At 39.9% G+C, this 115,343-nt stretch carries 102 protein-coding genes; 49 read left to right on the top strand and 53 right to left on the bottom strand.

All coding sequences use genetic code 11. From position 1 onward, the window contains the following. Window positions 1–415 precede the first annotated feature (415 nt). From MR041_RS12085 to MR041_RS12000, 18 genes are all read left to right on the top strand, one after another. Window positions 416–988, top strand: coding sequence for a hypothetical protein (locus MR041_RS12085; protein ID WP_242094286.1), 573 nt, complete (start codon window positions 416–418; stop codon window positions 986–988). Window positions 989–1,215: 227 nt separating this feature from the next. After that, on the top strand, window positions 1,216–1,878 hold the full coding sequence (locus MR041_RS12080) for a CPBP family intramembrane glutamic endopeptidase (protein WP_242094284.1): 663 nt from the start codon (window positions 1,216–1,218) through the stop codon (window positions 1,876–1,878). Between the two features lie 212 nt (window positions 1,879–2,090). Continuing rightward, window positions 2,091–2,801: a membrane or secreted protein gene (locus MR041_RS12075; protein WP_242094282.1), complete on the top strand. Its 711-nt coding sequence runs from the start codon at window positions 2,091–2,093 to the stop codon at window positions 2,799–2,801. A 155-nt stretch (window positions 2,802–2,956) separates the two neighbouring features. Continuing rightward, window positions 2,957–3,124 (top strand): glycine zipper domain-containing protein, encoded by a 168-nt coding sequence (locus MR041_RS12070; protein ID WP_242094280.1) that lies wholly within the window; start codon window positions 2,957–2,959, stop codon window positions 3,122–3,124. Beyond that, window positions 3,114–3,857, top strand: a complete 744-nt coding sequence (locus MR041_RS12065; protein WP_242094278.1) for an NAD(P)-dependent oxidoreductase — start codon at window positions 3,114–3,116, stop codon at window positions 3,855–3,857. Before MR041_RS12070 ends, MR041_RS12065 begins: the two co-directional genes overlap by 11 nt. A gap of 487 nt (window positions 3,858–4,344) precedes the next feature. Next, a complete protein-coding gene (locus MR041_RS12060; RefSeq protein WP_242094276.1) occupies window positions 4,345–5,832 on the top strand; it encodes a pyridoxal phosphate-dependent decarboxylase family protein in 1,488 nt (495 codons plus the stop codon). A 134-nt stretch (window positions 5,833–5,966) separates the two neighbouring features. Continuing rightward, a complete protein-coding gene (locus MR041_RS12055; protein WP_242094274.1) occupies window positions 5,967–6,716 on the top strand; it encodes a DUF6090 family protein in 750 nt (249 codons plus the stop codon). Window positions 6,717–6,895: 179 nt separating this feature from the next. Next, window positions 6,896–7,825: an SGNH/GDSL hydrolase family protein gene (locus MR041_RS12050; protein WP_242094272.1), complete on the top strand. Its 930-nt coding sequence runs from the start codon at window positions 6,896–6,898 to the stop codon at window positions 7,823–7,825. A gap of 1 nt (window position 7,826) precedes the next feature. Then, window positions 7,827–8,363, top strand: coding sequence for a CIA30 family protein (locus tag MR041_RS12045; RefSeq protein WP_422613576.1), 537 nt, complete (start codon window positions 7,827–7,829; stop codon window positions 8,361–8,363). Window positions 8,364–8,417: 54 nt separating this feature from the next. Continuing rightward, a complete protein-coding gene (locus tag MR041_RS12040) occupies window positions 8,418–9,359 on the top strand; it encodes an aldo/keto reductase (protein ID WP_242094270.1) in 942 nt (313 codons plus the stop codon). Further along, window positions 9,353–9,571, top strand: coding sequence for a hypothetical protein (locus tag MR041_RS12035; RefSeq protein WP_242094268.1), 219 nt, complete (start codon window positions 9,353–9,355; stop codon window positions 9,569–9,571). The genes MR041_RS12040 and MR041_RS12035 overlap by 7 nt, the downstream gene beginning before the upstream one ends. 80 nt (window positions 9,572–9,651) lie before the next feature. Beyond that, on the top strand, window positions 9,652–10,110 hold the full coding sequence (locus MR041_RS12030; protein ID WP_242094266.1) for a hypothetical protein: 459 nt from the start codon (window positions 9,652–9,654) through the stop codon (window positions 10,108–10,110). A gap of 310 nt (window positions 10,111–10,420) precedes the next feature. Beyond that, complete coding sequence (locus tag MR041_RS12025; RefSeq protein ID WP_242094265.1) at window positions 10,421–11,275, top strand: helix-turn-helix domain-containing protein; 855 nt, start codon at window positions 10,421–10,423, stop codon at window positions 11,273–11,275. 91 nt (window positions 11,276–11,366) lie between these two features. After that, complete coding sequence (locus MR041_RS12020) at window positions 11,367–11,768, top strand: DUF5367 family protein (protein WP_242094263.1); 402 nt, start codon at window positions 11,367–11,369, stop codon at window positions 11,766–11,768. 5 nt (window positions 11,769–11,773) lie between these two features. Further along, window positions 11,774–12,277: an anthrone oxygenase family protein gene (locus tag MR041_RS12015; RefSeq protein ID WP_242094261.1), complete on the top strand. Its 504-nt coding sequence runs from the start codon at window positions 11,774–11,776 to the stop codon at window positions 12,275–12,277. A gap of 28 nt (window positions 12,278–12,305) precedes the next feature. Then, the gene (locus MR041_RS12010) at window positions 12,306–13,133 is read left to right on the top strand and encodes an NmrA family NAD(P)-binding protein (RefSeq protein WP_242094259.1); all 828 of its coding nucleotides are present in this window, start codon (window positions 12,306–12,308) and stop codon (window positions 13,131–13,133) included. A gap of 390 nt (window positions 13,134–13,523) precedes the next feature. Next, the gene (locus MR041_RS12005) at window positions 13,524–13,901 is read left to right on the top strand and encodes a DUF2200 domain-containing protein (RefSeq protein ID WP_242094257.1); all 378 of its coding nucleotides are present in this window, start codon (window positions 13,524–13,526) and stop codon (window positions 13,899–13,901) included. Between the two features lie 553 nt (window positions 13,902–14,454). Next, entirely contained in the window at window positions 14,455–15,018 is a 564-nt protein-coding gene (locus MR041_RS12000; RefSeq protein ID WP_242094255.1) for a hypothetical protein, read from the top strand. Between the two features lie 14 nt (window positions 15,019–15,032). On the opposite strand, the gene MR041_RS11995 is transcribed toward MR041_RS12000, so the two are convergent. Genes MR041_RS11995 through MR041_RS11985 form a run of 3 tightly spaced genes read right to left on the bottom strand, consistent with a single transcriptional unit; the run spans window position 15,033 to window position 21,126 of the window. Further along, window positions 15,033–16,442 (bottom strand): DUF2231 domain-containing protein, encoded by a 1,410-nt coding sequence (locus tag MR041_RS11995; RefSeq protein WP_242094253.1) that lies wholly within the window; start codon window positions 16,440–16,442, stop codon window positions 15,033–15,035. Then, window positions 16,442–17,866, bottom strand: a complete 1,425-nt coding sequence (locus MR041_RS11990; protein WP_242094250.1) for a DUF1501 domain-containing protein — start codon at window positions 17,864–17,866, stop codon at window positions 16,442–16,444. Before MR041_RS11990 ends, MR041_RS11995 begins: the two co-directional genes overlap by 1 nt. A 5-nt stretch (window positions 17,867–17,871) precedes the next feature. Beyond that, entirely contained in the window at window positions 17,872–21,126 is a 3,255-nt protein-coding gene (locus MR041_RS11985; protein ID WP_242094248.1) for a DUF1553 domain-containing protein, read from the bottom strand. A gap of 217 nt (window positions 21,127–21,343) precedes the next feature. Between MR041_RS11985 and MR041_RS11980 the strand changes: the two genes are divergently transcribed. The 5 genes from MR041_RS11980 to MR041_RS11960 all read left to right on the top strand — a co-directional run bounded on the left by MR041_RS11980 (window position 21,344) and on the right by MR041_RS11960 (window position 26,470). Beyond that, a complete protein-coding gene (locus MR041_RS11980; RefSeq protein WP_242094246.1) occupies window positions 21,344–22,342 on the top strand; it encodes an alpha/beta hydrolase in 999 nt (332 codons plus the stop codon). A gap of 180 nt (window positions 22,343–22,522) precedes the next feature. After that, the gene (locus MR041_RS11975; protein ID WP_242094244.1) at window positions 22,523–22,933 is read left to right on the top strand and encodes a putative quinol monooxygenase; all 411 of its coding nucleotides are present in this window, start codon (window positions 22,523–22,525) and stop codon (window positions 22,931–22,933) included. Between the two features lie 221 nt (window positions 22,934–23,154). Next, window positions 23,155–24,555, top strand: a complete 1,401-nt coding sequence (locus MR041_RS11970) for a high affinity choline transporter 1 (RefSeq protein WP_242094242.1) — start codon at window positions 23,155–23,157, stop codon at window positions 24,553–24,555. A 158-nt stretch (window positions 24,556–24,713) separates the two neighbouring features. Further along, the gene (locus MR041_RS11965; protein ID WP_242094240.1) at window positions 24,714–25,763 is read left to right on the top strand and encodes a proline iminopeptidase-family hydrolase; all 1,050 of its coding nucleotides are present in this window, start codon (window positions 24,714–24,716) and stop codon (window positions 25,761–25,763) included. 167 nt (window positions 25,764–25,930) lie between these two features. After that, window positions 25,931–26,470 (top strand): GNAT family N-acetyltransferase, encoded by a 540-nt coding sequence (locus MR041_RS11960; protein WP_242094238.1) that lies wholly within the window; start codon window positions 25,931–25,933, stop codon window positions 26,468–26,470. 48 nt (window positions 26,471–26,518) lie between these two features. Here MR041_RS11960 and dinB read toward each other — a convergent pair whose 3' ends face one another. Both dinB and MR041_RS11950 read right to left on the bottom strand, forming a co-directional pair. Then, window positions 26,519–27,736 (bottom strand): DNA polymerase IV, encoded by a 1,218-nt coding sequence (gene dinB, locus MR041_RS11955; RefSeq protein WP_242094236.1) that lies wholly within the window; start codon window positions 27,734–27,736, stop codon window positions 26,519–26,521. Further along, a complete protein-coding gene (locus MR041_RS11950) occupies window positions 27,733–30,714 on the bottom strand; it encodes a DNA polymerase III subunit alpha (protein WP_242094234.1) in 2,982 nt (993 codons plus the stop codon). Before MR041_RS11950 ends, dinB begins: the two co-directional genes overlap by 4 nt. 52 nt (window positions 30,715–30,766) lie before the next feature. On the opposite strand from MR041_RS11950, the gene MR041_RS11945 reads away from it, so the two are divergent. From MR041_RS11945 to MR041_RS11935, 3 genes are all read left to right on the top strand, one after another. Continuing rightward, entirely contained in the window at window positions 30,767–31,540 is a 774-nt protein-coding gene (locus MR041_RS11945) for an XRE family transcriptional regulator (protein WP_242094232.1), read from the top strand. A 64-nt stretch (window positions 31,541–31,604) separates the two neighbouring features. Then, a complete protein-coding gene (locus tag MR041_RS11940; protein WP_242094231.1) occupies window positions 31,605–31,958 on the top strand; it encodes a DUF3088 family protein in 354 nt (117 codons plus the stop codon). A 103-nt stretch (window positions 31,959–32,061) separates the two neighbouring features. Next, complete coding sequence (locus tag MR041_RS11935; RefSeq protein WP_242094229.1) at window positions 32,062–33,408, top strand: sulfatase family protein; 1,347 nt, start codon at window positions 32,062–32,064, stop codon at window positions 33,406–33,408. An 84-nt stretch (window positions 33,409–33,492) separates the two neighbouring features. On the opposite strand, the gene MR041_RS11930 is transcribed toward MR041_RS11935, so the two are convergent. Further along, entirely contained in the window at window positions 33,493–34,287 is a 795-nt protein-coding gene (locus tag MR041_RS11930) for a universal stress protein (RefSeq protein WP_242094227.1), read from the bottom strand. Between the two features lie 190 nt (window positions 34,288–34,477). On the opposite strand from MR041_RS11930, the gene MR041_RS11925 reads away from it, so the two are divergent. The 5 genes from MR041_RS11925 (at window position 34,478) to MR041_RS11905 (ending at window position 38,107) form a co-directional block, all read left to right on the top strand. After that, window positions 34,478–34,978: a GNAT family N-acetyltransferase gene (locus MR041_RS11925; protein WP_242094225.1), complete on the top strand. Its 501-nt coding sequence runs from the start codon at window positions 34,478–34,480 to the stop codon at window positions 34,976–34,978. After that, window positions 34,975–36,309: an MATE family efflux transporter gene (locus MR041_RS11920; protein ID WP_242094223.1), complete on the top strand. Its 1,335-nt coding sequence runs from the start codon at window positions 34,975–34,977 to the stop codon at window positions 36,307–36,309. The genes MR041_RS11925 and MR041_RS11920 overlap by 4 nt, the downstream gene beginning before the upstream one ends. 29 nt (window positions 36,310–36,338) lie before the next feature. After that, window positions 36,339–36,509 (top strand): hypothetical protein, encoded by a 171-nt coding sequence (locus MR041_RS11915; RefSeq protein WP_242094221.1) that lies wholly within the window; start codon window positions 36,339–36,341, stop codon window positions 36,507–36,509. Between the two features lie 295 nt (window positions 36,510–36,804). Further along, window positions 36,805–37,257, top strand: a complete 453-nt coding sequence (locus MR041_RS11910) for a 6-pyruvoyl trahydropterin synthase family protein (RefSeq protein ID WP_242094219.1) — start codon at window positions 36,805–36,807, stop codon at window positions 37,255–37,257. A 91-nt stretch (window positions 37,258–37,348) separates the two neighbouring features. Beyond that, window positions 37,349–38,107, top strand: coding sequence for a UDP-2,3-diacylglucosamine diphosphatase (locus tag MR041_RS11905; RefSeq protein WP_242094217.1), 759 nt, complete (start codon window positions 37,349–37,351; stop codon window positions 38,105–38,107). Window positions 38,108–38,182: 75 nt separating this feature from the next. Here MR041_RS11905 and MR041_RS11900 read toward each other — a convergent pair whose 3' ends face one another. From MR041_RS11900 to MR041_RS11870, 7 genes are all read right to left on the bottom strand, one after another. Further along, entirely contained in the window at window positions 38,183–39,448 is a 1,266-nt protein-coding gene (locus tag MR041_RS11900) for an MFS transporter (RefSeq protein WP_242094215.1), read from the bottom strand. Window positions 39,449–39,451: 3 nt separating this feature from the next. Continuing rightward, window positions 39,452–41,149 (bottom strand): single-stranded-DNA-specific exonuclease RecJ, encoded by a 1,698-nt coding sequence (gene recJ / locus MR041_RS11895; RefSeq protein WP_242094213.1) that lies wholly within the window; start codon window positions 41,147–41,149, stop codon window positions 39,452–39,454. Between the two features lie 4 nt (window positions 41,150–41,153). Then, complete coding sequence (locus MR041_RS11890) at window positions 41,154–43,019, bottom strand: peptide-N-glycosidase F-related protein (RefSeq protein ID WP_242094211.1); 1,866 nt, start codon at window positions 43,017–43,019, stop codon at window positions 41,154–41,156. A 47-nt stretch (window positions 43,020–43,066) separates the two neighbouring features. After that, a complete protein-coding gene (locus MR041_RS11885) occupies window positions 43,067–43,486 on the bottom strand; it encodes an OsmC family protein (RefSeq protein WP_242094209.1) in 420 nt (139 codons plus the stop codon). Between the two features lie 177 nt (window positions 43,487–43,663). Further along, window positions 43,664–44,335, bottom strand: coding sequence for a 16S rRNA (cytidine(1402)-2'-O)-methyltransferase (gene rsmI / locus MR041_RS11880; protein WP_242094207.1), 672 nt, complete (start codon window positions 44,333–44,335; stop codon window positions 43,664–43,666). A 4-nt stretch (window positions 44,336–44,339) separates the two neighbouring features. Further along, window positions 44,340–45,554: a DUF5009 domain-containing protein gene (locus tag MR041_RS11875; protein WP_242094205.1), complete on the bottom strand. Its 1,215-nt coding sequence runs from the start codon at window positions 45,552–45,554 to the stop codon at window positions 44,340–44,342. Beyond that, on the bottom strand, window positions 45,547–46,290 hold the full coding sequence (locus MR041_RS11870; RefSeq protein ID WP_242094203.1) for a hypothetical protein: 744 nt from the start codon (window positions 46,288–46,290) through the stop codon (window positions 45,547–45,549). The genes MR041_RS11875 and MR041_RS11870 overlap by 8 nt, the downstream gene beginning before the upstream one ends. Before the next feature lie 115 nt (window positions 46,291–46,405). On the opposite strand from MR041_RS11870, the gene MR041_RS11865 reads away from it, so the two are divergent. The 4 genes from MR041_RS11865 (at window position 46,406) to MR041_RS11850 (ending at window position 49,747) form a co-directional block, all read left to right on the top strand. Then, complete coding sequence (locus tag MR041_RS11865) at window positions 46,406–47,053, top strand: thymidine kinase (protein WP_242094201.1); 648 nt, start codon at window positions 46,406–46,408, stop codon at window positions 47,051–47,053. Beyond that, a complete protein-coding gene (gene alr, locus MR041_RS11860; RefSeq protein WP_242094200.1) occupies window positions 47,046–48,152 on the top strand; it encodes an alanine racemase in 1,107 nt (368 codons plus the stop codon). The genes MR041_RS11865 and alr overlap by 8 nt, the downstream gene beginning before the upstream one ends. 70 nt (window positions 48,153–48,222) lie before the next feature. Then, window positions 48,223–48,624, top strand: coding sequence for a large-conductance mechanosensitive channel protein MscL (gene mscL, locus MR041_RS11855; protein ID WP_242094198.1), 402 nt, complete (start codon window positions 48,223–48,225; stop codon window positions 48,622–48,624). A gap of 133 nt (window positions 48,625–48,757) precedes the next feature. Continuing rightward, window positions 48,758–49,747, top strand: a complete 990-nt coding sequence (locus MR041_RS11850; protein WP_242094195.1) for an aspartate-semialdehyde dehydrogenase — start codon at window positions 48,758–48,760, stop codon at window positions 49,745–49,747. Window positions 49,748–49,878: 131 nt separating this feature from the next. On the opposite strand, the gene MR041_RS11845 is transcribed toward MR041_RS11850, so the two are convergent. Further along, window positions 49,879–50,835 (bottom strand): M28 family metallopeptidase, encoded by a 957-nt coding sequence (locus tag MR041_RS11845; RefSeq protein WP_242094193.1) that lies wholly within the window; start codon window positions 50,833–50,835, stop codon window positions 49,879–49,881. Window positions 50,836–50,984: 149 nt separating this feature from the next. Here MR041_RS11845 and MR041_RS11840 point away from each other — a divergent pair, with 149 nt between their 5' ends. Together MR041_RS11840 and MR041_RS11835 are read left to right on the top strand one after the other, a co-directional pair. Next, on the top strand, window positions 50,985–53,141 hold the full coding sequence (locus tag MR041_RS11840) for a prolyl oligopeptidase family serine peptidase (RefSeq protein WP_242094192.1): 2,157 nt from the start codon (window positions 50,985–50,987) through the stop codon (window positions 53,139–53,141). A gap of 28 nt (window positions 53,142–53,169) precedes the next feature. After that, the gene (locus MR041_RS11835) at window positions 53,170–54,084 is read left to right on the top strand and encodes an ABC transporter ATP-binding protein (RefSeq protein WP_242094190.1); all 915 of its coding nucleotides are present in this window, start codon (window positions 53,170–53,172) and stop codon (window positions 54,082–54,084) included. A 1-nt stretch (window position 54,085) separates the two neighbouring features. On the opposite strand, the gene MR041_RS11830 is transcribed toward MR041_RS11835, so the two are convergent. The 9 genes from MR041_RS11830 to pdxA all read right to left on the bottom strand — a co-directional run bounded on the left by MR041_RS11830 (window position 54,086) and on the right by pdxA (window position 61,572). Then, the gene (locus MR041_RS11830; RefSeq protein ID WP_242094188.1) at window positions 54,086–54,553 is read right to left on the bottom strand and encodes a GreA/GreB family elongation factor; all 468 of its coding nucleotides are present in this window, start codon (window positions 54,551–54,553) and stop codon (window positions 54,086–54,088) included. Beyond that, on the bottom strand, window positions 54,543–55,232 hold the full coding sequence (gene mtgA, locus MR041_RS11825) for a monofunctional biosynthetic peptidoglycan transglycosylase (RefSeq protein WP_242094186.1): 690 nt from the start codon (window positions 55,230–55,232) through the stop codon (window positions 54,543–54,545). Before mtgA ends, MR041_RS11830 begins: the two co-directional genes overlap by 11 nt. Window position 55,233: 1 nt before the next feature. Beyond that, entirely contained in the window at window positions 55,234–56,349 is a 1,116-nt protein-coding gene (locus tag MR041_RS11820) for an NAD(P)/FAD-dependent oxidoreductase (RefSeq protein ID WP_242094184.1), read from the bottom strand. A 225-nt stretch (window positions 56,350–56,574) separates the two neighbouring features. Beyond that, a complete protein-coding gene (gene accC, locus MR041_RS11815; protein WP_242094181.1) occupies window positions 56,575–57,927 on the bottom strand; it encodes an acetyl-CoA carboxylase biotin carboxylase subunit in 1,353 nt (450 codons plus the stop codon). Between the two features lie 75 nt (window positions 57,928–58,002). After that, window positions 58,003–58,494: an acetyl-CoA carboxylase biotin carboxyl carrier protein gene (accB, locus tag MR041_RS11810; RefSeq protein WP_242094179.1), complete on the bottom strand. Its 492-nt coding sequence runs from the start codon at window positions 58,492–58,494 to the stop codon at window positions 58,003–58,005. 31 nt (window positions 58,495–58,525) lie between these two features. Further along, complete coding sequence (locus tag MR041_RS11805; protein WP_242094177.1) at window positions 58,526–59,518, bottom strand: beta-ketoacyl-ACP synthase III; 993 nt, start codon at window positions 59,516–59,518, stop codon at window positions 58,526–58,528. A gap of 179 nt (window positions 59,519–59,697) precedes the next feature. After that, window positions 59,698–59,901, bottom strand: coding sequence for a 50S ribosomal protein L32 (gene rpmF / locus MR041_RS11800; protein WP_242094175.1), 204 nt, complete (start codon window positions 59,899–59,901; stop codon window positions 59,698–59,700). 8 nt (window positions 59,902–59,909) lie between these two features. Next, window positions 59,910–60,452: a YceD family protein gene (locus MR041_RS11795; RefSeq protein WP_242094173.1), complete on the bottom strand. Its 543-nt coding sequence runs from the start codon at window positions 60,450–60,452 to the stop codon at window positions 59,910–59,912. Between the two features lie 73 nt (window positions 60,453–60,525). Further along, window positions 60,526–61,572, bottom strand: coding sequence for a 4-hydroxythreonine-4-phosphate dehydrogenase PdxA (gene pdxA / locus MR041_RS11790; RefSeq protein ID WP_242094171.1), 1,047 nt, complete (start codon window positions 61,570–61,572; stop codon window positions 60,526–60,528). Window positions 61,573–61,705: 133 nt separating this feature from the next. Here pdxA and MR041_RS11785 point away from each other — a divergent pair, with 133 nt between their 5' ends. Beyond that, complete coding sequence (locus MR041_RS11785; protein WP_242094169.1) at window positions 61,706–62,302, top strand: riboflavin synthase; 597 nt, start codon at window positions 61,706–61,708, stop codon at window positions 62,300–62,302. A gap of 4 nt (window positions 62,303–62,306) precedes the next feature. Here the strand turns inward: MR041_RS11785 and MR041_RS11780 are convergent, their stop codons facing one another. Then, window positions 62,307–62,510, bottom strand: coding sequence for a hypothetical protein (locus tag MR041_RS11780; RefSeq protein ID WP_242094167.1), 204 nt, complete (start codon window positions 62,508–62,510; stop codon window positions 62,307–62,309). A gap of 326 nt (window positions 62,511–62,836) precedes the next feature. On the opposite strand from MR041_RS11780, the gene MR041_RS11775 reads away from it, so the two are divergent. Next, window positions 62,837–65,251, top strand: a complete 2,415-nt coding sequence (locus MR041_RS11775) for a glycoside hydrolase family 88 protein (protein ID WP_242094165.1) — start codon at window positions 62,837–62,839, stop codon at window positions 65,249–65,251. Window positions 65,252–65,253: 2 nt separating this feature from the next. Here MR041_RS11775 and MR041_RS11770 read toward each other — a convergent pair whose 3' ends face one another. The 10 genes from MR041_RS11770 to MR041_RS11725 all read right to left on the bottom strand — a co-directional run bounded on the left by MR041_RS11770 (window position 65,254) and on the right by MR041_RS11725 (window position 85,223). Further along, window positions 65,254–66,156, bottom strand: coding sequence for a sialate O-acetylesterase (locus MR041_RS11770; protein ID WP_242094164.1), 903 nt, complete (start codon window positions 66,154–66,156; stop codon window positions 65,254–65,256). A 125-nt stretch (window positions 66,157–66,281) separates the two neighbouring features. Beyond that, window positions 66,282–67,667, bottom strand: a complete 1,386-nt coding sequence (locus tag MR041_RS11765) for a glycosyl hydrolase family 28 protein (protein WP_242094162.1) — start codon at window positions 67,665–67,667, stop codon at window positions 66,282–66,284. Window positions 67,668–68,008: 341 nt separating this feature from the next. Then, entirely contained in the window at window positions 68,009–68,725 is a 717-nt protein-coding gene (locus tag MR041_RS11760; RefSeq protein ID WP_242094160.1) for a hypothetical protein, read from the bottom strand. Beyond that, on the bottom strand, window positions 68,725–70,953 hold the full coding sequence (locus MR041_RS11755) for a T9SS type A sorting domain-containing protein (RefSeq protein ID WP_242094158.1): 2,229 nt from the start codon (window positions 70,951–70,953) through the stop codon (window positions 68,725–68,727). The genes MR041_RS11760 and MR041_RS11755 overlap by 1 nt, the downstream gene beginning before the upstream one ends. Before the next feature lie 179 nt (window positions 70,954–71,132). Beyond that, window positions 71,133–72,314, bottom strand: a complete 1,182-nt coding sequence (locus tag MR041_RS11750; RefSeq protein ID WP_242094157.1) for a glycoside hydrolase family 27 protein — start codon at window positions 72,312–72,314, stop codon at window positions 71,133–71,135. 28 nt (window positions 72,315–72,342) lie between these two features. Next, window positions 72,343–73,890, bottom strand: a complete 1,548-nt coding sequence (locus MR041_RS11745; protein WP_242094155.1) for a RagB/SusD family nutrient uptake outer membrane protein — start codon at window positions 73,888–73,890, stop codon at window positions 72,343–72,345. An 18-nt stretch (window positions 73,891–73,908) separates the two neighbouring features. Continuing rightward, window positions 73,909–77,037: a SusC/RagA family TonB-linked outer membrane protein gene (locus MR041_RS11740; RefSeq protein WP_242094153.1), complete on the bottom strand. Its 3,129-nt coding sequence runs from the start codon at window positions 77,035–77,037 to the stop codon at window positions 73,909–73,911. Between the two features lie 24 nt (window positions 77,038–77,061). After that, the gene (locus MR041_RS11735; RefSeq protein WP_242094150.1) at window positions 77,062–78,192 is read right to left on the bottom strand and encodes a PKD domain-containing protein; all 1,131 of its coding nucleotides are present in this window, start codon (window positions 78,190–78,192) and stop codon (window positions 77,062–77,064) included. A 185-nt stretch (window positions 78,193–78,377) separates the two neighbouring features. Then, window positions 78,378–82,490: a hybrid sensor histidine kinase/response regulator transcription factor gene (locus MR041_RS11730; protein WP_242094148.1), complete on the bottom strand. Its 4,113-nt coding sequence runs from the start codon at window positions 82,488–82,490 to the stop codon at window positions 78,378–78,380. A gap of 90 nt (window positions 82,491–82,580) precedes the next feature. Continuing rightward, entirely contained in the window at window positions 82,581–85,223 is a 2,643-nt protein-coding gene (locus tag MR041_RS11725; RefSeq protein WP_242094146.1) for a c-type cytochrome, read from the bottom strand. Window positions 85,224–85,625: 402 nt separating this feature from the next. Between MR041_RS11725 and MR041_RS11720 the strand changes: the two genes are divergently transcribed. Then, window positions 85,626–86,078: a GNAT family N-acetyltransferase gene (locus MR041_RS11720; protein ID WP_242094144.1), complete on the top strand. Its 453-nt coding sequence runs from the start codon at window positions 85,626–85,628 to the stop codon at window positions 86,076–86,078. Between the two features lie 102 nt (window positions 86,079–86,180). Here the strand turns inward: MR041_RS11720 and MR041_RS11715 are convergent, their stop codons facing one another. From MR041_RS11715 to MR041_RS11705, 3 genes are all read right to left on the bottom strand, one after another. Further along, window positions 86,181–87,647, bottom strand: a complete 1,467-nt coding sequence (locus tag MR041_RS11715; protein WP_242094142.1) for a sulfatase — start codon at window positions 87,645–87,647, stop codon at window positions 86,181–86,183. 10 nt (window positions 87,648–87,657) lie between these two features. Further along, window positions 87,658–88,500 carry an alpha/beta hydrolase gene (locus MR041_RS11710; RefSeq protein ID WP_242094141.1) on the bottom strand — a complete coding sequence of 281 codons (843 nt, stop codon included), beginning with the start codon at window positions 88,498–88,500 and terminating at the stop codon, window positions 87,658–87,660. Between the two features lie 84 nt (window positions 88,501–88,584). Continuing rightward, a complete protein-coding gene (locus MR041_RS11705; RefSeq protein ID WP_242094139.1) occupies window positions 88,585–89,004 on the bottom strand; it encodes a hypothetical protein in 420 nt (139 codons plus the stop codon). Between the two features lie 341 nt (window positions 89,005–89,345). Here MR041_RS11705 and MR041_RS11700 point away from each other — a divergent pair, with 341 nt between their 5' ends. After that, window positions 89,346–90,044: a hypothetical protein gene (locus tag MR041_RS11700; protein WP_242094137.1), complete on the top strand. Its 699-nt coding sequence runs from the start codon at window positions 89,346–89,348 to the stop codon at window positions 90,042–90,044. Window positions 90,045–90,136: 92 nt separating this feature from the next. Here the strand turns inward: MR041_RS11700 and MR041_RS11695 are convergent, their stop codons facing one another. Further along, on the bottom strand, window positions 90,137–91,702 hold the full coding sequence (locus MR041_RS11695) for a toxin-antitoxin system YwqK family antitoxin (RefSeq protein WP_242094135.1): 1,566 nt from the start codon (window positions 91,700–91,702) through the stop codon (window positions 90,137–90,139). A gap of 143 nt (window positions 91,703–91,845) precedes the next feature. Here MR041_RS11695 and MR041_RS11690 point away from each other — a divergent pair, with 143 nt between their 5' ends. Both MR041_RS11690 and MR041_RS11685 read left to right on the top strand, forming a co-directional pair. Continuing rightward, entirely contained in the window at window positions 91,846–92,115 is a 270-nt protein-coding gene (locus tag MR041_RS11690) for a hypothetical protein (RefSeq protein WP_242094133.1), read from the top strand. 258 nt (window positions 92,116–92,373) lie between these two features. Then, entirely contained in the window at window positions 92,374–93,834 is a 1,461-nt protein-coding gene (locus MR041_RS11685; protein WP_242094131.1) for a YiiX/YebB-like N1pC/P60 family cysteine hydrolase, read from the top strand. Between the two features lie 236 nt (window positions 93,835–94,070). On the opposite strand, the gene MR041_RS11680 is transcribed toward MR041_RS11685, so the two are convergent. The 6 genes from MR041_RS11680 to MR041_RS11655 form a co-directional block, all read right to left on the bottom strand. Next, entirely contained in the window at window positions 94,071–94,799 is a 729-nt protein-coding gene (locus tag MR041_RS11680; protein WP_242094129.1) for an MIP/aquaporin family protein, read from the bottom strand. Between the two features lie 16 nt (window positions 94,800–94,815). Next, window positions 94,816–96,309, bottom strand: coding sequence for a glycerol kinase GlpK (glpK, locus tag MR041_RS11675; protein ID WP_242094127.1), 1,494 nt, complete (start codon window positions 96,307–96,309; stop codon window positions 94,816–94,818). 14 nt (window positions 96,310–96,323) lie between these two features. Next, window positions 96,324–97,937, bottom strand: a complete 1,614-nt coding sequence (locus tag MR041_RS11670) for a glycerol-3-phosphate dehydrogenase/oxidase (protein ID WP_242094125.1) — start codon at window positions 97,935–97,937, stop codon at window positions 96,324–96,326. 144 nt (window positions 97,938–98,081) lie between these two features. After that, window positions 98,082–98,834: a DUF2268 domain-containing putative Zn-dependent protease gene (locus tag MR041_RS11665; RefSeq protein WP_242094123.1), complete on the bottom strand. Its 753-nt coding sequence runs from the start codon at window positions 98,832–98,834 to the stop codon at window positions 98,082–98,084. Between the two features lie 74 nt (window positions 98,835–98,908). Further along, window positions 98,909–100,048 (bottom strand): glycosyl hydrolase family 18 protein, encoded by a 1,140-nt coding sequence (locus MR041_RS11660; protein WP_242094121.1) that lies wholly within the window; start codon window positions 100,046–100,048, stop codon window positions 98,909–98,911. Window positions 100,049–100,210: 162 nt separating this feature from the next. Next, window positions 100,211–101,272, bottom strand: a complete 1,062-nt coding sequence (locus MR041_RS11655) for a family 20 glycosylhydrolase (protein ID WP_242094119.1) — start codon at window positions 101,270–101,272, stop codon at window positions 100,211–100,213. 437 nt (window positions 101,273–101,709) lie between these two features. Here MR041_RS11655 and MR041_RS11650 point away from each other — a divergent pair, with 437 nt between their 5' ends. Beyond that, window positions 101,710–102,189 carry a hypothetical protein gene (locus MR041_RS11650; protein WP_242094117.1) on the top strand — a complete coding sequence of 160 codons (480 nt, stop codon included), beginning with the start codon at window positions 101,710–101,712 and terminating at the stop codon, window positions 102,187–102,189. Between the two features lie 168 nt (window positions 102,190–102,357). Here the strand turns inward: MR041_RS11650 and MR041_RS11645 are convergent, their stop codons facing one another. Further along, window positions 102,358–103,023, bottom strand: a complete 666-nt coding sequence (locus MR041_RS11645) for a hypothetical protein (RefSeq protein ID WP_242094115.1) — start codon at window positions 103,021–103,023, stop codon at window positions 102,358–102,360. Between the two features lie 116 nt (window positions 103,024–103,139). Further along, window positions 103,140–103,322: a hypothetical protein gene (locus MR041_RS11640; RefSeq protein ID WP_242094113.1), complete on the bottom strand. Its 183-nt coding sequence runs from the start codon at window positions 103,320–103,322 to the stop codon at window positions 103,140–103,142. Window positions 103,323–103,401: 79 nt separating this feature from the next. Here MR041_RS11640 and MR041_RS11635 point away from each other — a divergent pair, with 79 nt between their 5' ends. Beyond that, a complete protein-coding gene (locus MR041_RS11635) occupies window positions 103,402–104,364 on the top strand; it encodes a hypothetical protein (protein WP_242094111.1) in 963 nt (320 codons plus the stop codon). A 235-nt stretch (window positions 104,365–104,599) separates the two neighbouring features. On the opposite strand, the gene MR041_RS11630 is transcribed toward MR041_RS11635, so the two are convergent. Next, window positions 104,600–104,944, bottom strand: coding sequence for a hypothetical protein (locus MR041_RS11630; protein ID WP_242094109.1), 345 nt, complete (start codon window positions 104,942–104,944; stop codon window positions 104,600–104,602). Window positions 104,945–105,451: 507 nt separating this feature from the next. Beyond that, window positions 105,452–106,504, bottom strand: a complete 1,053-nt coding sequence (locus tag MR041_RS11625; protein WP_242094107.1) for a toxin-antitoxin system YwqK family antitoxin — start codon at window positions 106,502–106,504, stop codon at window positions 105,452–105,454. Window positions 106,505–106,843: 339 nt separating this feature from the next. On the opposite strand from MR041_RS11625, the gene MR041_RS11620 reads away from it, so the two are divergent. The 3 genes from MR041_RS11620 to MR041_RS11610 all read left to right on the top strand — a co-directional run bounded on the left by MR041_RS11620 (window position 106,844) and on the right by MR041_RS11610 (window position 108,655). Continuing rightward, window positions 106,844–107,080 carry a hypothetical protein gene (locus MR041_RS11620; protein WP_242094105.1) on the top strand — a complete coding sequence of 79 codons (237 nt, stop codon included), beginning with the start codon at window positions 106,844–106,846 and terminating at the stop codon, window positions 107,078–107,080. Between the two features lie 95 nt (window positions 107,081–107,175). Beyond that, window positions 107,176–107,571 (top strand): hypothetical protein, encoded by a 396-nt coding sequence (locus MR041_RS11615; protein ID WP_242094104.1) that lies wholly within the window; start codon window positions 107,176–107,178, stop codon window positions 107,569–107,571. A 7-nt stretch (window positions 107,572–107,578) separates the two neighbouring features. Continuing rightward, window positions 107,579–108,655, top strand: coding sequence for a hypothetical protein (locus MR041_RS11610; RefSeq protein WP_242094103.1), 1,077 nt, complete (start codon window positions 107,579–107,581; stop codon window positions 108,653–108,655). Window positions 108,656–108,903: 248 nt separating this feature from the next. On the opposite strand, the gene MR041_RS11605 is transcribed toward MR041_RS11610, so the two are convergent. Then, the gene (locus MR041_RS11605) at window positions 108,904–109,950 is read right to left on the bottom strand and encodes a toxin-antitoxin system YwqK family antitoxin (RefSeq protein ID WP_242094101.1); all 1,047 of its coding nucleotides are present in this window, start codon (window positions 109,948–109,950) and stop codon (window positions 108,904–108,906) included. A 147-nt stretch (window positions 109,951–110,097) separates the two neighbouring features. Beyond that, window positions 110,098–110,790: a DUF6090 family protein gene (locus MR041_RS11600; RefSeq protein WP_242094099.1), complete on the bottom strand. Its 693-nt coding sequence runs from the start codon at window positions 110,788–110,790 to the stop codon at window positions 110,098–110,100. Between the two features lie 243 nt (window positions 110,791–111,033). On the opposite strand from MR041_RS11600, the gene MR041_RS11595 reads away from it, so the two are divergent. Further along, the gene (locus tag MR041_RS11595; RefSeq protein ID WP_242094097.1) at window positions 111,034–111,777 is read left to right on the top strand and encodes a hypothetical protein; all 744 of its coding nucleotides are present in this window, start codon (window positions 111,034–111,036) and stop codon (window positions 111,775–111,777) included. A gap of 252 nt (window positions 111,778–112,029) precedes the next feature. Here the strand turns inward: MR041_RS11595 and MR041_RS11590 are convergent, their stop codons facing one another. From MR041_RS11590 to MR041_RS11580, 3 genes are all read right to left on the bottom strand, one after another. Continuing rightward, window positions 112,030–112,983, bottom strand: a complete 954-nt coding sequence (locus tag MR041_RS11590) for a hypothetical protein (protein WP_242094095.1) — start codon at window positions 112,981–112,983, stop codon at window positions 112,030–112,032. Window positions 112,984–113,274: 291 nt separating this feature from the next. Further along, the gene (locus tag MR041_RS11585) at window positions 113,275–114,765 is read right to left on the bottom strand and encodes a glycoside hydrolase family 30 protein (protein WP_242094093.1); all 1,491 of its coding nucleotides are present in this window, start codon (window positions 114,763–114,765) and stop codon (window positions 113,275–113,277) included. Between the two features lie 14 nt (window positions 114,766–114,779). Continuing rightward, on the bottom strand, window positions 114,780–115,229 hold the full coding sequence (locus tag MR041_RS11580) for a glycoside hydrolase family 30 beta sandwich domain-containing protein (protein ID WP_242094092.1): 450 nt from the start codon (window positions 115,227–115,229) through the stop codon (window positions 114,780–114,782). Between the last annotated feature and the right edge of the window lie 114 nt (window positions 115,230–115,343).

Raw genomic sequence — 115,343 nt, 5'->3', positions numbered from 1 at the left:
AAGGAAATTCTTATTTATTCGGTGTCCACAGATTGTAAAATGAACAACTCTAATTTATCTTTGATTTTGACAAATATTTTACTTTTAAAGGAAGAATTTTCATTCATAAAAATAAGTCTTTAATTTTAAAATCTCTATTGTGGGTGGAAAATAATATCATTTATTTAATGATAAATCTTTAGGTTGAAAATGATATTAAAATAAAAAAGGAATTCAGTAGAAATAATACAGCTATATAAAAAAGGTTTGGTTAATGAAGTAATATTGGAAATCCATTAGATTAAAATGATGTCCAAATAATTCTAAAATCTCAAAACTATCTCAGTTTAATGCTAATAAAAAAGATTTAGTTATTTATTGTTTACTTAACCCCCTGAAAATACTAACACTGTGTATTGTCAGCAAATTAATAGAAATGAAAGAAGGTTTAATAAAGTACGTTTACGAATTAATAATAAGAGAAATACAAACAGCTATCACGATTTCTTATGTAATTGCTGTTGGAATAGGAATGCTTTTTAATTATCAAAAATATGCTCAGTTTGATATAAACATTTTTTATTATGGAGATATTTTCGATTTTTTAATTGCGCCATTTTCAGATTTGTATATACTCCTTTTTGCAACCATATCGTCTGTATTTGTCTTCATAATTTTTTATTTGGATTCGTTATGGCAAAGGAAAGGGCCGAAATCTTATTGCAGAGCTAATTTTGGTTTTGCCAAAAAAAAGTGGTTCAAATTATATAAATCGCTACTATTTATTGTATCTCTCTTTCTCTATCTATTATTATCCGCTGATTATTATGGAAAATACACCAAAGAAAAAATAATTAACCAAAAGGATATTACAATTACACTAAGCAACAATGAAATAAAAACTGGTAAGCTAATTGGAAAAACCAAGGAGGTCATTTTCTTATTTCATAGTGAAAAAGTTTTTGCATTGCCTATTTCATCATTTGTTAAGGAGATAAGAATAAAGTGAAAATTTATTTATGGGTTTAGAAAAATATGAAACTGTATTTTCAAAGAAAATAATAAATAGTGACAGCAAAAACCCACCACCTTTACATTTTTTGTTTGGTAAGCAAGGAAACATTTTTATGATAAATGATTTGTAGGACTTATCTTTAAACTTAATAGATTAAGACACTCATGTGTTTATCCGGATGATGGCAAACAAACTTAAGAGACTGCTGAACTGAATTTAAGATGAATAAATTAACGCTTAAACAAATAGTAATTCCATTAGTCACCCTGGCCATTATTTGTTTCATGTACTTTGGGCCAATCACCAGAACACCTTTTGAAAATATAATTATCTCTATCATCATAATTATAGCTAATTATATTGAATACAATGGAAAACCTTTTTCAGTACTTGGTTTTCAAAAAGAAAAATTCAATGTAAAAAATCTCCTTGTACTTGCTCCATTGGCAGCAATAGGACTCTTTGTTTTCTATGTCACTATAATGGTTCCCGGTATTGAGATGCTAACAGGAGTGCCTATTGATTATTCAAGCATGAGACAATTGGAAGGAAATCTTCAAGTCACCATCGTCTGGTTATTAATAGTGTGGGCTACAGCAGGATTTGGAGAAGAAATTATTTTTCGAGGTTATTTTATGCGACAGTTTTTTAAATTCTTTGGAGAAAGCAAAATCAGTCTTGTCATTAATATTCTGATATTTTGTAGCTTTTTCGGATATATGCACATGCAGCAAGGAATTACCGGGCAACTTGTTGCAGCATCAATGGGAGCAATCTTGTCCATAATATTCTACATGCGCAAATACGATTTGTGGTTTATGATTATGCTACATGGCTTTTTTAATACCCTTGGTATACTCAGCTTTTACTTTGGATTGGCCTAACCTTGGTGATTATAGTTTATCAAAAAACCCACCACCGTTACATTTTTTGTTTGGTAAGAAAGGAAACATTATTATGATAATTAGCTTGTAGAGCTTATCTTTAATACATAATGGATAAATACACTAGTGTTTTTATCCGTTTGTTGTGCTTCATTATGATTAACCAATAGATTCCCATTTTTGTAGATATAAAATTTTAAAACTATAAACTCATGAAAAAAATAACTGTACTACTCATTTGTGCATGCTTATCTGCAGGACTTAATGCTCAAAGTTTTATCGGGGCCTGGGAAAGTTATCACAAGTCTGAAAATGGAGATCCACTTAAAAGTGTTGTTATTTTCGGGGACGGTTACCAGGTCATTGCAACCCACGACTCAAAAACAGGTAAGTTTATAAGGACCGAGGGTGGAACCTGGAAATTAACCGGCGATACGATGACCGAAACAGTAGAATTCGACTCAAAATATCCTGATAAGGTGGGTAAAGAAGTGAGTTTTAAAGTGTTTATAAACGACTCTGTCATGGGAATCGTGGGTCGGGATCGGACGTATAAAAGAATAGATCATGGTGAGCCCGGAAAATTACAAGGTACATGGTTATTTTCTGGTCGCGTAAGAGATGGCAAAACACAAATGATTGATACAAGTAGACCTAGAAAAACCATGAAAATCTTATCCGGAACTCGTTTTCAATGGATCGCTTATAATACAGAAACCAAACAATTTATGGGAACAGGAGGTGGAACTTATACAACCACCAACGGAGAATATGGCGAAAATATTGAATTCTTTTCAAGGGATGATTCCCGAGTGGGGGCTAGCTTAAAATTTGATTATGATTTAGTAGATGGTAATTGGCACCATTCAGGACTGTCGAGTAAAGGTGAACCAATCCATGAAATATGGAGTAAAAGAGAATAATGTTATTTTATTAAATACCCCCACCCCACCACCATAGTCCACCGCCGGCATTTTAAAAATTAAATGGGCTATTCTAAAACCATTGGTAACAAACTGATAATCCAAACGTCATATCACTGAAATTATGTTCAGGTAAAAACAAATTACTTCTATATATGAAACGTAAAAATAAAACAGGATTGGCATTGGGTATTGTCATCGGAAGTGTTGTCGGCATTCTAACAGACAATTTAGCCCTTTGGCTAAGTTTAGGAATCGCCATTGGTATTGGAACAACATTAGTCAAAAAACAACAAAACGGCAATCCAAATAATGACCAATAACAAGAATACAATGTTAGTCTTGGTCGTTGGTGCAAGTGGTGCAACGGGCAGACATTTAGTGAATCAACTCTTGCTTAAAGGAAATAAGGTTAGAATCATTGTGCGCTCAAAAGCACATTTGCCAAAATCATGGTTTGAGAGTACCAATTTAGAAATTATTACTGCGAGCATTTTAGAATTAACTGAAAAACAATTGATTCAATACACCTCCGATTGTGATACCATAGCATCCTGTTTGGGACATGTCGTTTCTTTCAAAGGTATTTATGGCGAACCAAGAAGGCTCGTGACAGACGCAACTAAACGACTATGTCATGCGGTAAAAAATCATGAGTTGAAAAGCCCTGTGAAGTTCGTTTTAATGAACACATCGGGAAACAGCAATCGAGACATAAACGAACCCATTTCATTTGCGCAAAAATGTGTTATTGGCCTTCTTAGATTGTTATTACCACCACATGTGGATAATGAAAAGGCAGCTGATTATTTAAGAACACAAATTGGTCAAAGCGATAAACACATTGAATGGGTGGCGGTGAGACCTGATGGTTTGATAAATGAGGATGAGGTTACCGCATATGAGATATACCCATCACCGATTCGAAGTGCAATTTTTAATGCTGGAAAGGTGAGCCGAATAAATGTAGGCCACTTTATGTCGGAATTGATAAATGATAACACGTTATGGAACGAATGGAAAGGCCAAATGCCTGTTATCTATTCTAAGCACTGAATCGATACTATAGAGAAGAAAAACAGTTGTTGTAACATAATCCTGAGTCAATCAAACCAACGCCATAGGTCACTACCACCATTTTAAAAAATTCTAAATCTTTGAAAAGTGATGTTTTTTCAAGGAAATTTTGATTTTACCTGTCTTCCTTTCAGTCAATTTATAATAGGTCCAAATCATACTGTTTCGTACTCCCGACCCCTTCCTAAAGTAGATTTTGACAGGGCTACATCTAATTAACCTAAAAGCTTATATTAAGAGTGTTTTTGAGCCTTTAAGCGACCTATCGATTCCTTGTATTTAATAACAATTAAATACAAATTCATTCATTTTTATACCAAATCCCTCCACCAATACCCACAATATTATTCTTTTATTTAACCATGGAACGTCTTGTGACTTTAAGAATATTAGTTAAATTTAAAAAGGGTAAAAGCTTAGATATAGAAACATAACGAGTTGGCAACACTAATGGCATTTGATTATTATGATAAAAAATCGAGTTAATTCAATCGAAATCAACAAAGACGAATTTAGAAAAATAGGATATCAATTAATAGATGATATTTCTGAGTTTATATCTACAATTAATGAAAACCCTGTTACATTTAACAAAAGTCCAAGTGAATTACAGAGCCTATTAGGAAACACCTCTTTGCCTGAATATGGTAGACCTGCGGCTGAACTAATAACGAGAGCAACCGATTTACTACTTCATAATTCTCTATTTAATGGTCATCCTAAATTTTTAGGATATATAACGTCATCTGCTTCCCCGATTGGGGCTCTGGCCGATTTGCTCGCTGCATCTGTGAATCCTAATGTGGGAGCACATATTTTGAGCCCAATGGCCACCGAAATTGAAAAACAAACAGTCCAATGGCTGGCTGAATTCATCGGTGTTTCTCCGAACTATGGTGGGATATTAGTAAGTGGTGGAAATATGGCGAATTTTACGGCCCTTTTAGCTGCCAGAACAGCGAAAGCTCCAAAAAGTATAAAAGAAAATGGCCTTTCAAATATAAATAAGAAACTATCTGTTTATTGTTCGAAAACAACACATACCTGGATTGAAAAAGCTGCAATTTTATTTGGTTTAGGGTTAAAATCTATTCGTTGGATAGAGACGGATTCATCCAATAAAATGAATAATCAGGTCCTTGAAAAAACAATTATAAACGATATCGCAAATGGTTACAACCCTGTAATGGTCATTGGCACTGCCGGTGATGTCAGCACCGGTGTTGTAGACGATTTAAAAGGCATTTCAGCCATTTGTAAAGCGTATAATTTATGGTTTCATATCGATGGAGCCTATGGTGCTCCCGCTGCGGTAGTCCCAAAATACAAGGAGGTATTTGAAGGGCTTTCGGAAGCTGACTCTATTGCTCTTGACCCTCATAAATGGTTATACAGTCCCCTGGAAGCCGGTTGTACTTTGGTTAAAGACCCGAAGTATCTGATAGACACCTATAGTTCGCATCCAGAATATTATAACTTTAGTACTAGTAAAAATGAAGTTGCTCAGAATTTTTATGAATACGGACTTCAAAACTCTCGTGGGTTCAGGGCGTTAAAAGTATGGTTATCACTGCAACATGAAGGACGGAATGGTTATGAAAAACTTATAAGTGAAGATATTGAACTATCCGAATTATTGTATGAACTAGCAGATAAGCATCCCCAATTGGATGCGGTTTCTCAAAATTTAAGTATTACCACATTTAGGTATAATCCGCTTAATCAAAAAGCAGATAATGACTATTTAAATAAATTAAATGAAGCTTTGTTGAATGAATTACAAACTGGAGGTAAGTTATTTCTATCAAATGCTATTGTCAATGGCATGTATTGTTTGAGAGCCTGTATTGTTAATTTCAGAACTTCGAAAAAAGATATTGAAGAAATTATTGATATCACAGTTAAAGCAGGTAATAGAGTCCATCTAAAATTATCTGAGACAGAAAATGCATAATCAATGATGACCAACTATTAAGCAATGATAAAATTCTTTAGATTATCGAAACGCAATTTTGCAAAGCAAAATCAAAGGTCTTGAAGACCTTTGGTTGAGATAGCCGCTTGCGGAAAATAAAAAAAGATAATATTATGATTAAGTTTTTTAGAAGAAGACGCCAGCGATTACTCTCTGAAAACAAGTTTAGCAAATACTTGGTTTACGCTGTTGGAGAAATTGCCCTTGTAGTTATAGGAATTTTAATTGCCTTACAGATCAACAATGCAAATGAAGATAAAAAGGATCGTGTTTATGAAAAGAAAATGTTAATTGAAATTAAACATGCTTTGGAGAAGGATGTTGATTATTTCAAAAATCACCTGGTCGGATCTCGATTGCAAAAAATACAAAACGCTGCTTTATTCTTCGAAAATTATCTTATATCGGATTCTATTAACAGGGATAGTATAAATCATCATTTCAATGGTTTGACAACCGGTTTTCATTTAACCTATAACAATGGGCCTTATGAAGCTTTGAAATCAACGGGGATTGACAGGGTGAGCAATGATTCTTTGAGAAATATGATAATTGATTTATATGAATTCGAATTGCCCAAAGCAGCCGGAATAATAGAAATAACTATGGATAACTATTTTGCCGAGAGTAAAAAGCTTGAAGAACAATTAAAGGATGATTTATCCGTAGAAATTAAGAACGGAGAAGTAACATACCTTTATAACCGAATGAAAGATGTAAACCTTAGAACAAATCCATCCTTTTTGGAATTACTTTCCTGGGGATCTTCGAGTTCCAAATCTGTGATCAATTTCTTTGATTCAATAGTCCCTCAAATGGAAGAGCTAATTATTACACTGGATAAAGAGTTGAAGAAGAAATAACGAAAATGTGACCCTGGATAAAATTAATCGCCTGTGAAATGCTGAATCAAAAATGGCAGACCCAAGATAGTTCGATTCCTATTCCGGCTAATCTTAGCGAACTTTACAGGAATGGGAAATCCATAGAAGCCGTTGGTCTAAAATGGGCAGTTGCATGAGAACCCGATATTAACGAAGTAATGCATAAATTAATTTTTTTATTGGCCTTTAGTATTGGAATGCAATTTCATATGCATGCACAATCGTATTTTAATTCCGATACGGTTAAGCGCATCGTGTTTTTAGGAAACAGCATAACCTATCAAGGTCACTATATAGAGCTTATAGACGCCTATTTCTCAATCGCTTACCCTCATGATAACTTTGAATTTATAAATGTAGGTTTGCCCAGTGAAACGGTATCGGGGCTGTCTGAATTGAATCATGCCAATGGAAACTTCCCACGACCCGATTTACATGAACGACTAAAACGTGTCCTTAAGCTATTAAAACCGGATGTCGTATTTGCCTGTTATGGAATGAATGATGGTATTTATTTACCATTCGACGAGAAACGCTTTAAGAAATTCAAGAAAGGCATGAATTGGCTTCATAAGGAAGTAGAAAAATCAGGTGCCGAAATACTCCATATCACCCCAGCTGTCTATGATGAACGTAAAGGCAAAGCGTATGCAAACGTCCTTGATATGTATTCCGATTGGTTGTTAAGTAAGCAGTTCACCCATGGATGGCAGGTCATAGATATTCATTGGCCAATGAAAAAGCAACTCGAAACATCTCGTGAATTAGATGCAACATTTGTATTCGCTAAAGATGGTATTCATCCGAATGAAGAAGGCCATTTTTTAATGGCAAGACAAATTTTATTATCTCTGGGAGAAACTGCTCTGGAAAAAAGAAAAGACATCAATAGTTTTCTTTCGTTACATCATCATGGCATGGAGATCTTAAAACTTGTTCAAAAACGCCAACGAATGACAAAAGATTCATGGTTAACCTATATAGGTCATAAAAGGCCTAACATGACAGAAGGCTTAACCCTGGAGGAACTCCAAACGAAGTCGAAAGCGATTAAGCAACAAATACAATTGTTATTAAAGAAAGAATAAATTGAAATACTTAATTGTTATATTGGTCCTATTTAGTACTATGAGTATGGGGGCACAACTAATTTTCGATTTTAATCCGAACGCAGATATTAAAAAATGGGTGATTGTCGATGATGTCGTTATGGGCGGAGCCTCGGCAGGAACCTTTGGGCTAAACCCTGATGGCCATGGTGTTTTTGAAGGCAGCATATCATTGGATAACAACGGAGGGTTCTCTATGGTGAAGTACCCCTTTGAACGTACCCCAATTTTGAATTACACAAAAATTGTACTCCATATTAAAGGTGATGGCAAGCGCTATCAGTTTCGAATAAAATCCACTTCTCAAGATTATTATGCCTATATAACGTTTTTTACAACTTCCGGAGATTGGCAGGAAATAGAAATCCCTATCAACGACATGTATCCTTCTTTTAGGGGAAGACGCCTGGATATACCCAATTTTTCAAAACACTATATTGAAGAAGTCGGGTTTTTGATTGGTAACAAAAAAAATGAACGGTTTAAACTCCTGATCGATAAGATAGAATTGCGTTAACGGAATGAAGCAGAGCAATGTAGTTCTGAACATAATATTCAAATCAATCATCAGATGAACTATAAAAAATACATCAAAGACGCTATCCCGGTTTCGGAAATTGGTCTAGGCGCCTGGCAATTAGGACAACATTCGGATTGGAAAAGTATGGCGGAACATGACGCCATTAAACTTGTTCATAAATCCCTGGATTTGGGTATCAATTTTTTTGATACAGCTCCAAATTATGGCTTCGGTACGAGTGAAGAAAGATTGGGAAAAGCATTCAAAGCCAAAGACCGAAGTAAAATTGTTATCAATACTAAATTTGGCCATACCCATACCGGGGCTTTAAATTTCAGTTCTGACCACATCAGAGCATCTTTAGAGGGAAGTTTAAAAAGACTTCAAACAGATTACGTTGACTCACTTATTATTCATAATCCCCCTTCTACCTATTTTGACGGAAATAAAAACGACCATTACGATATACTGGAGCGGTTAATTGAAGAAGGGAAAATTAAGGCCTATGGTGCTTCTCTCGACACCTACGAAGATATGAAGCTGTTAATGGATACCACACATGCAAAAGTTATTGAGGCTTTCTTTAATATTTTTCATCAGGATACCCGGAGAGGGTTTGAAATTGCAAAGCGAAAAGAGGTCGGTATTATTGTTAAAATTCCATTAGATTCCGGATGGCTAACCGGAAAATATAATGCCCAAAGTAAGTTCACTGATATTAGAAGCAGATGGTCTGAAGAAGATATAAAAATTAGAGCTCGTTTACTGGACCAACTAAAGTCTATTGTCGGAAATGAAAAGCATCTCGCGCAATATGCAATTGCATTTTGCCTTGGTTATGACGCTGTATCAACCGTCATCCCAGGTAATTTGAACATCGAACAGTTGACACATAATGTAGAAAGTACAGCGATTTCTATTTCACCTCGTCTCAGAGAAAAACTTGAAAATTTCTACCAATCCGAAATTAAACATCTCAACCTGCCATGGTAAGTCATACATTTAAAACTCAGCATTGCCGGGAACGACCTATACAATCGGAAGTGCCTGTAGGTGGTTTCACCTCACAATCTAACCGATGGTTTTTAGAATGTATTAAACAAATGAGTAGTGCGAATCGTGTATTTAATGCAACCCGTTCTGAAGATTTTATCGCGGACAAAACGGGCCGGATTGATTGGCTATTATCCAATGCGTATCCTTGAAAGGATAACATGGAATATGATTCCTTCACCAATAATATAGATGTCCCTGTTTTGGGTCAGGCCGGAAAAAAATTAGAACAATGAACAGAAGAAAGATCTATTTTTTCAGTGCTCTGATCGTAACGTTGAGTACTCTCCTACTTTTGGCCACGGGTTCCTCACTGCTTACAATGGAAATAGACCCAAACAAATCAATTCCTTTCGGAACGTTTTTAACATGGGCCGGGATGATGGCATTACCACTAAGCCTGTATTGGGGCATTAAAGAGCTCCGAAAGCCGACTAAAACACCTAGCCGATTGCTCTCTGCAGGTATTAAAATCCTGATTCTATTGGGAATTCTTTGGGTACCCATATCCTATTTACTTGCGGGTAATCTTTCCTTCTCCTTTTCAGAAAAAGACTCATTTCAGGGTGGACAAGCCGCGATGCGATGGTTCTGGCGATTGAGCTATGGCATACCAGCTGGGGTACTTATTACAGCATTACTCTATTGGATATCGCTGCTTATAAAAAAAGACCCTGATAAGAACCAATGATGTCATCAATAGAGTAGAAATCCTTCTACTAAGTAAAACAAAGTCAATCAATTTGTAAAATGGATTAAAATTTAGATTCTTCTTTGTTATTCGAAATAATATTCACTTTTGAGCGCCAATTAAATGATGAAATAAGTTGGTGACATCACAACAAGTTAATGCGCCCATCACCGTCTTTCTTAAATATTTGTAAATTTAGCCTTGTTAGAAATCATTTCCCCGTGATTCTATGAAGACACCGGCGTGATGAACTCAGGATGGCGACAGCAGATCATAACACCACCTATTAGGAATTTATAATATTATTTTAATGACCCGGGATGTAATTGATATCAATGATTTTACCATATTGGTTGAGACTGCCTTCTCCAAAGCGGTCGTAAAAGACACTTGCAGATTTGATGAACCGGTCATCGCAGTCGCATTTTATGGGGCGGGAAATGTCGATTTAGAAATGCGTTATCCAACAGGAAGACGCCTATTTAATTACACTAAAGGTCTTGCCCTTTCTTTTTTTGCAGACCAACATGTTGATTGCATTCATACCGTTTCAAAAGACAATCCTCTGGAATGTATTGTCATAGCAACTGCTACAAGAAACCTGCAACATCTTCCCAATCAAGAAGGGGATCTTTTTTCAGAGCTTTTGGATTCATTAGTGAACCCGAAAGATCATTATGTTGAAGGACCAAGTTTCTATATGACTCCTGAAATGCATCATATCGTTGATAGCCTTTTCAACATTAAATACCAAGGTAAAACCAAAATGATGTTCTTTAGAAGTCAGATCACTGCATTATTATCACATTTCTTTGGTCAATTGGCGTTATATGAAACTAAGGAATTCAAAACGGCAGACAGGCAGCGTCTTGAAAAGGCAAAGGCGATATTATCCAATAATTTGGATAATCCCCCTTCCTTAACTGAATTATCTCAGGAACTCGGTTTAAACACCACCAAACTTAAAAAAGAGTTCAAAGAAGTTTTTGGACTGCCTGTTTTTAAATACCTGCAAAATGAAAGACTAACTACAGCCCATGACCTTATCCGGAATAAAAAAGCGACCGTTCAGGAAGCTGCATGGCATGTGGGTTATGATAGCCTGAGCTCTTTCTCCAATGCCTTTGCTAAAAAATTCGGATACAGACCCAGTCAGATCAAGTAGCTCATCTTTTCGAACAAATCATACTTCTTTTTGAATAAACAATTGCCAAGGGACTGATTTAGTTTTGACTTGTGATTTTAAAACAAAAGACATGAAAACTATCAGAGCAATTTTAATCGGCGTAGGAATCTGGGGTCTTGCTGTAAGCTGTTATACCCTTTCTTTCCAATTCCAATTTCACGAGGATCCCAATCAACAAGCCAATATGGTTTTATTTACTGTGGTCATCCCACTGGTATGGCTGGGTGCAGCCATCTACTATAATAGAGGAAGTCATATCCATGGTGCCTTTGTTGGTCTTATATTCCTTCTCGTTGCAGCACTTTTAGATGCTGTCATTACAGTTCCCCTTTTTATAGTTCCAAACGGTGGAAATCATTACACCTTTTTTACAGACCCGGGATTCTGGATCATCGCACAGGAACTTATCGGTGTCGCCATTCTTTACTACTACATTATGGTGTATAACAAAACAATAACCCTTAAACAATAATGAAAATGGACATCAATTTAGAAACAGTGGTACTATTCATCACGATCATCTTAACGGGTCTTACGGCAGGTTTGTGTTTTACCTGGACCAATGCAGTAACCCCTGGAATCGGACAGCTGGAAGACTTAAATTTCCTTCAGTCATTCCAGCAGATGAACAGAGTAATACTTAACACAACCTTTATGATTGTGTTCTTCGGACCCTTCTTCTGTAACACCGTCCTTATTTACCTCAAATTTCAGAATCCCGATAAAACATTCTGGATTTTCGTGACGGCAGCACTATTATTTATCCTTGGGGTCGCTTTTGTGACTGTATTTAAGAATGTTCCGTTAAACGAGATGCTTGATAAGACGGATCTGTCCGTTACCTCTGCCGAAGAACTTAAGGCCCTTCGTCAAAAATTTGAACAGCCATGGAAGCAATGGCATATGGTTAGAACGATAAGTTCCATTGCATCCTTCGTCCTACTGCTTATTGGTCTCCTATTAACCAATCAATCATCATAACCACATTTTAACAATTAAAATACACATCATGAAAAACAACATTTTAGTCATTGGAGGAACCGGAAAAACCGGAAAACGTATTGTACATCTTTTAAATAAAGCAGGTCACAATGTAAGAATCGGGTCCAGGGATGGAAGCCCGGCATTCGACTGGCACAAACCCGAAGAATGGCCAGCAGCGGTGGAAGATATGAACGCCATTTACATCACCTATCAGCCGGATCTCGCAGTACCTGGAGCACTGGAAGCTGTTGAAAGATTGGTGAAGGTTGCCAAGCGAGCCGATGTAAAAAGGCTTGTATTATTATCCGGAAAAGGAGAACGCGAAGCACAATTATGTGAACAGGTTGTCATTCACTCCGGATTAGAACATACCATTGTACGAGCAAATTGGTTCAATCAGAATTTCAGCGAAAACTTTTTGTTGGATGGCGTATTGGAAGGTCATGTTGCCTTACCATTTGCCGAAATGAAGATCCCATTCGTTGATGCTCAGGATATTGCTGAAGTTGCTGCTAAGGCATTAACAGAAGACAACCATAATGGTGAGATCTATGAACTTACGGGACCTGAAGGGCTGACCTTCGAGGAAGCTGTTAATTTAATTTCCACAGCTACAGGACGAGAAATAGAATTCACAGGAATTAGTATTGCGTCCTATGTTCAGGCCATGAGACAGAAACAGATTCCGGAAGATTTTATATGGCTCATCGAATACCTGTTCACCGAGGTCCTGGGGAATCCCGATAACTCGGTAATTACAACGGATGTTGAGAAGGTGCTCGGAAAAAAACCTGTTAGTTTTAAAGAATACTCCGAAAAAACAGCCGCCGCCGGAGTATGGAATGTCCTTTAAGATCAGTCTCTAAAATTAAAAGGAACTATTAATACCTTTCGAAATGTAAAGCACCCAGACCTTTCAATTGAGATGACAGATGGCCTTATGATGAGATCGTCAATAATACGGGAAAACAACCTTTTGATAGCGTAAAATCCGCTTCAAAATACCCTTTTAGTCACAATTTCAAAATGTAATCCAGGCGCAAAGACAGAAGGAAAAATCCTTATATTAGAAGAGGCATTAAAATCATTTTCAGTCCAGTAAAACGCCAATAGCTGGAATGACCATAATGCTATGTAGTTATGTGATATGCCTCCATAAAAATATTTCAGAACAGCTCAAGTAAGGCAAACTGATGGCGGTAAATCACAACCGTAATGGTTAGGAACAAATAAAACGAACAACATGAAAGTTACAGCTGAACATAATGAACGCATCAGGAAAATGCCATTTTCCTCGGTTTACCCACATTACCTGTCAAAGGTGGAAAAAAAAGGAAGGTCTAAAGAAGAACTCCATCAGGTGATAGCGTGGTTAACAGGATTTGATGACAACAGATTACAGGGGTTAATCCGTGAAAAAGTAACCTTCGAAGCCTTTTTTCAACAGGCAGATCTACATCCTAACGCACACCTTATCACGGGTGTGATATGCGGTTACCGAATTGAGGACATTGATAATGCGTTGACCCGGCAGGTGCGGTATTTGGACAAGCTTGTCGATGAATTAGCGAAAGGACGTAAAATGGAGAAGATATTAAGGGTAGAAAGAAACATCTCATAAAATAAACAACTTCACATCCATACCCAAACCAAAAAGGTCCAATGCATTGAAACCTTAATTAGTTAATATGGGCATCTATGTCAACATAGGTTGGCAAAGAGGGCATAAAGTATATCTGGTCTATTTAATACCAAGCAGTTTATTAAATGTTTTTAATTCCCACTGATAAAATTTACAAAATTTCTCCTTGATTAAATTCAATGTTTTACGCATGGTATAGGTTCTTTACAAGATAAGTTTAGTCATTAGACATAAAACTATTGGTATTGTTACAATTTTTATAAGATTTTACACAGATTTACCCCCATTTAAATGTTAAAGCTCAACTTTTTCTATCGCATATGAAATAAATTAATGGGTGCTAGATGCAGAGAAAAAATTCATTATTAGATGCACGTATTTAAATTTTCCTTCCATTTAAACGATCAAACTATTAAATTGATTTCTGAAAAAACTATATTTTTGAAGACCTGCATTACCAAGTGGGATAACTGTCAAATTAAATCCTTATTGCTTTAAACCAGATAAACCTTATCGTCTTAAAATTTTTCCCATGAAAATATACGCAACACTATTCCTCTTCCTGATACTTTTGGGGAGTTGTAAAAACAGGTCCAAATCGGAGGAATTCTTGAGTCAGAATAACAATTTAATAATAGCTAATACGTTTCTAGATGCTTTTTATTCTTTTAACAAGGAATCATTGGATACCATTCTATCTAAAGCTGACTCATCCCGATTAAACATCCTATTCTATCAAAAATGGGCTGAATGTGGTCATTATAAAGTAATTACTCGAGATAAGTGCATTCAAAAAAACGATACGCTTTTGGTCTGTCCCGTAACCGTAAAAGACGATTTGATCGGAGCACTTCAACTTGATCTTCATGTTACAGATACCTTTCATTTAAGCTTTGTCGACGGATATATAAAATCGGTGAAAACTTCTTCCAATGACCCGGACCTCTTTTATGAAGCAAAGCAATGGGTACGAATGAATTTAGCTGAATTAGTTAAGGAACCTTGTAATCGCAAGAAAAAAGAAGGCCCTACACCATGTGAATGCGTTCAGGCAACAGTTCAAGGATTTTCTGAGTTCATAGCCGTAAATAAGTAGATCTAATTCAAACTTTAGTTCTCCAATTCCGATCTAAAGACAGATTTGGCTTGTTCGACCTTTTCAAAAGAAAATTCAGAAACAATTTCTGCTCTAGAAAAAGCCTGTCTCAAGGCGTCTTGTTCCTCCTGAGTAACTTTAGTTTTTCTTACGTAAACTCTTAAATCATCAAATCCCCTAAGTAGATTCTGTAAGGAATTATGAGTAATACTCGTTTCATTTAAATTAACGGATTCCAGGTGTTGGTGTTTTGCTAAAAATGCCGTCACATGTCCTAACTGTTTATTTTTACTTAAATCTATTCGTGTGAGATGTTTCATAGGAACCATGACTTCTAAAAAGTCGTCAGTAAGATTGCAGTTCATCAATTGAAGAATGGTCACATGATCTGAAATTTTATTGAGCAATTCAATATTCTCGATGCTTAGAGCATCGTTCTTGAATCCTACATCTAATAAATAGTTTGTCTTACCAAGGTAATTTACCCTAAAACCCGAATTACGCAGGCTTTCCAATAGGCTTTCATCAGGTTTTTCAACATTTATCCTATCGTAATAGGGCTTTGGACTGTAATCCAAATCATAATCGCGATTCATTAATGCGATCAATTCCTGAGTCATTGTTTCCGTATGAAATACTGCGAGACTATCTGCTCCGTTTTCAATCCAATATTTTAGGATTTGTATTTCGGTATATCCTAATCCTGCTCCACTTGGTGGCATTACCTTTTCATGATTTACAGGTAAAGTCACTCTGGTATATAATTCACTTGTGTGGAGATTTCCTGCACTGATTGGTCTGTGGTGATCGGATTCTTGAAATAGGTTGTTGTAGCCTTCAAGGATCAAACCTCCCCTGTTATGTTTGGCGTTATGACATGTCGTGCATTTGTTATCAAGAATTGGTTGAATAATATGCGTGTAAATATGAACAGAATCAGGGTGCATTTCATTGATGACTGAAACTCCCAAATCGTCCTCACTCTTTAAAAATTCAGGTCCGTATTCCACCAAATAAGAAGCCCCATGGGTAAGCGTACCCCCAAAATGACCTGTTAACGCAGTCAACAAAATTGCAATAGTTGAAAAGCCAAATTTTAGTCTTGCCTTGGCTTCAGGTGCTTTCAACTGATAGATGATAACAGCTAGCATGACTAGAAGGGTGACTATTCCTAAATTCCTGTGATCATTCAACGGCTCAATCCCATAATCGTTACTAAACGACAGTAACCACCCTGTCACAGCAGCCATAAAGCCTGACAAAAGACCAATACTGTATATTAAAAGTATGACTTTTCGTGAGTTAACAATGTTCCGATAACCCAATTGAAATAGGATTTCAAAACCATATCCCAAAATAAATATGCCAATGGGCAAATGAACAATAAGAGGATGAAAACGGCCAAAAAAAAGATTCCAATCCATCAGCTCAAAATACCTTTTACAAGCTTCCCATGAACATCCGTTAAGCGAAATCTACGCCCCTGATATTTATAAGTTAGCTTTTCATGATCTAATCCCATAAGATGTAATATAGTAGCATTTATATCATGAACGTGCACCTTGTTTTCAATGATATGATATCCAAAATCATCAGTAGCACCGAAGGTAAGTCCTTTTTTTACTCCAGCTCCGGCCATTAACATGGTGTAGGCATCCGGGTGATGGTCTCTCCCAAAATTATCCTTGGTTAACTGGCCTTGTGAAAAGCTCGTTCTTCCGAACTCCCCTCCCCAGATAACTAATGTGTCTTCCAAAAGTCCTCGTTGCTTAAGGTCCATAATTAAAGCTGCAGACCCTTGATCAACATCTTTGCAGTTTTTCGGGATCTGTTTTGGCAAATCACTGTGATGATCCCAACCGCCATGATATAACTGAACATATCGAACACCGCGCTCAATCAACCGCCTTGCCAACAAACAGTTACTTGCAAAAGTTCCGGGCTTTTTGCTGTCTTCGCCATATAATTCATAAATATGCTCAGGTTCTCCTTCAATATTCATTACTTCCGGCACAGATGTCTGCATGCGAAAGGCCATTTCATATTGAGCCATTTTTGCTTTTATACTTTCATCTTCCCAAGTGGTATAGTTCTGATTCTGTAACTTTTGAAGATGATCCAATTGCCCTCTTCGAATGGCTTCGGTAACTCCTGGTGGATTATTTAAAAACAATACCGGATTTTTACCACTTCTGAGCTGTACGCCCTGATGTTCGGCTGGTAAAAAACCACTTGAAAGCAATCTTGAAGAACCTCCTTCATTTCCCTTGGTCATTAAGGCAATATAATTAGGGAGATTTTCATTTTCTGAACCAAGTCCATAACTTATCCAGGCACCCATGGTTGGTCTTCCAGGGATTTCTGAACCGGTGTGCGTAAACATTTGGGCCGGTTCATGCTGAACAGATTCTGTAAACACGGAGTTGATCATACAGAGTTCATCAGTAATTTGTGCCATGTATGGCAAAAGGTCGCTCATCCACATGCCGCTCTGTCCACGCTGTTTGAACTCATAAAGCGGCCGAACAATTGGCTTTGTGGCTTGTGCTGCCGCCGTTGCCGTTACCCGTTCTCCCATGACGCTTTCAGGCAATTCAACACCATGCATTTTTGTCAAAATAGGTTTATAATCGAATAGATCCAATTGTGAGGGTGCACCGATCATATTTAAAAAAATAATGCGCTTTGCCTTCGGTGCAAAATGAGGTCCAACTTTTGAGTTTAAGGTTCCTCCAAATGCACTTAATGGATGGATTAGTGACGCCAAAGATATGGCGCCAAGACCTAAAGTGGACTTACACAGAAACTCCTTACGGCTTATTGGATGATGATGGTGGTGATCATTCATATCATTTATCGTTTCATATAAGATTCGTCAAAATTGAATATGGTGCTTACTACTAGAGCCATAGCTGCCGTCTTTTCTTTCGATAAATTATCGTCAAACGGTCTCTCTCCAACGGATAAAATTGAATCCGTAAGGACGGGTTCATTCTTAAATTGCTTTAAGGATTGTTCATATTGATCTTTTAACACGTTCAACTGCTCCTTATTCGGTTTAAGACCGGTAGACCGTCTGAAGGCCGATGTGATCTGGCGGGTTACATTATCTGGAAATTCCTTTTGCAGATGTTCTGAAAGCACTCTTGATGCCTCTACAAACTGTGGGTCATTCAAAAGAGTTAGTGCCTGGAGTGGAGTGCTGGTGGTATTGCGTCTTACTGTACATATCTCCTTTGACGTGGCATCAAAATTAATCATGGTTGGATGCGGTGCAAATCGCCTTGAAAAGGTATAAAGACTGCGTCTATATAAATTACGTCCCTTATCTGGCACATAGGTCTTCAATTTTTCAGAGGCCATCCCAACTTCTTTCCAAAGCCCTTCGGGCTGATACGGTTTCACACTTGGGCCTCCTATTTCTTCAACCAATAATCCGCCTGCCTTCAAAGCATTGTCGCGAATCATTTCTGCCGACCAACGATAAGATGGACTTCTGGCGAGATATATATTTGCCGGATCTGATTCCCGCAAGCTTTCAGGACAGAAGGAGGTTTGCCTGTAAGTATGCGACATGACCATTTGCTTTATAATATGCTTTATATCCCAACTGTGATCCTTGAAATCTACGGCAAGCCAATCTAACAGCTCAGGGTGGCTCGGTCGTTCTCCCTGGCTTCCGAAATCCTCGGCGGTTCTGACTAATCCTCTGCCAAAAATCATCTGCCAGTAACGATTGACTGCTACACGAGCAACAATGGGATTACTGTCATCAAAGAGCCAAATGGCAAGCCCGAGTCTGTTCTTCGGTAAATCATCACGGTATGGAAGCACTCTATCGATTCCACCAGGCGCAACCACCTCCCCATGCTGGTTGTAAATTCCTTTCTCTAAAATATAGGTCTTACGTGGTATCTTCATTTCCTCCATGACCATCAACTCGGTCGCGCTGTCCAGGACTTTACTCATCTCAATCCTTGTTTTGCGGATTTCCTTTCTTTTTGCAGCGAGATTTTTATCCTTCAAAAACCAATATTCCTCTTTTATCTCTTCAGAATTCGGGTCAATTTTAGCCTCTCCAAGTATAGCCATTTCCCATTGTGATAACTGACGATCATAAATTCGAACGTCATCAATGGCGCCTCTAAATAATCCGAGATCTTCAGTCCATAATCGATAGCTTCTTCCAACTCTCAATGGAATTGAATCCGGTTTCATTTTAAAGCTTACAGGAATAATCGATCTTTTTAATTGATCAAAATTAGTTTGCGTTTTAACTTTTTTACCATTTATAAAAACAGAAATGCCTTTTGAAGATTTGCTGCCATCATAGGTTAATCCGACGTGTTGCCATACATTAGCTGGAATCGTAATTAAAGAACTCACTGAACAAACCTCATCGGGCAAACGATTAATAAGTCTTACCCGAACATGATTAGTAGAGTCTAATGCCAGTTCCCAACCACGATGAAATTGAAATACCGTACCTGAATTACCGATAATGGTTTGAGATGATCCTATGGAATCTTTTTCAGTTGAAATCCAGGCACTGACACTAAAAGGGTCATAATGTTCGAACTCACCCATATTTCGAAGCGATATCTCATCATATTCTTCATTAAAGTAAGCTGCCTTACCATATTTCCCCTCGGCAAGTGTAATTTTTAAATTGGCCTCTGCTTCCTTGTTACCATCAAGCATCTGTAGTTCCTTAAACTCTTTCTTTTTTTTCTTCTTTTTGTCCTTATCCTTCTTATCGTCTTCCTTTTTCTTTTCCTTGATCTCCTTTTTATAAGGTTTTACACTATTAAATGCATAGTACCCAACAGGTTCTGAAACCATTGCTTTTGGAAGGGGTTCATTATAGTCGTGAGCTTCAGATTTTCTTCTTTGAAGTGCCTTTTCTTCTTCCTTGAGAGAAGCCATGTAGGCATTGATTTTGGATTTCTCCTCGTCATTAAAAAGAAGAAGTGTTGGCGCCCTATCGGAATCTGCAGGCGCGAGACCGAATTCCATAGTATTGTTAAAAAAGGCAGACATCCCATAGAATTCCTTTTGTGTAATAGGATCAAATTTATGGTCATGGCACTTTGCACATTCAAGGGTAAGTCCGAGAAGTGAAGTTCCCAAAACTCCTGTCCTTTCATTAACATATTCAATTCGGAATTCTTCATCAATTGAGCCTCCAGAACCCTCCAACGGGTTCATTCTTACAAAAGCTGTTGCTATTCGCGATTGTTCATCCGCATCCGGAATAAGATCACCGGCGAGTTGGTGGGTGATAAAGGTATCATATGGCATATTGTTCTGAAAGGCGTTTATAACCCAGTCACGAAATGGCCATGAAGTTCTATAACCATCAAATGACATGCCATGGGAATCTGAATAGCGGGATACATCCATCCATTCTTGAGTCATTCTTTCAGCAAAAGCATCAGTCAATAACAACCGATCTACAATCTTTTCAAAAGCATCCTCTGAAGCATCATTCAAAAAGGCATCGATTTCCTTTTCTGATGGAGGTAAGCCTGTAAGGTCCATGGTAACTCGTCTGATTAAATGTTCCTTATCAACTTCCGGTGATGGCTGAAGATCAAGCTGCTCCAAATTACTTTGAATAAAATAGTCGATTTCATTATGTCGCGGCCAATCGTTTGTTAACTTTGGAACTGCAGGTCTTTTTAAAGCGAGAAACGACCAATGCTCCTTCCATTGAGATCCCTGCTCAACCCATTTTGCAATCATGGCAATCTCACGTGCGGACATGGTTAGCTCAGAATCAGGCGGTGGCATTATGATATTCGGATCATCGCTCATTACCCTATGAATCGCTTCACTTCGGCGTAAACTTCCTTTTACAAATGCGTGATTACCGGATTCCAGTCTTTTAAAGGCTTCTTCTTCAATATCTAATCTGAGCCCGGCCTTTCTTGTATTATTATCTGGTCCATGACATGTATAACAGCGGTCTGATAGTATGGGTTTAATATGGAAATTATAATCAACAACATCGGGAAGGGACTCATAAGCCTGAACAACTTCTTTAGGTAAAGATCTGGAGCATCCAAAATTCAACCATAGAAATATTACGGGTGTAAAGAATTTCAATCCCCAAGATCGAGATCGTATAATATGAGTTAACTTAAAATCCAATAAATTGATTAATTAGCTGAATTAAAGATAGTTCTTTTTTAAAACAATCGAAAGAAATATTGATTACTGATAACAGCCCTTATTCTACCGGGAGTTGAATGGATTAAATTCTGAAAAATAAATTTTAGCTCAAGAATATTGATTAATTTTAAAAGTGTAAATAAGACTCCGTTTGTTAAAGGAAAAATTGTTTGCAAAGCACCTGTTTTATATAATTTTTGACTTCCCTGTGACACCAAACTTTAAATTGAAATTCAAAAGTGCTGTTATTCTGTTTTGCGGAAGTGTCATCTTATGTCATGCCCAAACCCTGAGAAACCCCTTCAATTACCCTAAAAAGATAGATTATGCCGATGAAGTTGTATTTCGAACCACAATGGATACGACTAGAAATCGATTTGAAAAGATTGTGATTAATGGTTCTGATTCAAAAGTGCCGTTTTTTCACTATATCAATAAAGACAACAAAAACAGGTTTGTTTTTGTTTTAAACGGTATCGGCTCTTCAAAAGATGACTGGCGGACACCAAATGCTGATGGGAATCTGGTGGATTCCCTGGTCAATCTTGGTTATGATGTGATTATACCCGATGCCAGGTACCATGGAGAACGCAGTTATGAGTACAACTTTCGCCCGGCAGATGTACTTCCACGAGGAATAAGTCATGGTAAACGGCATGAAGACGCCAATGGTCTTTATCAGGTGTACAATAGTACGATTAAAGATTTGCGAATTATTATGGACTTTCTTGAAATGAAATATACCAGCACTGATCTGCAATTTGATTTCATAGGATATAGTATGGGCGGTGCCATATCATTAATCCTAAATGCCATAGATAAACGCGTTAATAGTGTCGTAGCCTTTGCCGCACCAGTCAATGCACCCCTTGGTTCGGCACTTGAGGCAAAAAACTATATTTGGCCGGGTGACATAATGAATAGATTAAAGGATGTAACACCTAAATTTTACAGTCGATTTATACATGCTCCAACTTCTTTGCTCATGGGAAGAACCGATCCGATCACCTCCGAGCAAGCGGCAACAGAATTCTATGATAATATTCCCTTAAAAGATAAGAACCTGAAATTTTATGAAGCGGGCCACGCCCTTCCCGCAGACTATATCAATGACGCAACGGAATGGATAACCATGCATAACAAAAAATAATTGGTGTACGGGAAATTTAAAATGGATCATTTGGCCCACTCCAATTGCGCATTAGTAGTTCGGATTAGTAATAAAAAGATATGTTCATAATAACGATACTTATTCATTTTCCTAAACCCCTTCTTAATTTTAGTATCTTAGTACATATTGTAAACACGAACCATTAACAACTTTATCCTTATGAAAGCAAATAGTCGTTTGGCCTCATTCTTCATTCTAATAGTACTTGCGTTGGTTCTCATCGGATGGGTGTCTTCAGATAACACCTCCAATAGGCGTTCGGAAAAAAATATAACCGTTTTATTGAAATTTAAGGCCCAACCTGAAAAAGGGGAGCACGCTGTTTCAGAGTTTGTGAAGCTTCTCGATAAAGTGAAAAAAGAGCCTCATTTTGTAGCCATTAAGTTACATGTCGATCCAGAGGACAATACAAACATCTTATTGTATGAAACCTGGGAAGACCAGGCTTATTACACTACCGAGCACATGAATACAAGACATTTGCAGGCCTTTATGGAAGATTCTAAAAACTTCTTGACCGGACCACCGGATGTATCATTCTGGAAAGTTGAAAATGTATTTAAAAAATAATTCTAACCAACTCAGGACAATGATTGTTTTAAGGTTCCCTGAGAAGCGGACTGAAACTGGATGATAGCTTATACCCCAATTAAAAAAGAGTATATTAGCTTAGTTTAAAATAAACTTCAGGTTATGTTTATAGTTGAAATTATCGAAAAAAATGTTCAGCAAGATGAAGGGATTTCCTCAAAATTTATCTGTGTTAGCATGACCTGCTCTGTGCTTTCCCTATGATTAGCTTCTTCATTATAATTTACCTGCTGCTAACACTGGGTATTGGATTTTGGGCTTCGAAAAAAATTAAAACATCGGATGATTTTACCCTTGCCGGAAAGAATTTATCCACTTCGTTTGTCGCCATTACACTATTCGCCACCTGGTTTGGGAGCAGTCAGATTATGGGTAACCCGAGTTACTTTATCCGGGACGGATTTTCATCCTACGTCACACTCATATTATCAGGGGGCATTTGCCTGATTATTGTCGGTCAGTTCTATGCGCGTAAATTATATCGAATGAATTTGGTGACCGTCAATGACTTTTTTAGAATACGCTATAACAAACCCATCGAGATCACCTCCTCGATTTTAATGATATTGGCCTACCCACATTGGATCGCTGCGCAATTCGTAGCACTGGCTTATCTGTTTAACGCGGTTATCGGTATTCCAATTGAATACGGCATTTTTATCGGAGCTTTAATCGTTGTGATTTACACGTATATCGGTGGTATGTGGGCCGTGGCTTACACCGATATGATTCAGAGTATCATGATCCTGTTGGGCTTGATTATTCTCCTCGTGGAACTCTTGAATCGAACCGATGGACTGATGCCAATTTTTGAAAATCAACCTGAACCTTTCTTTAGTCTTATTCCAACAGGAGGGGTTGAGGCCTGGTCGGACTATATTGCCCTATTGCTGGCTTTTGTAGTTGGAGCCATTCCGGTTCAGGAAATTTATCAGCGTGTGTTTTCTGCCAAAAATGAGCGTGCCGCTCGAAACGGTCTTTTCTTCGGAGCCCTGCTCTTAATTGTCATTACCAGTATTCCTATGATCATTGGTTTGGGTGGGGTTTATCTGTATCCTGAATTATTGGGTAATCGCGATAACCAGGACATCATACCGACATTGGTCAATACCATGACGAGTGTCCCTGTGCAAATCCTTTTTTATGGGGCCCTCATCTCTGCCATTCTGAGTACTTCCAGTGGCGCCATGCTTGCCCCTGCAACAGTGATTGGTGAGAATCTGATAAAACCCTATGCACACAAACTTACCGATAAACAATTGCTGCTTTACACAAGGTTAAGTGTTATTCTGGTGGCTTTAAGCTCCTGTTATTTCGCGTTCGATGATACCGATATTGTTGGTTTGGTCGAAGCCTCTCTCAGTTTAATCCTAGTTTGCTTATTCGCACCTTTTACCTTCGGTCTGTTTTGGAAAAAGGCCAATGTGACCGGTGCTTGGTTGTCAATTGGTATCGGGGGTTTAACGTGGTTGTTGTGCTTTATTTTTAATACGCGAATTGACCCTACCATTTATGGAACCATAGCAAGTTGCCTGAGTATGGTTATTGGCAGTTTCATTGGCCATCACATTAGCACTGCGCAGCGAACAAGTAATCCATAATGACAGTGTTAAATATGAGAACACTGCACCCAGGGAAGCCATGATGCCTCCTGAGTGATACATTTAAGTTAAAAATTCACTATTTTAGTAACTCCCCCGTCAAGCCTGAACGCCCTCGTTATGGTTCGTTTAAAGACTAACTTCAAAAATAGGAAGACATGAAAAATTTATCGGCCCTTTCAATGATTATACTGTGCATCGCCATGAGTTGTATGAATCATCAGAATAAGCATGATCACAATGCTGAGAAGAGCAGTTATTGGGATTATTCGACCAGTGATGATCAGGCTACAGGAGGGATAAAGATGGTTCCAATTGAAACTGAAAAAGGCACCTTTAAGGTTTATACCAAACGCATGGGTAACAATCCTAAAATGCGGGTCTTGCTGTTACATGGTGGTCCGGGCGGTACGCACGAAGAATTTGGGAATTTCGAAGGCTATCTTCCAAACGAAGAAATAGAATACATTTATTACGACCAACTGGATTCCTATTACAGTGACAAACCCAACGATACGACCCTCTGGACTACTGCACATTTTGTTGAAGAAGTAGAACAAGTACGAAAAGCACTTAACCTTAACCCGGATAATTTTTACCTTCTTGGTCAATCCTGGGGAGGCATTCTGGCTATGGAATACGCCCTTAAATATCAGGACCATTTAAAAGGTCTGATCGTGTCCAATATGGTAGCAAGCGTTCCGGAATACAATAAATACGCTCAGAATGTTTTAGGTCCGCAATTACCGGAAGACGTTTTGAGAGAAGTTAAAGAGATGGAAGCGAATAAGGATTATGCCAATCCGAGATACGAAGAACTATTGATGGAGCATTTTTACACAGAACATATCATGCGTAAGCCCCTAGAAGAATGGCCTAAATCGGTATTTCTCCTGTTTGAGCATTTAAACCCTGATATTTATGTCTATATGCAGGGGCCAAGCGAATTTGGTATTACAGATGAGGCTACGCTAAGTGATTGGGATATTTCCGATAGACTCAAAGAGATTACGGTGCCGACATTAATGCTTGGAGCAAAGTACGATACCATGGATCCGAAATACATGGAATGGATGGCAACGGAGGTGCAAAACGGCCGTAGTGTTACAACCAATGGCAGTCACTTATCACAGTTTGATGACCCTGACACCTATTTCGACGCGGTGATTACATTTATTAAGGATGTAAACTCCGGGGCCTTTAAATAAGGGTACTATCCTCCTGGTGCACATAAATAGTATAATCTGTTTAATTACAGATATGCAAGACCAGAGCTCTGGGTAATGGTATAGTCTGCCGGCTGGGTAAAATTGTTTCTTTCAAAGATTTAATACCCGCTTTTACAGGTGGGCCTGGCGCTCCTAAATGGCATAAAATGATAACCCTTGATAAGAACCTTTGCCTAAAGTCTATAGACACCTCCGATGGTGATACGCTTTTTAATTTAATGCAAACCATTTATCCTCCGGTTTACGGTCACTTATGGGTGGATAATGGTGATAGCTATTTGCAGGAGTTATATTCAGAATCCAATTTGAGATTGGAACTGAAAGATCCAAAGGCCTACTATTACTTTGTAATCTTTAAGTACAAGCTGGTTGGAATTCTAAGGGTTATTACTAATACATCCATGCCGGGGGTTATGTCTAATTCTATGGTAAAACTCCAGCGCATCTATTTGTCACCAAAAATACAAGGCAAAGGCATTGGAAAACATATTTTGAATTGGATTGAAGAGACCTTCTGTAAAGAAAATGGGGCCGCCCTTTGGCTTGAAGTTATGGACAGTCAGCCACAAGCCATAGGGTTTTATGAAAATATGGGTTTTATTAAGAAAGACGCCTTCGCTTATAATTCCAGTATGATGAAAGCAACCTACCGAGGGATGTATCGCATGATTAAGCGCTTCGAATAATAACAAGAATGTGTCCTCCGAAATGAAATATCCAATTATTTGCAGGCTCTATCTTCTTCTATTAGCCAACAAGGGTGGTGGCTCGCCCGTAAAAGGATTCCATCGACTAATGCTTTTCGCCTCCATGCCATTGGCACGAATAACAGCCCTGTCGCCATAACGTTCACGCATTTTGTCCATAGCCTGGTACAGATTGATGATCTTATCATTATCTTCAAAAAGATGTATTTGGTAGCCGCCTTCCACAAGACTGCTGAACTTTACCCCTATTAATCTTACCAATAACCGCCTTTGGTACAACTTCCTGTAAAGCCCCATAACCACAGGAATTATCTTGTGGTCTGCCGAGCTATAGGGAATCCGCTGTTGCATGGTATAGGTCTGAAAATCGGAATAGCGTATCTTAAAGGTCACACAGGCCGTGAGCTTATTTCCGCGTCTTAATTGATATACCAGGTTCTCGGCCATAGCTGTTATGATGCTTTCCAGTTTTCTAACATCGGTAGTGTCCTTATCGAATGTTCTTTCTGTTGATATAGACTTCCTTTCATGGTACTGTACTACCGGTGTATCATCAATGCCATTGGCTTTTTTCCAAATGGTTAACCCATTTTTACCAAGCACCCTGTGCATCATTTCCATGGGCATTTCCTGAACGGTTTTAATTCGTTTAATCCCCAAATCACAGAGCGATTTATAGGTGACTTCGCCAACCATAGGTATTTTTCTTACCGATAATGGAGATAAAAATGGTTTTTCGGTGCCTTTTTGTATTTGCATCTGGTTGTTGGGCTTTGCCTCTCCCGTAGCAACCTTAGATACCGTTTTATTGGTCGACAACCCAAATGATATGGGTAAGCCTGTCTCTTTGATTATCCTTTGCCTGATCTCTAAAGCCAATTTATGACAACCAAAAAATTGATCCATTCCGGTTAAATCAATGTAAAACTCATCTACCGAAGACTTTTCATATAAAGGGACACTTTCCTTTATTATTTCCGTTACCGTATTTGAAAACTTCGAATAAACTCCAGAATTACCTCTAAGAACAATGGCTTCCGGACATAACATCTTAGCCATTTTCATGGGCATGGCAGAATGGATTCCAAAGCGCCTTGCCTCATAGCTACAGGATGCCACCACACCCCTGTCAGATGTGCCTCCAATAAGCACAGGTTTTCCTATTAACCTATTGTCCAGTAACCTTTCACAGGACACAAAAAAAGTATCCAGGTCCATGTGCACTATAGATCGGTCTTGTTTCATAGGGTCATTTTATTTTGTATGGTTTCATGATCGGAATATCTGGGGTCTTCTATTATAGCCAACCGGTACATGGCCATAACCTCTATGTTGATACAATCGAATTCCTCCAAAACTTTTCCCTTGATACGATACACCCCCTTGCCTCTAAATGGATATTTAGCCGCCACAGGAGGGAAATGGACGGTATCCAAAAAACCGCCGTCATAATCTAAAAATGTACCGAAGTACATGGACTTCCCATTTGAAGTCGAGGTTCTTTTGGTTGTAACCAAATAGCCTGTCACTTCTACAATATGATTTACATATTTGGGCAACTGCTTAGCCCTTAAACCTGTTTTAACAGGCTTTAAAAGTAGGTGAAATGGATTGCATAACGGAAACCCCAACAGTTCGATTTCATCAAACGCGTCCTCAAGTTTTGTAGACGGCAATTCCGGTGTCTTAAAATGAATTCTTTCGGTTTTAAATAAGGTTGTTACATGCGCTTCAAAGGTAATTTTATTGATCTTCATATAAGCTTCCCATAGCAGTTCCCTCTTGTTAATGCCGGTAAACCTAAAGGCATTTATCTTTATAAGTATGGCCACTTGCTCCATAGAAATTGGCACCCTGTCAATAAAATCATCGAGAGATTTATAATCCCCGTACTTTAACCGCTGCTCAACTATTGTCTTAGCGTTTTTCGTTTCAAAGGACTGTAAAAACATAAACCCTATATAAATATCCTTCCCGTAAATTACGGCCTGCCTAAAGCTTTTATTGACACACGGCGCCTGAACATTTCCCCCGTGCATTCTGGTTTCATGGACATACAGTTCTGTGCTGTAAAACCCGCCGCCATTATTAATTGTAGCTACCATATATTCCAGTGGATAATAGGCTTTTAAAAACAAACTTTGGTAGCTTTCTACTGCATAGCTGGCTGAGTGCCCTTTGGCAAATGCATATCCCGCAAAGCTTTCTATTTGTCGCCAGATCTCCCTGGTAAGCGATACTTCCTTGCCACTGTTCTTACAATTGCTGAAAAATTGCGACTTGACCTTTAGGAACTCTTCTCTGGATCTAAACTTACCAGACATCCCCCGCCTTAGCATATCGGCTTCACCAAGGTTTAAACCGCCAAAGTAATGGGCAACCTTGATAACGTCTTCCTGGTACACCATAACACCAAAGGTATCGGGCATGATATTGTACAATACGGGATGCGCTTCCTTTCTCCTGTTAGGATACCTGTACCTCAATATGTACTCTCGCATCATACCCGATTTAGATACTCCCGGTCTAATAACCGAGCTTGCCGCAACCAATCCCAGATAATCATCCACCCTTAATTTCTTTAATAACATACGCATGGCAGGAGATTCCACATAAAAACACCCTATTGCTTTTGCGTTCCTCAACAGGTATTTTATCCTTTCATCTTGTTTGAATCGCTTGATATCATGGATATCCAATCTGTTTTGGCAAGGATGGTTGTATGCAACGATATCAACCGTTTCCTTTATTTTACCCAATCCTCTTTGGCTCAATATATCGAACTTGTACAATCCAATGTCTTCAGCAACGACCATGTCTATTTGTGTTGTTGGGAAGCCTTTTGGAGGCATGAACGTAGCCGTATAATAGTGTACCGGTTTTTCGGAAATAATAATCCCTCCTGCATGTATGCCCAAATAGTTAGGAAAACCTTGAATGTGCTTACTGTAAACAATGACTAATTGTGAGAGCTGATCCAGGTCCTGAACGCTATAGTGTCCCGACGAAAGCACATCTATTTCTGATTTTGGAAGCCCAAATACTTTTCCAAGCTCCCTTACCGAAGCTTTATATTTAAAGGTATTGTAGACCGTTATTAAGGCCGTGTTTTTAAAGGTCTTAAAAATAAAGTCGATAATATCATCCCTGTCTCTATGACTAAAATCGATATCGAAATCAGGAGGGTTCGTCCTGTATAGATTGATGAACCTCTCAAAATACAAATCCAATTCGATAGGATCGACATCTGTGATGCGAAGTAAATAGGCTACAATGCTATTTGCTCCACTGCCACGGCCCACATAAAAGTAACCCTTGTGCCTTGCATACTTTAGAATTTTCCAATTGATCAGGAAGTAGGACACAAATTCCTTTTCTTTAATGATTTTAAGCTCTTTATCTATCCGATCCAGTATGCTGTCGGTTACCTCATCATAACGGTATTTCAACCCCTTGTAGGTAAGTCGCTTTAACAGCTTAAAATCCAAAGCCTTATTATTTGTATAGGCGCTTTGGTTATTGGGCACTTTTTGACTGAAATCGAACTCTACGTTACAGGAATCCAGCAGGCGTTTTGTATTTTCAACGATCTCGGGATAGGCTTTATAGTAGTCTATTAGTTTGTTACAGGGCATAAATGTATCCTGTTCGTCACAGGTTTCACTTTTTGGTAATTTACTCAACAGGGTATTATTGTCTATAGCCCTCAGTAATCTATGGGTATTGTATCCCCTTTTATCTTTATATGTTACGGTATGTAGGATAACCAATTTACCGGCATCCCCTTGAAACCTGAGAAACTTAATGCTGTTCAGATCACTTATTTTTACACCCCAAAATTCATTTTCCCCCAAGGTATTCCCATAGTATCTTTCAAAGGGGTAAATGGTAAATACATCGTTTAGCGCCTCAGCTCTATTGGGGATTTCGTAATTGTCCTGATGTAAAAATTTCGAGAGATAGGTATTGATCTGCTGAAAACCATTATTGTTCTTAGCTATCAGAACAAATTCCTGTTTTGCACCGTTCCTAAAATCAACCCCTATAAGCGGTTTTATACTGAACTTAGAAGCCAATCGCATATACTCCAAACACGCCGAGGTGTTGTTTATATCGGTGAGTACGAAGACCCGATACCCCCCTTTATTTGCGAGATCGAGCAGGTCTATGGGTTTGATGGTTCCGTACCGTAAGCTGAAATATGAATGTGAGTTCAAAATCATATTGCAAAATTAGTTTCGTTTTTAAACAATTATTGTTTACTTTTGAAACATTATGAATTTTATTGCATCAAACATTCGCTTCATAAGGGAGCGGAAAGCATTCACACAAGAATATCTTGCTGAAGAGCTTAGATGGTCCAGATCTATGGTAATGTCATTTGAGTCGGGCAGGACCGAACCCTCTATTGAAAGACTAATTGAACTGTCTAAGTATTCTAGAATACCTATTGACACCTTGATTAAAGTGGATTTAAGAAAGACCAAAGACGTTTCATTTATTGAAATTGCAAATAGCAGAGTGCTTTTTCCGATTATGGTAGATGACAACAATGAAGATGTCATAGAAGTGGTACCAATTAAAGCAACTGCAGGTTATCTGGCCGGGTATGATGACCCCGAATATATAGAGCAACTTGAAAAAATCAAATTGCCTTTTTTACCCACAGGAAAACACAGGGCGTTTCCAATCAAGGGCGACTCCATGCTCCCGGTGAAGGATGGAGCTTATGTTGTTGGAAAATACGTGGAAAGTATAAATGATGTTAAGGATGGCCGTACCTATATAATCGTCACCTTAAACGACGGAATGACCTACAAACGGGTATACAACCAAATTAAAGAAAATGGGACATTGAAGCTAAGCCCGGACAATAGGAATTATGACCCTTATGATGTTCCGATAACTGAAGTATTGGAACTTTGGGAATTTGCCTGTTGCATTAACACTCAGGAATATGACGAAAGTGAATTAAAGATAAGTAGCATATCACAAATGCTGAATGCTTTAGGTGTTGAACTTAAAGCTTTAGAAAAAATGGCCAAATAGCATTGCCTCATGTATTCATGTTTAATTAATCCTTAACTTCAAGACTGTAATAAATACCTGTTCAATGGCAAAATTATTTTTACTTAAACCTGATTTCCCAGATAAAAAAATAGATGCTCACACCAAATTTTATTGCCCTTATTGTGCTATGATCCTTGGAGTTTTAAACTATTATCCCGAGCTTAAGGACAAACTGGAAATTTTCTTTATTGATTTTGAAAGGCCCAGAAAGCAAATAGTTGAACTGATAGGTGAAGACCATCAGGGCTGTCCGAATTTAATCCTGGATAAACATGAAGTTAACGGATTGACCGACACCAGTTATCTTAAGGAACATGGGGTGTATTATTTTGTTAATTCAGCCCCTATGATTGCCAAATACCTGACGGCAAAGTATGATATAGGTGTTGCGCATTAAAACAATTGTTTCGTGCTGCCGCATTATAGATATAATTGAGATACGCCAATTTAATACATCTTAAAAAAACAAGGGACTTTTGTCATCTAAACCACATCATCTTATGAAAAAAAGTATCCGCATATTCAGCATCTTGACACTAATAGGCTGCTCTAGTGTTTTTGGTCAAACCCCCAACGCTTTTGAACGCCCCAATATTTTATGCATATTGGTTGACGATTTGGGTTATGGCGATTTATCCATCCAAGGGGCACTCGATATGAATACTCCAGAGATTGACAACCTGGCCAAACAAGGTCTAACCTTTACAAACTTCTACGCGAACAGTACTGTTTGTTCCCCCAGCAGGGCTTCACTGCTCACAGGCAAATACCCGGATATGGTTGGTGTACCAGGTGTTATCAGGCAAATACCCGAAGACAATTGGGGGAACCTTTCAGACGAGTCATTATTGATATCGGAAGTTTTAAAAGAAAATGGATACGCTACAGCCATGGTAGGGAAATGGCATTTGGGGCTTCAAAACCCGGATACCCCAAACAAAAAGGGCTTCGGGCTTTTTAAAGGGTTCCTGGGAGATATGATGGACGACTATTGGACCCATCGAAGAGGCGGCATAAACTGGATGCGACATAACGAAACCGAAGTCGATCCCAAAGGCCACGCTACCGACATCTTTACCGATTGGGCTATTGAATATCTAAATGACCAGAAAAACGCCAGCAGACCATTCTTTTTATATCTTGCTTATAATGCACCTCATTTCCCCATACAGCCACCACAAGAATGGCTTCAAAAGGTTATAGAACGGGACTCCAATATTTCTGAGAAGAGAGCCAAAAACGTCGCACTAATTGAACATCTCGATTATAACATTGGAAGAATAATGCAGGTGCTTAAAGAAAGTGGGCTGGATAAGAACACACTCGTTGTGTTTACTTCTGATAATGGAGGAGCTCTCCGGTTTGCTCAAAGCAATAATCCGTTACGAGGAGGAAAACAAGACATGTACGAAGGCGGTATTCGTGTCCCGACCTTCTTCTATTGGAAAAACAAAATTAAACCCAATACCAAAACTGATAATCTGGCCCTGCTCATGGATTTATTTCCAACATTCTGTAAAGTGGCCGGGATAGACCCGCCTGCAAATATAGATGGTATAAATTTACTTCCTTCACTTTTGGGTAATCCGCAAATTACGGATGAACGTTATGTGTTCTGGGTAAGACGGGAAGGCTGGCACTATGGTGGCAAGGCCTATTATGCAGCGCGTTATAAGGATTTTAAATTGGTACAGAATACGCCCTATGCACCTCTGGAAATATACGATCTCAAAAATGACCCATACGAAGAACAGCCTTTAACACCAACGGAAGTGGCGCTTTACGAAGACCTAAGATTTCAACTACAAAATCACATTAGAAAATCAGGTGCCGTTCCATGGCAATAAGGTAAAGCGGATCAACACTGCTCATAAAAAACTCTCGAGCAAGAACTTCGTTCATCGGAATACCCTGAAAAATGGAATTTTATTCTACTTCAAACCACTTAACACCAGTACCGGTATCGTACTGTGAAAATCTTTCTTCAAAATGGTATTCTTTTCCCACTTTTTGGTGAAAAACCCTCGTTTTCGTCGCACCACACAAAGCATATCCGGGTCATGAGACTCATAATGGCGCAGTACCCCTTGAAACGTTGTGGCGTTTTCCGTTTCTTTAATATTGCTAACAACGGATTTTAATTCTTTGTTTACCTTAAAATCACCATCGTTGTAATAAGGCGTTTTAACCAGTAATAAATCTATGGTTGCATTAAACTGCTTCTTAATATGCTTCAAAGGATCAAGTACATGGTCCTTTTTAATAATTGCAGACTTTAAGGCCATAAGCACATGAGACGGTTTCGAGAAGACATATCCTTCCGGTACAATAAGAGCAGGGACGTGCATTTGCTTAATAATCTTACCTGAAGTTTCTCCCAAAAACACCTTATCGCTTATAGAATTGGTTCTTGGCTCAATTAACACCAAATCAACATTAGCCGTTTTACAGGCCAATTCCAGGGTGTCTATTAATTTTCCTTTTAGCGTTTTTACAATGACCTCGACCCCTTTCGTGTCAATTTTCGACACCAGTTCATTTAAAAAAGCAAGGCTTTCCCGTTCAATAATGTGATCGACCTTTATCATGGTCCCTGCCTTGGTATAAACATTATACACTTGTACCACAAAAAGTTTGGCGCCAAAAGCCTCGGCAAAATCCACCGCATACTGCAAATGGCTGAGTGCATTTTTCGATGACCCCACGGGAACTAATATGTTTTTCATGACATGTAAATTAAAAAGCCTAATTTGGCAAATTGCAATACAAAAGTACATGAATTTTTTCATGTGTAAACTTTTATTAATTTTTGATTGCATGCTATCGCCTTGATTAAAACAATGGAACAGTTGAACATAAAAGAATTATTTTAATCCTTTAGTTGGCGTTAAAAATTATAATTGAACAGAAGCAAAAATGATTCGAAAAGGGACCAACGACGATATATACAACATTCTGATGTTAACACGGGCTTGTGCTCAGGATATGATAGCGAAAAGCATTTATCAATGGAATGATATTTACCCGAATAGGCAGGCTTTCTTAACCGATGTGGAACGCAACGAATTGTACGTCTTAGAAATTGAAAACGCCTTAGTGGGTTGCATTACCATTTCAACATTTATGGATGAGGTCTACCTGCCCGTTTCATGGTTAACAGCCAACAAAAACAATATTTACATTCACCGCCTGGCCATCCACCCCAAATATCAGGGGAAGGGTTACGCGCAGCAACTCATGGCATATGCCGAAAATTATGCCATAAAAAATAACTATGACTCTATAAGATTAGACACGTTTTCAAAAAACCCCAGAAACCTAAAATTTTACGAACTTCGCGGCTATAAAAGGTTAGAAGAAGTTTACTTTCCTAGACAAAGTGAATTCCCTTTTTATTGCTATGAATTGATTTTGTGAGTACCGATATAAGCTTTAAACATATCAACAGACTGGCCATTCCCGCTCTGATCTCCGGAGTGTCGGAACCTATATTATCACTAACCGATGCAGCCATAATAGGCAATGTTGATCTCAATGCAACAGAATCTCTCGCGGCAGTAGGGATAGTGACTACTTTTATATCGATGCTTATCTGGGTTCTCGGGCAAACGAGAAGTGCCATCTCCTCCATTGTCTCCCAATATGTAGGTGCGAATAAACTGGACCAGATTAAAAACCTACCGGCTCAAGCCATTTTTATAATTACATCGTTAAGTATTATCATTATCATCACCACCTATCCCTTTGCAAAAGCTATTTTTAAGCTTTACAATGCCTCAGATCTCATTTTAGACTATTCAATTGTGTATTACAGAATACGTGTACTGGGCTTTCCTTTTACACTCTTTACCATTGCTGTTTTTGGAGCATTCCGTGGATTACAAAACACATATCACCCGATGCTTATCGCCCTAACGGGAACCCTTATCAATATTGTTTTAGATGTGCTTTTAGTTTATGGTATTGAAGGGGTTATTCCTGCTATGCATATTCAAGGTGCCGCTTACGCCAGTGTCATTGCTCAGATTATAATGGCCCTCTTTTCGACTTACTTTTTGCTAAAAAAAACAAACATTCCATTAATCCCACGTTTTCCGTTTAATAAAGAAATAAGGCGTTTTATCCTTATGATCATTAATCTTTTTGTTCGAACCATCGCCTTGAATGTTACTTTGTATTATGCCAGTGCCTTCGCCACAAGCTACGGTGCTGAATATATTGCAGCATATACTATTGCCATAAATTTATGGTTTCTAGGTGCATTTATTGTGGATGGTTATGCCAGCGCTGGAAATATTCTTTCTGGAAAATTACTCGGCGCCAAAGCTTACAAAGAGCTCATACGTCTAAGCAATAAACTTATAAGGTACGGCATTATAATTGGTGTGATTTTAGGTCTTGTCGGAGGACTCATTTACCACCCGATCGGACATCTGTTTACACAAGAGCCAAAGGTATTGAATGCATTTTATGAGGTTTTTTGGATTGTGTTATTAATGCAGCCATTCTGCACATTGGCATTTATTTTTGATGGCATCTTCAAAGGTCTTGGTAAGATGAAATATTTACGAAATGTTCTGCTGTTCGCAACCTTCCTGGTATTCCTTCCGGTCTTGTTCTGGCTGGATAGCTTAAACTATAAACTCTATGCCATTTTTATTGGTATTACCCTATGGATCATTGCCAGAGGTATTCCTTTAATTGTAAAATTTAGAAAAACCTTTATGCCGCTCATTCAGAATGGTTAACTTTGTGCAAAATAGTATAACCACCAGGCATGTTACCAATTTTTTTGCTGCAAGTAGATATCGAGGAGAAAATTAAAAACGCCCCGGATAAAAGTTATGAAATTGGCGTTTTTATCGGTTCTATGTTACCCTTTGTGCTTTTGGTCGTTTTAGCTTATCTATTGTACAGATATCATAAAAGAAGAATTGATAACGAATAACTATTATGGATATAATGTCCTTTTTTAGCGGAAATGGCCTGTTTCTTTTACTGGCACTGGTATTAATAATTGTCTATGTGGTGAACCGCAGAAAGCGTAAATGACAATGTGGTTTTCAATCCACAGATAATGCTCAGAAGCGTAACATATAAGGGTTTTCAACAAAGTCAATAGATTCTAATAAATGCCTTATCGTTCAGGCCCATAGATCCTTCATGGGAAAAGTGCGCAAATGTAATCTAAAAATGAATTCATAAAACAAAATGAATATATTTGTGTACTAATTTGTTATCTCATGAGTGCTATACGCATTACCAAGCAATTTTCTTTTGAAACCGGTCACGCCCTTTATGGATACGACGGCAAGTGCAAAAATGTTCATGGTCACAGCTACAAGCTTTCTGTAACGGTTATTGGCAAACCCATTACCGATACAAGTCACGTAAAACACGGTATGGTAATCGATTTTGGGGATTTAAAAAAAATTGTAAAAGAGGAAGTTGTTAATGTTTTCGATCATGCAACGGTGTTTAACAAGAATACACCTCATGTGGAATTGGCAAAGGAACTGGAAGATCGTGGTCATAATGTTTTATTGGTCGATTACCAACCCACTAGCGAAATGATGATATTGGATTTTGCAAAAAAAATAAAAAAACGTTTGCCGAACTTTGTCAAACTGCATTCTTTAAAACTTCAGGAAACCGAAAGCTCTTACGCGGAATGGTTTCATTATGACAATATTTAGGGCACTCCCCTTTTGCTCATTTACAAAAGGATCCATTACTAATTACTTTCTCTTACTTCGTACTTCTAACTTCTTTAGTTATATTTACCACATGCAAATTCCGGAAGGGAAAAAAATATACTTCGCATCCGATAATCACTTGGGGGCTCCATCTCGGGAAGCTTCATTGCCTCGAGAGAAAAAATTTGTGGCATGGTTAGATGAGATTAAAACGGATGCTGCGGTTATTTTTCTTCTTGGTGATCTTTTTGATTTCTGGATGGAATACAAAAAAGTAATCCCAAAGGGATTCACCAGGACATTGGGCAAACTCGCAGAGTTATCCGATTCCGGTATTCCTATCCATTATTTTGTCGGCAACCATGACCTATGGATGAATGGTTATTTTGAGGAGGAGCTCAACATTCCTGTTTACCACGAACCAAAAGAGTTTATAATAAACAATAAGGCGTTTTTTATTGGACATGGCGATGGTCTGGGACCGGGGGATAAGGGCTTTAAACGCATGAAAAAAATATTTACAAATCCTTTCTGTAAGTGGTTGTTTCGTTGGTTACATCCCGATATTGGTGTACGAATAGCTCAATATTTGTCGGTTAAAAATAAACTCATCTCCGGAAAAGAAGACATCACTTTTTTGGGTGAGGACAAGGAATGGCTGGTGCAATATTGCAAGCGAAAATTACAGGACAAGCATCGGGACTATTTCGTATTCGGACACAGGCATTTACCACTTGAAATTGCCTTAAATGATACTTCTAAATACATTAACCTTGGCGACTGGATCAGCTATTTTACTTATGGGGTTTTTGATGGTTGCAATTTTGAGCTTAAGACCTATAAAAAATAAGCACAATCAGTACATCGCATGGGTGGCTGTTAAGGCCTATGACAAACTTTGGGCATGCTTCAAAAGTCTTTTGGACTAGCCGTTTTCATGCGCCTCCAAATCTTTTGTTAAATCTAATTTTCTGAAGGAAGGTGAAACCAGTGCCGTAGTTATTACAGTAATTAAAGTCATTGTCCCGCCAAATACCACTGCGGTCACTGTTCCCATAAGTTTGGCGGTGAGTCCACTTTCAAAAGCACCGAGTTCATTAGAGGACCCAACAAACATTGAATTTACAGAGGAGACACGTCCGCGCATATCATCAGGGGTTTTCAATTGTAAAATGGTTTGCCTAATCACCATAGAAACCCCATCGGTCATACCACTAAAGAACAATGCCAGAAGGGAGATCCAAAACACAGACGACAGTCCGAAAACAATGATACATACCCCAAATCCAAATATAGCCGCCAAAAGTTTCAAACCGGCCTTTTTGCTAATAGGGATATAGGCGGTAATAAGCATCGTTAGAAAAGCACCAACAGCAGGTGCTGCTCTCAAAACACCAAAACCCTCACTACCCACCTTTAAAATATCCTGCGCAAAAACAGGCAACAGCGCTATGGCACCTCCGAATAATACAGCGACCATATCTAAGGTCATGGCTCCTAAAATGGCCTTGGTGCGAAATACAAAGTGCAGGCCTTCCTTTAAACTCTGTACTACAGGTTCCCCGATTTTAGGGTTTAAAATTGGTTTTCGTTTTATCTGTAACAGGATAACAAAGGATAGTGCCACTAACCCGAAAACGACACACAGCGACCAGTGAACCCCTATCCATCCAATGGCAATACCTCCAAATGCCGGCCCCAAAACTGCTGCCATTTGCCAGGTAGAACTGTTCCAGGTTGCAGCGTTTGGATAGATTTTTTTTGGTACAATAAGTGCTACCAATGAGAATATGGTGGGACCAAAAAAGGATCGCAAAAAACCCCCAAAAAAGACGAGTGCATAAATGGAATATAAAATGGTATGAGGCGCCCAATCCGCAACAACAATATCCCAGGTCAACAAAAACAAACCCAGACTAATTAAAGAAAAGGCGGCTATGCATTGGGCTAACAGGTCACGTTTTTCTCTTTGATCTACAATGTGTCCCGCAAACAAAGCCATGGTAAAGGCCGGAATAATTTCCATTAACCCAATAATCCCCAGTGATAGAGGATCTTTGGTTAAACTATAGACCTGCCACTCAATAACAATGAACTGCATGGACCAAGCAAATACCAAAACAAAGCGCAAGAACAGGAATATATTGAATTCCCTTATACGCAAGGCTGCATACGGATCGGTTTTTGGCATAGGTTACCCTTTTATATCCCTCAATTTCAACTGTAAACTTTTACGGCCCTGCCATTCATTTTCGTCAATAGAGTAAACGGCATTAAACGGCTTTTTATCGGAAACCAAATCCAGTTTATCACCCATGCCGAAGCCAATGGCTACAAAGTTCTCATTGCCCTGTTGGGGCTGCGCAACGGTGAGTCGCAGATGCGTCTGATCTTCACCAACACATTTTCCAAATCCTGTATCGATTAGCTCATCGGTCATAAAAATTGGTGTCATGTTACCGGGGCCAAAAGGAGCAAACTGTTTAATAATCCGCCAAAGTTTTACATCGATCTGTTTCAAATCAATCCGGGCATCGATTTTAATTTCGGGGGTTAGCAAATTTCGGTTAATCGTTTTAGAAACCTCATCCTCAAAAGCCTGTTTAAAGGCCTCATAATTCTCTTCTTTAAGGGTAAGGCCTGCGGCGTATTTATGTCCTCCAAATTGCTCAATATATACACTACAGGCCTCAAGTGCATTGTATACATCGAACCCTGACACCGAACGTGCTGAAGCTGCTAATTTTTCTCCACTTTTGGTAAACACCAATGTTGGTCTGTAATAGGTTTCCGTGAGACGAGAGGCTACTATGCCAATCACCCCTTTGTGCCAGGTTTCTTTATAAACCACGGTGGTAAGGCGGTCCTGTTCTTTTTGCGCTTCAATTTGGGCTAATGCTTCCTGCGTAATTTGTTTATCTGCATCCCGTCTGTCGGTATTGTAAGTTTCTATTTCCGCAGCATATTTTTCAGCTAAACTATACGATGTTTCAGTCAATAAAGTTACTGCATGGTCACCATGCTTCATGCGACCGGCTGCATTAATACGTGGTGCAATGATAAAAACCACATCGGTGATGGTCAGTTCCCTTTTCTTGATCTGTGCGATAAGTGCCTGTATTCCTGTTCTCGGATGGCTATTAATTATATGTAATCCAAAATAAGCCATAATCCGATTTTCCCCGGTTATTGGTACGATATCGGCACCAATAGCAATGGCTACCAGATCCAGGTAGCTTATAATGGATTCCACAGTCCTTCCTTCCTGAAGGGTCAAAGCCTGAATTAACTTAAATCCAACACCGCAGCCACATAGTTCCTTATAGGGATAATTGCAGTCTTTTCGTTTGGGATCTAAGACAGCAATGGCAGCCGGAATGCATTCTCCGGGTCTGTGATGGTCGCAGATAATAAAGTCGATGCCTTTTTCCTTGGCATAGGCAACCTGGTCAATAGCCTTGACGCCACAGTCCAAGGCAACAATAAGGGTGATATCATTATCCTTTGCGAAGTCTATTCCTTTGAATGAAATACCATATCCCTCATTATAACGGTCGGGAATATAGGTGGCTACGTTTTCGGTTCTCGTTCTTAAATAGGATGCCATTAAAGCCACTGCGGTTGTCCCATCTACATCGTAATCCCCATAAACCAAAATAGTTTCATTTTGTGATATCGCTCTTTCAATTCGTGCCACTGCATTGTCCATATCCTTCATTAAGAACGGATCGTGTAAGTCATCCAAACGGGGCCTGAAAAATTGTCTCGCCTCATCGAAGGATTCAATCCCTCTTTGAACAAGCAACGTAGCAATAAGGGGGTTTACTTGAAGGGCTTTTTCTAAAGCTTCAACCTTATGAGATTCGGGGATGGGTTTAAGCGTCCAACGCATTGTATTATTCTTTTAACCTGATTCGATTTTTATAGACCTCTTCCCCTTCAAGATACACCTTAATATAATAGCGTTGTTTGGGAAGGTAGGACAGGTTAAAGTTCAACGGTCCTTTACTAAAATTATAATAATTGTGCTGTTCTAAAATTTTAGATTCATCCTCCTGATCTACGATCAACACTTTTATATCTGCAGGGATATTGCAAAAATAATCTAAGGTAATTGGACCATCGGTTCTTGCGGGGAAAACGGCTATGGACGGCGTATTGTCCAATAGGTATGGCATGTCATTGCGCACGGCAAAATTATAACTGATATGGCTTCCGAAATCCGATTTAAATTGTTTTATTGCTCTACCGAGAGAATCCAGTAATTTTACCTCTCCTCTGCCATCTTTGGCTTTAAACCAAAATTCCAAACCATCTCCGGCCGTATCATTAAATTTAAAGTTGAAATGCCCGGGTTTTAGCCTTACCGTATCCCTATATACCCTATTCGGCTTCATATCTGTACTGTCTTTTTCAAAAAAAACATCTCCAAAACTGTTCTTTAGGGTATAGGTATTCTGATCCGGTTTAAAATTGGATTTATAATAAACAATGATGGTTTTCGGTAAAATATCGGGGCGTTGGTAAGTAGACCGCCCTATATTATCGGCAGAAAAGGCATCCTTCCTTCCATTAGGTTTTTCCAATACGACATGAAACTGTGCGGTTTCTTTTAGACTGAAAACTTCTGTAGGCAATACTATTAAGGCTTCTTCACCGAAAGCGATATGTCCAACCCATGGGTGTCGTTTTGGTCTTTCACCTTCCAAATGGTAAACGATATTCAATGTTTTGAGCGGGTTACTTCCATTGTTCTTCACACGAATTACCGGCAGTCCACCAAACGGATTTTTTCTTCTGTGGGTCATCCGGGAGGAGGGCTGTATAATATCGACCAGCGTAACATCATTTGCGGCATTAGCCGCTTCATATTCAACAACAAACGCACTTATCAATTCCATGGCACTTGGATTTTCCGTTTCGTAAGGTTCCATGTTTATATCTATTGTAAACGGTTCTCCCGAAACTGTAGGCAATAGCAACTCGTCAGGTTGAACCAAATACCCCGGGCACCAATTTGCACGATCGAAAATCCAGGTCCCTGCCTGTGGAAACAGGGGATTGTCCCCACATTCCATCCACAAATCCTTACGGTCTACTAAGGTACCATTAAAAACAATATCACGGTATTTACTACAAAACTCACCACAGCCATTGGCATCCATACCATGACCGGTTTGATGGATCTTGATCTTTGAAAAATCGGTTTTGGGATCAGCATTTATGGTTACCGGGATCAAATGATTTTCGATGGGGTCGTCTGCATACCCGTATTTATAGTTGTCGTCATACATTTTATGAATCGCAATTGGAGTGGCAACAGGTGTTCCATAGGTGATTTCAAAATCTACCGTCACCATCCAACCTCGGGTCTTATTATCTTCATAGCCTGTGTGTATGTAATCAATCTCTACCTCATCTCTCAGGATCAGACTAAAATCAGTAACATCAACTCGCCATTCGAAACCCCAGTCCTTTTGAAAAAATCCACCATAAGGCGTTAACATACGTGCAATTTCATAAACGGTGGAATCGTTTTTTTGACGCGCCCTAATATGGTCTACGTAATCCCAATCCGCACATCGTATTGTATCCGGGCACTGAAATTTTAAGTTTAATACAATGCTTCGAATAGCTTTATGCTTTTCAGGAAACATCGCCCAGCGCTTATAACTATTTCTTCCTTTTGAGGGATCTGTTACAATGGTTTCCTTATTATGAGAAATGACGTGGACTTTTTCCTGGGCATGAGCATAGCCCATAACATATAGGCTAAAAATTAAAATCCAAAAGGGCCTCATTCTGATGCTTATTTATTAAAAAATGTATGTATTTGAACATCGGCAAAATGACGAAACATTTCCATAACACCACAATACTTTTCCACTGATAAATCGACCGCCTTTTGTAATCTTTTTTCATTTAAATTGTTCCCGTAAAAATGAAAATCTACAGTGACTTTATCATAGTATTTTGGATGCTCATCTGTTAAATTGGCGTGAATTTCGATCTTAAAATCGTCAACATCCAATTTCATTTTTTTAATCAAGGCAGCAACATCCAATCCGGAACACCCAGCTAAACCGGAAAGCATCAATGCCTTTGGTCGATATCCATCACCCTTGCCTCCACTTTCAGGTCCCGCATCAATAAAGAGATTATGGCCGGACGGATTAGTACTTTCAAATTTCATGTTCCCTTTCCAGGTGGTGGTAATATGATTTGCCATTTCGCTGAGGTATTATAAATTAAAATGCGTCTCAAAAATACTATTTAAAAATAAATTGTACGCATATTGGGTGATTGACTCGTCCCAATTGATAAAAAATGTTTTGAGATGTATGAACGCCATGTTCTATCGCATTCCAAGGTGGAAAGAAAAAGCTGAATTTCATCGTTATCGGGTCTAAGGCTTACCGCCAACACAAATCACAATTTCTCCTTTTGGCGGATTATTCTCATAATGGTTCAGAACTTCCTTCGCTGTCCCTCTGATGGTCTCTTCATACAGTTTGGTCAATTCGCGCGACACCGATAAGGGTCGTTCCTCACCAAAATACTCACAAAATTGTCTGAGGGTTTTAAGGAGTTTATGAGGGGATTCATAAAAAATCATAGTTCGTGTTTCTTCAGCCAGCAGTATGAGGCGTGTCTGTCTTCCTTTTTTAACAGGAAGAAATCCCTCGAACACAAATTTATCATTGGGTAATCCGGAGTTTACCAAGGCAGGAACAAAGGCGGTGGGTCCGGGTAAACACTCCACTTCGATCTCATTTTCAATACATGCCCTTGTAAGGAGAAATCCCGGGTCTGAAATAGCAGGTGTGCCTGCATCGCTAATCAATGCAAGCACCAATCCTGATTTTAATTTTTGCAGAATTCCGTCGATAGACTTGTGCTCATTATGCATGTGGTGCGATTGCATCGGTGTGGAAACATCGAAATGTTTTAAAAGCTTCCCTGAGGTTCGTGTATCTTCGGCTAATATTAAATCGACTGTCTTTAAAACCTCAACAGCCCTCAATGTCATGTCCTTTAAGTTCCCAATTGGTGTTGGTACGAGGTATAGTTTACTCACTAAATTATACTTTTAATTTAATTTTAAATTTATTTAGTAGTGCTACAATAGCAATGATCAAAAATGAAAACAATAAGGATTTGATTAAACCAACATAGCCATCAGAAACACCTTCAAGCATATCCAATAGCCCTGTCATGACAAGAACAGGGTAAATAAAATAAGGCATAACATAACAGGTTAAGGTATTTGTTCCGGCAATTTTTATGGGTCTTGCCCATGCTGTGATCTTTAACTTATCTATGATCAGGTAAAGTACAAAAAAACTCAAAGCGCTGATCCCAATGCACACGGATGTCCATGAAGGTGTGGCCCTGATTTTTGAAAATCCGCCCCAATAATCTCGCAACCAAAAACCATATATAAGGGAACCCACACCAAGTAGTACGAGCCCAATGATAAAAAGGTATTCTTTGTTGGCTTTTTGATATTTGAGAAGCAGACTTCCCGCAAGCATTCCAGCACAAACTGAAGCATGCATGGATGCACTAACCACCAATTTAAATGGAGGTTGTCCAAATACCGAAGTAAATTCCTGAAGATTCAATATCTGGAAAACAATAAAGATTAAAATGAGGTACATGATATGTCTGCCAAGGTACAGATAAATGATGGTGTTCACTAAATAGGCCCATCCTATCAGACCTAAGATACCCCACCAATGTATTTTCATCCACTCAATCTGATTTTCTGAACCGCCCTGATAAATAACGGCCAAACCAATAAACAACACAACACCCACTATTCGCAGTAGCATGATTCTTTTTTCTCCAATGTGCTGAAACGATTTATAATACATCCATACCAAAAATATAGCGACAACCATAAGGATTTCCCAAAAGTGTTTACTGATTATCAGGGCCTGGGGATTGATGAATTCAAAATTAACCATGAAGACGCCCATTATAATTAATGCCAATGTTCTTTTAAAAACATGCTTTAAAATAAATGTGCTGCTCTGAAGTTTATCTTTTCGCGATGTTACAGCAAAAGGAATGGACAAGCCTACGATGAAGAGAAACGCCGGGAAAATAATATCTGAAAACCCAATGCCATCGACATGAGCGTCTTTGTGCTTTAACCATTCGGGGACATTGGTCAAAGACCATAAATCATTGACAAATATCATTAGGAACATGGTTAATGCTCTAAAGACATCAACAGAAGCTATGCGTTTAGATCCGAAACTAATTTGACCGGGAGTGCTACTTTTACTCAAATTTACTTTCAACAATTTCCATAAATCGTGTTTCGAACTCTTCCTGATTATCCCAATTATTGTAGTCGGGTTTCACTATGTCGTCGATGAACCGCTTGGCATCGGTATAGGTGCCGATGGTATTTAATTGTGAAATGACCCGGTCGTAGTCTTCGATCTTTCCGTCGAATAAGTGTTTAATGAAGGCAATTTTATCATTGAGACCAATATTCAAACGCCCCAATTTCATTTTATCATTCAATGATTTTTTATCATGAGAAATCCCATTGCTGGATTTGGAAACCGGATCGAAGACTGGCGTCTCCTCAAAACCTGCCGTAATATCCTCTAAATTGGTCTTATGTACCTTCTTTTCTGGAATAGCCTCTTCGAATACAGTATCAATCTCATCGACATTATCAGGCATATAAGACACCATGTCTTTGATCTTGTTCATAACGGGCTCCATAATGTCATCCTCTTCAACTTCATCTAAATTGATGTATATTTTGTCTTCAACCTCAATGGTGTCGCTGACTTTATTGTTAAAAGCCGTATCCAGCATATCAAAAAAAGAAGAGTCACTTCCAATAGTTGGAATATCGTCTTCAAAGTTATCATAAGCAAACTTGAGTACGGTTAATTTCTCGTATAATGCAGATACCTCAGCATGCATTTTAATCACATTTTCCTTCCCTTTTAATTTTAAAATCCTATGGGCTATACTTATCAACTCAGACTCAAGCTTCTTCTTCATTATTTTTTATTTTTTTATTTTAAAATTAATGCCCATTAGGCTTTTGATTTTTAATAAATTTACGCCACCTTTATACAAACGTATCAAGGCTTGATTTTAGTGTTAAATTTACAAAATGTTTCTTGAAAATACCGTAAATCCTAAAGAACAATTTGGCTGGATTGAGGTCATATGTGGCTCTATGTTCTCTGGTAAAACAGAGGAACTCATCCGCAGGCTTAAACGTGCCCAGTTTGCGCGTCAGAAGGTAGAAATTTTTAAGCCTGCCTTAGATGTGCGCTATGATGAAGACATGGTGGTCTCTCACGATGCCAATGAAATTCGTTCCACACCCGTGCCCGCTGCGGCAAATATTCCTATTCTGGCTGACGGTTGTGATGTGGTTGGTATTGATGAAGCCCAGTTTTTTGATGATGAAATTATTCGTGTCTGCAACGACTTAGCCAATAAAGGGGTGCGTGTTATCGTGGCCGGGTTGGATATGGATTTTAAAGGCAACCCATTTGGACCCATGCCGTATTTAATGGCCACTGCCGAATACGTGACTAAAGTGCATGCCGTCTGCACAAGAACGGGCAATTTAGCACAATACAGTTACCGAAAGGCAAAAAATGACAACCTTGTATTTTTGGGAGAAGTCGAAGAATACGAACCATTGAGCAGAGCCGCTTATTACAAAGTGACCATGCGTGATAAAATACGCAATATGAAGGTAAACGATGCCGAAGAAATTACCTCTAAAACGAAGCAATCGGATGCCTAAAGCACAAGAAACTGTCCTTGAAATAGATTTAAGGGCCCTCAAACACAACCTTGAACATCTTAAATCTAAATTACAAGAAAGGACAAAGTTTCTAGCTGTTGTGAAGGCCTTTGCCTATGGGAGTGAAGCCTGTAGAATTGCGCAACACCTGGAAGCACTCCATATAGATTACTTTGCGGTGGCCTACGTCAAGGAAGGTATTGTATTGAGGAAAGCAGGAGTAACCACACCTATTTTGGTACTTCACCCACAGACAGCAAATATTCCTGAACTCATTGCATTCGACCTCGAGCCCAGTCTGTATAATGCAAGAATTTTAACCGCTTTCGTAGAGCAGGCCAGGGCGAAACAGCTACGTGACTATCCGGTTCACATAAAATTTAATACCGGATTGAATAGATTGGGCTTTTCTGAGAAGGATGTGGACTCTATTTTATCAAAGCTAAAAACCCGCGCTGTTAAAGTGACATCCCTTTTTTCTCATTTGGCGGCCAGTGAAGATCTGAATGAAAGGGAATTTAGCCTGCAACAAATAAAGGAATTTAAAGGCATTGCCAAAACATTCAATCGGCACCTGGATTATACACCCATGTTGCACATGTGCAATACATCGGGCATCATAAATTATCCCGAGGCGCATTTCGATATGGTGCGTTCCGGAATTGGTCTATTCGGCTACGGAAACTCCAAAACAGAAAGTGCCCAGCTCAAACCCATTGCTACTTTAAAAACGATCATCTCACAGATTCACTTCATAGAAAAGGGCGAGAGTGTTGGATACAACAGAGCGTTTCAATCGGAATCCGTGACAAAAACTGCCACTTTACCCATTGGTCATGCCGATGGGATTTCGCGAATTTATGGACATGGCAAAGGATTTGTAAGCATTAATGGACAAATAGCTCCTATTATTGGAAATGTGTGCATGGATATGCTGATGATTAACATTTCGGGTATCGATTGCGAGGAGGGCGATGAAGTGGTTTTGTTTGGTCCTCATGCAACTTCTGCGGAGACCCTGGCTGAGTCAGCCAATACCATTTCGTACGAATTAATCACGGGCATCTCACAACGCGTTAAGCGTATGATCATTGAATAAGTTTTTAACATTTGTTAATTATCCTTCTTTTTTAGCTATTTTAGTATTGTACTAACTAAAATTTAAAATTATGCTTAAAGAATTTAAGGATTTTGCAATGAGGGGCAATTTGGTAGATATTGCCGTTGCTTTTGTTATGGGTGCCGCTTTTAACAAAGTGGTGAGCTCCTTTACAGGAGGTATTGTTTCTCCATTGATTGGACTCATATTCAAATCGGATTTTAAGGATCAGAAATGGATAATTACAGAAGGAACCGCAAATGATGCCGGAGAAATGGTGGGAGAAGTAGCTGTATTATGGGGTGATTTCTTAACCAATACCATAGACTTTATTATTGTAGCCTTTGTAATGTTCATGCTTATAAAAGGCATCAATAAAATGAAGAAGAAGGAAGCACCTGCTCCGGAAGCACCTAAAGGTCCTACTCAGGAAGAATTACTCGCTGAAATTAGAGATTTATTGAAAAAGTAACATCCTGTTAAATAAACAACATTGTGTTATTTGTTGTTAAAAAGCCTTCGTTTTAAAAAAAATGAAGGCTTTTTATATGACCAATCGTATAAATATTGTCTAATTTTGTCGCTCGAATTTTAAATTAAAACTCATGAAAGTAGCTGTTGTTGGAGCGACCGGTATGGTTGGAGAAGTGATGTTAAAAGTATTGGAAGAGCGCAATTTTCCGGTAACAGAACTCATCCCTGTGGCTTCAGAGCGTTCTGTTGGTAAAATCATTTCGTTTAAAGGAAACGACTATACCGTTGTTGGTTTGGAAAGGGCAGTTGCCATGCAACCCGATATTGCCTTATTCTCTGCAGGCGGTGGCACTTCCCTGGAATGGGCTCCTAAATTTGCCGAAGCGGGCACTACGGTTGTTGATAATTCATCGGCCTGGCGTATGGACCCCACCAAAAAACTGGTGGTCCCGGAAATTAATGCCAATGTACTCACGAAAGACGATAAAATAATTGCCAACCCCAACTGTTCTACGATTCAAATGGTTATGGCTTTAGCCCCACTACATAAAGCATATAAAATGAAACGCGTTGTGGTGTCTACCTATCAATCAGTTTCCGGAACCGGTGTGAAGGCGGTGCGACAACTGGAAAATGAAATAGCGGGTGTTGAAGGAGAAATGGCTTATCCCTACCCCATAGGGAGAAATGCCTTACCACATTGCGACGTCTTTGAGGCAAATGGGTACACCAAGGAGGAAATGAAATTAGCCCGAGAACCTCAAAAAATTATGAATGATAATACCTTCTCCGTATCAGCAACAGCGGTAAGAATTCCAACTGCGGGAGGACATAGTGAATCTGTAAACGTTGAATTTGAAAACGACTTTAATTTAAACGATGTCCGTCGCCTGTTAAGCAGTACGCCGGGGGTTGTTGTTCAGGATAATACCGAAACGAATACCTACCCTATGCCGATATACGCTCACGATAAAGATGAGGTTTTTGTGGGTCGCATCAGACGAGACGAATCACAGCCAAATACCTTAAACATGTGGATCGTTGCCGATAACTTGCGGAAAGGTGCAGCAACGAATACCATTCAAATAGCAGAATATCTGGTTGCAGAGCATTTGATTTGAAAAACGGAGTGTCTGTATCTAAATCCTCAGGACTTCTGGAGGCGTTTCAGTTTCTTCTCCGGAAAGGATTAAATGTGCAGCCAATCTGTTACAATTTAAGCGGTCAAACGATTTACTTTTAAAGTCTACTTTTAATCCTGATAGATAAAATACATGGCATCGTCCGAAGTCGCCTTCCTTAAAATAGCCTGTGCAATGTACTCGCAGACCAGTTTCTGACCTTCAAAATTTATGAATTCGATAGTATCTTCGGGCGTATGGTATTGCGGGTGTGCTCCGGTATGCATGCCAAGGACCGAAATGTTCTTTTTATAAAAGGACACGTGATCCGAACCACCAACCGAACCCGCATGTACTATTGGTGATACCCCCAGTGACTCCCCTAATGATTTCATAAATTCAACGCCTTTAGGAAAAGTTCCCGCTCCATTCATATAGACGTGTTTGTCAGCATTCATCCGTCCAACCATGTCCATATTTATCATCAATTTTATTTGTGTTAAACGCACAGGAGGGTGTTCTACAAAATACCGGCTCCCCAGGAGGCCCTGTTCCTCTGCGCCAAAGGCTACAAAAACAACACTTCTTTTGAGTTGGTCCTTTTGCGCCATAATATATTCAGCGATCTCCAATAAAGCTGATGTTCCACTGGCGTTATCGTCAGCACCGTGATAGACCACCCCGCGCTGATCTGATTTGGACGACGGGCCACCGAGTCCTAAATGATCATAATGTGCCCCTAATAGGATAACCTCTTTTTTTAAAACAGGGTCATTCCCCTCAACAAACCCAATAACATTACAAGTCTTGTCCTCTTTCTCAGGCATCCCCTTGTCTACTCTGATTTTGGCGTCAAACTTTTGCTTAAATCCCCTTTTAAAAGATCTAAGTCCCATTGCCTTAAATTCGTTTTTTATATAGCGAACAACTTGCCTGTTCGGATGTCCCCCCGGAGCACGACCCAAGTTTTCGTCAGAGCTTAGAAACACGATATGCGCTTTAAGTTCCTCAACTGTAATTTCTCCCTGGGAGAACACATTTAAATAATAAAGACAACATAACCCCAGTAAAATATATTTTGAATCCATAAGCGTTTAATATCAATAATCCCAACCCAAAGATATTGAATAAACATCTGTTAAATCAAACCATTATTTAATACTTCAAAATCATTTGCTTATTTTTGGCACGTTTTTAACCTTTATTCCTTAATACGGGTTTACTAAAAAATTGCAAAATGAAAATACTAGTAATTGTTTTTTTTACAGGTATTAGTTTAGTCTCCTGTAAAAACCCTCTAAACGAAAAAACATCCAATCTTGTGACATATCCGGTAACTAAAACTGTAGATACGGTAGACACCTATTTCGGTGTGGAAGTGAAAGACCCCTATCGATGGCTCGAAGATGACAGAAGCGCCGAAACCGAGGCCTGGGTAAAAAGCCAGAATGTGGTGACTTATGGCTATTTAGAAAAGATTCCTTTTAGAACTGAGTTAAAGGAACGTTTAAAAAACCTATGGAATTATGAAAGAATAAGTGCGCCCTTTACTGAAGGGGACTACACGTATTTTTCGAAAAATGCTGGTCTTCAAAACCAAAGTGTCTATTACAGGAAAAAAGGAGAGGATGGAGAAACCGAACTCTTTTTAGATCCCAACACGTTTTCCGAGGATGGGACCACATCGCTTGGCGCCATGAGTTTTTCAGACAATGGCAAGCTTATGGCCTATTCGATTTCTGAAGGGGGTAGTGACTGGAGGAAAATAGTAGTCATGGATGTGGAAACGAAATCGCTCATTGAAGACACCCTGGTTGATGTTAAATTCTCTTCGATCTCCTGGTATAAAAACGAAGGGTTCTATTATTCAAGTTACGATAAACCCAAAGGCAGTGAGCTCTCTGCCAAAACGGACCAACATAAGATCTATTACCATGAATTAGGTACAACACAGGATCAGGACCAGCTCATTTATGGCGGTGCACCTGAGGAGAAGCACCGTTATATTTATGCCGGAGTTACCGAGGATAACAGGTACCTCGTTATCACACCCCGAAACTCAACGACGGGCAACAAATTAATTATAAAAGACCTCACCAACCCCCAGAGCGAGTTTGTCAGCATTTTAGACGATACCGAAAGTGATTCCTATATCTTAGATACCCGGGGGAGCACCTTGTTTATTGTCACCAATTTAAATGCGCCCAATAAAAGAGTGGTATCTGTAGATGCCTCAGATCCCGGCCCTGAAAATTGGACGGACCTCATCCCGGAAACCGAGAATGTCCTGACCCCTTCTACCGGAGGTGGCTACATTTATGCGCATTATATGATCGATGCCAAGTCTCAAGTCAAGCAATACAGCTACGATGGTACCTTTGTCAGAGATATTAAACTCCCGGGTATTGGAACAGCCAGTGGATTTGGAGGCAAAAAGGAAGAGAAGACGGATTATTTCTACTTTACCAACTACATAACACCCACAAGTATTTTTAAATTTAATGTTGATACCGGGGAATCCGTATCCCACTGGAAACCGGGTATTGCATTCAACAGTGATGAATATGAAAGCAATCAGGTGTTCTACACCTCCAAGGATGGTACTAAAGTCCCTATGATGATAACCCATAAAAAAGGCCTGGATCGCAATGGCAAAAACCCGACAATACTCTATGGCTACGGTGGTTTTAACATCAGTCTTACCCCGAACTTCAGCATAGGAAACGCCGTTTGGATGGAACAAGGTGGTATATTGGCCATCCCCAATTTACGCGGAGGTGGAGAATATGGTAAGGCATGGCATACGGCCGGAACAAAAATGCAAAAGCAAAATGTGTTTGACGACTTTATTGCGGCGGGTGAATATTTAATAGAGAACCAGTATACCTCATCAGATTATTTGGCCATAAGGGGTGGATCCAATGGCGGTCTGCTCGTGGGAGCGGTCATGACACAACGCCCTGACCTGGCTCGTGTGGCATTGCCCGCTGTCGGTGTTCTGGATATGTTACGCTATCACACCTTTACAGCCGGTGCAGGATGGGCCTATGATTATGGCACAGCTGAAGACAGTAAAGAGATGTTCGAATATCTAAAAGGGTACTCCCCTGTTCACAACGTAAAAGAGGACGTAGAATATCCGGCGACCTTGATCACAACGGGCGATCATGACGATCGGGTGGTTCCTGCACACAGCTTTAAGTTCGCCGCCGAACTTCAAGACAAACAATCCGGAGATCATCCCACTTTAATACGTATTGAAACGGATGCAGGTCATGGAGCCGGGACTCCTGTAAGTAAAACCATTGAACAATATGCCGATATTTATGGATTTACACTCTATAATATGGGCTTTCGTATTTTACCCAGTAAAGCGGATGACTTTAAAGACTGAGGCAGCCATTTATGAGGATCATTAAGTCATGTTAAACGTAAAAGACCTTTCGTTCTCATATCACAAGGCTCCGGTATTAACAGATATTTCATTCCAATTAAACAGTGGCGAAACGCTGGCTGTAATTGGAGAAAGTGGTTCGGGAAAGAGCACATTGCTCAAGTTACTTTACGGTGAATACGATTTAAACAAAGGTCATATTTTTTGGAAAGATGTTGAAATTCTGGGACCAAAATTCAATCTTATTACGGGGCCTGATTTTATGAAGTATGTCGCACAGGAGTTTGACCTGATGCCTTACACCTCCGTTTCAGAAAATATTAGTACTTTTCTTTCTAATTTTTACCCGGAAGAGAAAGCCAATCGCATAAAAGAACTTTTGGAAGTTGTTGAACTCACCGAATATTCCCAGACAAAGGTTAAGTATTTGAGCGGTGGCCAGAAGCAACGTGTAGCCCTGGCCAGAGCTTTGGCAAAACAACCCGAAATAGTATTGCTGGACGAACCCTTTAGCCATATCGACAATTTTAAAAAACAATCCCTGCGCCGGAGTCTGTTCAGTTTTTTGGAGAAAGAGAACATTACCTGCATCGTTGCCACACACGATAAAGACGATGTGATTTCCTATGCCCAAAAAATGATCGTATTGGATGGGACAAAACTCATTGCCAACAATACCCCTGAGACCCTTTATTCAAATCCAATTAATAAATTAGTGGCCTCTTTTTTTGGTGAATTCAATGTTATTGACGGACAAATTATATATGCTAACGCGTTGAAAGTGGTTCCAAAATCAGAGTTAAAAGCTACTGTCGAACAATCTTACTTTAAAGGACATTACTATTTGATTAAAGCCCAGTTAAAAGGAAAAACGGTATTCTTTGAACACCCATCTAAAATTAAGCCACAGTCGCAAGTCCATCTTTCTATAGACCGCAGATGAATTACAGAACGGCGCGTATTTCAAAGTGTTGTTCCCGGAATGCAATCGTATCACCAGTGGTTTTACCCATAAGCAGTCGACCTATTGGTGCATGAGGAGAAATGGCATAGTACTCTGTATGCTCTAAACGTATTTCCCCTAAACTGATGGCTAGGAAATAATTCATTCTGTCCGTAATGACCACACTGCCTAAGCCGATGGTCTGATTCGTTCTGTTTACATCAATTTTAGACAAAATATGCTGCGTCTTTTCAACTTCGGCCAGTTGCCGTCCCACGTTCTCACGTTCCAACTGAATCATCGCACGACCCGTTTCATGCTTGTCTCCGGCACTGCTCTTGGTTTCGGAAAGCAGAGCTTGATCCAATTCGAAAATAGTGGCCTTAATCGTGTTCAACCTGGTCTGTATATCAGCGACACAAAGCTGATACAATTCTCGTTTTATGTTTAAGGATAAATTAGTTGTCATTATACTTTAAGTTTCCATAGAAGCCCATCTGTTTCAGGATCCATGTTTTTCTGTGGTGTATGTATTGCGTGGCAGGAACTGCCTTATAATGTCTTGGGTTAGGCAATATGGCTGCGATTGCGGCGGCCTCATCACGGGTTAATTTCGACGCAGCTTTGCCAAACCAATACCGCGAAGCAGCCTCGATACCATAAATACCATCGCCCATTTCCACAGAGTTCAGGTAGACTTCCATAATACGCTGTTTGTTCCAAAGCAACTCAATTAAACAGGTGAAATACGCTTCCAATCCCTTTCTTAACCAACTTCGCTGAGGCCATAAGAACACATTTTTAGCCGTTTGCTGACTAATGGTGCTCCCACCTCGAATGGACTTGCCTTTATTGTTATCCTTCATGGCCTTTTCAATAGCCTTCAAATCAAAGCCATTATGACTCATGAAATTCTGATCCTCAGAACAAATAACTGCAAGTTGTATGAATGGTGATGTCTCCTGAAGCGGTATCCAATCATGCTCCCATGTTGATTGCCTTTGAGAAGCAGGCGTTTCGAGATATCGAATGATCATTAAAGGTGTAAAGGGCACAGGTATCCATTTAAACAGAATAACTAAGGCGATGGACAGTATGAAAAACCATAGCATGCATTTTAACAACAACCGAAATACCCTTTTTAGCATATCAATCCAATAAACCTGCGAGTTCCTGACCCACCAAACTCCCTATGGCAACGCCCATACCGCCAAGACGCACACCACAATACACATGATCGCCCAAAGCCTTTACAATGGCCTTTTTCTGTTGCCCAATCCCCATAATACCACTCCAGCGATGTTCTATTTCGAAAGGAACACCGGGTATTATAACGGTTTTTAATAGGTCTTCTAATGTATTCTGAATCCGTTCGGTCTCCTCAAATTCCATGGTTTCCTCTGTTTTGAAGTCCAAATGCCTGCCTCCGCCGAATAAAATTCGATCATCTATGTTCCGAAAGTAGTAATAGCCCCTATCCATATGAAACGTGCCCTTAATATGAAAATTTTTAATAGGTGTGGTAATCAAGACCTGGGCTCTGGCAGGATGGACCTCCTTTATGTTCAATGTCGATGCAAAACCATTTGTTGCAATAAGTAATTTAGAGGTAGAAAATGTAAAAAGATGGGTTTTCACCTTAACCGCATTACGATCCTCAGAAAATGCTTCAACCGAAACGTTATTCAATATTTTAATGCCCTCTGTTTGGGCCTTCCGCAGTAACGCCGCCATCATCCTACCGGTATCAAGCTGTCCTTCGAAGGGATTAAAAATGACCCTATTGTTTATTTTTTTAAAATGAAATGTGTTGTCTTTCAGATGGAATATTTGTGCCTTGAATATAGGAAAGAGCAATGTATTGATCGCCTTTTGATTTGAGATGCAGGCTTCAAAAAGAGATGCATTGGATTTGGTAAAAAGCTCATACCCCCCAAGCTGATGGTAGTCAATAGCGCCATCGCCTAAAATTTGCCTGAGTAAATTTAAACCTTCAACACGTTTTTTAACCAGATCGAGGACGTCCTGTTCCGAATGCGTTTTAAGATCTTCTAAAACCTCACTCAAACTACCAAAACAGGCAAAACCTGCATTTTTAGTACTTGCGCCTTGTGGTAGAATCCCTCTCTCCAGAATTAAAATATTAGCTTTAGGAAAACGTGATTTTAACGACAAGGCACAATTCAACCCAACGATACCACTCCCTACAATAGTGAAATCTACGTTGGTAAGCCATGACTTCATTTCCCAATAGGATAGATTCAAAATATTCGTTTTTGCTTATTGTAAAAATAGTGAAATTCTGTTTCAAAGTCAGGTTAACATCCCAATAGCGGAGAGGCCTTTATCTTAGTAATGCCAGCACAAAAATACCGCACTGGGTAAACCCAGCTTTGGCGAGGTAGTATAACCGTCTAAAGCCCGGACTCCGGTTAGGTTGACAACAGATCAAAAAAAACTCCGAAATTACTTTCGGAGTTTAAAACTGTATTAGGCATCGGTTCGCTTATCCATGACAAAAGTTTCCATGAATTTGGTCGTATAATTACCCGATAAATAATCGGGGTGGTCCATTAATTGCCTGTGAAATGGAATGGTTGTTTTTATGCCTTCAATCACAAACTCATCCAGTGCACGCTTCATCTTACTAATGGCTTCCTCTCGGGTTTGAGCGGTGGTAATTAACTTGGCAATCATAGAATCGTAGTTCGGCGGAATGGTATAACCGGAATACACATGGGTGTCCAGTCTTATACCGTGTCCTCCCGGAGCATGGAGTGTGGTGATCTTGCCTGGCGATGGTCTGAAACCGTTATAGGGGTCTTCGGCATTAATTCGGCATTCAATGGAATGCAGGTTAGGTGTATAGTTTTTACCTGAAACCGGCACCCCGGCCGCTACCAATATCTGTTCACGTATCAAATCAAAATCAATGACCTGTTCGGTTATGGGATGTTCAACCTGAATACGTGTATTCATTTCCATAAAATAGAAGTTACGGTGCTTATCCACTAAAAATTCAATGGTTCCCGCGCCTTCATATTGAATGTATTCAGCCGCCTTTACCGCTGCTTCTCCCATCTTTTTTCGTAATGCTGAAGTCATGAAAGGTGAGGGTACCTCTTCAGTTAATTTCTGATGACGACGTTGAATGGAGCAATCCCTTTCCGATAAATGACAGGCCTTCCCTCGGGAATCACCCACGACCTGGATTTCTATGTGCCTTGGTTCCTCGATGAGCTTTTCCATGTACATGTCGTCATTACCAAAGGCAGCCTTACTTTCCTGTCGTGCAGAATCCCAGGCCGCTTTTAGGTCTTCTTCCTTCCATACTCCTCGCATCCCTTTACCGCCGCCTCCTGCACTCGCCTTAAGCATGACAGGGTAGCCCGTTTTCTTGGCTATTTTTTTACAGTCCTCGAAATCCTTTATTATACCGTCGCTCCCTGGAACACAGGGCACACCGGCTGCTTTCATCGTGGCTTTGGCATTGGCCTTATCACCCATTCGATCGATCATTTCAGACGAAGCACCAATAAATTTTATACCGTGATCCTCACATATTTTCGAGAATTTGGCGTTTTCAGACAAAAATCCGTAGCCCGGATGAATCGCATCTGCATTGGTGATCTCTGCGGCAGAAATAATATTAGACATCTTCAAGTAAGATTCCGTACTGGGCGGTGGACCTATACAAACAGCTTCATCAGCAAATTTTACATGCAAACTCTCTGCATCTGCCGTAGAATATACAGCCACGGTTTTAATACCCATTTCCTTACAGGTTCTTATAACACGTAATGCAATTTCTCCTCTATTGGCGATCAATATTTTTTTAAACATAACTATTGGATATTTAAAATCTCAAATTCCAAATTCCATCACATTGGGATTTGTGTTTTGGAATCTTAAATTTGGTTATGACGGATCTACTAAAAACAAAGGTTGATCAAATTCTACCGGTGAAGCATCATCCACTAATATCTTAACAATTTTTCCCGAAACTTCAGATTCTATTTCGTTAAATAGTTTCATCGCTTCAATAATGCACAATACATCACCCTCGGCAATGGTTTGTCCCACCTCAACAAATAAGGGTTTATCGGGAGATGGCTTTCTGTAGAAGGTCCCGATTATGGGCGACTTAATTGTAATGTATTTCGAATCGTCTGATGCCGGGGCCTTTTCTGCTGCTGGTGCTGCAGGTTCAGCTGCAGCGGGTGCGGGTGCAGGTGCTGCTACTTGTTGTACTTGTGGTATGGCAGCGGCAGGTACCTGATGTACGACAGTGGCATCGGAATCACCAGCTGTTTTAATGGTAATTTTAATATCGTCCATTTCAAGCTTAACCTCACTTGCCCCTGACTTTGCAACAAATTTAATTAGGTTTTGAATCTCTTTAAGTTCCATAATTTACTTTTTTGGTAATTGGTTATGTAGTTTAATTATAGGCCCACTTCAAATAAATGGCTCCCCAGTTAAATCCGCCACCAAAGGCGGCAAAAATCAAATTGTCTCCTCTTTTAAGTTGGGGCTCATAGTCGTGTAAAAGTAATGGCAAGGTCGCAGAAGTTGTATTGCCATATTTATGAATGTTTACCATGACTTTATTCTCATCCAAATCGATGCGCTGTGCAGTGGCGTCGATGATTCTCTTATTCGCCTGATGGGGCACCAGCCAATCTACATTGTCCTTGGTAAGCGCGTTACGTTCCATAACCTTGACCGTTGCATCGGCCATGTTGAACACCGCGTTTTTAAATACCGTTCGTCCTTCCTGAAATGCGAATTGCCCCCCCTGGTCTATGGCTTCGTGCGTTATGGGGTGTAGGGATCCGCCATAGGTGGCTTGCAAAAACTCACGCCCGGTGCCATCACTTCTTAAGTACTCATCTATCAATCCGAGATGTTCTTCAGTGGGCTCAAACAAAACAGCACCAGCGCCATCGCCAAAAATAATACAGGTCGCTCGATCCTTGTAGTTAATCAATGAGGACATTTTATCAGCACCAATCAGCAACACATTTTTATAGCGTCCTGATTCAATATAGCTTGCCGCAACAGACATTCCATAAAGAAAACTAGAACACGCTGCATCCATGTCGAAGGAAAATGCATTCGTTGCACCAATTTCAGCAGCCGTAAAGGCAGCCGTTGAAGCCGCTTTTAAATCTGGTGTTGCAGTGGCAACAATAACAAGTTCTAGGGATTTTGGGTCGATGCCTTTCTTATTGATGAGATCCTTGGCAGCTTGAATGGCCAAATAGGAGGTCCCTTTTCCTTCTCCTTTTAAAATTCGCCGTTCTTTAATTCCGGTGCGGGTCGTTATCCATTCGTCATTAGTATCAACCATAGTTTCAAGAATCTGATTGGTTAACACGTACTCTGGTACATAAGCACCTACAGCCGTAATTGCCGCGGAGATTTTACCCATAATTTTAGAGTTAAATTGACCAAAAATTTTATCAAAATCGGTCAAAAACGTTTAAAACTTGTGAAAACTACTAAATTTTGGCGTAATTCTACACAAATTTATTGTTTTTGTGATGCCTTGAATACCGTTCATAAAAAAAACGCCCACAAGTGAGCGTTTTAAATAAGACCGTTAATCGTTTATGCTAAGTTCTCAACTTCTTCAGAGCTGTCAATCAAAACCTGACCTCTGTAATATAATTTTCCCTCATACCAATGCGCTCTATGGTAAAGGTGTGGTTCTCCTGTCGTAGGGCATGTCGCAATCTCTGGCGCAGTTGCCTTGTAATGTGTTCTTCTTTTATCTCTTCTTGTTTTAGAGATTTTTCTTTTAGGATGTGCCATTATCTGTATTATTTATCCGTTAATAATTGTTTTAATGTATTCCAGCGCGGGTCTATATCATCCCCTTCATCCTGTCTCTCCTTATGAGAGTCTGGACTTAATTCCTCCAGTTTTTTGAGTATGTCCGAGCGTAAAGTACCATCTATTACTCCGGGATGGATTCTTTTAATCGGTACAGCCAGCACAATTAATTCGTAAATATATTGCTGAATGTTAATGTCGTGGGTCCCGTGAGGAATAATGAGTATATCAATAAACTCATCATTGAATTCGCTGCCAAACTTCACAACCAAATCGAAATCATTACGAATGCCCTGGTTAAAGGGCTCATTGGTAACATCACAATTAATATTGACATCACCAGAAACCTCGAAATGTAATTCAAGCAAGGTTGTTTTTTTATTTAAAATAACATTAACCTTAATATTTACATCATTAAAGTCTTCATACTCAAAATGTTGAAAGAACGCTTCGCTAATTTTATACTCAAAATGATGCGCTCCATCTTTTAATCCCACAAATGGGATCGTAAACTCTTTTAAAGGCTTCATTATCACATCTATTTTGAGCCTGCAAATATATAAATTTTTATTTATGCTGCCTTGGTTATATGTATTTTTTTCCTCAGGTCTTTTTATAAATCTTTTTTAAGGGGTTGGAGCTAAACACTTCATAATCACTCCGGTTCCTGAAGATTTTTATCGCCGTGTATAAGGCTTCTTTAAACGATCCCGCATCAGCAAGTCCTTTACCTGCAATTTCGTAGGCTGTTCCGTGATCGGGTGATGTTCTTATTCTATTAAGACCCCCGGTAAAATTGACTCCCTGTCCAAAAGATAAGGTCTTAAAGGGTATTAAGCCTTGATCGTGATAGACTGCGATAATAGCATCAAAATTTTTATAATTATCGTTGCCAAAAAAACTATCGGCCGCATAAGGCCCGAAAACCAATGTCCCTGATTCCTTTATCTGCTTTAAAGTTGGTCTCATTATGGTATCATCCTCATTGCCAATAACACCGTTATCTCCCGTATGAGGATTAATCCCTAAAACGGCAATTTTAGGTTTGTTAATGGCAAAATCCTTTTTAAGAGAATCGTGAACAATGGCAATTTTTTTCTTGATCAGTTCCGGTGTTATGTGCTGTGCTATATCCTTTAGGGGCACATGATCGGTAAGCAACCCCACTCTCAGGTCATTGGCCACCATAAACATCAAACTTTCACCCTTAAGCTGTTGCGCCAGATAGTCGGTATGCCCCGGAAAATTAAATCGGTCTGACTGAATGTTGTGCTTGTTTATGGGTGCTGTTACCAATACATCAATATAATTATCCTTCAAAGCTTTTGTAGCGCACTCCAATGACTTCACCGCATAGGTTCCGATAGTCACATCTTCCTGACCAAAATTAATGCTTACAGGTTCTCGCCAACAATTATAGACGTTCACCTTGCCTTCCTTGATATGATCTAAATTGTTGATGCTGTTAAAATGTATGGTCGAATTGAAATGCGTCTTCAGAAACCCCATGGTTTTAGCAGATGCAAAAATAACCGGTGTACACAGCTCCAGGCTTCTCTCATCCTCGAAGGTCTTTAAGACCACTTCTCCTCCGATACCGTTTAAATCGCCTATTGAAATTCCAACAATGATAGGTTTTGTATTCTCCATTAAAAGATGTGTTCTTTTATAATTAATTGCACAGGCAGACTTGCCTGTTTATTTATTGAATCTAAGTTTTCAAATGAAAATTTTTCACGTACTTTTGATATGGCAAATTTAACCAAATAAACAGATTTTCATTATGTTCACAGGAATTATTGAAGCCATTGGAACTGTAAGGCTATTGGAACATGAAAAAGGTAACCTGCACATAAGCATCGAGAGCAGTATCACTTCGGAGTTAAAAGTGGATCAAAGTGTAGCTCACAATGGCGTGTGTTTGACCGTTGTTCAGATAAAAGACAACATCTATACGGTCACCGCCATTAGCGAGACCCTTGAAAAATCCAATCTGGGTCGCCTAAAAGTCGGCAGTAAAATAAATTTAGAACGCGCTATGAAGCTGGGCGAACGGCTTGATGGGCATATCGTTCAGGGTCATGTCGACCAGATTGCCACCTGTACGCATATCGCATCTGCAAACGGCAGTTGGGTATATACCTTTGAATATGACAAAGCCTTCAACAACATAACTATTGAAAAAGGATCCATTACTGTAAATGGGGTGAGTTTAACCGTGGTGAACTCAAAAGCAGACACCTTCAGTGTGGCCATTATACCCTATACGTATGAACATACTAATTTTAAGACCCTGGAAGTGGGTTCGGTTGTGAATTTAGAATTCGATATGTTGGGGAAATACGTATCGAAACTGCTATCCGAAAAATTAAAGGAATAGAAGCTTATTTATTTCTAAATAACAGGACCTTTACACCATAAAAAAGACCCCCTAACAGAAGGGCAATCGTACTTACTCCTAAGGATAATCCCGGTGGCGGAACATCGGACGGCTGTGGCGGTGGCGGCACATCCTTTTGTGCGACGCACACCATACTTATTAATAAAAATAAGATAACGGTTAATATTTTCTTAGGTCGTGGTATCATGGGGTTGCTAATCTATAAAAAATACCATTTAACTCATATATTCTTAAAGTTATTTTATAAAAATACCCATCCAAATAACATGAAGTATCGATTAAAGGCAGTTTTTTTAACATTTTACCTTTAACAATTACATATTCGAATAAAACTAATCCCTTGCATTTACATTTTGCTCAACAAAGATATATAAATAACCTTATTTAACTAAAAAGAGAATTCTGTTTAAAACTATTTTCAACTTTTATTTATTGCACAATAATTTATGTAACTTTAAATTTATTCTAAACCTTAGAACATTAAGTAGGTATTCATTTTAATTCAGCTACACCATGCGATCAATTTTAACAATATGCTTTATTTTCCTTTTGTGTCATGCCTGTAAACAGCAGGATACCTCGATGGGAACTGATATTCCAAATCAAAAAGAGGTCTTACAGCTTACAGAGAAAGTGGCCAACTGGCAGATAGAAACTTTTGAAGACCAGGGTAAGTACAGGGCCCTGCCATCAACCAAAAGAGCCTGGGATAACAGGACGAAGCACCATGATTTGGACTGGACAAACGCCGCCCTGTACGCTGGAATGTTCGAATTGACCAAGGTCTCCACTTATCCAAAATACATCAATTGGTTGGTCAGCATAGGCGATAGAAATGAGTGGAACCTGCATCGACGCATGTACCACGCCGACGATCATGCCGTGGGGCAACTCTATTTGAGTCTGAATCAAAATATCCGATTAAAAAAAATAGCCTCCATCGTGCCCACCAAACAACGCTTCGATTCCATCATGACGAGTGAAGAAGGCCAAAAATACCTATGGGACTGGTGTGATGCCCTCTTCATGTCTCCACCGGTTTGGGCCAGATTAGCAAAGGTTACCAAAGACAGTACCTATTTACAGTATATGGATTCGCAATATAAAATGACCTACAACGAACTGTGGGATCCTGAAGAGCATTTATTTTACAGAGACAAATCGTTTTTCGATTCCAGAGAGAAAAATGGCAGCAAGGTCTTTTGGTCACGCGGTAACGGTTGGGTATTCGCTGGTTTGGCCCTTATGATTCCGGATTTACCGGAAGATTGGGAAGGCAGGGCCTTTTATGAAACGCTTTTTGTTCAGATGGCAGAGCGGCTTAAAGCGGTTCAGAGAGCAGACGGTACCTGGTCCGGTGGTCTTTTAGGCGATCCGAATGACTACCCCACCATTGAGACCAGCGGCTCCTCATTCTTTACGTTTGGCATGGCCTGGGGCATCAATAGCGGGCTTTTAGACAGGGAAACTTACGAACCCGTAGTATTCAAGGCATGGCACAGCCTGAAAAATTGCGTTAATGAAGATGGCATGCTGGGTTATGTGCAACCTATTGGTGCGGCTCCTGGAGAAAGTTTTAAAGACTATACCGAAGTTTATGGTATTGGGGCATTTCTGGCGGCAGGTTCAGAACTGTATACCTATCTCAATCGGTTTTATCCGTTGCCGAGAGACGAACAGCATGCTACCTTTATGAAGGACGGCGGATGGTGCTGGTACCAGGACCCGAGAGCACTTATTAGCCATGGGAAATTACTCATTGGTGGTTTAAGCGGACAAAGCGGTGATGTTCGTCTTGGGATCTACGATTTAAAATCGGCAAGCTTAGACAGCACCCTTGTACTGCATAAGGAACTTCAAACCGACGATCATAATGTGCCCGCCCTGTATAAACGCCCTGATGGTGGTGTTTTAGCAGTTTGGGCCAAGCACGGTTCAGAAAAGACGCATTATTATACTATTTCAGATCCGGATAATTATTTGCTTTGGGGCGATGTAAAAAGCTATGAACATGTTTACGATCATGAGAATGGCGTGACCTACATGAATTTATATCATATGGAAAATGAAGATCGGCTCTATAATTTTTATCGCGACGGATCGACCTTTAATCCCTTTTTCATCACTTCAGACGATCACGGTGAGACCTGGGGCAATCGCAGCCATTTTATTGCCAATGATATTGAAGGGTATCAGCGTCCCTACCCACGATACTATCAAATAGACCCGAATACGGTCGGCATTTCCTATACCGACGGACACCCGCGCCGCTATGGTAATAACCTCTACTATGCACAGTTTACAAACGGCACTTTTTACACTGCAGACGGGACTGAAATCAAACATTTGGCTGAAGGCCCTCTCAGGACTTCGGAAGGGGAAAAAATATTTGCCGGGAGTGATACCGATGTCAAATCCATTTTTACGGAGAGTGTCCCCCGGAGTGCCTGGACCTGTGCCATGGCCACTGACCAGAACAACCATCCGCACATGGGTTATTCGGTGTACCTGAACGATGCTGACCACAGGTTCAGAATGGCGTCATGGGATGGGCAAAGCTGGCACGATCGAGAGATTGCCTATGCGGGTAAATGCCTGTATAAAGTAGAAAGCAGCTATACTGGGCTTCTGGCTTTCGACCCGGAAGATCCTGAAAAGGTTTATATTTCTACCGACGTCGACCCCTCAACAGGAGCCGATTTGGGAGGTGTTCATGAAATATACGAAGCACTTGTTGGAATCGATGATGACATCAGCAGCATTGAATGGAAAGCGGTAACCTCCAATTCAAACTACCGTAACATTCGCCCCATTATTGTAGCCGATGAAGGCTATAAAGTACTCTTATGGCTCAACGGGCCATGGCATGACTATACCGATTACGATGCCGATGTTAAAGGCATTATTTTAGATAAACCGAATGCTTGAGATTATTTGCTGCTATTAAGTTTATAAACGGCTTCCGCGAATTTTATACCCAGATCAATGTATCCCTCGCTGTTGTAATGCCAGGGATCGGAATAGGAGTAGCCCTTAGTCTCTCTAACAATAGCGGCATTCTTATCCCTTCTCACAAATGTTTCCTGAGCATGCTGAACTAATTCTCCATACGTCCATGTTTTCCCTCTGTTATCCATCCCCGAATCGGAAATTTTCCCGATAACCACTGGAATATCATCGTCTCGGAAGGCAGAACGAATCAAATCCATTAGTCTTTTGAGGTTGGCATAATACCGAAGTGCAATGGCTTCCGTAAGTACTGTATCACTTTCGCCCTGCATCCAAATAATACCACTTGGCATCAAGATATCTTCGATCCCGTTACCGTTAATATCCTTTATTTTAAAAGCATCGACTAACGTCCTAAGGAAATGGTCAAATTGATTTAAGCCGCCGTTGCCGCGATAGTCCATTTCCCAGGATCCAAAGTTACGTGCTGCAAGACTGTCAATAGACGATCCTCCTCTGGCGTATTTTATCAAAGCTATTTTCTCATCCGGATACAACGTCTGTAGTTTTTTAGCAAAGGACAACTCAATTCCAAACTTATGAGAATGCCTGTTGTTGATACCATCCGATTTGAATCCCGCACCGTTGCCCGGTTTGAGTTTTTCCCATCTCCCCAATCCGCCATCAGGATTTTCATCTTCCATTGGAACACCATGATAAATCCAGACCTGATCATTGGTCATGCTGAGGGAATCCGGTAATTCAGTGTTAAGTCCATGCCCTTCCATATTGGACTGACCACCCAGAAAGTAGAGCTTAAACCTTTCTTTTTCCATGTTCTGACCTGATGCCCAGGATACCATGAGAGACATCAAAATCAACATATAGCGATTTTGCAACACCAACATTAATAGTATATTAAATTAATCGTTTCTAAACTGTATTCGACATCCTGTAGCAATCATATTTCCTTCTGGTATGCTCCAATGCGAGCACCATTTTAAAAACCTCAACGCCTGAATTTAACCCCATTTGTAAAATCCCCTATCTTTACTTGTAATGAATTTTCATCCAATCTTTCACCAAACCAGGTGATATTCTCTAAGGTCACATCGGTGACCTGATGTGCTTCATCTGCACCCGTAATCCAAATGTAATACCAACCTTCTCTTGCTTCACCGGTCAGAGCCAAATTTTTAAAGTACAGGTTACGCATTCTGCCGGGCACCTGCCTTTTCATGTACTGATTAACCGTTGGTTTTAAACGAATCCATTCGAAGGTACGTTCTCCATTCTGCTTTGGATAATCAGCATAGAGCCTGACATTTTCAACCCTTACATTCTCTATGGACATCTCCTCTCCGGGTTCAAAAAGAAACGGGCTCATATTAAAATGTATGATCTCTAAATCGGATAGCGTGATGTGCCTCATATAAGGAGCACGGCTTTCATGGCCAAGGAGGAAAACACGCGCCCTGTCACTCCAGAGAATACAGTTTTCAACAACTATGTTTTCAACATTGTCATTGGCCGAACCCAGTGTAATGCCCTTCATGGCAATACAGTCATCATCCGTACGTATAAAACAGTCGCCGATATAAACGTCCTGTGAGTTACAGGGATTAATCCCATCGTCATTCGGGTTTTTACTGCATACCATTTTAACATTGGTAATGTTAACGCCTTTACTATTGTACATAGGAATGGTCCAGCTCCACGACCCCCTGAGAATAATCCCTTCAATGGAAACATTTTCAGCATCCCTTATACCAATCATATTGCCTGGCCCCTTTTTCCACTCCCAGTCATTCCCACATAAGATTCCCCTTCCCTTTATCTTGATGTTTTTCCCTGACACAGCAACACCGCTCTTGACGACAGCACCTCCTGCGATATAAAGCGTCTGGCCTGTTTTGAGTATTATTTTTTCGGGCTTATGAATACCGGGGCCATAATATATCACATCGGGATCATCTATTTTTGGAGGATCTATCTCGAGAGGGTTAGCAAAAATCAAAAGGGGTTCCCGCCTGCCGTTGGGTTCTATAGAAAGTTTACAGGGCCGGTCAATACTGAAGGTCAGCGTATTCCCTTCTATAACAGGTTTAATTCCGGCAGACAAAGGACGAATGACTACCTGATCAAAAGATGTGTTTAAAGCAGAGACCTTTATGGTTACACTGCCAGAAAAATCGAAATAACTGAACGAGTAGGGCCCTCCAACATCTTTCGGGTCCAAGGTCCATGGTGGACGGTTTTCAATAGCAGCAATCTGGGCCAGATAGATGTCCACAGCCTTCCCATTAACCTCCAACCGATAATCTTTTGAAAGGTCCTCATCTGAGGGCGCGGGATAAATGGTTAACCCGGAATTCGAGGAAATTAACCGCGTCATATTTTCTGTTGTTCTTTGGCCTTGGGTCCTATTGTAAACAGTTCTTAGGACATATATACCTGATAGAATTAAACAGGTTACGGCCATTACAAAAATTTTCCTAGTGCTCATCACTTAACTTTTTGTAAAACGACTTCTAAAAAAGTGCGTTTCAATAATTTCAATTTAATCAAAAAAGCAGCGTTTTGAGTTCAAAAAAGGGAAGGTTTTTCAGCCTTCCCTTTTCATAACTAACTCAAACATTGAGGTAAAAACTAAAACTAACTACTTAATCAAAATTTTTAATATATAATTTTCATCTTTAATCTGCCTGCAACAAGGCCACCTTCCATCGTTCCACTTTATTTCACGCTAAACTCGAACACCTGAGATTCCGAACTATTGTTTTGCTCGTCTCTAGTAATTATTCTCCAATAATAGGTGTTTCCTGAGCTAACGGTTACTGTAAAGCTTGAATCGCTTGTTGTGGTTATCTTGTTATCAGGTGAACCGACGGTGTCAAAATACACGTCGTATTCTTTTATATCGTTATCCACATCTTCCGCTGTCCAGTCCAGCAGGGTACTTGTTGTAGATGCGCTTAACTCACTGTATAACCCCGGCTCCAAAAGTTCCGCCGGAAAGGGTGCGTAGGACGATTGGGCCTCACCTGCGTTATAAAACTTCCACACACTGCTCTGGGCCGTTTGTGAGGTCACATTTTTTGAAACGACATACCATGAATAAGGCGTCCCTTTTAAAAGAGTGACGCGCTTCTCAGATTCAGTCGTATTGTAATTTACAGTAGATTGGGTCGTTAAATTCTTTATAAATAATTGATATGAATCCGTGTTGTTGGCGTTATACCAATCAAAGGTCACTTCAGTTTCTGTACTTGATACATCAGCCCCTTCAGTACATTCCGAATTATTACTAGGAAAAATAAGATTTGCCGCCACAGGAGGGGTCTCGATCTTCGGATCAGGATCGACGGCATCGTCACCACCACCACTACTGCAATTGAATACGAGCATACAATAGAATAAACTAACTGTTATGTATATAAAAAATCGCTTCATTACTGTTTTATAATTTTTAAACTTTTAGTATATGTTTCAGATGCAACTTGTATTACATACATCCCATTGGTCAGTCCGGAGGTATCAACAGTTAACACGGGCTTTCGGGTTATCTGGCTATACACCTCATTCCCCAATAGCGACACTATTTTAACAGAGACTGTGTTATTATCCGATTCACCAAAGAATAGGGACACATGATCTGCAACGGGATTTGGGAACAAGAACAATTCCCTGCCGTAGAAAATCGTTTCCTCATATTTCCCCTGACAATTTTTATCTGTTTCAACAGTAATCTTGTTTTCTCCGGCTTTTAACTGCAACTCTATAAAAGGATTTTTAGTTTCAGTTGACACCCCATTAAGATTCACTTTGTAGGTATCGCTGCCATTCATATTTAAAGAAACAACACCCTTGTCCTTATTTACTTTAGATAAAACAGATAGCTCTTCGGGTTGGTTAATGGTGACATTGAAACACTGCCCAAAACCGGGTTGATCTTGAACACTAATACATATTCTATAGTCGCCGGCACTTAGGCCTGCTTTTGTAAGGGACATGGTAAACGTATCGGTGCTATTATACCCATTGCCCGTAATTACAGCTGTATAGTTTAAAAAACGCACAGCAGATATACTGATGCTGCCGTCATTCCTATTTCTGCATGTTTCGCTCACACCTTGTATTTTAAAATTGGTAACCGGTAAGGCAAAGTTTTCAGCCAAAAAAGACCATGCCTGCAGTTCATTACATACATTGTAATTTAAGGTGACCACATCATCTGAGGATGCATCCGCTCTTGCCAGGGCCTGAGTTTGACAATGTTTTGGTCTAAGCACAAAATTCCCGTTTGTGAGTTGCTCTACCTTCCAAATCTGACTATCTCTGGAGTCGTCTGCAGTTTCGCTGAGAACCAGGCTCCCCGAAGTACAATTGGAATTTTCCACAGCCAATCTGCCTCCGCAACAGGCATGCGTTATCCTGTATTCATTATTCCCTAAATGGGTGACATCCCATCGTTGATCCTCGAAGCTGTCCGGGGACACTAGTACGCCGTCAAAACCACTGGCGCTCGTCGCGGCCAGATTCCTATTATTGGACATATTCCTTATAGCGTATCGTCCATCTGCCAACAATTGATCGGTTGTCTCCAAAAGTCCCTTATTAAAAGTCAGGGTTCGATAGGACAAGGTTCGTCTCCCATCCGACTGAAAATTGTTTCCATAATATAAGGTAACCGTCTGCCCACCCTCAGAACTATTGGTGCCGACTACAACGGGGTACCAGGTTTTTGAACCTTCGTCCAGCAGCAGCTGGGGTTCCTCCCAAACCTCACCGTCTTCACTTGCAGATATATAGAGTTTTTCATTCCAGCCGTGAAAAACAATGATAAATTTTTCGAGATAGGTATTCCAATGCACTGATGGATTGGCTCCAGGTCGACCTGACAACCCATCGATAGGCGAGTGAAAACCCCCGATTCCAGGCTGGGAGAAAGAACCGTTGTACCATTTCATCCATGTCCCCGGCGCACCGGCAGGGTCCTCAGATATGGCCATACTCAGATTGACACTCCCAAATACAGGCGTATAGTAACAATAATATCTGTTCTTCAGGTGATTGTAAATAACGCATCCATCACCCAATCCGGACCAATCTGGTGTGGCAGGTTTATCGTAGAAATGTTTCAAAATTAATTCCGGTGTTCCCCACGTCAAACCGTTGTCTTCCGAATAGGCCACTCCAATCGATTTATATGCCGTGCCTCCATAGGTGCTGCGCGGGTACCAGTGGGATTCTGCATGGAAAAACCCTGCAAGTCGCCCGTCATCGAGTTTTCTCACACCAATGAACCACATACCGCCATCATTAAACCCGTTCGAAGTGCCGTTATTCGGTTCTCGTCCACCAAATACTGCCGTTGCCGGATCCAGTTGTCCCACGTGATTCTGCAGCAACGGCGAACTGGCAATGCTCCTGTAATTTTCGAACATGGCCCAAAATGCATAATAGTTCGAATCAATCTCCAAAACACTAATGCCAGCATCCGGGAAATAGCCGCCTATGGCACCCGGAAACATCGACTGACTTATGGTCGACGGGTTGTCATCAAGTGAAAAAGACCAACATTGACCGGATAATCTCATGGTAGTCAAAACCATGAAAGCAATAAATATCAGGCCCTTAGGGTATTTTAATTTTATTTCATATGCGAAAGACGGGATCATAAGTCATTTTATAATTAGGTCCGTTATGTTTAATCTATCCATTTCATATTGTAATTACATCCATCGTATCCCACTTGGTCATTCGTATGGTTTTCACAACGTCCTTCAAACACAATAACACCAACATGAAACGTCATTCTTTATAATCATTTACAGCCCTTTTGATTGGACCTATCGGTTCAGTGTTTATACCTTTTCTTCAGGCGTATCATTTTAGCTCCGTGGGATGGAATTTCAGCATTGAACCCGTATTTAAAATCACCTAGATCTTCATGCTTCCACAGATCCCTTAGTGCAAAACTGTCGGCAGCCAATTCTGGAGCTATCATCTCCCACTGAACGGCAACTTGCTGTCGGCTTGAGGCGCGATTAAATAAAATGATGCAATAGTCTCCGTTATATAAATTTTTACACCAAACCTCGCTGTCGCCATAATCAAAAATTTTATAGCCTTGTTGCCCTAATTTGTCCTGATTAATAGCAATAACTTCTGTGTTGGTTAATATTTCAATGGTATTCGCATCCATATTTCTTAAATCGTTTCCCGCAATGAGCGGTGCATTTAAAAGCGCCCAAAAACTAAAATGGGCTTTATATTCTGTATTGGTCTGCCTTCCATTGCCTACCTCCAGCATGTCCGGGTCATTCCAATGTCCCGGCCCGGAATATTTCTCAAGACCCACCTGTTTGTCCAGTATGATACTCCATCCTAAAAAGTTACCATTGATTTCACCATCATACCAGTCTCTGATGTCGTAGGTTGTGCGCCATAAATGACCAACATCTCTTGCCCAGGTCCAGGGCTTGCTCAACCCCCACTCGCAGATACTGAATATCATCGGTCGTCCGGCTTCCTTTATCGCCTCACTCATGGCAGTATAGGCTGCAATGGGTTCAATCCCCTCAGTAAAACACCAGTCGTACTTCAGATAATCCACGCCCCATTCTGCATAGGTTTTCGCATCAATGCGTTCCATGCCATGACTTCCCGGCCGTTCCTGACATGTTTTTGTGCCTGCACAGGAATAAATACCAAACTTCAATCCTTTCCCATGCACATAATCCACAAGCGCTTTGATCCCGGAGGGAAAGCGCTCCGGATCCGCAACAATCTTGCCGTTTCCATCTCTGTCAATTTGCCAGCAGTCATCAATGACAATGTATTGATATCCGGCATCTTTCATACCAGAAGCCACCATGGCATCAGCAATTTCCTTTATGAGTTTTTCGCTAACATCACAATTAAATTTATTCCAGCTGTTCCATCCCATTGGGGGTGTCTGGGCCAAACCATCAAATTTCTGGGCATGTCCCAGACCCATGCACAAGGTGATCACCAGTGCAAAACTATATTTCATCATTAGTATCGAATTCTGTTTAAAACTTAAATTAATACCCTTCATTTTGGATTAACACCCCATCACTAATCTGTATTTGCGATTGCGGAATGGGGAAGAACACATGATGTGGCTGAATGTTATTTGCAGCCGGCGATCGCTCCAGAGATTCTGGTGAATTAATGCTCTTCACCGCATCAATCAATTTCCCGAATCGCACCAGATCGTGCCATCTGTGACCTTCATAGCAAAGCTCAAATTTTCTTTCGTCCAATACAGCGTCCTGAAATTCATTGAAAGAGAGGCCGGTTGGTAAATCGGCTACCGCACTGGGCATAGTCATATCCACACCAAAGCCTCTTCTTCGTAACCTGTTAATGGCCTCATATGCTTCTGCGTTAGGAGCACCATTACTTCTGTTAATGGCTTCGGCGTAGGTAAGTAGGATGTCGGCGTAACGCGTTAATGGGAAATCGAAAGAGCTCTGCCATTCAAACCAGCCTGTGCCACCGGGTCTGTCCTCAGGGTTTGGTGCATGTCGCCATTTAAACGCATACTTATTCCCATCGTTGGTAGGTGTCGTATTTCCATCGGCATCTATAATCCTGTAATCAACAATATTATAATCCCGCCTTAAGTCGTTCGGATCGTAAGCATCATAATGCTCATTAAAGGTCCTGAATATATTATAGGTACGCGCAAAGGCCCAATTCCCCGGAATACCATCCCAGGTGCCCACCTGACCTCCTTCACAATTGCCGCAAAAGGCAAACTGTACACTAAAAATATATTCACTGGTATATTCATTTTCCAATTTAAACACATCTTCATAATTTGGTAAAAGCGCGTAAAGGCCACTGTCCATCACCTCTTTGGCCTTTTGAGCAGCAAGCGCGGCCGCAGTGTCATCTTGAAGTGGAAATCCGGACATTTGAAGATAAGCCTTGGCGAGAAAGGCCGTAGCTGCATAACGTTCAGCCCTTCCATTTTCATTGCTGATTGGTAATAATTGTTCGGCCGCCTGAAGATCTTCTATGATCTGAGCATACACGTCAGCTATGGACGCTCTTTCAAAATTAACTTGTGAAATATCGGTTACTTCTTCCGTTACCAGAGGAACCCCTCCATAATACCTTACGAGTTGGAAATAATAAAAGGCCCTTAAAAACCGTGCTTCACCCTCGATACGATTTCGTTCCGCCTGAGGCATATCAATATCCCCGGCGCGTTCCAATCTGGTAATCACGGTATTAGCACGAGATATGCCTTTATACTGGAATGCCCACACTCTATCCGGAACCTGGGATACCGGTGTAAAGGTATAATTTGAGAGTTCAACACCATATTGTGCAAATGATGCCACTATATAACCCTCATCGGTTCCTGCACGTCCCATACAAAGCAAGCCCCGGAAATAGGTCCCAAAACCGGAATCATCCTGATGGTTACCTAATATGTCGTATGCGCCGGTTAGGGCCAGATCGAAATCTACCTGAGATTGAAAGAAATTAGATGTTGAAATATTGTTTTTAATTTCGACATCGAGAGCAGAATCACAAGAAAAAATCATCAGTACTGCTATAAATAAAGCTTTTTTCATTTTTTAGAATTTTTTAATTTAAAAATCAAGGTTTAAACCAAAGGTTATGGTTCGAGATCTCGGAAATGCACCATAGTCAAATCCACTCGACAGGACCGAACTTCTGCTGCCATCACCCTGATTGGTGCTTACCTCAGGATCGTAGCCTGTATATTTCGTAAATACTTTTAAATTATCGGCAGATACGTAACATCTCAAACTGTTAAGACCTATTTTATCCGTAACAGAAGCAGGAAAATTGTACCCCAGTCTAATGTTTCGAATCCTCAAAAAAGAGCCGTCTTCTACAAATGTGGAGGCCGAGACCAGGGAGTTAAACCGCGCATATTGTGTGCTGTTCGGGTTTTCAGGCGTCCACCGATCAAGGTATTTGGTAGACTGGTTGCTACCCCCTCCTATAAAGCGCTCGGTTCTTGTTCTTGTGGCATGAAAAACATCATTCCCAATCGAATATTGAAGAAGAATGCTTAAATCTATACCCTTATAACTGAATGTATTGTTAAGCCCGCCAAAATAATCAGGCAAGGTATTTCCGATCACCACCCTATCGTCGGCATTAACAATCCCATCTCCATTGACATCTCGAAATTTAATATCGCCTGCCTGCTCTCCAACACCACGACCCGCGACTATTAGATCTCCAGAGGAATCAAAATCTTCTGGCTGATAAAGCCCTTCCTGAATGTATCCAAATAAGGCTCCTATTTCACCTCCTTCTTCTAGAATAACCTCATCTTTAATCACATTGTCAAAATTAGGATCGACATAAATGGGCTGCCCGCCCTGTCCTAAATCTTTGATCTCACTGGTACCATAAGTGATGTTAAAATTGGTTTTCCATTCAAAATTTGAAGTCTTAACGTTCACCGTATTCAATGAAACTTCAAGCCCCGAATTCTGCAATTCTCCAATGTTCTGGAAGGCAAAATCAAATCCTGTAACATTTGGTATTGGTGTTTGCAGAATCAAATCCTTAGTCTTTTTGATATAATAATCGGCTGTAAGTGCAACTCTATCCTTGAATAGGCTCACATCAATACCGGCATTAATCTGTTGGGTTGTTTCCCAGGATAAATCTTCATTAGCCAGATTCGCCGGCGATTGCCCCGGCACTTCGCTGTCATTAAAGTTGTAGTTTGTATTGCGCAATTGAGAGAAGGCCCCCAGCGTTGATACATTGGCATTACCTGTTTCGCCTATACTGGCTCTTAACTTAAGCAATGAAATGTCTTCGATATTTTTCATAAAGTCTTCTTCAGACAAATTATAGGCTATGGCCCCTGAATAAAAATTTCCCCATTTGTTCGTTTTAAAACGTGAGGTTCCATCACGACGCCCGCTTACCGTTAGAATCAGTTTGTCTTTGAAGGTATAATTGGCACGCAATAAAAAGCCTATTAATTTTAAATCGGTAACGTCGGAAATATTTCTGAAATCTGCGGCAGCGGCCAGCTGATTATAGCCAAGAAGTTCGTTGGCGAAGGTGACATTCTCAGTCCTCAGGAATTCAAAGTGACTGTCCTGAATGGTTGCTCCTGCAACCAAATCCAACCTATGGTCGTCACCAAACTGATTTTTATATGTAAAAATGTTTTCGTTTATCCAGCTCCTGTTGAGAAAGGAAGCCACAATGGCGCGACCAAAGACCAGGAATCCCGATGGGGTATTCTTAGGATAATACTGTTGATCCTTCCCGTTAAACATATCCACACCGCCACTTACCCTTAAATTAAGTTTTTCGGTAATATCCCATTCCATAAAGCCATTCGCTATAAACCTGCTGAGGTTTTTATTTAGCTGTGTGTTTTTGGCCAAATTTTCGGGATCACCTAAATAATTGTTGACAAAATCATCCAACAGCACCTGTTGCACACCTGCCCTTCTGAAATAGGCCTGGGTATCCTCATCCAAACGTAAGGGTGAGGCAATAAACGCTCCCATAACGGCACCAAATGCCGTACCTTCCCTACCGTCGGTTGGCACCCCGTTGTTGGAGATATAGTTATAGCTCAGGGAAGTGCCAACTTTTAAATTGTCACGCAGTTTCTGGTCTAAACTGAGTTTAAGGTCATATTTTTCAAAATCGGTTTCAATGATAATGGATTCGTCGTCAAGATACGAACCGGAAAGCAGGTATCTCGTATTATCGTTACCTCCCTGAACAGAAATAGAATGGCTTTGAACGACCCCTGTTTTGTAGATTTCGTCCTGCCAGTTTCTGGACCTCATATTCTCATCAAACTGATAAGCTGTACCATCCTCTAAATTGGTATAGAGTTGGTTATTCGGATTCTGTTCCTGCTGATATTGAATATATTGGGAGAGATTCATGACATCATAGGATCCCTGCACATCGCGTACACCGTAATAGGAGGTATAGTTGACTTTCGGAGCACCCATTTTTCCTTTTTTAGTAGTAATTAGGATGACCCCATTGGCCCCTCTGTTTCCATAAATAGCGGTCGCAGAGGCATCTTTTAAAACTTCTACCGATGCGATGTCGTTCGGGTTGATAAACGAGAACGGACTAATCTGACCGCTAAACTGTTCGAGTCCGCCTCCTCCACTGGTAGTGACTTCAAAAATTGGAAACCCATCTATAACGATTAGCGGTTGGGTATTTCCAGTGAGCGATGATATTCCTCGGATATTCATATTTGCTGCAGCACCAGGTTGTCCACTGCTACTTTGAATGAGGAGTCCCGTGGCATTTCCTTGCAAGGCATCTTCTATTGTCGTAATCGGACGTTCTTCAAAAGATTCAGGTTTAATGGATGCCACGGATCCGGACAAATCCTTTCTGGTAGACGTACCATAACCAATGACGACGATCTCATTTAAGGTATCGCTCGATGGCATCAGTTGCATATTTATGGTGGTACTATTGCCTACGGTAATTCTGGATGCTTCATATCCCAAATAGGTAACTATCAGAACATCACCAACCTTGGCTTTGATCGTATACTTCCCGTCAAAATCTGTAACCGTCCCTTTATTTGTTCCTTCAATAAGAACATTGGCTCCTATTAACGGTGTCTGGCTTTCGGCATCTACAACGCTACCTGATATTGACACTTCCTGTGCAGATAACTGTATGGTGAACATTATAAAACTCAAGAAAAAGAGTTTTTTCTTTAAATTTTTCATATAATCTATTTTAAGTTGGTTTATTTAGTCTAGTTGCTGTAATCTGACTTCGTCTATAAAAATGACATTTGGAGACACAGGTCCGCTTAATTCGATATCCGGGAACGTATTCAATCCCACATCGTATGGCAGGTCGTTTAAGGTAAACTGTGCTTCATGGTACTGCCAATCCGTTGTCACGTTTATTCCATAAATACCCTGGGAGTAAAAGCCCTGATCGGGATCCCCGTTTTTCCAGGCGTCAGGCCACCACGACGGAATCTGATTGGAAAATCGAACGAAAGCAATGGAAGTTGCTGTTTGAGCCTTTATATAAAAACTGATCTTATAGGTTTTACCTTTATAAATTACGGCGTTATGCGCCCGTGTATCTCGCGTAATCATATTCCAGGTACTGCCTCCGGGATAAGCTACCCGCGCTGTATTCTCAGTGTCATTGGCGCCTCCGGCAACCGTTGTCAGGCTCCCTGCAGGCCAGCCTCCGCCTCCCAACCAGGTTTGCCACCAAAATGGGGAATCGGGATTCTCGAAGCCCTGGGCTTCTGATGTCCATAGATTAGGCGGACCAATGGAAACGGGAATCGCATAGGAGGTGGTAATGTCATCAAAAGATCGAGAGACCGTAAGAGAAACGGTGATTTCACGCTCTGATGGCCATGTTACAACCGGATTCCTTTCGGTAGATGTAGCCGGTGATCCTCCCGGAAATACCCAAGACCACCCATCAGGATCGCCTTCACTGGTATCTGTAAATTGTATTGGAATGTTCGCTCCGGTTTCAGCATACGTAAAGCTGGCCACAAGTTCAGGTAAAATTTCAATACTGAAGTTTTGGGTTTCCTCTGAACCATCCGAGAAGGTCACGGTTAAAGAACAGTTTTTCATACCGGCCTCAGGGAAACTTACAATAACCTCAGGGCTGGAGGAACTCAGTGGATCACCTCCTTCGAATACCCAGCTGCGGCTTACCGCTCCTAAAGATAAATCGGTAAACGTAATGTCATCGTTCACCACAGCTCTTTCAGCCGAGACCCTCGACAAAAATTCTTTTTCCCTTGGTCCTTCAACGGTTGCACCTTCATCACATGAATGGACTAAAAATAGCGCCATTATAAGGCATACCTTTTTAAAAAAGTCAAGTAAACTTCGCTTCATAATATTTAGTTTAGTTGTTAAGTTAATTTCGTCAGGAAAGCATGACTGCTCCTTAACACCTAAAATTAAATGCGGACTGAAACATGGCGTAACACTCATCAATCAAAAATTGACACACAGTGTTCATTTTTATAGAAATTTACAAGACAAGAGTAAATGCGAAAACGATGCGTGGAAAAAACAGCTTATTCCTCCTTTGAATTGCTGAATTTGGTCTTGTAGGTTTTTGGCGTGCATCCAAACTCAGACTTAAAGGATCGGGTAAAATAGGAACTGTTTGAGAACCCGACGCGATCCATCACCTCAACAACAGACGAACTGTCCTGACCTAAAATTTGTGCAGCTCGTTTTAACCTGACGGTTTTAATGAAATTAGATATAGATAAATTTGTTAATGCCTTAATTTTGCGATAGAGCTGCGATCTGCTCAAGCCCACATCCGCACATAACATGTCAACACTAAATTCTGTATTCGACATATGCTTTTCTACACAATCGAGACACTTTTGCAATATTTTCTCGTCCAGTGAAGTTACCGTTACATGCTGTGGTTCTGTTAAGTAGTCCTTTTTGAAATTTTCTCTTAGTTTCCTGCGGGAATCAATAAGGTTATTAGTTCTTACAACGAGCAACTCTATATTAAATGGTTTGGTGATATAGTCGTCTGCTCCTGTATTGTAACCGTCCAGTTTATAGATTAGCGAGGTCCTGGCAGTCAGTAAAATAATAGGAATGTGACTCGTATGTATTGAGGTCTTCAGTTTCCTGCATAACATAATACCATCCATCTTCGGCATCATGACATCGCTTATGATAAGGTCGAAGGTTCTTTTTGAGGTGATGTTCAATGCTTCCTCCCCATTATTGGCCTCATAGACATTAAAATATTTTGACAAATTATCTTTAATGTATCGTCTGAGATCATCATTGTCCTCCACAACCAATATATTACTTTTTCCTCCATCCTCCGGAATAGTCACTTGATCTTCCAAGGACACCAGTTGTTCGGTTGGTTTATAGTATTCAGGTCTTTCGGATTCATAGGATTCCAGAACAATCTCGTCCTCATTAAGGTGTTCCTTACCGAGAAGAAGTGTAAATTTAAAGACCGCATACTTATCAGTTTCACTTTCTGCCCAAATTCTTCCCCGGTGTTGTTCTACAATGAACTTACTCAAGGAGAGCCCGATACCTGATCCTCGGTGCTTGGTATGGTTGTCTATTTGGTAATAGCGTTCAAAAATATGTGAGATCTCATGCTCCGGAATACCTATGCCGCTGTTGTAAACCGCAACCTCAACGGTATTATCCAGTTCATTTTTAGTACAACTTACACGAATTGTGCCTTCATCGGGGGTGAATTTAAAGGCATTGTTCAGTAAGTTGAATATCACCTTTTCCAATTTGTTTCTATCGTACCATAAGATAATTTCTTTCACATTGGAGCTGAAGGAATAGTCTATATCCTTTTTCAAGGCTATGTGCTCAAAAAAGAGTGTTATTTCATTAACGAAAGAGACCAGATCGCCTTTTGAGGCATGCAGGCCCATTTGTCCCTTTTCGTATTTACTGAAGTCCATAATTTCATCGGTTAAACGCATAAGCATGTTTATATTGCGATGAGCCAGGTTTATTTTGTTTCTGATTTTCATGCCAATGTTCATATCGGCCAGCAGTTCCTTTATCGGTCCAACGATCAGTGAAAGTGGTGTGCGTATTTCATGGGAGATATCCGTAAAAAAACGTAGTTTAATTTGATTGACTTCCTCTTCCTGCTTACGCAGAACGCTCTCCAGCTGAAGCCTGTTTTTTTCCTGAACCCGAATTAAGGAATACTTTCTGAAAAGCAACAATAATCCGATTATGATTAGTGCATATAGGGCATATGCCAATCCGGACAACCACCATGGCGGACTAATACTTATGCCCATGCTAATGGGTGGGCCCCATATGCCATCGGAATTGGCTGCCATGACTTTTAATGTATAATCACCGGTGTTGAGGTTGGCATAGGAAATGGAACGTTGGTCACCTGAGGTTAAAGTCCAGTCCTCATCTGCTCCTTCCAGTTTATATTTGTAACTGTTGCTTTGGGGCGAAGTATAATGAAGTGCCGAAAATCCTAATGTGAAATTATTCAAACTGTGTTTTAGGGTAATTTGATTGGTATGGCTTATGGATTTGGAAAGAATAATATCGTTGTCAATTTTTTCGAAAGGCTCAACATCATTATTGTAGATTTTAAGTTCCGTAATACAGACCCTGGGAGGTACGGGGTTGTCCACAATACTATCGGGATTAAAAATATTAAATCCGTTTATGCCCCCAAAAATCAAATCGCCTCTCTTATTTTTGAATGCCGACCATATTTTAAAGGAATTGCTCTGTAAACCATCTTCGACCGTATAGTGCCTGAAGGTATTGTTCTGATAATTAAACTTGGTAATGCCTTCCCCTGACAACCACAGGTTCCCTTTAGAATCTTCCAATAGTCCTTCAACATCATTGTTAACCAGACCGTTGTTCTGTGTATAGGCCTCAAAGGTGAACTCAGTATCGGCACTGCTCCTGCCGCTCATCATCCTGTTGAGTCCGCCGCCAAGCGTACCCACCCAAAGCTGACCGGATTGATCTTTATGTAGAAAAGAGATATAATTCGCTGTTAATCCATTATGATTCTTAGGATCATGGTATATTTTATTAAGTGCAATTAAGGAATCGTTTTTAATGCGCATTTTGTTCAAACCATTTCTGGATCCCACCCATACCAGCTTGGTATCGTGTTCAATATGTTCAATCAAGATATCAGATATCAAATCAGCCGTTAAGGCCATATCGGTTTTATCCAAACCGTAACGCTTAATGGTGCCTTTTTCATAGGAACCGATCTTATCCGGAATGAATTCAATGAGTCCGCGATGGGTGCATGTCCATACATGTCCATCGTTGTCAATTACAATTTTAAACACGCTCACCGGTTCAATATTCCATCTGGAGAGCAAATCGGTATATTCTGGTCGTTTTCCCTTTAATATGTTTTGCTGTGCCATCGGATCCAGCAGGTACAACCCTCCCCAGGCCCCCACCAGAAGATTGTTACTTTCATCCGGGCAGAGTGCAGAGATGTTATTATGGATAAGGCCTTCATCACTGATGAAACTATCAAAAGTACGGATCTTACCACTGATGCGATCCATAATATTCAGTCCACCACCTCGTGTGCCGATCCAAAGATGACGCTCATTGGTCTCATTAAAACATATGATGACATCACTGTTTATGGAATTATCGCTGTCGGGTCTGATTTTATAGAGTTCAAATTTTTTCTGTCGCGTGTTAAATTGATTGATCCCTCCGCCCAGGGTACCAATCCATAACACACCGGAATAATCTTCATACAGAGATGACACTTCATTGTTGCTCAAACTCTGACCCAGCATTTTGTTTTTCTGATAGTGTTCCACACCCCCCGATGTATTTAATTTGAACACACCATGATTTCTTGTTCCATACCAAAGATTATTGCCGTGGTCGTATGCAATGGTAAGTACCTCTTCCGATCGCAGTCTGGAAAAGGTCTTAGTGGTTTTATCAAATCTATAAAGGCCTGAGTCCATCCCCAGGTATAGCACATTACTGTTTAGACGGTCCTTGAGTATGGCATTGACAGCACCATATTCATCGGATCCATAATATAAATGACTTTTGGTCATGGTATTGAATGAAATGAGCCCTTCGCCTGTTCCAATCCAAAGGGTTTCCCTGCCATCTTTTACTATGGTATTGACAAATGTGTTGGGATTTAGATGGTGTTTAAATGCATTGTTTTCGAGTTCATTCAAACCCCTGTTGGTTCCTACCCAAATTTTTCCATTAAGGTCTTCAAAAACAGCCGTTACCAAGTTGCTGCTAATACTGTTTTCATCCTTAGGATCATGCCGCATTCTAAGAAGTTGATGCGTGGTAAGATTCAATTTATTTAAACCTCCAAGTTCGGTCCCTATCCATAAATTGTTGTCATTATCAGTTAAAAGCGAAAGAATTCTATTGTTGCTTATACTATTGCTGTCATCCTGGCTGTAACGAAACACTTTGGTCTCGTACCCGTCAAACCTGCACAATCCATTATAGGTTCCAAACCACATAAAACCCAAGGAGTCCTGGGCTATACTGGTCACATCGCTATGGGGCAAGCCTTCATTGATAGACAATTTTTTAAAATCGACATTCTGAGCATTCACGAGACATGAGAGGATGCATAATCCTATAAAAACAATATGTCTGATGTATATGGTCATGATCAGCTAAATATATTAAAAATATCCAATGCCTAAGTAATCGCCTTCAATTGAACATTACTAACAAATAGTGTGTGGAAAGGGTTTTCATTAAGGAGATTTCGTGTAAATAGAATGGCCCTTATCGCCACCTGCCAATAAAAAGGCCACTAAATCACTTAACTCCTTCTCATTTAGCGTATTTATTAAGCCGGGGGGCATGGAAGACAAGGGCGACGGTTCCTTTTTAAGCAGGTCGCTCTTTCCAATACGGGTGGTGATGTCCGGCGAAAACGGATTTGTGCTCAATGTGATGTCCTGATCTGTTTCCTCGATAAATCGCCCTGTAACGGTTTGTCCATCCTTTAAATAGTAAATGGCATCCCTGTAGCGATCTGAAATGGTCTGTGACGGATTTACAATGGCTTCGGCGATATCCTTAACCGTAAAACGTGTGCCCAGCTGGGATAGCTCCGGACCCACACTACCGCCCATGCCGTTAATCTGATGGCAGGCAACACATAAGGTAGCCCTGAACAAATTATCGCCACGTTCAAAGTTTGCATTAGCGCTATTTTGGGCAAAGGCGTTTACCACCTCGTTAACCGTCCAATTGCGCCCCGGCCCTTCCGGAGCTTGCACATCCTTCATGAGATCTTCCATGTCATTCATGGATGCCTCACCCAGGGATTCGAAATAGGCCCGGTCCGCTTCCGGAACATTGGTCAGTGCCCTCCTCTGGATTGCTTTTATAAAATTAGTGTACTGTAATCCGCCCTTTTTAGTAAAGGCTTCACTGTACCATCTGAAATACCGTTCGCGAAGCGCCTTGGTCCATCCTGTCTTTAGTTCGGCCAAACTCTTGGCATAGCTGATATGCTGTTGGTTGGGCATTTGCTTCAACATGTTCTCAACATCCTGCCCGTATTGCGCACTCCGTTTTGAAATGTCCGACGACAGGTACATCCCCTTAAACTGATCGGTAATCGTGTCCTGTTCCATCTTAGATATGGTGGGTTCCAGAATTTCGGGCAGGTCCAGATAGCTCAACAAGGCGACCAACTGTTTGTTGATACCGCTTGTTTCTTTGAATAAAAACGGTAATAATTTACGAGATAAGGCGTTCTTAAACGTGGTATCCATATCCTGATCCATGCGTACGATGAGGAGTTCTATGGCTCTTAAAAAATCCGTCTTTTCGGTCGTGTTCAAGCTGGTCCAATCCAATTCAATCAGGGCACTCAAGGCCAGTAGTCGATCGCTATCCTCACCCTGATGGGCTATGGCAATCGCCATAGCGATTTTTCGCATGGCATCCTCCTGTATTGTGATGTCGGCTCTCCAACCAGCCATATCCTGATTCTCAAGCGCCACTCTGGCGGAAAAACGGATATAGCGGTCTTCATGATTCAGGTTTTCAATAAGAAAATCTATTTTACGCGTATCTTTCTCCAATTGAAGGTGCTCAATGGTCTTCCTCAAGGCCCGTTTCTTTTTTCCGGATCGGTTCTCTTTTAAGGGTATGACCTCATGTTTTAGATCGCCGTTGTAGGTCACTCTATAAAGTGCCGATTCCAATCGTCTGCCTCCGGTTAAAAAATATAAGGCCCCGTCATTTCCCACCACGCCATTTGTTAGGGGTAAGGGGACACCAGACAGAAACTCGGTGATTTCGGCCGTATAGCTGCTCCCGTTAGGGCTTAGGCTTACAAAGTACATGGTGCCGTAACTCCAGTCGAACAGGTAGAGGCCATCCTGATAATATTCCGGGAATTTCAACCCTTTACCATAGAGAACGCCGGTCGGGGAACCCTGTCCCATGTTGACTATCGCCGGAAGATTATCCGGATACTCCGCAGCAAACTTACCTGTTCCCGTACGCCATCCAAAATCACCACCCTGTGTTAAATGACAAAGCCGAATGGGGCGGTACCAGGGCATTCCCATGTCGTATTCCATGTCAGAGTCAAAGCCAAACAGTTCCCCATCAGGATTGAAAGCCATGTCATAGGTATTGCGCAGACCGACATTGATGATGGTCCAGTCCTTCCCTTCAAAATCGGTTTTCACCACCCAACCCCCTGGGGCTTTGACATCATTCGCATGTCCACTGGGATCTTTTATGACAGGTAACAGGTTGTCCTCTCCCCATTGTTTTGGTACGGCACTCCCTAGATCTTCGGGAATCTTTGTATGATTGCCCAGGACGATATACAGCGATTCGCCATCCGGTGCCAGTGCGATATTGTGGGGGCCATGCTCGCCATCGCCGTCAAAAGCACGTAATAGCGTTACCGTATCGAATGCATCATCCTTATTGGTATCGGTGATCCTGTAAAACCCGCTTTGTATACCCATCTCATTGTTGGTCTCGGCATTGACGACGGCATATAACACCTCATCATGCCACAACAGGCCCTGGGCCATCCCGATTTGAATAGCCAACCGTTTTACCTGGACGCTGTCTTGATGTTGTTCCCGATCTGGTAAACTCACCCTGTAAATAGTGCCATATTGATCGGAGGCGTACAAACGGCCCTCTTCGTCTTTAGTAAGGCTTACCCATGAGCCTTGCTCATGGGCTCCGGGACGATACAAGGTCTCTATGTTGAATCCCAAGGGGAGGGTGACCTCATTGATGCTGATGGTCTCCGTTATCGGAACGGGTTTATCATGACAGGCCATTAGTAAACATAGGACCGGAAGGAGCATATGGGTTCTGTTGATGATCATCTTAAGTAAGCCTGTTGGCATTGCTTTTTGTGTTAGATTTTAAATATACAGAATTTCTGAGTGTTTATTGATAAATTATCGCACGCCCTTATAGGCTTCAATATCAGAAGTCCCCAAAAGATTCATTCGGATAAAATCCGCTGAAAACAGCAGTGTTTACAGGGCTTTAGAAACATGCGGAAGAAATGGGCATTTCGTGCCTATGTTTTGTCCGATTCCTGCTTATGTTTTTGTCATTCCCTGCGCATAAAATTTAAGATGCACAGGCAGCGGGTTTTGGGGCCGTGGAAAAGCAGCTCTGAGCGGTTGTTTTTAAATCGTAAAGGTATCCAGAAATCAGACACATAAAAGTAGCACCATAAGCCATTATGCCGAATGAATAAATTTTCATTACTTGTGATACCATCCATAAATCATTAAATTATGAATTTCAGAAAGGCCAAAGCAGACGATCTTATCCCCATTGTACAAATGCTCTCGGATGACGGCTTAGGTCAGACCAGAGAACAATTTCAAATCCCCTTACCAACATCCTATATTGAGGCTTTTAAAAACATTGATGCTGATCTCAATCAGGAACTGATCGTCGTTGAAAACGAAGACGCGGAGGTCGTGGGCACCTTGCAGCTGTCCTTTATTCCATATTTAACCTACCGGGGCGGCATTCGTGCACAGATTGAAGCTGTCCGAATTCGAAAAGATCAGCGGGGTCAGGGGATCGGTCAAAACCTTTTTGAATGGGCCATTAACAGGGCCAGAGAACGGAAGGCGCACTTGCTGCAGCTCACCACGGATAAGAAAAGACCGGAGGCCTTAAAATTCTATGAGCACCTGGGCTTTAGAGCCACTCATGAAGGCATGAAAATGCATTTATAGCATAAGGCAATGCAATACCTCGTTAAATTCCCCTACTCATCAGAGGTCCTTATCCCTTGCTCAAGTGACACGGATAACACAATAAATAGTTTTAAAAAGGCATTATGGCCGTTTTGCTATGAGTAGCCCGGTTAATGCATTAACCAAATCCTCTTGCGCCTCAGCATTATTAATGGTCTCATCTCCCGTTGTGGAATGATCGTATAATTCTACATATCCGTCATCATGAAGCACAAGCCGATGCGTTTCAGTCCTGATGGTTTTTGCTTTTGAGGTGTAGGCTATCGCCGTTTTCTTTTCGACATTCTGACCACTAAAAAGCGGTTTCAATGAACTGCCCTGAGCAAAATCCGGAATACCTATTCCGGTCATCTCACACAGGGTTGGAAAAATGTCAAGTGTCTCCACGATGTTATCAATGTGCTGTGGGGTCGACACATCCGTTGGATCAAAAATAATAAGGGGCGAACGCAGGGATTCCTCAAACAAACTGTGCTTGCCCCAAATGGCATGTTCTCCCAAATGCCAGCCATGATCTCCCCAAAGTACGACAATGGTATTCTTATCGGCACCGGTTCGCTTGAGTTCTGCCAGAATCTTACCGACCTGTGCATCGGCATAGGAAACACAGGCGGCATAATGTCGTCGTACCTCCGCTGCAAAGATCGAATCTGTATTCGGGTCCTTTCCCCAACGATTGTATTTCATAAATTCATGCGATCTGTGCCAGGTGGTTCGCCCTTCGGGTTTCTCGGGGTGTGGAATCTTTGGAAGGCTTACGTCCTGATAGGCCTCGTAGTACGATTTTGGTGCACCAAAAGGCAAATGGGGTTTTATAATGCCAACAGCAAGAAAAAAGGGCTGGTCCTTTTTTGTGGTTAATGCCTGCAGCTGGTTCAGCGCTTCGGCCGTTATCAGATCATCCGGATAGATGACATCTTCGCCTTCAGCCGATTGATACACATCCATTTCATCAGCTTTGGTCCTTATCTCTCCATTGGCCAGACCGTGCATAGCACCACGGGGATGCCTCCATGGGCCTACAGGCATCAGGTGCCTGTCCCAGGCATGAGGCATTTCAATAAGGGTACTGTCGTTCCAATCTTTCCCGCCCCTGCCTCCGGGATGATGGGACACCTTCCCCACGGATACTGTTGTATACCCATGTAATTTGAACCACTCGGGCATACTTGGGTTGGTCTTGATGGCGCTGTCCTGTAACCATTGGGCTCTTTGAAACAGGGCGTCATTCGTGGCAGGTCCATATCGTCCGGTTAACAGGGTATATCGTGAGGGACCACAACTTGGGGCATTGACATAATGCCTTTGAAATGCCATCCCCTTTTGCGCCAGCTTGTCGATGTGAAGCGAACTTATATATGGAGCGCCGAAGGATTGCAGTTCCGGACGCAGGTCATCCACACAGATGAGCAGGACATTCGGCTTGAGATCCGGATTGGTCTCATTGCAGCCTGACAACAGGAACAAGAGCCCCCATATGGCAGTGAACCATTTCACTAACGCGAACCAATTAGGTCTAAGAATGTTTGTTCTGATTTCGGTTAACATGTGTATTCTATTATTCTATTTCGACTTTTGGTTCCTGATCTAAATAGCCGAGGGATTGCAAAAAGGTGTCCGAGGCCATTACTGTTTTCCTGTAATGTTCAAAATTCCTGTCACGATTAAAAAACCCATGACCCTGATCCTCATACAAATAAAGTTCGCAGCGACTGCCTACCTTTTCCATGACCTTTTTATAGTATTGCGCCGTTTCTACCGGCACCAGGTGATCCTTGGTTCCCAAAAAGAAAATGGTGGGTGGCGCCCCGGACATTATATTATGAAGCGGGGAAAAGCTTTTGTAGGCTGTTTTTATTCTATCATAGCCATAGCCTCCCGGACCATTGTCTATAACCGGATTAAAAAGCACTAAGGCATTGGGCGCGGGACTGATACCAGGGTCATCCGTAGGTGCATCATAATCCTGTATGATGGCGCATGCCGCTGCCAAATGACCTCCGGCCGACCCCCCGGCCGCTATGATTCTTGAAGAATCGATACGGAATTGATCGGCCCGCTGCCTTATGACACGTATCGCCGATTTCGCATCTTTCAAAGATTCGAAGGGCGTTGCTTTATGCCTGCTTAAAACCCTGTAATCCACCAGAAAACAAACCATGCCTCTTTTTGAAAAATACCTGGCATGGGGTTCAAATTGCTCGACACTTCCTCCTATCCACCCGCCGCCAAAAAAGAATACCATGGCGGGATATTTTTTTGTGTCCTCCGATGGACCTGGGTAATAGACCTCCATATATAACTTAGTGGTGTCGACCTGTTTATACAACACTTTTTCCTGGGAAAAACCGGAAAAATGGAAGGCAAGAAGAAGTACCAGGAATGAATGTAATTTACGCATTGCTTGAGGTATTTAAAACAGTACCAGGGATCATATAAACGCAAATTGAAATTCTTGCACCTGGCATGATATTATTGAGACCCTTTAAAAGTTTAAAGAAATCGCTATGCCCTTATAACTATTCGCCCTATTAAATCCTAGGGCGCCATTCTGTAACTGAATCCGGGCTTTCCTTTTGTGTTTCCCTGAGGCAATAAAAAATGGTATACTCGCCACGGCCACAACACTACCTCCAACAAAGAGCCACTCAACAACTTCACTCTCTTCTTTGTTCGGGTTGATGCTGTCCAAAACATAATCCGCTCCTCCTCCAAGGACAGATCCCGCAACCATGGCCACACCACTCCCCAGGGCAATCCAGCCTATAAGGTTATTGGTCTTCTTTTTTTGAATGTGAAAATCATAGCGTTCCTGAACCGACATGTCGGTAGTATCCAATTTCTGAGCATGTAAAGATGTTAAGCCAAAAACTAAAATGAGCAATGGTAGTGCCTGTAGTTTCATTTGATTTATGTTTAAGTCAGTTAGTCTATCTCCAAATCTATAATTTTTTTGATTAAATAGAAACTCCGGCTGGCTGTAATCCAATTTTAAAATGGAAGCACCCAACTTCCCAAATTGTACTTTACCAAACTTAAACACAGCAATGATTCGAATCCTCGCCCTTTCATACCTGAAATGGCTATTGCATAATTCATAGGCACAACCGATTTTGCTTATGATTTCTTTTTTTATGACACCACAAAACTGATGGATATCATTTAGTACCTGTTTGAAAATAACTAAGTTCAAGGCTCTCTAACTCTATATTAACAAACTAAAATCACTTAACATATTTAATCATTATGAAACAATTGTATGTATTAATCGGACTTACTCTGGTTTTTATGGCGTTTACGTCATGTGAAACAGACCAGATGACCGCCCCTGAGAATGTAACTACTTTAGATCAAGCAGCATTTAAAAACAGTAAAGCAGATAAAAAGATGACCGGCTTTGATCAATGGGGTTACAACTGGAATGCTCATCATTTTAATGGGTATTTAATTAATGCCGTTCTTGGAGATTTTTTATTTATAGATTATCCCCATTATCAATATCCTCCTTACACAGGAGAGGGAATGCCCTATTGGGACGAATTGGTTGGCTATTTTGATTATTTTGTCTATTTCATGCCGCCTGAACTGCTGGATTGCAAATTAGTCATGCACTGGAATGAAAAACTAATATCTCATGAGGGTGTTTATCCCGAAAAATGGATGGATTCCAACGGTTGGATAACATTTCATTTTATGTATGATAAAGACAACGAAAAATGGTCACATTTTAGAAGAATGGTGGCCGCCAGATCTACAGATTATGTTGAAAATGGCATGTGGTATAACAAGGATGGCATTGAACTGGGGGTTGCAACCGATGTTTGGCCTGAACTTATTATTAACCAAGTTATCAATACGGGAGATGTGCCCTACTTATTTTACAGAACCGATCCATATCGTAGTCCATACTCCCCAGGTTATGGAAAATATAAATTAAACGATTAAACAAAATTTGGACCTGGCCTTAAGTGCTTCCAAAATAAAAGGATTTGCAGTGTGTAAATCCTTTTTCTATTTGTATAATGACAAATCCTATTTCAATCCACCGGATTACCCTTATCGTCCCATTTTTTACTGGACCTCAACCTTCCAAACTGATAATACCTTTCCTCGGCAAGTTCCCCATTAGGGTGCCAAATCTGTTCGGGACCGTTTAAAACACCGTTCTGAAAGGCCGTTTTCCGCAATATATACCCATCCTCACTCCAAAAGCTTTCAATGCCGTCTATCACCCCATTAGAATTATAAGGGGCTTCACTTTGCAGGGTGCCATTCCTGTACCACCTTTTTCTGATTTCCGGCGATTGCCCATCTGCGTGTATGATCTCCTCTTTTAACGGGCCCTCCTCGTACCATGTTTTCTGAATCCCGGTTTGTTTGTTCATCATAAAGTGCCGCTCATAATGCGGATTACCGTTCCTGTAATATGCTCTCATTATACCATTATTCTTTCCATTGGTATACTGTATTTCCAGTTCTAAGCCATCATTATCAAACAATATCCTACGCCATCCATCCAGCACTCCGGCGTTGTAGCTTTTAATCTCATGTAATTGCCCGCTCCGATAAAATGTTTTTGTTTCACCATCCTCCACACCGTCTTTATAACGGCTTATACTGGAAAGCGCTCCGGAATCATACCATGTTATCATCTTTCCATTATAAAGACCATCAACAACATTGACCTCTTGCTTAATTCGATTGGACCAGGTATTATACGCTTTTACCAATCCCGTTACTCTGGTAGTATCCGATGTAAAATAAACAATACCCTCCCGGATAAAGGTGTCTTTGGCATCAATCACCTTCGCATCCCTATTCTCGGAATGCGGCAAATCGTCGTAAACATAGGTTAAGCTTAATTCCCCGTTCACATTATAATAATTCCATTCCCCTGTGTACACACCATTGTCATAATTTCCGATGCTTCCCAATGTACCATTCGGATACCACTTCTTCCATAGCCCTTGCTCCCTGCCCTCATTAAACAGCCCCTCTTTACGGATCGCCCCGTTCTCATCATAAAATTTCCATACACCGCTAAAAGTGCCATTCTCGTAATTTCCGGTACTTTTTAATTCCCCATTGAGATACCATCTCCTCCATAAGCCCTGCTCTGTATCCTCTTTGTAAAACCCTTCCGTAGAAACCTGGCCATTTTCATACCAAAACTTATACATGCCATCCTTTTTCCCTTTCTTGTATGCTGCTTCCTCCAGCAAATTGCCATCGGGACTCCAATGCTTCCATATGCCCTCTTTTTTATCCTGTTTGTAGCCGCCCTCATGTATTACCACCCCATTCATGTCCACTTCCTTATAAGGCCCGTCTAACAGATTAGCGCTATAAGACATCTCTGTAGTTCCTTTGCCTTCCTGCCAGATCCTGGCATGGCCATTTAACATCCCATTGGCCACCTCAAAAGACCCGCTTGCTTTTCCATTGGGCTCATGCTTTACAACTTTTCCATTGACCAGCGTGGTGTCTCGCTTGAAATAAAATAACCTGTCTTTTACAAAAACAGCATCATAATGTATCACATCAGTTTCCTGCCCCATTAAAAGGTATGGCATTGTAAAAAGAAGAATAAAAACGGTTTTCATGTGTTTCTGCTTTGGCGTAAAAATAAAAATAATTTCAACACTGGCTTTGCATGGTTGTCTATTCGATCCGGGCGTAATAAATGCACCCATTCCCAAAATAACTCTCGAATCAATGATCCCTGTTTTTTTGTAAATTTAGCAACATGGAAAAGGCAATATTAATATTTATCGGAACTTTTATCATTGTAGGCGCCATTCATTTGATTTCAATGAAAACAATGCAACTCTCTGACTCCAAAAAAGCGCGACACCGAAAATACTTCTGGTATTTATACAGCATTTATTTTTTGTCTTATGGCATCTATCTGAATTATGCCAACTTTGTGGACTATATAGGAATAGGGTTTGTTATTATCGCCTTAATGACATTGGTTTTAAACCTTCGTGGAAAATTAGAAACCAAAAGTCACTAAACAGATTCTTCCCTGATTTTAATGTGAAATACGGAAGATCAAAGTATCCGAACTCCCTTAACATATGTCATTCCTAAAAGGGATCCCGCCTCAACTTCACTTCATTTGGGACGAATTGGCAGGGACGCCCCTTACAGCGGGATAATCGCCCTGCTCCAAGGAGATGAACGCGAGGAAATTCCTAGACGTTATAACGGATTTATAGTTATTTATTATTACATTTCAACAGCAATTAAACTTCTTTTGATAACAGACCCAATGAAAAAGATATATTTACTTTTAAAAATCCTTGGGATACTATATGTGCTGCTTTTAATTCCATCACCACAGGACAAAACCCCGATTCAAACCGCTTCAAAAACGCCATTTACCTGGAATCAGGATTCCCTTTGGAAAAATCTGGAAAACAGGTTTATCACAGCCAGAGCCTTATCCTCCATAAAACGCGATTCTATGGTGGGAAAATTGTGCGATGAGGCAGATCTGCTGTTGACAACATACATGGATACTGTTTACAGTGCTGACAGTAAAATCTACGATTCCATTGAACATGCGTTTTTCCGCATTGCACCAGTGATCGCTGCCCAGGAAAAAAAATCGGATTGGCACCTAAGATACTATAACAGCGTAAGACAAAAATTGAAAAAAGATTCACGTCTATGGGATATGTCTGCAACCAGCGCTCGCCATACTTCTTATCGCATACTTTATGGGATGCGGGCAGCAGTAGAAGAAATACTGCTACAATCTGATAAAGACGAATTTACTTCCACCATGTCCGTTACAGACGCGCCTTCTCGAACCCCTTCAATTGATGTGCTCGGCATAAAAGTACACAGCGGCGATTTACTTGTCAGCAGAGGTGGTGCGGAGGTTTCCGCCTTTATTTCGAGGGGGAATGATTATCCCGGTAATTTTTCTCATGTCGCCCTGGTGTATATTGATGAAGAAAGCAATACCCCTTATTTTGTTGAAGCTCATATTGAAAAGGGGGTTGCCATAGCGTCCCTGGACAGCTATTTGAAAGATAAAAAATTAAGATTTATGGTGATGAGGCCACGCTCTGATCTCCCGGAAATACAATTGAACCCCATGCTGCCCCATGAGGTATCCGAATTCATGTATGAAGAAGCTCAAAAAAGATATATTCCCTATGATTTTAAAATGGATTACAGGGATGCGTCAGCCATGTTCTGCTCGGAGGTTGGATCTTTTGCTTATAAACGCTATGGCATTTCTTTATGGGAATTTGAATCTACCATTTCTTCAAATGGGATTATAAACTGGTTAAGCGCCTTTGGGGTAGCAAACTTTGTGACGCAAATGCCCTCAGACCTGGAATATGATCCCATGTTGAGTATTGTGGCCGAATGGATAGATAAGGATGTTCTTTTTCAGGACCATTTGGACAATGCCGTTATGGATGCATTAATCAGCCTGGCAAATTCCGGTGAAGAATTAAGCTATTCAATCTGGGCGCTACCCCTGGCCAGGGTTGTTAAACTGTATTCTTCTGTTCTCAATCTTTTTGGAAAGGAGGGTGTTATACCCAAGGGCATGAATGCTCAAACAGCATTGAAAAACAACTATTTTGTAGCTCTTTTTCAAGATCTTAAATCCAGGACCCTAAAAAAGGCGGAGCGCTTCGAGATGGAAAATGGTTATTTGCCCCCGTATTGGCAACTCGTGCAGTTTGCGGAAGCCTCATTGGCTGAATGATTAGGCAAAAAAAGTGAATCATCTCTGTTGGACATTTTAAATTCCTGCTTCCCCTTCCTGTTGAAACAACCCGAAAAACCTCAGCTAAACCAGCGGTTTGTAAGATATCTTGATCTAATTGTATTGGGATTGAAATCCTTCGATCATACAATTTCCGATACGGATTTATGGTGCAGTTCGTATAGGTGGTCCCGAGGTAATTTTAAGGTTTTGCTGCTGTAGAAACATTATGCCGATCAGGACAATAACAACATGGTTAATGCCGCGATGGAAGCCCCTATAACAGGACCTAGGACAGGAATCCAGGAATACCCCCAATCATTTGGAGATTTATCTCTGATAGGTAATATGGCATGCATAATTCGTGGGCCCAAATCTCTTGCAGGATTTATCGCATAGCCTGTGGTACCGCCTAAGGACAGCCCAATAGCCCATACTAAAAAAGCCACTGGAAGTGCCCCCAGGGAACCTAATCCAATCACTGACTGGGTCTCCTCAATTGATGCGCCTGTAAAATATAGAATTGTAAAAATCAGTACGAAAGTGCCCACCACCTCACTGAATAAATTCGAGGACAAATTTCTAATCGCAGGCGATGTGCAAAAAACGGCTCTTTTTAAATCCCCGTTCTCTGTTGCCTTAAAATGATCCTTATACATTAACCAAACCGTTAAGGCACCCATCATAGCACCAATCATTTGCGCCGAAATATATATGGGAACTAAATCCCAATCAAATTTACCTGCCAGTGCCAATCCGATGCTGACCGCCGGATTAATATGAGCGCCACTGTACGGGGCAGCAACTACAACAGCAACATATACTGCCAGTGCCCAACCAACGGTTATCACGATCCACCCACTGTTGTGTCCCAAAGTTTTTTTTAGCACAACATTGGCGACTACGCCTTCACCTAATAAAATTAAAAGTCCTGTTCCTATAACCTCTGCAATGAATGGTGTCATTTTTTCGATATTAGTATTACTGTTTTGTCCAATATTCTATGGCATCGATTGCTCTGTACCAACCTTTAATGCCTTCATCAATATTTCCTCTTTTAGTCGTTGGGTGAAAATAGGTGTCTATTTGCCATATGTGTTGAATTTCTTCAGTATTTTCCCAGAAACCAATGGCCAGCCCAGCTAAAAATGCAGCTCCCATGGCTGTAGTTTCCACTACTTTAGGGCGCACCGTCACAATATCCAGAACATCGGCCTGAAATTGCATGAGCATGTCATTTACGGTGGCACCGCCATCGACACGCAGTTCTTTTATTCCAATACCGGAATCGGCCTCCATGGCCTTTAAAACATCCATAGTTTGATAAGCAATAGACTCCAAAGCGGCTCGAGCCATATGCGCATCTGTAATTCCTCGTGTCAATCCAAAAATAGTGCCCTGAGCATACTGATTCCAATAGGGTGCTCCCAGTCCCGCGAAGGCAGGAACAAAATACACGCCTTCAGAACTCTCAACAGATCCTGCTAATTTTTCAACATCCTTAGAATTTCTAATAATTTTTAAGCTATCCCGCAACCACTGAACAATAGCCCCTGCTATAAAGATACTGCCCTCTAAAGCATAATGGGTCTTACCGTTTAGCTTCCATGCTACTGTCGTCAATAAATTGTTTTTTGAAACAATAGGTTTCTCACCAATATTCATTAACATAAAACAACCCGTTCCATAGGTATTCTTTACCATACCCGCTTTGGTACACATTTGACCAAACAAAGCGGCCTGTTGATCGCCTGCAATTCCAGAAATTGGAATCTTAGCGCCATAAAAAGATGATAAGGCATACCCATAAACTTCACTCGATTGCTTTACCTGAGGCAACATGCTTCTTGGTATCGTAAATAATTCCAACAAATCATCGTCCCATTCCAGGGTGTTTAAATTAAACAGCAATGTTCTCGAGGCGTTGGAGACGTCCGTGACATGTTGTTCTCCTTTCGTAAAATTCCATATCAGCCAGGTATCAATTGTGCCCATTATTAAGGATCCATTTTCAGCCTTTTCCCTTGCACCGTCTACGTGATCCAATATCCATTTGACCTTGGTGCCGGAAAAATAGGAGTCTATTACCAATCCCGTCTTTTCCCTGATTTCTTTTTCAAGGCCTTCCCTTTTAAGCTGATCGCAATATCCGGACGTTCGTTTATCCTGCCAGACTATAGCATTATATATGGGCTCCCCGGTATTTTTGTCCCAAACAATGACGGTTTCGCGCTGGTTGGTAATACCCATAGCCACGATATTTTCTCCTTTTAAGCCATTCTTAGCGATGGCCTCGGATGCCACACCTGCCTGTGAAGACCAAACTTCCAGGGGATCGTGTTCGACCCAGCCCGGCTTGGGGAAATATTGAGTAAACTCCTTTTGAGCTACGGAAATAATACGTCCCTTTTTATTGAAAATAATAGCTCTTGAACTCGTGGTTCCCTGATCTAATGCCAAAATATATTTTTCCATATAATCGATGTGGTTTAGTTGGGTAAATTAAGACGATCCTCCATATGCGACGGCGTTTGAATTATGTAATTTCTCGCAACTTTAATAAAATCAGAAATTTGTTGCTTTTCCCATTGGCCATCTTTATTTAACTCATTAGCTAAAATCCTTGCCACCTCCGGGGCAATTTCAATGGCTGCTTTTGCATCCAAAAAGAGCACTCTTACCCTTCTGGCCAAAACATCTTCGATTGTCCTCGCCATTTCAAATCGAACCGCCCAAAGGACCTCTGCTTTTAAAAATTCCAATCTTGGATGTAACCTTTCCCCCAGATCAGGATGTTTTTTTATCAGCTTGTGTATTTCTTTATAATCGCTTCCATAAATATACAAATGATCTGACTTATCTAAAGTTCCATTGGCACCATGAATATGCAAACCCTTTGTATTACAGAGGGCCTTTGGCAATTTACCCAGTTCAATCACTTTATTGATCGTGTCTTCTGCCATTTTCCTGTAGGTCGTCCACTTCCCGCCTGTAATGGTAACCAAACCCGATTTAGAAATTATAATTTTATGACTTCTGGATATTTCTTTGGTCTTCTCTGATTTGTCTTTCGGTGCAGCCAGGGGACGTAATCCGGCAAATACGCTGAGGACATCACCTTTGGTTACGCTTTTAGTTAAATATCGATTGGCTGTTTTAATAATAAAATCTATCTCCTCTTCTCGAGCTTTAGGTTCTAAACTATGACTATCTAAAAGTGTATCCGTTGTTCCTAAAACCACCCTATTATGCCAGGGCACCAGAAACAGCACCCTGCCATCATCTGTTTTAGGAACCATAATCGCATCCTTTCCCGGTAAAAAAGATTTGTCAAAAACCAAATGGATGCCCTGACTCGGCCTTATTTTGTTTTGTGCCGTCGGGTCATCCATTTTCAAAATGTCGTCCGTAAAGACTCCTGTGGCATTGATAACAGCGTTGGCCTCGAATTTGTAAGTTTTACCCGTTTCCTCATCCACAGCCCGGACTCCCGTTATGGAGGCGTCCGTATCTTTTAATAGTGCAATAACCCTGAAATGATTCAAAACAACGGCCCCCTTTTCAATACAGGTCTGAGCCATATTTATTGCTAACCTCGAGTCATCAAACAGTCCGTCGTAATAGACAACTCCCCCCTTTAGCTTTATCGTTCTAAGGGTCTGAAGACGTTCTATAGTTTCTGTTTTTCTTATGCTAAATGACTTTCCTAAACTCAATTTACCAGAGAGAACATCATAAATTTTCAATCCAACAGTATAAATAAAATGATCCCACCATTTGTAGGTTGGAATAATAAAGGATTGGCGACTCACTAAATGTGATGCATTATTAAGCATTAGTCCTCTTTCATACAAAGCTTCTTTTACCAAATTAATATTACCCTGAGCTAAATACCTAACCCCCCCATGAACAAGTTTCGTGCTTCGGCTGGATGTTCCTTTAGCGAAATCGGCCCGCTCCAAAAGCAAGGTCTTATAGCCACGCGTTATGCTGTCTAAAGCTATTCCTAAGCCTGTTGCTCCGCCACCAATAACAATAACATCCCATTCGGAAGTATTATGCATTTTCTGAATTAAGCCTCCTCTGTTAAACGCCTTATTCATTAAAAATATGTGTTCATAATTGGAATTATATGGCCCAAATTAGTGATTTTAATGCATTGAATGAAACCCCACGTATTTAGCAAAAGTTCCAGAGCTCCATTGGATACCGGCCGTTTGAACTCCAGTCATTACCCTTAGCGTAAATTATCTTTTGTATCCTGCCAGTTTCAGTATTTTTCGATGCGACAGTTTACTCAATTCCAGTATGTCCTTATTCGAGTTTGCCATGGCCTCCCGTACAATAAAATTCCCCGCCTTGTATCCAATTCCAATTCTGCCGTCTGGATGTTGAAACATCCATGACCTGTAATTTGAATTCTCCGGCAAGGCAATGATCTCTTCTACCCAAAGACTCACATTGTTTGGATAGGTATTCCAGGGCAGAACTACGCCTGTATAGATTTCGGAGAATACAACCGCCAAACCCTCATTGACAGCGGCGATATGAATGTCGGTGTCATACTTGTTATCCTGTATGGCCCAGCCTCTTGCAAGATGATGAAATTCGTGATAGATTACAGGTATTAAACCTGTTTTAATGGCCTGACCAACGCCCCCCTGATACGCACTTGACACTTCAATAACCACCTTAGCAGGACGGTTTCTTTCAGCTCTGCCAATCACCCCACCGTTGTCTTTAAAATCGTTGTCCGTCAGTTCAATGGACACCGTAATATCCTCTGGCAAATCAGGCAATAGCCTTCTTATTTTTCGTTCTGAGGCTGTTATGAATTCGGTGATACGTTCTTTTTCATCTGGTGTAAAATGCGCTTTGTCCTCATTAAACAGAATACGTAAACCTGTTTTTGCTCTCGGTCGTGCATAAAAGGTATATGGCATGCATAGGAGCAGTACAAGGAGGTATAATTTTGTTGCTTTATAACGCGTATGACTCATTCGAATGGTTAAAACGGTTGAAAACTTAAAAAAACTTCAACTCTGTATAGCTATTTTATTTATTCGGTTGGTAGTTACTGGATCTCCGGGTTTGTATCGTTGCTATCACCTCGGTTTGTCACATATCCAAGGGGTCTCTGACAGGCCTGAAGTGGTTTTGTGGGATCACCAAATCCATCACCATCTGAATCCTTATAGAATGTACTTACAAGACAACTATCTGCCTCCAGAGTCTGGTGGACAGCCCTCAATAATGACAGTTCATGAATGGTATCCTGAGAAATCTCCCAAAACATTACCCCGCCAAGTTTGTTCTTTGCCATTTGCGTCTTATGTACAATTGTGGGAATTCCATTGTAGTATAGGCTATCCATCTGATCTGTATACGCGTGTTCTGGATTGTCCCTTATGATTTGCCTGTAGGTTCTTGATCTTACCGGATGTGAAAAATCCCATCCATAAAATGGCATGCCGAGTACAATGTGTTCAGAAGGTATCTTTTTTTCATTAATCCAGAATGCTATAGCTTCTTCTGCATAGGAGATCGGAGCGTGCGGTCCAACATCCTGAGGTCTCCAGGGCCCCGTCTTATCGTAGACCATGACATTGATAAAGTCATAGGCCTCCAGGGATTGCTGAGTAACGGATTCATGTAGCCAGGTGGCCCCCAGGGCAGTGGTGATACCCTTCCCTTTTGCATGGAGCGCATCCCTTAGTTCAAGAACAAATGGTGTATAAGTATCTCCTATATATGGCAGTAAATTGCCTTCAATATCCACATCGACCCCATCCAGATTGTTGTCGTCCACATAATCCAATATGTGCTTCACGAAAGCTGGCATACGCTCCGGCTGCAAGAGTGCACTCCAAATTGAGGTGTCTGGTGTACCGCCTCCTGCCAGGGATATAAACACTTTCAAACCAGCAGCATGACCTTTTTCAACGATCTCTTTGACATCTCTATTGTAGCTGAAAATGAGTTTCCCATTGTTATCCGGATTGGCAAATGCAAGGTTTAAATGCGTTAGTTTATCAAGTTCGAGATGATCAATTTTATCAAAACTGCCTCCGCTTAAATACCCTACAATCTTAAATTCAGTGTTTTCAACATCTGCATCAGGCATTTTGTTTTTCATATCGCATGAGAACAACAGTATGAATTGAATTAAAATAAAGGGCTTTAGGTAATCCCGGATGTGTGTCATTAGTTCCATATTAAAAAAGTTTCAGGTGTCCCTGGGTGAATGTTCAATTAAAAATGAAATAAGAGTAAGACTGCAAACGATAACAAAAAAATAAGTATAACCGTGTATTCTTAGATCCATTAGGGTATTCTTTTCACAAATTGCACTTTGGACACTAGTATTGTGTTACCGCTATTCGCCAAATAATATTTTAAAGCAAACTGCGTCGTTTTGTTTCGTTTTATCAAAAGGGGCATAAAATCGGTCCAGAAAGGAGGAGGCTGAGCTCCATGATGTATGCACCATACCCAAAATGTGTTGGGCTGTTTCCTCACTTGAATTTCTTCTGATATTCTCCAAAAAGGCCAATTGTTTTAGAGCCACTGCACCCTTTTTATATGAAGAGGTCACCACATCAAATCCCTTTAAGGCAAAATAAGCTGCTGTGGGCTCCATACGCTCATAGTGCCAATCGCATATCACAATGTCTTTTGGAATCATGTCTATGGCTCTGTGGGTGTTATTCATACTTGCCTCCCACATACCCATTCCTGTCGTCTTTCCGTCCAACAGCCGATCGCCCCATATCCAGAGTTTATGGCCCGACAAGGCCAGGTGGTTCCTTATTTTTGTCAGTTCTCCGGCAAATAACTCGGCCTTATCTTTTCCGTTACAGCGGGGGCAGTCTTCATGACCTATGTAGAATACCTCGTCCATTCCCGCATGGAAGGCATTGGCCTGAAAAGCAGTAACAATTTCATCCATTATCGAAAATACAACCTCATGTACTTTAGGATGTAAAGGGCAATAACTTTTACAATAAAGATCATCATCATTCGGCCATTCATAGCTTTCCGGAAGTTGTATGTTCGGGGTTTCATCGAATTCCGGGTAAACTTTCAGTAGCATTTCCAGATCTGAATGCCATGACTGATGTCCCAATAAGTTAATTTGAGGGATAACATCAATGTTATTGTTCTGGCAAGCCGATACTATTTTATTAACGTCATCCTGGGAGAGGCCGTTATCTTCAGCCAGTTCCGGATGCGACTTGTACTGAAAATTATAATCGACTCTCAAGATCAAGGTGTTAATCTGTCTTGGAGGAAGCTCCTCGTTGATGAATTTGACAAACCGGTCGACATTTTCTTTTTTTGGAGCCGCAATGGCAAATCCTCTGATGGGCAATACATCTTGCGCCGAGATGGAAAGCGCAAAGCACAATGCCCCAATAAGCACTGGTTTAATTCTCATATCACTGATTTTATTTTTATTTCAAAATTACGCGCAATGGGAAACCGGATTATAACCATGCAACTCACGGGTTCGGGTACCCGAATTGAATGTTGGTCTTGTTGTATAAAAATAATGATCGTGATTGCTTGTCGCAAATATATTTTCACCCAAACGATGATTTTTCAAACTTAATCCGTTATGGTCTCATGAAATTTACCTTCAGAACACAGCACTGAGGCCTTCTGCATACAATGGATTGCAAATTTGATTAACCCAATACGAAAGACCTGTTTTAACAGATTGCCTAACAGACCCAAGGTGCTTTAAGTAGTTTGTATGCAGCAAAATTCAACGGTAAACCGCTTAAATGTCCTGATTCATCTACAAACCATCATTCGGGATATAGATTCTCTTTTACCACATTAAATTTAAATATACAATTAATAGTAAATATCATGAGAACACGATCACTTTACCCCACGCTCAAAGCCATTCGGTTAACCCTGATTAATCTTTTGCTGATATGTAGTTTGGCACAGGCTCAACAACTTGAACCCACTTCTGAATCTTCAGCCTTAGAATCCTATGATTTTCACATTCAGAAATATAGAAAAAACCAAACTCTGGGAATAATTAATTTGGCAGCCGGCGGAGTCTTTTTAATTACAGGCATGGTAATATCTTTTGATGATGCACTCTGGGATGCTATGGGAGACGCTTTTGTGGATGGTGAGGGCGAAGCAGATTTAAAAATTAATGGTTTTATGATAGGTGGTGTCTGTGCCTCTTTAGCTAGTATCCCTTTTTTCATGAAAGCAAATGAACATAAGAAAAAAGCCAATCTCTTGTTGGGTACATCCCAAAGCACATTGAACAATAACCACTTTAAATCACCGAAAAATATTGGGATCACTTTAGTGATTCCAATTGATTAAATTTTTTGCGCGCTAAAATCGTTGATTTGAATTTCAAAACTCATAAAATTATACCTGTGAGGCGTTAATACATTGCAAGAAGATGCGCTAAATTGAGTTATCCCAATGGTTAAAAAAACCGCCGTATTCCAGAATGGTTTGTCTCCTTTTGCTTCTTCCTATTTGTATTCATAGAGATTTGTCTTTGTCGCTCTTTGTGTAGGCCATCCGCCGCGATGCTTTTCTCATCAATATATTAATTAGGTCGTCTGGACTACTGCCAATACTACCTCTTACTTTTTTATTATAATTCCACAACAGAATGCCATCCTCTCCATTATATATACTCATATTCATCGTAGCGCTATTTGTTGTCCCGAAAAAGCCAACAAGCACGCCTAATACCACAGATGCTCCTTCTGACATTGGTTTATTTGTCTCATATTCTCCCATAATAATCGAATCAACGTTTAATAAATCCGCTAACTGTTGAGGAGAAAATTCTGTTATGTTATCATAATCAATCCCATTTTGAGATAAAATTGATGTTGTTGTTCTAGGGTCCTGCAAATCTATGTAAAGTAGACTTCCTCTTTTTTTGCGCTTTAAAAACCATGAATGCATGGCCCTTTGAATTGCCTCGCCTTCTGATTTTTCCAAATTATGTAATTGTTCAGTGCTTATTTCCGCCATTTGCTTAGGGCGCAATTTCACTTGGGTTTTGAAGGGGGCTATTGCTATGACCTCATGGTTCATCGCAATACTTTCGAAAGCAGGATTTACATAAAGATTTGTCTGACCAAACCCATATATAAAAAAGCCAAGCATAATTAGTGTGCTAAGTATTTTTTTCATTTTATTAAGTATTAAATATTACTGAGAATCAAAAAATACCACGATTATTATACCCAAGCAATGATATATATCAGTCATCATAAAAGACCCAATTTCTTGGGAATCCCATCCAGTATTTAACTTTCTATCGTTCCATTTAACCCGACGCCATATAAACTTAGTCCCCAGGTGTGTTCCAAAAAATACACGGCTAATGCTGAGGTTTCTATTACTAGGGTGGTCCCACGCCAGACTAAACCGGGCAAGAGAAGCATCTCATTATGAGTTGTTCCGGGTTTTATAGCAGCTGCAAAAAACATTATATTTTTTTGAATTCCCCAGGGGTCTTTATGAAAGTGCCTATATTAGGGGTGGACAAAGAGCTAAACAATTTATTTTATGAACTTAAAAAACCTGCCCCATGCAATTGCGGCTGTCCTGTTCGTTATAGGAGCGCTTGTCACCTATATCGGCATTAAGATTATCAGTCAGGATATACAAATCTTTGAGAACACACCGGGTGACGGTGCAATTCCTGCTTTATTCAATATCATAATCGGAGGTGTTATTGCATTTATTGGCGGATTATGCACCGTTGCTCTCCTTATAACCTGGGCCTTTGGAGCTCTGATTCAGCTATTTGTAAAGCTGATTGAACTATTTGGAGCCAAGCCTGTTTTTATTACCCTTGCTGCAGTATTGGTGCTCCTGTGGGTTTATTTTTTATCCGGCTTTTTTGAAAGGCCAATCTACGTTGGGACCCTTGACGGAAGTATTTACAGTGAACCCTCATTTACGGCATCAAAGGACACCGTGTTAACTGCTGCCGATGCCAAACTGAAACTGATTCACGCTACTGACAGTACTTCAAGAGGATATAACTGGTTTCTGGTCTCCTATGGCAAGTCTCTAAAAGGCTATATGTGGGGTGGAAATCTTTGTGCTAAAGGGCATTGGGTCAATGGCATGGGAGGGCGCTGTGAATCTGACAAACAGCATGTTTTGGCAAATGAATTTGACTTAAATGAACTAAAAAAAGATCAAAATGCTGCTGATGTTATTGAGGTCTTATATGGCAGCCTTCCCGGATTGTGGATTTCAGATTATACGGGCGATTATGAATTCACGAGCCAAATGGAGATTGCCAATGAAGGAAAGGTAATTGGCTGGTGGTCCATAGAACTTGAGGAGAACTTCATGGGATACCCTAAGTTTTACCTGCAATTGGACTATTTACCTGATGTAAATAAGTGGAGAAGGCGATTTCTCATTACCCGATTAAATAACACGGGGCTGAGCCTTAAGACAGAGGGCTTATTCAAGAAAGAATCCTATTACAAAAGAGCCAATCAAATCAACTAAAACCCCCACAGAAACAGGAGCACTATGCTACAGATCCGTAATACGGTTTGCTCCCATGAGCAGTACGAGCACAAACCTAAGCGCCAGCTATTGAAATCGTTATCTCATGCGGTTATTTATACGGTGTAGTTCAGTTTCCTACATAAAATAAGCTCAGATCCTATGTGTTGGTCAGTACGGTTAATGCTATTGTACTTCACCTATTGGCATGAAATCTAAATATGTGAGGGGCGCATTAATCTATTGAAATCGTATCAACCAAGCCAGAGTAGAACCTGTTGCACGCATCTGAATCTGAGAATTTAAACGCATAATGTTTAGATATATTTGTAGAATTGGCCCAACTCAACTCAGTAGTCGTAATGATGACTTCATTGTTATTCACAACAATGGAAAGAATTGAATTTTTTCTAATTAAAGCCTTATCAATCTCAACATATTCTTTACCGAAGCCGTGGAAATTACGATATGCTGTGGTGCATTTCATGTCCATTTGTATAAAATCTCCCTTAACGGCTATTTTATTATTTTCCTGAGCGTAGGTGGATGTGATAAACAAAAGTCCAATTCCTAATGTCAATACCATTTTTTTCATTACTTATAGTTTTTTGAGATTAATTAATTGTTTGAGAATATCCCGTTTCCGTGAAGGAAAATGGTCAATGAAAGTCCATGTATTTAAAAGGCATACACATAACATTCACCGGCTTAATTCTCAAACCCATTCGTAAAAAAGCCATGTTCTCAATGCGATGCAAAAATGATGCCAGTACACCTTCCTGTACTTGATAAAACAGAGGGCCAGCTTAAAGGTCCGGGAATTGAACTTGCGCCAAAAATCTCAATTGGTATGACGGAAATGATTACACTATTTGGTAAACTTGTTTTGTGATTGCTAGTGATGTCCTTTTGTGCCGAAGTATGTAATTGTGAGAGCCAAGTTAGAATCTTAAGGTTCCTAAAAACCTGAATGAAGCTTTAGTATACAAAACAAGCCACTTCAATCAAGAAATGACTTTTAAATTGTGGCCCTGCCTGACTAGAAAACTATTTGAGGCAATAGTTATTATATGGATCATAACGGTGTTTAATTCCTTTGTTGTCCATTTATGTCATAACTTTTACTTGAAATGTTTTCACCGTTTTCATCAAAATTGCCTTCATATTCAAGGGCTCCATTAGCGTAAAATCTTTGATGAATACCTACCCTCTCTCCTTTGTTATTCGTATGGCTGACTTCCATCAAATTACCATCCCGATACCATTCCTTATGGGTCCAAATATCACCTTCTCGTTTTCTTTCGTTCATGAGAGAAGATGGTTGACCCGAATGTGCACTGTACCATTTCTTCATAACTAGCATTTCCCCTGACTCATATATTATCTCTATTTCAGGATTACCGTCAGAATAATAGGTCTTCTCTTCAGATGGTTCACCCTCGACATATTTGGCTTCAGACTTTAGCTGACCGTTATGGTAATAATCCCTCTGCCAACCTTCCAGTTTACCGTCAACATAATTTTTTTCTCGTTTTGGGTGATCACTACGTTCGTAATAACCTATCACTGCGTCTACTTTACCGTTAATATATTTTATTTCAGACTTAATTTGACCATTCCTGTAATATTCCCTCTGTAATCCCTCCAATTCACCATTGACAACATTCAACTCTTTTTTTAGATGACCACTCTCATAATACGCCTTTTGAAAACCCTCTTTTTTACCATTAACATAGTTTTCTTCTCCTTTTGGGCTACCGTCCTTATGCCAGTAAGAGGTTGTTCCAGTTAACGGATTGTTCCTCATCGTACTGCGCTCCTTTAATTGTCCGTTATCATACCATTGTTTAATCTCTCCATTTACAAGAGAATTTTCTAAATTCCCAACCCAACCAAGCATTCCATTTTCATGCCACCCTCTTGCTTCCCCATTTATCAGTCCATCAACAACGTATAACTCCTTTTCAACCTGACCATTTTTATGGAATCGTTTAATTACTCCTGTAACTTTAGTGCTGTCCGATTTATGATAGGCACGGTCCTCTTTATCCCAAAAAACATCTTTCTCATAATAGAAATTGGTGTCCTGTCCGAATACAAATGCTGGAATTGCACACAATACCAATAGAAGCTGTCTCATACCTTTTTTATTTTTTTAAAGATAAAAATTTATGTTTTATGGATTCCGGGACATAAAAAGCCTAAACTACATCCGTAATTTAGGCCTTTAAGGTGGTCCCACCTTTGGCTTCTCGCTTGCGGCGGGATAGGCTTCTTCACCCTAGGTTTAATGCCAAAAACACCTCTTCATTTGTGCAATGGTTTAATATTTTAATTTTCTAAAAGTTCATTTAACATAACTCTTTACCAGAAGTCTGTATTTAAATCTTAACTGACCAATATCAGTGATAAATACATAACTGATATTTAACTTTTCCATTCAAAACAGAAGATTTCAGATTATCTAAATACTAAAGTTATGAGAACTTTTAAATCTCTTTTCGTTTTTCTGCCAGTATGCTTTTTTATCACAACCTGCGGAGATGACGATTCTTTTGAAGATTTCAAAATTTGCCCAACTAAATGTGCTGATGAAACCCCTTGGACAGTTGAATCTTTAAACTTAGGATCACCATGCTTTGAAACCGAAAAAGATTGCCTGGAATGGGCTAAAACTCATGGTTATTCAGGATCCTCTTGTGTTAAATGCAACTAATAAATTTCAAGTAGATCAAATAAATATGGACAGGATAACAAACTAAGGTCTTAAAAATGATGTGTAACAAAAGATTTAAATTAAACTGAGTGAGAATGAAAACTATTAGAAAACATGTCGAATCATTTGTATTGCTTTTCACAATTTTATTGTTGTTTCAAAGCTGTGTTCTCTATGAAAAAAGCTCTGTTTCTCTAGAATGGGCGGCAACTCAGAACCGAAAAGCAAAAGTCATAACTATAGACCAACAAACATACAAGTTCAAAAATATTCGCTCTGAAGATGATCAATTTTATGGTATTAAAGAATCCAAAGGAGAAATCATTAAAACCTTGTTGCAGGCTGATAAGCTAAAAAAGATTAACCTGCAAAATAAAGGCGCTTCAACAATCGGTACGATTGCAACTACACTTGGGGCATTAGTTGGTGTTATTATTATATGGTATTTTATAGATACCGGCGGGGGTAACTGGATAGATTTTTCAGAATGATAATATATTGAAAACACAATTTAAAATATTATTCATCCTTTCCCAGCTAATCTTTGTTTTTAATCATTCTCAATCGCAATTACCTGCATATGGTGATTTAGGGTTTTTGAACACCTATAAAGAGAATAAATTTTATTGGGGAATTTCATTCAATACCTTTGGTAAAATAAAATCTGTAAAGCAAACAAAATATAAGTTAAAGTTTAAATCAGGAAAATTGCAAAAAGGAAAAAAAACAGGAAGTTTTGATAATGATTCCAATTTCTACATTCAGTATGATGAACAAGGCAGAATAATTGAAACTGAAAGATATTCTGAACTTGGAAAGACCAAAATGTCTTATGAATATTTAATTGATAAAATTGGAAACCTTATCGAAGTAAAAGGTTATAAACCCAATGGCTCTTGTGTGTATATGGAAAAATATACTTATAACAATAATCAAAAGTTAATTCAGGAAGAAATTTTTCAACTTAACACTTATAAAAAGTATACTTACGATTATGACAAAAACAACCGCATAATTGAATCATTTTACTCGGAACTACACGGATATCCATTAGTGTCATTTTTAGCAGATGTAATCGTTCTGGGAGAAGCAAACAGAGAAGAAGATGTTTATTTAAAATCTATTGAGTTCTACAATGAAAATGCCCAATTAGTGAAAGAAATAACATATAGTAGCAACATTACTGAAAATATTGGAAATGTTGTTGAGACATACACTTGTGATTATGATAGTGATGGAAATCCATTAAAGGAATTAAAAATTATGGATAATTTAAGTGAGATAAAATCAACAATCCAATTGAATCATATATATGACGATAAAGGGCTAAAAACCGAAACGAAATTACGATTTGATTTTGGCGGAATTATATGGAATATAAAATCAAAGATAAATAGGGATCGGGATGGTATAATCAAAGAAATCATTGAAAATCATAACAATTCAATCAATAAAAAAATAATAAGGTATCGAGAAAAATTTGAATACGATAATTATAACAACATTTCAAAAATTTACTTTTTTAAAAATAACAAACCAAAATATATAATTGAACGGGAAATAAAATATCAATAATTCAATGTTTTAAATAAATTGCCCTTTTTGAAAAAATTCTAATACAAAAATTTCATCTTAAAAAGACCACATTTCTACGGAATCCTATTCAGTATTTGATCCTCTTTTGCTCCATTCAAAACTACTCAATGTAACATTGTGCGCCCAGTTGTGTCCCACAAAAAAACCCCAGCTTACACTGAGGTTTCTAACGCTTGAGCTCGGAAACTGCTTGAAGCAAAAATTAAACAGATTGAGAATTGCAAAGATTAATCCATAAGGTTGCCATTAATGTCCCAACTTTTACTTGAAATGAATTTACCGTTGTCATCATAATTTCTTTCATATTTAAGAACTCCATTAGCGTAAAATCTTTGATAAACACCTATACTCTCACCTTTATTATTAGTATGGCTGACTTCCATCAAAGTGCCATCACGATACCATGTTTTATAGGTCCAAACATCACCTTCGCGTTTTCCTTCATTCATAAGAACGTGTGGTTGACCAGAATGCGTCCCGTACCACTCCCGCTTAAATAACATCTCCCCCAACTCAAATTTAACTTCGATTTTAAGTTTACCATCAGGAAAATATTCTGTCCCATCAACTAATTCACCGTGAACAAAATTACTCTCAGACCATAACAGCCCGTTATGGTAATATTCCTTGTGCAACCCATCAAAATCATCCTCTACTTTATCTGTTAATGTTATTATGTTGCCATCGGCATAATAAATTGTCTCTCTCTCTTTTTCTCCCTCTACATAATTGGTTTCAGACTTTAACTGGCCGTTCGGGTGATACACCCTTTGCCAGCCCTCCAATTTACCATTAACATAATTGGTCTCCGATTTTAGATGACCGTTATAATGATAAACCTTCTGTGAACCCTCTTCTTTACCATTAACATAATTTTTTTCCTCCTCTAAACTACCATTCTCATACCACTTTTGATAAGTTCCTGTTTTTTGACCGTCACGCGTAGTGCCACGCGCAGCTAATTGTCCATTACGATGCCATCCTCTTACCTCTCCGTCCACCTTAGAACTATTAAAATTTCCAACCTCGTAAAGCACTCCATTATCATACCAACTTCTCGCTTCCCCATTTAAAAGCCCATCAACAGCGTATACTTCCTTTTCAACCACACCATTCTTACGGAACCGTTTAATTACTCCTGTAACTTTAGTGCTGTCCGATTTATGATACCAACAGTAATCCTTATAAAAAACATCTTTTTCATTGAAAAATTCTGTTTCCTGCCCGAATACAAATCCAGGAATTGCACACAATACCAATAGAAGTTGTCTCATACCGTTATTATTTTTTTAAAGATAAAGATTTTATGTTTTATTAATTCTAAGGCACAAAAAAAGCCTAAACTACAAATGTAATTTAGGCTTTAAGGTGGTCCCACCTTTAGCTTCCCGCTTGCAGTAAACTCGCTTAGGAAGAATCAATTAGTCTGTTTTATCTAATTCCTCCTCTAACGATTTAATTAATTCCTTCGTTCTTTGACTGATAACCTCACAATATTCAATAGCGTCTTTTTTCCAAGATATTCTATCTTTTAAGAAGTATAAGAACTCTTCACTTTCGTATCTTTCATTTATTAAATAATATTTATTTCTAATTGGAAGTACATGTCCTGAAAAAAGGGCGAGACCAACATTCTGAATAAGCCTATCAAAGTGATTGTAATGCACATCGTAAAGTTCGATTATTTCTAATCTCAATGCATCTGAAGAAATCAAATCTAATCCATTTGTTTTCATGGTTTCATAAGATGAAGAGGTTATATTTATCTGTTCCAAAAATCCTATTCCGCGAAAATATTTTCTGATACTATCGTGGTAATTTAGATTTGCTTCTTTGTATTTAACAATCATTGAAATATTTTCAATACTCTCATTCTGAATGCTCATAAATTTGTTGAATTCATCAATATTACTTTTCAGATTATCTTTTAACTCAACTAAGGATTTTGTTTCTTTCTGTCTTTCTTTTTTATCCTCATTCCAATTGTTAATACTCAAAGCAATTAAAATCCCAACAACCACCAGTACAATCTCACCAATAGCATAAAGCAAATACTTACTAAACCTATTCTGTGATAATAGCTGTTGGCGTATGTTGCGAAAGAATTTAATCATGGTTTGTTGGTTAACCTTCTAAAGATAATGAAAATCTGAATGGAACTTTAGGACATAAAAAAAGCCTGACGTATGTGTAGTTTTTTAAAATTTTTACTCCCTTATATGTACGATTTGTTTGTCTCATACAGATATATTTTGTAATTTTTGAATCCCTTTTTTTAGGAATTACTTTTTACATAACAGTGACCTTTTATCCCTCTTCTAACTTGTAATTCAACTTTCTTACTAAACTAATTAATCATGAAATCAAATGTCTTAAAATTGGTTTTGTTATTTACATCATTGTATTTGACGCCAATACTCTTAAGTTCCCAAAATGAAACCAAAAGTAACCTCTATCAGCTGGAATATATTCTGCCCAAGATCGGTGAAGAATCCCTTTTTACTAAAGCTGTAAAAGCTCATAACGAAGCTTACCACAGCAACGCGCCCTTCGAAGCTACATTAAATTTAGTAATGACCGGTGATGAATCTGGATGGTACGTATGGGAAATGGGTCCCACGAGCTTTAAACATCTGGATAATCGTCCAGATAACGAAGAGCATAATAATGACTGGAATACAACAGTAGCGCCACATATTAAAAAATACGGTCGTACTGAATATTGGGGTTACAATGAAAAGCTTTCCTATGTTAGCCTTCCTGATGAAAGTATTAAATATGCTGCAGTTTGGTTTTTAAAGATTAAAAAGGGTGTAGGCAATGAAAAGTTATCTGTTTTTATTAATCGTTTGAGAGATATTAACGAAAAATTAGATTCAGACATGAGAGAATTTTATAATTTATACGGGCCATCGGATACAGACAGGGCACTCGCCTTTGTTTTTCCTAAAACCAAATTGGCCGATTTAGAGGTAAATATACCCTTTAAGAAAAAGTATGAAGAAATACATGGTGACGGCAGCTGGGAAGAGGCCATGGCGCTTTGGCGAGACTATTTCCCAGTTGTAACGCGAGAATTGTGGGAGTTTAACGCATATTAAATGGCTATTTAACCTGTTCGTAAAGAGTATAGGCCTCTGCAATCTAGCGGAGGCTTTTTTTTATATGGTTCCACTTTTAGCTTCCTTCTTACAGGAGGACAGGCTTTCTACTAAATGATGGTAAACTCGCCCAGTTGTATCCAAAAAAAAGCCCAAACTACAAATGTAATTTAGGCCTTTAAGGTGGTCCCAATTGTTATATATTTATTTAATTATCCATTCTAATTACTCTAGCATAGCTTGTACACTGATTTAATTTGATACATCAATAACTTTAAGCATATTTTTACTTTTAGCATTTGGAACCTCAGCAATAAGAATGTATTTCCCCTGATCAAGATTCGCCTTAAAATAAGCCCTTTCACCTGCAGGCATATTATTAACACCTCCTAAGAAAGTGATTCCCTTTGGCGCAGGTTCAATTAATCCTTTGGGATCTGCCCAATTCATCCAACTTTCAATTTCCTCTAAATCAGCTGAATCATCTATTTTGGCAAGATTTACGTCATGTCCCGCAAAGTTTTCATGTACAATTTGATCCTTGAAAAAAACTGAAAAAGATGCGTTTCCAGCCTTCAGCTTATCTTTAAGAACTATACCATCCGTACTGGAAAGCTCTATACTATAATCCGCAGTAGGCTCAGTATTTCCAGAATTGCTTCCTGAAACATAAAACTCATCAAACATCCCCACGGAAGCATGAAATACCCCATTACTCATCTTAACATAACATTCAATAAAATAATTCCCTGGATCTAGCCTCATGGTTGTTTCCCCTGTTACCCCAGGAGACAATAATGCTACACCACCAAGAATTTTAACCTCACTAAACCATTCTGGAAGCTTTCCAAATTCAGCGAACCCTTCTTCTGGTTTACCTTCATTAATAAATTTCATTCCACTGTCAAAATAAGGAATAACTAGCTCCTTTACGTCCTCCAGTGTCTTTCCTTCTGGGTATTTTTCAATTGTAAAAAAATGCGTTTGAGTAGACTTATTAATATACCTAAAAGTATTCCAACCAGATGGTATGGTGTCCGGCATTTGAAATTCCATATTATTAGTTATCACTTCTATAACTGGATCTTTTATTAATTGCTCTACTTCCTTTTGATCTTGCTTTTTATCTCCTTTACAAGATATTATTAATAAAAAAAGAATAAGGACAAAGACACCATTCCAATTAAGCCTCTTATACGGTTTCATAATTTTGGTTTTAAATTAGTTACACTAAAATTAAAAAATTATCTTATAAAACCCACGTACTTAATTTCATATAATAAAACTTAATTTATGGGGTGCCTAGAAAAAATTTTTGAATACTTGTAGACACAAATTTTTTAAAGAAAAAAGTTGCCAAGTTTACCTGCCTTTGGCAGTTGCTTTTTTAACACGAAATGCAATTAATAAGGTAAGTAGGCATAAAAACCCCTTCGTACGCCGAGGTTTCTGCCACCTGGGTGGACCCGCCTGTATTGACAATCTAAAAGATTTTATTTAATAAATTATAGATTGAATGGCATGCTTAGGTATATTTAGAACTACTTCTCTGTTTTCTACAACTAATTTATAATCAATTGCTTTATCCGATTTATTCAACACTACAGTAACCATTCGTCCATCACTATTTTTAAAAGAGGTACTCTCAATAGTGCTTCTGCTAGTTGTGGTACTAATTCTATAGGCACCTTGCTCTATGAATTTCGAAAAATGTCCAATGTAATAAAAAGAAGGTGTAAAAATCAGGCTATTGGTCCGTGTATCTGCATGCACAGGTGCAAAACAAAGGTTACTTACATGATTAGGCCCTCCGGTTTCATCAAGTAATATATTCCAGTCTGTCCAACCAACAGTTCCGTTATTGAAATCATTAATCATGGAGCTTCCGTAACGTTCTGCATTAGACCATCGGAAATAATGGTTACTATCGAACTTTTCCTGACAACCCTCGGTAAAGAGTATATTTTTCGATGGATACGATTCGTTAATATTCTGTAAATTATCATACTTAGGTTCTCCTCCAGTCCATGTCTCATACCAATGAAACCCTATACCCCAGGCATACTTTGCAGCTTCAGGATCTTCAAAAATGGTATTCGCCCTGTGGGACATTAAATCTCTATTATGATCCCAAACCACAATATTTTTATCGTTAAACCCTGCCTTTTCAAGTGTTGGCCCTAAATAACTTTTGAGAAAATCGCGTTCTTCTTCCGCTGTATAAATACACGATTCCCAACGCTGTTTTGCCATAGGCTCGTTTTGGATGGTTATGCCCCAAACAGGAATACCTTCTTTTTCATAGGCCTGAATGAACTTAACATAATAATCTGCCCAAGTTTGATAATATTCCGGTAATAACTTTCCCCCCTGTAACATGTTTTTATTACTCTTCATAAATGCCGGAGGACTCCAGGGGCTTGCATAAAAAACCAAGTCTTTATTACCTATTAAATTCATAGCCCTTTTAATCATCGGGATCCTGAATTCTCTATCGTGGTCTATGGAAAAGGTTTTTAGATCCTTGTCTCCCTCTGAAATATAAGTAAAGCTATATGGGCTAAAATCACAGCTATGAATACTTGTTCTAATAATATTATAGTTGTTACCTTCCTTACCGAAATATGCATGTAATAATTCCTCTTGTTTGTCTTTAGTTAATTTTGCAAATACTTCTGCCGAAGCATCTGTTATCGCTCCCCCAATTCCCATAAACTTTTGAAAAGCTTTGTTCGAATTAACAAATACAGCTATTTCTGATTCTAATGCCTGTTCTGCATTTTTAAAAGTAAATGTTCCTGTTTTAGACAACATTAAATCTGTATCCTCTGCTGTGGTATAAACCTCTAACTTTTGGTTTATATCTATTTTTTGTTCACTTTCATTTTTTGACAGATCATTATCAATAGCCAAAACTTCCTTTCTATTCTTTGAGCAGGAAATAACAACTATTATTAGAGTAATTAATGCTAACTGATTTTTTATCATTTTATTTTTATTTATTAATCCCAAACATAGGTTCCAACAGCACCGGCAGTAAGCGAAGCAGTAATGGATTCATCAGGACCATGAATATTAAAAGCCCTGTCTATTGAAGTATTATTTAAAACAACAACAACTATGTTCCCTGAAGGTGTTTTGAAAGCTACGTTAGGCAATTCTGTTAAGTAATTTGAATTTATTCTTTTTGAACCGGGTCTTACAAATTTTGATATATGTGCTATGATATAGTAAGCCACATTTCTTTTTACGGTGTTTCCGTCTATAGTTAAAGCTCCTAAACATTCGGTACAGCCCCCATCTGTATGAGGTTCCAGATTTGAATTTGCCGCTAAGTTCCATTCTAAAACCGTTTTACACCAGTTTCTTGTTGCGCCTATAATCAATTCTCTAGTATGCCATTTTAAATTGTCACCAAAATCAGAATTTACGCCTACCCTGTATGTAGTCAAAGCATGTTTACCAGTTAGGCTTAAAATTAAGTTATTAGTTCATTTTTTGCAATAAATGATGTTTTCTTCTCTTCTTGATTGTTTTAATTTTAATTATCTCTCTTTGTTTTAATA

Source organism: Aestuariivivens sediminicola (assembly GCF_022662015.1).
In the GTDB taxonomy this organism is placed as follows: Bacteria; Bacteroidota; Bacteroidia; order Flavobacteriales; family Flavobacteriaceae; genus Aestuariivivens; species Aestuariivivens sediminicola.
The sequence above is the reverse complement of the archived record's forward strand: the minus strand, read 5'-3'. Positions and strand labels throughout refer to the sequence as shown.

Coding starts and splice junctions, on each gene's coding strand:
- MR041_RS12020 (WP_242094263.1), top strand. CDS start 11,367: ATGAAAACTATCAGAGCAATTTTAATCGGCGTAGGAATCTGGGGTCTT.
- MR041_RS11615 (WP_242094104.1), top strand. CDS start 107,176: ATGAAAACTATTAGAAAACATGTCGAATCATTTGTATTGCTTTTCACA.
- MR041_RS12065 (WP_242094278.1), top strand. CDS start 3,114: ATGACCAATAACAAGAATACAATGTTAGTCTTGGTCGTTGGTGCAAGT.
- MR041_RS11710 (WP_242094141.1), bottom strand. CDS start 88,500: ATGCGTAAATTACATTCATTCCTGGTACTTCTTCTTGCCTTCCATTTT.
- MR041_RS11765 (WP_242094162.1), bottom strand. CDS start 67,667: ATGACGCGGTTAATTTCCTCGAATTCCGGGTTAACCATTTATCCCGCG.
- MR041_RS11680 (WP_242094129.1), bottom strand. CDS start 94,799: ATGACACCATTCATTGCAGAGGTTATAGGAACAGGACTTTTAATTTTA.
- MR041_RS12075 (WP_242094282.1), top strand. CDS start 2,091: ATGAAAAAAATAACTGTACTACTCATTTGTGCATGCTTATCTGCAGGA.
- MR041_RS11735 (WP_242094150.1), bottom strand. CDS start 78,192: ATGAAGCGAAGTTTACTTGACTTTTTTAAAAAGGTATGCCTTATAATG.
- MR041_RS11760 (WP_242094160.1), bottom strand. CDS start 68,725: ATGAAGCGATTTTTTATATACATAACAGTTAGTTTATTCTATTGTATG.
- MR041_RS11835 (WP_242094190.1), top strand. CDS start 53,170: ATGTTAAACGTAAAAGACCTTTCGTTCTCATATCACAAGGCTCCGGTA.
- MR041_RS11905 (WP_242094217.1), top strand. CDS start 37,349: ATGCAAATTCCGGAAGGGAAAAAAATATACTTCGCATCCGATAATCAC.
- MR041_RS11805 (WP_242094177.1), bottom strand. CDS start 59,518: ATGGGTAAAATCTCCGCGGCAATTACGGCTGTAGGTGCTTATGTACCA.
- MR041_RS11600 (WP_242094099.1), bottom strand. CDS start 110,790: ATGATTAAATTCTTTCGCAACATACGCCAACAGCTATTATCACAGAAT.
- MR041_RS11640 (WP_242094113.1), bottom strand. CDS start 103,322: ATGTTTTTTGCAGCTGCTATAAAACCCGGAACAACTCATAATGAGATG.
- MR041_RS11745 (WP_242094155.1), bottom strand. CDS start 73,890: ATGAAAAAAGCTTTATTTATAGCAGTACTGATGATTTTTTCTTGTGAT.
- MR041_RS12035 (WP_242094268.1), top strand. CDS start 9,353: ATGGTAAGTCATACATTTAAAACTCAGCATTGCCGGGAACGACCTATA.
- MR041_RS12080 (WP_242094284.1), top strand. CDS start 1,216: ATGAATAAATTAACGCTTAAACAAATAGTAATTCCATTAGTCACCCTG.
- MR041_RS11635 (WP_242094111.1), top strand. CDS start 103,402: ATGAACTTAAAAAACCTGCCCCATGCAATTGCGGCTGTCCTGTTCGTT.
- pdxA (WP_242094171.1), bottom strand. CDS start 61,572: ATGGAGAATACAAAACCTATCATTGTTGGAATTTCAATAGGCGATTTA.
- MR041_RS12050 (WP_242094272.1), top strand. CDS start 6,896: ATGCATAAATTAATTTTTTTATTGGCCTTTAGTATTGGAATGCAATTT.
- MR041_RS11740 (WP_242094153.1), bottom strand. CDS start 77,037: ATGAAAAATTTAAAGAAAAAACTCTTTTTCTTGAGTTTTATAATGTTC.
- MR041_RS11845 (WP_242094193.1), bottom strand. CDS start 50,835: ATGGATTCAAAATATATTTTACTGGGGTTATGTTGTCTTTATTATTTA.
- MR041_RS12030 (WP_242094266.1), top strand. CDS start 9,652: ATGAACAGAAGAAAGATCTATTTTTTCAGTGCTCTGATCGTAACGTTG.
- MR041_RS12040 (WP_242094270.1), top strand. CDS start 8,418: ATGAACTATAAAAAATACATCAAAGACGCTATCCCGGTTTCGGAAATT.
- MR041_RS11645 (WP_242094115.1), bottom strand. CDS start 103,023: ATGAAAAAAATACTTAGCACACTAATTATGCTTGGCTTTTTTATATAT.
- MR041_RS11890 (WP_242094211.1), bottom strand. CDS start 43,019: ATGGGCTATGCTCATGCCCAGGAAAAAGTCCACGTCATTTCTCATAAT.
- MR041_RS11685 (WP_242094131.1), top strand. CDS start 92,374: ATGAAAAAGATATATTTACTTTTAAAAATCCTTGGGATACTATATGTG.
- MR041_RS12070 (WP_242094280.1), top strand. CDS start 2,957: ATGAAACGTAAAAATAAAACAGGATTGGCATTGGGTATTGTCATCGGA.
- MR041_RS11915 (WP_242094221.1), top strand. CDS start 36,339: ATGTTACCAATTTTTTTGCTGCAAGTAGATATCGAGGAGAAAATTAAA.
- MR041_RS11660 (WP_242094121.1), bottom strand. CDS start 100,048: ATGGAACTAATGACACACATCCGGGATTACCTAAAGCCCTTTATTTTA.
- MR041_RS11870 (WP_242094203.1), bottom strand. CDS start 46,290: ATGAAGAAGAAGCTTGAGTCTGAGTTGATAAGTATAGCCCATAGGATT.
- MR041_RS11750 (WP_242094157.1), bottom strand. CDS start 72,314: ATGATGAAATATAGTTTTGCACTGGTGATCACCTTGTGCATGGGTCTG.
- MR041_RS11865 (WP_242094201.1), top strand. CDS start 46,406: ATGTTTCTTGAAAATACCGTAAATCCTAAAGAACAATTTGGCTGGATT.
- MR041_RS11850 (WP_242094195.1), top strand. CDS start 48,758: ATGAAAGTAGCTGTTGTTGGAGCGACCGGTATGGTTGGAGAAGTGATG.
- MR041_RS12015 (WP_242094261.1), top strand. CDS start 11,774: ATGGACATCAATTTAGAAACAGTGGTACTATTCATCACGATCATCTTA.
- MR041_RS11620 (WP_242094105.1), top strand. CDS start 106,844: ATGAGAACTTTTAAATCTCTTTTCGTTTTTCTGCCAGTATGCTTTTTT.
- MR041_RS11795 (WP_242094173.1), bottom strand. CDS start 60,452: ATGAAGCCTTTAAAAGAGTTTACGATCCCATTTGTGGGATTAAAAGAT.
- MR041_RS12010 (WP_242094259.1), top strand. CDS start 12,306: ATGAAAAACAACATTTTAGTCATTGGAGGAACCGGAAAAACCGGAAAA.
- MR041_RS11885 (WP_242094209.1), bottom strand. CDS start 43,486: ATGGCAAATCATATTACCACCACCTGGAAAGGGAACATGAAATTTGAA.
- MR041_RS11900 (WP_242094215.1), bottom strand. CDS start 39,448: ATGCCAAAAACCGATCCGTATGCAGCCTTGCGTATAAGGGAATTCAAT.
- MR041_RS11670 (WP_242094125.1), bottom strand. CDS start 97,937: ATGAATAAGGCGTTTAACAGAGGAGGCTTAATTCAGAAAATGCATAAT.
- MR041_RS11650 (WP_242094117.1), top strand. CDS start 101,710: ATGAGAACACGATCACTTTACCCCACGCTCAAAGCCATTCGGTTAACC.
- MR041_RS11940 (WP_242094231.1), top strand. CDS start 31,605: ATGGCAAAATTATTTTTACTTAAACCTGATTTCCCAGATAAAAAAATA.
- MR041_RS11965 (WP_242094240.1), top strand. CDS start 24,714: ATGAAAAATTTATCGGCCCTTTCAATGATTATACTGTGCATCGCCATG.
- MR041_RS11950 (WP_242094234.1), bottom strand. CDS start 30,714: ATGATTTTGAACTCACATTCATATTTCAGCTTACGGTACGGAACCATC.
- accC (WP_242094181.1), bottom strand. CDS start 57,927: ATGTTTAAAAAAATATTGATCGCCAATAGAGGAGAAATTGCATTACGT.
- MR041_RS11975 (WP_242094244.1), top strand. CDS start 22,523: ATGAAAGCAAATAGTCGTTTGGCCTCATTCTTCATTCTAATAGTACTT.
- MR041_RS11995 (WP_242094253.1), bottom strand. CDS start 16,442: ATGGATTGGAATCTTTTTTTTGGCCGTTTTCATCCTCTTATTGTTCAT.
- MR041_RS11705 (WP_242094139.1), bottom strand. CDS start 89,004: ATGAAACTACAGGCACTACCATTGCTCATTTTAGTTTTTGGCTTAACA.
- MR041_RS11990 (WP_242094250.1), bottom strand. CDS start 17,866: ATGAATGATCACCACCATCATCATCCAATAAGCCGTAAGGAGTTTCTG.
- MR041_RS11785 (WP_242094169.1), top strand. CDS start 61,706: ATGTTCACAGGAATTATTGAAGCCATTGGAACTGTAAGGCTATTGGAA.
- MR041_RS11755 (WP_242094158.1), bottom strand. CDS start 70,953: ATGATCCCGTCTTTCGCATATGAAATAAAATTAAAATACCCTAAGGGC.
- MR041_RS11720 (WP_242094144.1), top strand. CDS start 85,626: ATGAATTTCAGAAAGGCCAAAGCAGACGATCTTATCCCCATTGTACAA.
- MR041_RS11665 (WP_242094123.1), bottom strand. CDS start 98,834: ATGAGTCATACGCGTTATAAAGCAACAAAATTATACCTCCTTGTACTG.
- MR041_RS11695 (WP_242094135.1), bottom strand. CDS start 91,702: ATGAAAACCGTTTTTATTCTTCTTTTTACAATGCCATACCTTTTAATG.
- MR041_RS11930 (WP_242094227.1), bottom strand. CDS start 34,287: ATGAAAAACATATTAGTTCCCGTGGGGTCATCGAAAAATGCACTCAGC.
- MR041_RS11655 (WP_242094119.1), bottom strand. CDS start 101,272: ATGAGAATTAAACCAGTGCTTATTGGGGCATTGTGCTTTGCGCTTTCC.
- MR041_RS12005 (WP_242094257.1), top strand. CDS start 13,524: ATGAAAGTTACAGCTGAACATAATGAACGCATCAGGAAAATGCCATTT.
- MR041_RS11725 (WP_242094146.1), bottom strand. CDS start 85,223: ATGCCAACAGGCTTACTTAAGATGATCATCAACAGAACCCATATGCTC.
- MR041_RS11625 (WP_242094107.1), bottom strand. CDS start 106,504: ATGAGACAGCTTCTATTGGTATTGTGTGCAATTCCAGCATTTGTATTC.
- mtgA (WP_242094186.1), bottom strand. CDS start 55,232: ATGCTAAAAAGGGTATTTCGGTTGTTGTTAAAATGCATGCTATGGTTT.
- mscL (WP_242094198.1), top strand. CDS start 48,223: ATGCTTAAAGAATTTAAGGATTTTGCAATGAGGGGCAATTTGGTAGAT.
- MR041_RS11700 (WP_242094137.1), top strand. CDS start 89,346: ATGAAACAATTGTATGTATTAATCGGACTTACTCTGGTTTTTATGGCG.
- MR041_RS11945 (WP_242094232.1), top strand. CDS start 30,767: ATGAATTTTATTGCATCAAACATTCGCTTCATAAGGGAGCGGAAAGCA.
- MR041_RS11830 (WP_242094188.1), bottom strand. CDS start 54,553: ATGACAACTAATTTATCCTTAAACATAAAACGAGAATTGTATCAGCTT.
- MR041_RS11690 (WP_242094133.1), top strand. CDS start 91,846: ATGGAAAAGGCAATATTAATATTTATCGGAACTTTTATCATTGTAGGC.
- MR041_RS11840 (WP_242094192.1), top strand. CDS start 50,985: ATGAAAATACTAGTAATTGTTTTTTTTACAGGTATTAGTTTAGTCTCC.
- MR041_RS11590 (WP_242094095.1), bottom strand. CDS start 112,983: ATGAAACCGTATAAGAGGCTTAATTGGAATGGTGTCTTTGTCCTTATT.
- alr (WP_242094200.1), top strand. CDS start 47,046: ATGCCTAAAGCACAAGAAACTGTCCTTGAAATAGATTTAAGGGCCCTC.
- MR041_RS12000 (WP_242094255.1), top strand. CDS start 14,455: ATGAAAATATACGCAACACTATTCCTCTTCCTGATACTTTTGGGGAGT.
- MR041_RS11910 (WP_242094219.1), top strand. CDS start 36,805: ATGAGTGCTATACGCATTACCAAGCAATTTTCTTTTGAAACCGGTCAC.
- MR041_RS12025 (WP_242094265.1), top strand. CDS start 10,421: ATGACCCGGGATGTAATTGATATCAATGATTTTACCATATTGGTTGAG.
- MR041_RS12060 (WP_242094276.1), top strand. CDS start 4,345: ATGATAAAAAATCGAGTTAATTCAATCGAAATCAACAAAGACGAATTT.
- MR041_RS11960 (WP_242094238.1), top strand. CDS start 25,931: ATGATAACCCTTGATAAGAACCTTTGCCTAAAGTCTATAGACACCTCC.
- MR041_RS11970 (WP_242094242.1), top strand. CDS start 23,155: ATGATTAGCTTCTTCATTATAATTTACCTGCTGCTAACACTGGGTATT.
- MR041_RS11585 (WP_242094093.1), bottom strand. CDS start 114,765: ATGATAAAAAATCAGTTAGCATTAATTACTCTAATAATAGTTGTTATT.
- accB (WP_242094179.1), bottom strand. CDS start 58,494: ATGGAACTTAAAGAGATTCAAAACCTAATTAAATTTGTTGCAAAGTCA.
- MR041_RS11730 (WP_242094148.1), bottom strand. CDS start 82,490: ATGACCATATACATCAGACATATTGTTTTTATAGGATTATGCATCCTC.
- glpK (WP_242094127.1), bottom strand. CDS start 96,309: ATGGAAAAATATATTTTGGCATTAGATCAGGGAACCACGAGTTCAAGA.
- MR041_RS11780 (WP_242094167.1), bottom strand. CDS start 62,510: ATGATACCACGACCTAAGAAAATATTAACCGTTATCTTATTTTTATTA.
- rpmF (WP_242094175.1), bottom strand. CDS start 59,901: ATGGCACATCCTAAAAGAAAAATCTCTAAAACAAGAAGAGATAAAAGA.
- MR041_RS11605 (WP_242094101.1), bottom strand. CDS start 109,950: ATGAGACAACTTCTATTGGTATTGTGTGCAATTCCTGGATTTGTATTC.
- MR041_RS11715 (WP_242094142.1), bottom strand. CDS start 87,647: ATGTTAACCGAAATCAGAACAAACATTCTTAGACCTAATTGGTTCGCG.
- recJ (WP_242094213.1), bottom strand. CDS start 41,149: ATGCGTTGGACGCTTAAACCCATCCCCGAATCTCATAAGGTTGAAGCT.
- MR041_RS11595 (WP_242094097.1), top strand. CDS start 111,034: ATGAAATCAAATGTCTTAAAATTGGTTTTGTTATTTACATCATTGTAT.
- dinB (WP_242094236.1), bottom strand. CDS start 27,736: ATGAAACAAGACCGATCTATAGTGCACATGGACCTGGATACTTTTTTT.
- MR041_RS12085 (WP_242094286.1), top strand. CDS start 416: ATGAAAGAAGGTTTAATAAAGTACGTTTACGAATTAATAATAAGAGAA.
- MR041_RS11770 (WP_242094164.1), bottom strand. CDS start 66,156: ATGTTGATTTTGATGTCTCTCATGGTATCCTGGGCATCAGGTCAGAAC.
- MR041_RS11925 (WP_242094225.1), top strand. CDS start 34,478: ATGATTCGAAAAGGGACCAACGACGATATATACAACATTCTGATGTTA.
- MR041_RS11935 (WP_242094229.1), top strand. CDS start 32,062: ATGAAAAAAAGTATCCGCATATTCAGCATCTTGACACTAATAGGCTGC.
- MR041_RS11775 (WP_242094165.1), top strand. CDS start 62,837: ATGCGATCAATTTTAACAATATGCTTTATTTTCCTTTTGTGTCATGCC.
- MR041_RS12055 (WP_242094274.1), top strand. CDS start 5,967: ATGATTAAGTTTTTTAGAAGAAGACGCCAGCGATTACTCTCTGAAAAC.